Origin of the sequence: Arthrobacter sp. N199823 (genome assembly GCF_002929705.1) — a bacterium.
Lineage (GTDB): Bacteria > Actinomycetota > Actinomycetes > Actinomycetales > Micrococcaceae > Specibacter.
On sequence record NZ_PJIN01000004.1, the window covers coordinates 225,079 to 339,124 of the forward strand.

The following is a 114,046-nucleotide window of genomic DNA, read 5'->3' on the forward strand; positions in this document are numbered from 1 at the left end:
GATCTCCTATTTCGAGCGGGGCAAATTGTGCCCTGTCAAAGAACTCCAAGGAACCGTCGGCGGCCTTGTGCGCGCGGGCTGGAGCTGTGCTGATGCTCTCCACTCCCCCGGCCAAATAGAGCTGACCGGCGCCGGCCTGCACAAGGCGCGCGGCCAGAATGATCGCTTCGAGCCCCGATCCGCACTGCCGATCAACACTCAGTCCCGGTACCTCATGGGGCAATCCCGCCGTGAGTGCCGCTAACCGCGCAACATTGCCACCGCCACCGGTGGCATTGCCCACAATGACGTCATCAATGTCTGCCGGGTTGATGCCCGAGGCCGCAACGAGGTGCTCAATGACGGCGGCAGCCAGCTCATGTGCCCTGTGATGCTTGTAGGCGCCGCCTGCCTTTGCCGTGGGCAGCCGCTTGGCTATGAACACCACAGCGGTGGTGTCAGGGTTGTGGGCCCCAGGTTCACGGCCTATTGCTTCATTACCCAATTGTTCACCGGCGACGTTGGACACGGGGGTCTCCTTCCACAATCCACCGGATCAGTACTGCCCTGCTGATTTTGCCGCTCCCCGTCAGTGGAAGTTCGGCCAGCTCGTAGTAGTGCGATGGGCGGTGGCTGGCAGGCAGCACCGCAGAACTTGTGCGCAAGCGGGCCACTGCATCAGCAGTAATGTCATCGGGGTGCCAACCCAAATCTGGTGCAGCCGGGCGAAAAGCCGCAATGACTAGGTGGCCTCGCACGGGATCGGGAAGCCCTGCAACAATGATGTCCGGCTCTGTCTTGCTCTTGCAGCTCCTGCGGAGTGCCTGTTCGACGGCGTGCGGGTAGACGTTGGCGCCGGAGCACAGGATCATGTCACTGGCACGGCCAGCCAGATGAAGGACTCCGTGCTGATCGAGGCTGCCCTGATCATGCACGGTGTACCAGCCGCCGGTTCCTAGCTCAGAAAAGGCCAGACCGTCTTCACCCCAGGCGTAACCGCTGCACACATAGGGGCTCTTGACGCAGATGCTTCCCAATTCCCCATTGGGCACCTGCCTGCCCTGCCCATCACGAATGCTCAGTTGCACACCCGGAAAGGCTCGCCCCACGCCGTCGGAATCATGTGGACTAGTAGCTGGCTCCAGCGTTGTGGCAGCAACAAATCCCAGCTCCGCTGCGCCATAATACTGGTGAATCACGGCGTTCGGTGCCCATTGCTGTGCCAAGGCTGCCGTTGCACCTGTCAGTGCGGAGCCGGCGCAGACAATACTCGTGATGCCCGGGGCTAGCTGCCCGGTGGCCACCCCGCGACGCGCCAGCAGCTCCAGGACTGTGGGCACCAGGACCAACCGATTGACGTGGTGGGCTGAAACTGCAGCCAGCGCCGTATCAGGACCGAATTCCGGGAGCGCAATAAAGGTGCCGCCAGCGAAGATGGACTCACCCAGCGCGTAGAGATTCATGCTCGCGGCCATGGGACCCGGTGCCAGCGTGACCGTCACGGGAGTCAGGCAGAAATGCTCAGTGCTGCGAATAAACGATTCGTGCCACGATGCCGCACTCCGGGTGAAAGCCTTGGGCAGCCCGCTGGTGCCAGAGGAAAGCCCCAAGAGGAACGGTGGATCGATTGGATCCTGTGTCATGTTCCAGCTCTGGGCGGTGGCTGTCAGTTGCCTGCGCAGCTCCAGTGGCCAGCTGGCATCCAGCACCATGGCTGTTTTGTGTTGGCGGACGGCGGCACAAAACTGGGCGGCTAAGTTCACGCCTGCGGGTTCGTCGATGATGGCGATCTGGCCAGTGCCGGATGCAGGCGCACTAGCGGCCAAGGTTGCGGTAGTTTCAACCGTCGCCAGCAGGCTGGTGTAGTCCAGGTGCTGGGCACCAACAATTACGGCAGGGCGGGACCCAGAGGTCTTGGCCCAGTGCAGGAGTTTATCTATGAACGGCATTGCCTTCATCGTAGAGGAGATAGCGAACCAGAGAAATCCGCCGGCTGCCAGTGCACTGGACCACAGTGCTGTCCCGCAGTGGGCCGCTGTGGCGGTACCCTAAAGCCATGACTTTTAATGAAGGTGCGCGGCTTGACCCCTCGCAAGCGGAAGACCGTAGAGGCCGTGGCAGTATGGGCCGCGGAGGCAAGATGGGATTGGGGCTCGGTGGCGGCATTGTGGTGCTCATCGGAGCTCTGTTGGGTATCAATCCCGATCTACTGAACTCGATACTGGGCGATACCGGCGAACAACCGGCCATCGAGCAGTCCGGCGGCTCAGCACTAGAGAACTGCCAAACGGGAGCGGACGCCAATGCCAACTTGGACTGCCGCATCCTCGGCACGGCCAACGCGCTCAATAGCTTCTGGCCTGGCTACCTCAACGAATATGGTGTGAAGTACTCCGTACCGAAGACCGTGATCTTTACCGGGAGCGTGGACACCGCCTGTGGTGCCGCCACTTCAGCGGTTGGCCCGTTCTACTGCCCCGGCGATAACAACGCGTACTTTGACCCGGACTTCTTCGCCCAGCTGGAAACCCAGTTCGGTTCCTCCGGCGGACCATTAGCCCAGGAATATGTGGTGGCTCACGAGTTCGGCCACCATGTACAAGATTTAACCGGGACCATCGGCAAGGCCCAGCAGGACCCCAAGGGAGCCCAGTCGGCAGCTGTACGCACTGAGCTTCAAGCCGACTGCTATGCCGGAATCTGGATGCGGTACGCCTCCACGAAGCCAGCTCCAGGAGGTAGCCAACCGTTCCTGAAGCCGCTGGTACAGAGCGATCTCAACGATGCCCTGTCTGCTGCTTCCTCCGTTGGGGACGACAGGATCCAGAAAGCCGCCACTGGCAGGACCAATCCGGAATCATGGACACACGGTTCAAGTGAGCAGCGCCAAAAGTGGCTGTACAAGGGCTACCAAAGTGCCGACTTGGAAGCCTGCGATACCTTCTCCGTCCCGAACGTCTAGTTCCAAAACGAAAAGAACCGCCGCCGTCCCCGAACAATTTCGGGAACGACGGCGGTTCTTTTAATTGGTGGATGGGCCCACGCCGCCGAGGGACCCGCCGCGAGCTTGCGAGCGGTGGGAGGCGGTGGGGACTAGATGTTGAAGCCGAGGGCACGCATCTGGTCGCGACCGTCGTCGGTGATCCGCTCAGGACCCCACGGCGGCATCCACACCCAGTTAATGCGCCATTCGTCAACGATCGGGCCCAGTGAGTTTTCCACCTGTTCCTCGATGACGTCCTGTAGCGGGCAGGCCGCCGTGGTCAGCGTCATATCCAAGAGCAAGGCGCCGTCGTCGCCGTAACGCATGCCGTATAGCAGACCCAAATCGACGATGTTGACGCCGAGCTCCGGGTCAATGACGTCCTTGAGCGCTTCCTCAACGTCTTCGAGGTCAGTTTGTCCAGCAGCAATGGCTGCACTTGATTCGCTGATGTCAGTCATGATTCCTTCTTAGCGATGGTTAGGCTGTTGCCGATTCTGCAACCAGGTAGCGGTCGTAGCCTTCTGCTTCCAAACGGTCAGCAAGCTCTGCGCCGCCCTGTTCGGCGATGGCGCCGTCAACAAATACGTGCACAAACTGCGGCTTGATGTAGCGCAGGATGCGGGTGTAGTGGGTGATGAGCAGCGTGCCCAAGCCACCTGCCTCGATGGAGCGGTTCACGCCTTCGGAGACAACCTTCAGTGCGTCAACGTCAAGACCTGAATCGGTCTCGTCGAGGATGGCGAACTTGGGGCGCAAGAGCTCCAGCTGGAGGATTTCGTGACGCTTCTTCTCGCCACCGGAGAAACCTTCGTTGACATTACGCTCAGCGAACTCGGGCTCGATGCGCAGCTGGGCCATGGCAGCCTTGACGTCCTTGGTCCAGGTACGCAGCTTGGGGGCTTCGCCGTCAATGGCGGTCTTGGCGGTGCGCAGGAAGTTGGTCATTGTGACACCGGGGATTTCTACCGGGTACTGCATGGCCAAGAACAAGCCTGCGCGGGCGCGCTGGTCAACTGTCATCGCCAGGACGTCTTCGCCGTCGAGGGTGATGGAGCCGCTGTCAACCGTGTAGCGGGGGTGGCCGGCAATGGTGGAGGCCAGGGTGGACTTGCCGGAGCCGTTAGGGCCCATGATGGCGTGCGTCTCACCGGTGTTGATGGTCAGGCTGACACCCTTGAGGATCGGCTTGATGCCCTGTTCCGTCTCGATGCTGACGTGCAGGTCCTTGATTTCCAGAGTAGACATACTCTATTTTCTCCTAAAAAGTTTGTGTGCGGGCCGCGGCGCTACTGCGCGCTGACACCATTAAGAATGTTGGTGACGTCCACATAGACGTCGCTGCCGTGAATGCTCAGGGCAAAGACGGGCACGGGTTCAAATGCGGGCAATGTCAGCGGTTGACCTGTGGTCAGGTCAAAGGAGCTGCCATGTGCCCAGCATTCGATGGTGCCGTCCTCCACGTCGCCTTCGCTGAGGGAGATTTCCGCGTGTGAGCAGGTATCCCCAATAGCGTGAAGTTCCCCGTAGGAGTCCCTCACAATGGCGATGGGGTAATCATCAACCTCAACGAGCAAGGATGATTTCACCTGGATGTCGTCGGCTTGGCAGACAACGACGCCGGCGGGCGTGGAGGAATCAGTCACTGTGGTGTCGCCGCCAATTCGCGTTCCACGGACTCGCGCAGACGCTCTTCGAGGGCAGGTACCTGGATGTGCTGGATGACCTCGTTCAAGAAGCCACGGACCACCAGGCGGCGGGCAACGCTTTCTTCAATGCCGCGAGCCTGCAAGTAGAACAACTGCTCATCATCGAAACGACCAGTGGCGCTTGCGTGCCCTGCCCCTTCAATCATGCCGGTCTCAATTTCCAGGTTGGGCACCGAATCAGCGCGCGCACCCTGGGTCAGGATGAGGTTGCGGTTCATCTCGTACGTGTCAGTGCCTTCAGCCTGCTTCCGGATCAGCACATCGCCAATCCAGACAGCGTGGGCGTTATCGCCCTGCAGGGCACCCTTGTAGGTGACGCGTGACTTGCAGTTCTTCGTGGAGTGATCCACAAACAAGCGCTGCTCGAGGTGCTGTCCGGCGTCGGCGAAGTACAGACCGTACATCTCAACGTCGGCACCCGTACCGCTGTAACGCGCTGCCGGGGTGGTGCGAAGCAGGTCGCCACCGAGGTTGATGACAACGTGCTTGATCTTGGCGTCGCGGCCAACCAAAAGGTGCTGCGCACTGGCGTGTACGGCGTCGTCATTCCAGTCCTGGATGCTGACAACCGTCAGGTTGGCACCGTCCTCAACGAGGATTTCGATGTTCTCGCTCAGCACGGCGGTGCCGCGGTGATCCAAGACGACAACGCCAGTGGCGAACTTCTTGGCAATGACGACGACGTGCGAGGCTGCGGGAGCATCGCCCTGACCGGTGAGAGTCAAGGTGGTGACGTTGTCTGCGTTGCCAGCGAACTCTGCCGGCAAGGTGACAATGGTGGCTTCACTGAAGTTTTCCCAGGCGGCCGCAGCCACACGGTCTTCCGGGATGCCTGCGGTACCGATGCGTGCGTCCTCGCGCCCCACGGTCTCAACCGTGACGCCGTCGGGCGCCGAAACCTCAACCAACGGTGCAGGACCGTTGAGCTTTACGCCCTTGATGCCTACACGGTCTAGGCCGCGCAGACGCTTCAGCGGGGTGAAGCGCCATTCTTCTTCACGGCCGGTAATGGCCGGGAAGTCGGCAAGGTTGTAGGAGGTCAGGCGGCCAGCGCGTGAGCTGTCCGGGACGCCAACGCCGCCACCGTGGCTGTCTCCGCCGTGGCTGTGAGCCTTGGCGGCGCTGCCGCCGAGGGGACCTGACTCGGGGTTGATCTCGGAGAGGCTTTCGCCTTCCTCGGTCATGCCCTTAATGAAGTCCTGCGACCAAACTTTTGAATCTGTTGCGTGTTCTTGCGTGAGCTCGGTCATTTAGCCGACGGCCCCTTCCATCTGCAGTTCGATCAGGCGGTTCAATTCGAGCGCGTATTCCATGGGCAATTCCTTGGCGATCGGCTCGATGAAACCACGCACAATCATGGCCATGGCCTCGTCCTCGGGCATGCCGCGGGACTGCAGGTAGAACAGCTGCTCTTCGCTGACCTTGGACACGGTAGCCTCGTGGCCCATGGAGACATCGTCTTCACGAACGTCCACGTAGGGGTAAGTATCCGAGCGGGAGATGTTGTCCACCAGCAGGGCGTCACAGCGAACCGTGTTCGCCGAGTGCGTAGCACCTTCACGGATCTGGACCAGACCGCGGTAAGCGGCACGTCCGCCACCTCGAGCTACAGACTTCGAGATGATCGAGGACTGCGTGTTCGGAGCAATGTGGACCATCTTGGATCCGGTGTCCTGGTGCTGACCTTCACCAGCAAAAGCAACCGACAGCGTCTCACCCTTGGCGTGCTCGCCAACAAGGTAAACGGCCGGGTACTTCATGGTGACCTTGGAACCGATGTTGCCATCGACCCACTCCATGGTGGCGCCTTCGTGTGCAATGGCGCGCTTGGTCACCAGGTTGTACACGTTGTTGGACCAGTTCTGGATGGTGGTGTAGCGAACGCGGGCGTTCTTCTTGACCACAATTTCCACAACAGCTGAGTGCAGTGAATCCGAGGTGTAAATCGGAGCCGTGCAACCCTCGATGTAGTGCACGTAGCTGCCTTCATCGGCAATGATGAGCGTGCGCTCAAATTGGCCCATGTTCTCAGTGTTGATACGGAAGTAAGCCTGCAGCGGGATTTCCACGTGGACGCCCTTGGGGACGTAGACGAAGGAGCCACCGGACCAGACGGCCGTGTTCAAGGAAGCGAACTTATTATCGCCCACAGGAATCATGGTGCCGAAGTATTCCTGGAAGATCTCCGGGTATTCGCGCAGCGCGGTGTCTGTGTCGGTGAAGATGACGCCCTGTGCTTCCAGGTCCTCGCGGATCTGGTGGTACACAACCTCGGACTCGTACTGGGCTGTCACCCCACCTACCAAGCGGTTACGCTCAGCTTCGGGGATACCCAGCTTCTCGTAAGTGTTGCGGATGTCTTCGGGGAGTTCTTCCCAGGATCCGGCCTGCTTCTCCGTGGAACGCACAAAGTACTTGATGTTATCGAAGTCAATGCCGGAGAGGTCTGCACCCCAGGTGGGCATGGGCTTGCGGTCGAAGTACTTCAAGCCCTTCAGGCGCATGTCCAGCATCCACTGCGGCTCGTTCTTCTTGGCGGAGATGTCGCGAACGACCTCTTCACTCAGGCCACGGCGGGCATTGTCGCTGGCCGTGTTTTTATCTGACCAGCCGAAGGCATAATTGCCTAGGCCCTCCAGTTCGGGGTTCCTTTCGAGGATGTCGTGGTTGGTGGCATCTGCCACATCACCATTGGCGCGAACATCCTGCGCTAATTGATCCGTCATCACGGCCTTTCTTGCTGATGGTTGGAAACTGAGCTCACGGGGTTTTGGGGACCGGCTGGCACTGCTGCCAGTTTGCGGACCACCGCCCGCCCCGTAGGTACATGTGTGGTGCAGACGTGTCCGCCACTTGCCATGGTGGAGAGTCTGCGGACATCGACGCCAATCAACCGGGAGAAAACTTCGGTCTCGGCATCGCAGAATTGAGGAAAGGAACTGGCAAGCTCCTGTATGGGACAGTGCCCTTGGCATAACTGTTCGGCGGCCATAGATGTTCCGCTGTTGAGCGAATTAGATGTGGCGACGAACCTGTCGGCGTTCAGCGCTGTGGCCAAAACCTTGGATCGGGCGGCAACATCTTCGCCGGCTGCATCTACAAGAGGCTGGTATTTGGCCTCCATGAGGGCAAAGCGGCGTTGAGCAAACTCCACTACTCCGGCGTCACCACGAATACCTGAAATTTCATTCAGGGCCTGCGTGGCAATCTGGAGGTAGTCGTCGCCAATTTCGGTTTGGCCTCGCTTGGAGACAACATAACGACGCGCGGGACGCCCGGCACCGCTTTTGGCATTACTGACCAGCTTGACTTCAATGAGCCCTTCCTTGGTCAGCGAATCTAGGTGACGGCGCACGGCGGCAGGAGTAAGCCCCAACAGTTCACCCAGCTGGGCAGCACTAATGGGCCCATGTTCCAGCACGGCCGTCAAGACACGGTCTCGGGTACGCTCATCAGGCTCCACACCCGTGGCGTGCACGGACGTTGTTTGCTGACTCATTAACACCTCCACACAGTCAAAAACTACGCACAACAATAGACAACACAATTATGTCGTAATTGAGCACCTTATGCCACTAAGGTGAGCCTACCCACAGGCCCGTATGAGCCCAAGAGACTTGTGGCACCGGCGGGACGTTGCGGAACCCGGTAAAATTCCCAAGTGGCTCGCGTACAATGGCCGCGTGACAAAGACACTTTCCCCTGCCCTGGAAATTTCCGGGCTCATCAAGGACGTGGGGCCCTTGCCGGCATTGGATGGCCGGATGAAACGCGTCGTTTCCAACATTAGCCTGACGGCCCACTTTGGTCAGGTGACGGCTCTCTTGGGTGCCAATGGCGCCGGCAAAACCACCACCATCGAATGCGCCCAGGGCCTACAAAACCGCACCGGCGGCAGCATTTCACTCCTGGGTCAGGATCCGGAACATGCCGACGCCGCACTGCGTTCCCGGGTGGGTGTCATGCTGCAGGACGGCGGACTGCCCCCGGCGGCCCGCCCCATTGCGCTGCTCCGCCACGTGGCGGGCTTGTACCAAAACCCGCTGTCTGTGGACGCCCTGGTAGAGCGGCTCGGCATCAACGAGTTCTCCGACACAAACATTCGCCGCCTCTCCGGTGGCCAGAAGCAGCGCGTGGCTCTGGCCGCTAGTCTGCTGGGTAACCCGGAGGTGCTGTTTCTCGATGAACCCAGCGCGGGCCTGGATCCGCAGTCGCGCATCATGGTTTTTGAGCTGATTCGGGAACTGCGCGACGCTGGCAAGGCCATCATCCTCACCACGCACCTACTCGACGACGCCCAGCGCCTTGCCGACTACGTTTATATTGTGGACAAGGGTGAATCGGTGGCTGCCGGCACGGTACAGGAACTCCTTGAGTCGTCCACGGCAGCCATGGAACAGCGTGCCATGACGTTCGAGGCCACACCATCTTTGGACGTGTCTGCCCTGCTGCGCCCCGGACTTGAGTGCTCAGAGACTCGTCCCGGAAGCTACGTTTTGACCGGCCCCTTGGAACCGGCCGATCTTGCCCGCTTTGGCGCCTGGTGTGAACGAGCCCATGTCATGCCGACTTCCGTACACCTAGCATCCAAGTCCCTCGAGGACGTGTTCCTTGCCATTTCCGACGGCGCCGCAACAGTTGCCCCTGTTTCCGCCCATCGCAACTCTCACAGCACGGTGATTTCATGAGCACCCTATTCCATAACGCCCCGCCGGCACACGCGGCGAGTCTGACCCGGCGAATTTTGAACCAGGGCAAGTACGAGGCTTCCACCATGCTGCGCAACGGCGAACAGCTGGTGCTCATGGTGGTCATGCCACTCCTGGGCCTCATTGCACTGGTAGCCACTCCCCTGCTCGATGACATGGGACACTCCCGTGTTGCTATTGCAGCCCCGGGCATTCTTGCCCTGTGTGCGCTCTCGACGGCATTCACCGGACAGGGTATTGCCACCGGATTTGACAGGCGTTATGGGGTCCTACGCTTCATGTCCACCACACCGCTGGGCAAGGGCGGATTGATCGCCGGGAAGGTCATCGCCGTACTGGCCGCTTTGGCGTTGCAAGTGGTGCTGATTTCCACCGTGGCCGCATTTATGGGCTGGCGCCCGCCACTAGCTGGCGTGTTGCTGGGCATCCCGCTGCTGATTTTGGGCGCTGCCGCCTTCACGGCAATTGGTCTGCTGATTGCCGGCACCGTCCGTCCTGAAGCGACCCTGGCTATCACCAACCTGGGCTGGATACTGTTCGCCGCTGTGGGAGGGATTGTGCTGCCAGCAGGCAAGTTCTCCAGCGCCCTCGAGGCATACGTCCAGTGGCTGCCCTCCGGCGCTCTCGGCAACCTGATGCGCGCTGCACTGATTGAAAGCCGCCTCGATGTGTGGGGGCTCATTATTTTGCTGGCGTGGGGTGTGGCTGCCGCCATCGCCGCCGTCAAATGGTTCAAATGGAATTGAGAGGCGACACCGAAGTGAGTCAAAGCAGTACCGCAGTAGCCCTGCGCACCTTTGCACAGAAATTACCTACGACCATAACCCCCGCCATCAAGCGCCTCAGCGTGGCCTCCTTGATCGGTCAAGGCATCTTGATCATCTCCGGTGGTGTGGTGCGAGTTACCGGCTCGGGGCTCGGTTGCCCCACCTGGCCCAAGTGCACGGCGGAGTCCTTGACGAATACGCCTGCGATGGGCATCCACGGAGTCATCGAATTCGTCAACCGCACGCTCACTTTCGGTCTTGCCGCCATCGCCCTGGTCCTGCTGGTTCTGCTGTGGAACCTGCGCCACGAACGTAAGGATCTATTCTGGTTGGCGTTTGGTCTTCTGGCCGTCATCCCCGCCCAAGCCATTATTGGCGGCATCACAGTGCTCTCGGGCCTGAATCCTTATGTCGTGAGCCTGCACTTCCTGGTCTCCGCAGCGCTAGTGGTGGTCTCCATGTTGATGGTCAACAGGACCTACGGCCGCACGGGTATTTCGGGACCCCATGACGTTCCTCGCGCCAAGCCCCTCATTCGCCAGCTAAGTGTCATCGCCGCCGTGGCCAGTTATCTGGCAGTAGTGTTGGGCACTTTGGTTACAGGTTCCGGTCCACACTCAGGCGATGCCACCTCGCCGCGTATGGAATTGGACGGCTACCTTGTGACTCGCATGCACGCCGTCCCCGTCTACGTGCTCGTGGCGACGGCGTTGCTGCTGGTCATTTTGCTATGGCGCAACGGCAAGGGTGATATCCTCCGAAACGCAGCCTTGATCCTGTTCGTGTCGGTGCTCTTCCAGGGCGTCATTGGATACTGGCAGTACTTCACCGGCATTCCGATCCTTCTCGTGGTGGTCCACATGTTCGGAGCCTCGCTCATGCTCTCCGTTGCCACCAACATGATTGATGTGGCGCTTCGCCGCGGCAAGGACCAAGTTCAGCTCAAGTAGCCTCCCGCTCCAGTACAGCGGGCCCAGAGGCTCATGGTCGGAGTGACAGGGCTGCACGGACTGCTGCTTGTCAGGCCCGGTGTCCATACCCGAAAAGGTATCGGCACCGGGCTTTTTCATGCCCGTTTGTCCACCGTGTTCTACTCCGTTTTGCCCTCCATGTTGCACCCCGTTTGGCACTCCGTTTAGTACTCCGTGCCCCTGGTACTCCGTTTTGTACTCCGTGTAGTACCCCGTGCGCCGATTCTTGCTGCCCCGACGCGTTCTGGTGCCCGACTCCCCGGTCAGTGTCCAGATAATGCCACTTAGGAACCCCGAAAACTGCTCATAACGACATTATCTGGACACTCGACGGCGGAGCGGAATGGACAGGGTCAGATGGAGCTCGCCGGGAAGAACTCACCGACCAACCTAGGTCTGGCGAATCAACAGGGCAAAATGGCGGCGATCAGCTGGCACGGTCCCGGCTCCGCCCTCCCCGCACCCCGGGCACGCTAATACCGCCCTCAGCGAGCCCGTACTTGCAGCTAGAGGCGGCACCTAACGAGCCAGCGCTTGCTGACGACGCGTTCTAACGAGCCAGCGCCTGCCGCCACAGAAGCGTTAGGTCACCTGACTCCCCGGTCAGTGTCCATATAATGCCACTTAGAAGCCCCAAAATCCGCTCATAACGACATTAACTGGACACTCGACGGCGGAGCGGAATGGACAGGGTCAGATGGAGCCCGCCGGGAAGAACTCACCGACCAACCTAGGTCTGGCGAATCAACAGGGCAAAATGGCGGCGATCAGCTGGCACGGTCCCGGCTCCGCCCTCCCCACTGCCCGCACTCCGGACTCCGGGCACGCTAATACCGCCCTCAGCGAGCCCGTACTTGCAGCTAGAGGCGGCACCTAACGAGCCAGCGCCTGCCGCCACAGAGGCGTTAGGTTACCTGGCTCCCCGGTCAGTGTCCAGATAATGCCACTTAGAAGCCCCAAAATCCGCTCATAACGACATTATCTGGACACTCGACGGCGGAATGGAGCGGAATAGACGGAACGCGACAGGACATAGTGTCCCAGGCCGAGGACTTAACCAGCAACGGCCGGCTCCTTCCGTGGGGAAGGTGCCGGCCGCCGTCGTGCGGTGCAAGGTGCGCGGTGCACGGTGCACGGTGCGCAACATTATGCGCGTGATAGAAGTCGGAGCGATCAGCCCATCAAAGCAGAACCAACAAACGGGTCCACAGCCAGCGAGAGGAATACCAGCGTCAGGTAGCTGATGGAAACATGGAACACCTTCATGGCGTTCTTCTTCGTGACGAGGTCTTTCTTCGAGTTGTTGTAGAGGACATGTGCCTCGTACAAGAACCAGGCACCCGCAGCGAGGGCCACGACGGTGTAAACAATGCCAGCGCCGCCGAGCGGGATCATGAGCAGTGAGCACGCCACCATGGCCCAGGTGTAAAGGACAACCTGGACGGCAACGGTGCGGGAACCGGCCACGGCGCCGAGCATGGGGACGTTGACGGCGTTGTAGTCGTCGCTGTAGCGCATGGACAGCGGCCAGTAGTGTGGCGGTGTCCAGAGGAAAATCACCATGAACAAGATGATGGCGGGCCACTGGACGGAGTTGGTCACAGCCGACCACGCGATCAGGACCGGGAAACAACCGGCGGCTCCGCCCCAGACAATGTTCTGTGATGTGCGGCGTTTGAGAATGATGGAATACACCACCACGTAGACAAAGATTGCGCCAATGCCCAGCATTCCTGTGAGGGGATTCACACTCCACAATAAGACAACGGCAATGACTGTGAGCACCCAGGAGAAGATCAGAGCTTCACGGGGAGTGATGACGCCCGTCACCAAAGGCCGCTTCGATGTGCGGTTCATGACCTTGTCAATATCGCGGTCGATGTAGCAGTTGAATGCTCCTGCAGCGCCAGCGGCCAGTGCGCCACCAACCATCGTGGCCAGCATCAGCCAGAGGCTGGGAACGCCGCTCTTGCCGGAAAACCCCTGCGCATAAAACATGGTGGGCAAGGTGGTGACTAGCAGAAGCTCAACGACCCGGGGCTTGGTCAACGCCAGATATCCTTTGGCCTTTTCCGAGAAACTTGGCGAAACTTTGGCCGAAGCCCCAGTTGCCGGGCTATGTGTCGCACTCACGTGTAATGTCACCATGTTTTCATTGTTGTCTTTAGTGCCGGTCACATCCTGGGCGCAATTATTGCGCCGGATGTCGCTGTTATGCCAGCCTCGCCAAGATTGCCCGCGAACAGGGACGCTACTGGCGCGTTACAGACGCGTTAAACCTCTCTTCATCATAGCGGATTTCCCTACGGAAGAGCGAAAATCGCCATTGTCAAGACCGGCTCCAACTCTGCGCAACATGTGAAAACTAATCACGTTCCGGGTACTAAATCGTGTAACTTTAGAATTGCCTCATGGCATGAGATTTTAGCGGTCACACCACCGTGGGACTAAGCTTGCAATTGCTGAAGCATCACCGCAGTGCGGAGCCAGCAGCGTGCGCCGGGTACCTCAGGGCAACCGGTTGCATTCAAGTCGCCCGCACCTGCATTATTTATGCACATAACGAGAGGGACCTGTCAGTGTCACATCAGGATTTGCCAACGTTCACCTGGACCGCCAACGATCAGCGCGCAGTAGACACCGCACGCATTTTGGCCGCTGACGCCGTTGAGAAGGTGGGCAACGGCCACCCCGGAACAGCCATGTCACTGGCGCCGGCTGCGTACTTGTTGTTCCAGAAGGTCATGCGGATTGATCCGAAGAACCCCGACTGGATTGGCCGCGACCGCTTTATCCTCTCCCCCGGCCACACCTCGCTGACACTGTATGTGCAGCTCTTCCTCTCCGGCTACGGCCTGGAGCTCTCCGACTTGGAAGCCCTGCGCACCTGGGGATCATTGACCCCCGGTCACCCCGAGTACAAGCACACCGCCGGCGTCGAGATCACCACCGGCCCGTTGGGCCAGGGCCTGGCCTCTGCTGTTGGCTTCGCCTACTCACAGCGCCGTATGCGAGGCATGCTCGATCCCGAAGCTGCCCCCGGCACCAGCCCGTTCGACCACACTGTCTGGGTCATTGCTTCCGACGGCGACCTTCAGGAAGGCGTGACCAGCGAGGCTTCCAGCCTTGCCGGCCACCAGGAACTGGGCAACATGGTTGTTGTCTACGACTCCAACCACATCTCCATTGAAGACGACACCAACATCGCCTACTCCGAAGATGTCCTCAAGCGCTACGAAGCCTACGGCTGGCACGTACAGCGCGTTGACTGGACCAAGACGGGCGAATACGTCGAGGACGTTGCGGAACTGCACGCCGCTTTGGCTGCAGCGAAGGCGGAGACCACCAAGCCTTCCTTGATCTCCCTGCGGACGATCATTGGTTACCCGGCTCCCAAGAAGCAGAACACCGGCGCTATCCACGGCTCTGCTTTGGGCGCCGCTGAAGTTGCTGCCGTCAAGGAAGTTTTGGGCTTCGACCCAGAAAAGAGCTTCGACGTAGAACCGGCAGTTCTGGAGCACGCACGCGCAGTTGTAGATCGCGGCGCCGCAACCCATGAAGAGTGGAACACCAGCTTCAACGCCTGGGCCGCTGCCAACCCGGAAAACGCTGCCTTGCTGGAGCGCATCCAGAAGAAGGAACTGCCGGCAGGCTGGGAAGAAAACCTCCCCGTCTTCGAAGGCGGCAAGGCTGTCTCCACCCGCGCAGCATCAGGTAAGGTGCTGAACTCCATCGGCGCCGTACTGCCTGAACTTTGGGGCGGCTCCTGCGACCTGGCTGGTTCCAACAACACCACCATTGAAGGTGCCGGATCGTTCGTGCCTGCTTCCAAGCAGACCGAGACCTGGTCAGGTGGCCCCTACGGCCGCGTCCTCCACTTCGGTATCCGTGAGCACGCTGCCGCCTCCATTGTGAACGGCATCCACCTCAGCGGCCCCACCCGCGCATTCTCCGGCACGTTCTTGATCTTCAGCGATTACCAGCGTCCGGCCATCCGCCTCTCGGCACTGATGGGCGTACCGTCCATCTACGTATGGACGCACGATTCCATCGGTTTGGGCGAAGATGGACCCACACACCAGCCTGTCGAGCAGCTCTCGAGCCTGCGCGCCATTCCGGGCCTGGACGTTGTCCGCCCCGGTGATTCCAATGAAGTTGCGGCTTCCTGGAAGAAGATTCTGGAAACCACTGACAACCCGGCCGGCATTGTGCTGACACGTCAGAACATCCCCACGTACTCCCGTGGCGCTGGTGCAGCTACCGCCACCGAGTTTGGTTCCGCAGACTTGGTTGCCAACGGCGGCTACGTTTTGGCAGAGGCCGTGTCCGACGGCGCAGTGGTCACCCCCGCTGTCATCCTCATCGCCACCGGTTCCGAGGTTCAGCTGGCTGTTGAGGCCCGCGAGGCTCTCGCTGCTGACGGCATCGCCGCCCGCGTTGTCTCCATGCCGTGTGTTGAGTGGTTCAACGCTCAGAGCCCGGAATACCGCGAATCAGTATTGCCCGCAGGTGTTAAGGCCCGTGTCTCGGTCGAGGCTGGCTTGGCACTGGGTTGGCGCGAGTTCGTTGGCGATGCAGGCCGTTCCATCTCCTTGGAGCACTTCGGCGCCTCCGCTGACTACAAGATCCTTTTCGAGAAGTTCGGCATCACCACCGAGGCAGTCACTGCTGCCGCCAAGGACTCCATCGCAACGGCTAACGCTTAATCGATCGCACGTCACACCTGTAGTTCCCGAAGGCCGGCACACCGCATCACCGTACGCCGGCCTTCGGGAATACAACCTCTCACCTGCAACGCTATTAATTGCAGGGCCTTAATCCACCAGGAACACAAGGAAGTAGCACAATGACTAACTCAACACCCACCGCAGCCGTCTCCGCCGCCGGCGTGTCCATCTGGCTCGACGATCTCTCACGCAGCCGGATCAGCACCGGTAATCTTTCTGCCCTGATCGCAGAAAAGAACGTTGTTGGCGTCACCACCAACCCCAGCATTTTTGAAGCAGCCATCACCAAGAGCGATGACTACAAGTCGGAGCTGGCCAAGTTCTCCGCCGCCGGCATCAACGCCGAAGATGCAGTCTTTGAACTCACCACAGCAGATGTTGCTGACGGTTGCGATATTTTCGCCCCTATCTATGATTCCACCGCCGGCGTTGACGGCCGTGTCTCCATCGAAGTTGACCCGCGCAAGGCCTGGGACACCGAGGGCACCATTGCCGAGGCCAAGCGCCTCTACGCCAAGGTCAACAAGAAGAACGTGCTGATCAAGATCCCGGCAACCCTTGAAGGCCTCGAAGCCATCACGGCAACCTTGGGCGAAGGCATCAGCGTCAACGTCACCCTCATCTTCTCGCTGGACCGCTACCGCGCCGTCATGAACGCGTTCCTCAGCGGCCTGGAGCTAGCAAAGACCAACGGCCACAACCTGGCCGAGATCCACTCTGTGGCTTCCTTCTTCGTTTCCCGCGTTGACCTGGAAATCGACAACCGTCTCGAAGCCATTGGCACCGAAGAGGCAGCAGCCCTGAAGGGCAAGGCCGGACTGGCCAACGCTCGCTTGGCATACCAGGCGTTCGAGGAAGTCTTCTCCTCGGAGCGTTGGGCCGTGTTGGCTGACGCCGGTGCACTCCCCCAGCGTCCACTGTGGGCCTCCACCGGCGTGAAGAACCCGGCATACCCGGACACCATGTACGTCACCGAGCTGGTCGCCGCGCACGTGGTCAACACCATGCCGGAAAAGACTCTCGATGCAACCTTCGATCACGGCGTGGTCACCGGTGACACCATCACGGGCACCTACGAGGAATCAAACGCTCTCCTGAACAAGCTCGAGGGCCTTGGCATCTCCTACAATGATGTTGTGGGCGTTCTGGAAACCGAAGGCTTGGACAAGTTCGTTGCCAGCTGGAAGGACCTCTTGAACCACGTTCAGGTTGCTCTTGACGCTGCCGGCGCGGAAGGCTGACGGCCATGACAGCACTGGCATTTACCGCCACCGGATCCGCTAAGGCTGCCGGCGAGGCGCAGCTGCTGACGCTCGTGGCAGACCAGGTAGCTTCACGCGTATTCGCCAAGGACGCCACTCTGTGGGGTCCTGACGCCGAGTCCGAGTCAGCCATCCGTCTTGGCTGGGTTGAGGCTCCTGAGGTCTCCGCCGCTCTGATCGAAGACATCACCGTCCTGCGCGATGAACTGCGCGCCGAAGGCGTCAACCACATTGTGCTGTGCGGCATGGGCGGCTCCTCGCTGGCTCCTGAGGTCATCACGGCAACTGCCGGTGTTGAACTCACCGTCCTGGACAGCACCGATCCGGGCCAGGTTCGTGCAGCTATCAGTGACCGCTTGGCCACCACGGCGATTGTGGTCTCCTCCAAGTCCGGATCCACACTGGAAACTGACTCCCAGCGGCGCATCTTCGAGCAGGAATTCACAGCTGCCGGCATCGACGCCAAGTCACGCATCATCATTGTCACCGACCCGGGTTCGCCCTTGGACGGTTCGGCACGTGAAGCAGGGTACCGCAAGGTATTCAACGCCGACCCCAACGTAGGCGGCCGCTACTCGGGCCTGACAGCATTCGGTTTGGTGCCCTCGGGCTTGGCTGGCGTGGACATTGTGTCCTTGCTGGACTCCGCTGAGGAAGCCGGCGAGATGCTGCGCGATGACGACGTGGATAACGTCGGTCTGCGCCTCGCCGCAGCTTTGGGTGGTACCTCGCCGTTGCGCAACAAGATTGTCATTGTTGATGAGGGCTCAGGCATTGTGGGCTTCGCTGACTGGGCCGAACAGCTCATTGCCGAATCCACTGGCAAGCTGGGCACGGGCGTGCTTCCTGTTGTGGCTGATCCCAACTCTCCCGAGGTCACCAGCGGCGCCGCCGACGTTTTGGTGGTGCGCCTGGTAGCCGGGGACGCGGACGTGGAACTTCGTGAGAACGAGGTCAGCATCGCCGGTGACTTGGGCGCACAGATGATGGTCTGGGAATTTGCCACAGCCGTCGCCGGTCGCCTGCTGGGCATCAACCCCTTTGACCAGCCTGATGTTGAGGCTGCCAAGGTTGCTGCTCGCGGCCTGCTGGACGCCACGCCGGCCCCGACTGCTGCGCTGTTCACCGACGGTGCCGTTGAGGTTCGCACTGCCAACAACGACGCCGAATGGCTGGGCGGGGTGCAAACCCTTTCCGAGGCTGTGGCTGCTCTGGTGGGCACCTTGGGTGCCGACGGTTACCTGAGTGTTCAGGTGTACCTGGACCGCTTGGCTAATGCACCGTTGGAGTCTGTGCGCAACGAGCTTGCCGCATACTCCGGCCGCCCCGTCACGTTCGGCTGGGGCCCGCGCTTCCTGCACTCCACCGGCCAGTTCCACAAGGGTGGCCCCGCCATCGGTGTGTTCTTGCAGGTGACTGGTGCTGCCGCTGCGGACTTGGCCATTCCGGAACGACCGTTTAGCTTCGGCGAGCTCATTGCAGCTCAGGCCGCAGGCGATGCAGCCGTCCTCGCTGACCACGGATGTCCGGTACTCCGACTGCATCTGACAGATGTAGCCGCCGGCGTTGCTCAACTTCAAACTGTGGTGGCCGAGCTTGCCGGCCGTCACTTAGACGCATAAGGCTACCTCTCTCAAGATGCCAACCTCTGCCACATCACACAATGAAAACCCGCTCCGGGACAGTCGCGATCGGCGATTGTCCCGGGTGGCGGGTCCCTCGTCTCTCGTACTCTTTGGAGTCACTGGAGACCTTTCCCGTAAAAAGCTCATGCCAGCCGTCTACGACCTGGCAAACCGTGGCTTGTTGCCGCCGAGCTTTGCCCTTGTTGGCTTTGGCCGCCGGGCCTGGTCCGACGCGGAATTTGCGGCAGAGGTTCGGGCCTCGGTTGAGGCTCACTGCCGCACGCCGTTTGATGAGACTGTCTGGAACCAGCTCAGCGAAGGCATTCGCTTTGTTCAGGGTGAGTTTGATGAAGACGCCGCCTTTGAACGGCTTAAGGCCACCCTTGCCGAGCTGGATGAAACCCGCGGTACACGCGGCAACCACGCCTTCTATCTCTCCATTCCACCCAAGGCTTTTGAGCTTGTCTGCCGTCAGCTCTCGCAGCACGGCCTCGCACAGGGTCCTACGGAGACCTGGCGCCGAGTAGTCATCGAGAAGCCGTTTGGCCATAATCTCAAATCTGCTAGGGCCCTGAATGACATTGTGGAATCAGTCTTCCCGGCCGATGCCGTGTTCCGGATTGACCACTACCTGGGCAAGGAAACCGTTCAAAACATCCTTGCCCTGCGTTTCGCAAACCAGCTCTTTGAGCCGCTGTGGAACGCAAACTATGTTGACCATGTGCAGATCACTATGGCCGAGGACATCGGCACAGGTGGCCGTGCCGGTTACTACGACGGCGTGGGCGCAGCCCGCGATGTGATCCAAAACCACTTGCTGCAGTTGCTGGCGTTGACGGCCATGGAGGAACCCATTTCCTTCAATGCCGATCATTTGCGGGCCGAGAAGGAAAAGGTCCTCGCTGCTGTAAAACTGCCCGAGGATCTCTCCGCTCACTCTGCACGCGGCCAGTTCGCTGGCGGCTGGCAGGGTGGAGAGCATGTTCTGGGTTACCTGGAAGAAGAAGGCATTCCTGCCGATTCCACGACGGAGACCTTTGCAGCCATCCGATTGGACATCAACACTCGCCGTTGGGCGGGGGCACCGTTCTACCTGCGTGCAGGAAAACGTCTGGGCCGCCGTGTGACCGAAATTGCTGTGGTGTTCAAGCGCGCACCAAACCTGCTGTTCACCGACCACACCGAAGATGACTTCGGTCAGAATGCCGTCGTTATCCGGGTTCAGCCTGATGAGGGTGTAACCATTCGTTTTGGCTCCAAGGTCCCGGGTACACAGATGGAAGTCCGTGATGTCACGATGGACTTTGGTTACGGCCATGCGTTCACTGAATCCAGCCCGGAAGCTTACGAGCGCCTCATTCTTGATGTGTTGCTGGGTGAACCACCGTTGTTCCCCCGCCATGAAGAGGTTGAGCTTTCCTGGAAGATCCTTGACCCGTTCGAGGAATACTGGGCAGCAGAGGGCGTTCAGCCGGAAGCTTATGAACCAGGTAGCTGGGGTCCGTCCTCCGCTGATGAACTGTTGAAGCGTGATGGAAGGACGTGGCGTCGACCATGATCGTTGAACTCCCCGATACAACCACGTCAAAGATCACCAAACGGATCGTGAAGATGCGCGAACAAGGCGGCGTTGTCGCCTTGGGACGCGTGCTCACCCTCGTGGTGATCACTAAGCGTGGCCGCGAAGAAGAAGCCATTGAGGCTGCGAATTTGGCGAGCCGTGAACACCCATGCCGGATCATTGTCTTGGCTGCGGGCTCGCCCGAGGACAAGACGTGCCTGGATGCCGAGATTCGCGTTGGCGGTGACGCCGGCGCTTCCGAGGTGATCGTTCTCCGTGGATCCGGTGAACTTGCTGTTGAGAGCGAATCTGTGCTCTCGGCACTACTCTTGCCTGACGCCCCGATCGTTGCATGGTGGCACACGGAAGCTCCCGCGTCGCCGAGCAAATCGGCAGTGGGCCGGATTGCGCACCGTCGCATCACCGACTCAGCGAATTCCGTTGATCCGCGTGATGCGCTGGAGCACATTGCTCAGACTTACGCTGATGGCGACACGGATTTGGCGTGGACTCGCTTGACCAACTGGCGCGTTCAGTTGGCGGCTGCTTTGGATCAGTACGATGGATCGGATCCCATCACCGGCCTTCAGGTGGAGGGCGCCAGCGATTCCCCCAGCACGTTGCTGCTGGCGGCGTGGCTGCACCGCGCCTTGAACGTGCCGATCACTGTAACCGAAGATCCCAGTGGAACCGGCATTCGGAGGGTCGTCATGGAGCGGCTCAACGGCAATGTTGAGTTGATCCGCCCGGGCGCCTTGGAAGCAACACTGATTCAGCCGGGTCAACCGGAACAGAAGATCTCCTTGCCTCGGCGTTCTTTGCAGGACTGCTTGGCTGAGGAATTGCGTCGGCTGGATCCCGACTTGGTCTTTGGTGAAGTCATCACTCTGGGCCTGCCCAAGTTGTTGGCCGAAGAGAAGGTAGTCAAAGCATGAGCAAGAACGTCCGCATCACCACGCATCCTTCCTTCGATGTGCTGGCCGCCACCACGGCGGCACGGCTGATCACGCGGTTGTTGGATGTCCAGAGCGAACGTGGCGAGGCAACTGTTGTCTTGACCGGCGGTAGCGTGGGTATTGCCACATTGCGTGAAATTGCCAAGTCGCCGGCTCATTTGGCTGTCGACTGGAGCAAGGTCAACTTCTGGTTTGGTGACGACAGGTTTGTTGAGACCGACTCTGAAGACCGCAACTATGGCCAGGCTGCTGATGCACTGTTGGATCATATTCCGGTTGACCCGGCACGCGTTCATGCCATGGCTGCCTCGGACACTGTTGCCGATCTCGAGGAAGCAGTGGCCACCTATGCCCAGGAGCTGGCCCTAGCGGCCAAGACTGAATGGCAGAACGACGACGAGGCATCCGGAGAAGCTCCGGTGGTCCCCCGATTTGATGTTCTGCTGCTAGGTCTGGGGCCTGACGCACACATCGCGTCGTTGTTCCCTGAGCTGGCCGGCATCCGTACCAAGGGCGTGCCAGTGGTGGGGGTTCGTAACTCCCCCAAGCCACCGCCTCTGCGTGTTTCTTTGACGTTGGAAACCATCAACTCCGCCCAGGAAATCTGGATTGTTGCAGCTGGTGCCGATAAGGCTGCTGCCGTGGGTCTGGGCTTGGCTGGTGCCAGCGAAGTTCAGGTACCTGCCTCAGGCGCACGCGGCTTGAACAAGACCTTGTGGCTGTTGGATGAGGCGTCTGCAGCCAAAGTTCCCTCGGCACTGAAACGCCGCGAGTCCTGAAACTGAGCATGAGCTAGTCCAAGCCAACTAAAAGATCCCCTTACGGCAAGTTGCCGTAAGGGGATCTTTTAGATGGTGCTGCGGGCTAACTAAGCCCCGATGTTTCCGTAGGACATGATCAGGCCGAGGCTAATGATGACCAAGCCCCAGACAATGCCGAGAACCACTGTGAAGCGGTTCAAGTTGCGTTCTGCCACGCCGGAGGAGCCCAAGTTGGAGCTCATACCGCCGCCAAACATGTCAGACAGTCCGCCACCACGGCCCTTGTGGAGCAAGATCAGCAGGGTCAGCAGCAAGCTGGTGACGCCCAAGATGATCTGCAGGGCAATTTGTAATGCTTCCACGTGTGGCCTTTCGAACATGATGAGGGTGAATCAAGTATGTAGTGGAACAGGGTTGTCGTGCATCCATGCACTGCGATGCCTGTGTCCGCAACCAAGTCTAACCGTGTCCGCCCACACAATGCGAATGGACACGGAATTTGACCGGGTGTTGGGCCCACGCGACCGAGGGACCCACATTCGACTCGCTTGCGAGTCGAATGTGGGAGGTCGTGGGGACTACTTGGTTACGAGGTGGTTCTCAAAGCGGGCAATGCTGGCAAACTCGCCGGCATCGAGGCTGGCGCCGCCTACAAGAACACCGTCAACATCGCGCTCGGCCATGATGGCGCCCACGTTGTTGGCCTTGACTGATCCGCCGTACAGCAGACGGGTCTTGGCAGCTGTTTCGGCATCGAAGAGTTCTACGAGCTCGGCGCGGATGGCTGCGCACATTTCCTGCGCATCGTCCGGTCCGGCAACTTCGCCGGTACCAATGGCCCAGACGGGCTCGTAGGCAATGACCAGCTGGCCAGCCTGCTCAGCGGTGAGGCCGGCTACTCCGCCGCGAACCTGTGCGAGCGTGTGCTCTACGTGAGTTCCGGCCTTGCGGATTTCGAGGCCTTCGCCGGCGCACAGCACGGGGGTGACCTCGTTGCGGAATGCGGCCTGAACCTTGGCGTTGAGAAGCTGGTCGCTTTCACCGTGGATTTCGCGGCGTTCGCTGTGGCCAACCAGTACATAGGCGCAGCCGAGCTTATTCAGGAATGCTCCGGAGATATCGCCGGTGTAAGCGCCTGAATCCTTATCGGAGAGGTCTTGTCCACCGTACACAAGCTTGAGCTTGTCGCCCTGAACCAAGGTCTGGACACCGCGCAGGTCGGTGAAGGGAGGGAAGACTGCAACTTCCACTCGGTCAAAATCGTGGCGGGCATCGGACAGGGTCCAGGCCAACTTCTGCAGGAGGGTGATGCCCTGGACGTGGTCCATGTTCATCTTCCAGTTGCCTGCGATCAGCGGCGTCCGGTCAAAATTGCCGTTCGTTGAAGTAGTCATCGCTTCTCTCGTTTCTTGCGTTACTTAGAGTAAAACTTTTTTCACAACAGTACCGATAAGGAAATCGGCAAAAAGTGGCGGCGGGGAGACCCCGCCGCCACTGTGGTGCATTTAGCGGTCGAGTGCGATCAGACCCGGAAGTTCCTTACCTTCAAGGAATTCCAGGCTGGCGCCACCACCGGTAGAGATATGACCAAACGCGTCATCAGCAAACCCCAATGACCGAACGGCCGATGCGGAGTCGCCACCGCCAACAACGTTGAAGCCACCATTGGAGGTGTTAGCAGCAAGGGCGCCGGCGACTGCCCGAGTTCCACCAGCGAACGCCGGGAACTCAAAGACACCCATCGGGCCATTCCAGAACACGGTCTTCGCACCGGAGATCGCGGCAGCAAACGCTGCTCCGGAATCCGGTCCAATGTCCAAGCCAAGGCCAGCTGCGCCGAAGCTGCTGCTTTCAATGGATTGTGCAGCAACTACTTCATGTGCTGCATCTGCGGCAAAACCTGCAGCTACAACCACGTCGGTGGGCAACACGAACGTGGTGCCAGCCGCTTCGGCGCGGGCCAGGTAATCCTGAACAACGGGGATCTGATCAACTTCCAGCAAGGAAGCGCCAACCTTGTGACCCTGGGCCGCGAGGAAGGTGAACAACATGCCGCCGCCAACCAAGATGGAATCGGCTTTGCCAATCAGGTTGTCAATGACAGCCAACTTGTCCGAAACCTTGGACCCACCCAGAACAACCACATAGGGTCGCTCGGACTCGGTGGTCAGCTTGCGCAAAACCTCCAATTCCGTGCGCACCAGATCGCCCTGGTAGGACGGCAGCACTTTGGCAATGTCGTAGACACTGGCGTGCTTGCGGTGGACGGCGCCAAAAGCATCGTCCACATAAGCGCCGTTGGTACCGGTCAGGGAGGCGAGCTCGGCAGCGAAAGCCGCCCGTTCGCCGTCGTCCTTGGATGTTTCGCGAGCATCGAAGCGCACGTTTTCCAAGACCAGAACCGAGCCGTCAGCCAAGTCGGCAGCAGCAGCCACAGCGGCCGGGCCGGTGGTGTCAGCAGCCAAGGTGGCGTTGAGTTCCGGTGCCAGTTCGGCCAAGCGTGCCACCGCAGGAGCCAAGGAGTACTTGGCTTCGGGGGCACCCTTGGGCCGGCCCAAGTGGGCACTGACCAGGACACGGGCACCGGCGTTGGCCAGTGCCGTGATGACAGGAATTGACGCCTTGATGCGTCCATCGTCACTGACGTTAGAGCCGTCGAGCGGCACGTTCAGGTCACTTCTGACCAGTACGTACCGCCCGCGGACACCTTCATCGATGAGTTCGTTGAGGGTGTGAAGAGTCATTCGCGTTTTTACCTTAGAGCTTGGAAGCTACGAGTTCGGTCAAGTCGACCAGGCGGTTGGAGTAGCCCCACTCGTTGTCGTACCAGGAAACAACCTTGACCTGGTTGCCGATGACCTTGGTCAGGCCCGAGTCAAAGATGGACGACGCCGGGTCGCCAACGATGTCCGAGGACACGATCGGGTCTTCGGTGTACGTGAGGTAACCGGCGAGCTTACCTTCAGCAGCGGCAGCCTTGTAGGCAGCGTTGACTTCTTCAACGGTGACCTCACGGCTCACAGTTGCGGTCAGGTCAGTTGCTGAGCCGGTGGGGACGGGTACGCGAATGGCGTAACCATCGAGCTTACCCTTGAGCTCCGGCAGAACCAGGCCGATAGCCTTAGCGGCACCCGTGGAGGTCGGGATCATGTTGACGGCTGCTGCGCGTGCACGGCGGAGGTCGCTGTGCGGGCCGTCCTGCAGGTTCTGATCGGCAGTGTAAGCGTGGATGGTGGTCATCAGGCCACGCTCCAGGCCGAAGTTGTCGTTCAGGACCTTGGCCAGCGGGCCCAGGCAGTTGGTGGTGCAGGATGCGTTGGAGATGATGTGGTGCGCAGCCGGATCGTACAGCTCGTCGTTGACGCCCAGAACAATGGTGATGTCTTCATCGGATGCCGGAGCGGAGATGAGGACCTTCTTGGCGCCTGCATCAATGTGCTTCTGTGCAGCAGCAGCCTTGGTGAAGAAACCGGTGGACTCGATGACGATGTCTACGCCCAGCTCGCCCCAGGGGAGGTTGGCGGGATCGCGCTCAGCCAAAACGGTGATGGTCTTGCCATCTACAACGAGGTGACCGTCAACGACCTCAACGGAAACGGACAGGCGGCCGTTGACGGAGTCGTACTTGAGCAGGTGGGCCAGCGCTTCGGGGCTGGTGAGGTCGTTGACTGCAACGATCTCAATGTCTGCACCCTGAGCCAAAGCGGCGCGGAAGTAGTTGCGGCCAATGCGGCCGAACCCGTTAATACCAATACGAGTAGTCACTTGTTCTCTCTCCTTGGTGCTCACAATGGAACACACGTAGACAGGTTGAAGGTCACCTTCAACCACTATTTCCCGCACGACATTGGGCAGAGATTTTTTACTGGTACACAGCACTAAAGCGTGCACCGTGATCTATATTACGTTCCATGGTGCCCGCCCCGTAAATTTTACGGGGCGGGCGTCCATATATTGGTCATTCTTTCCGGCTCAGAGGGCCGTTGAGAAGTGACTCAGGTTCTTGCTGGTAACTCTAGTTTCCGCAGCTTACGGCAGGATCAGGCCAGTCGCGTTCTTGCGGGCAGCCTCAAAGCGCTTGGACACATCGGCCCAGTTAACAATGTTCCAGAATGCCTTGACGTAGTCAGCCTTGACGTTGACGTAGTCCAGGTAGAAGGCGTGCTCCCACATGTCCAGCATCAGCAGCGGGGTGGTGGCTACGGGGACGTTGCCCTGCTGATCGAACAGCTGCTCGATGATCATGTTGCCGCCGAGGCCTTCGTAAGAAAGCAGTGCCCAACCGGAACCCTGGATGCCCATGGCTGCTGCGGTGAAGTGTGCGCGGAACGCATCGAAGGAGCCAAAGGCGTCATCGATTGCAGCGGCCAGCTCGCCCTCAGGCTTGTCGCCACCCTCGGGTGAGAGGTTGTTCCAGAAGATTGAGTGGTTGGTGTGACCACCGAGGTGGAACGCCAAGTCCTTGGAGAACTTGTTGACGTTGGCGAAGTTGTTGCTTTCGCGTGCTTCGGCAAGCTGCTCCAGAGCCAAGTTTGCGCCGGCGACGTAAGCCGCGTGGTGCTTGCTGTGGTGCAGTTCCATGATGCGGGCGGAAATATTTGGTTCCAAAGCAGCGTAGTCATAGCTGAGTTCTGGAAGTGAGTACTGAGTCACGGTTCCTCCATTGCGATTCTTCTGATGTCTCCGGCAAAAAGTACCGGCCGGGCAAAAGGGGCCCAAACGGGCCGCGCTTCAACCTCTACTCTTCCATACTAGAACGTTTAGCCATCGAGCATGTCAAAGGTGACGTTGGACTCAGTCCCGGGAATACCCAGATCCTTGGCCTTTTTATCTGCCATAGCCAGCAAGCGGCGGATACGTCCCGCAATTGCATCCTTCGTCAGTGGCGGATCAGCCAAACGCCCCAATTCATCCAGACTTGCCTGCTTGTGCGCCACGCGCAGTTCGCCGGCATATTTCAAATGATCGGGAACATCCTCGCCTAGGATCTCCAGCGCGCGCTCCACCCGAGCTCCTGCGGCTACAGCTGCCTGAGCAGAACGGCGCAGATTGGCATCATCGAAATTGGCCAAACGGTTAGCCGTGGCGCGCACTTCCTTGCGCATCCGGCGTTCTTCCCACACCAAGAATGTGTCATGTGCGCCCATGCGCACGAGAAGCGCACCGATGGTATCGCCGTCGCGAATGACCACGCGGTCAATTCCACGCACATCGCGGGCCTTTGCGGCGATGTCTAGACGGCGGGCGGCACCCACCAGAGCCAACGCCGCTTCCGGACCTGGGCAGGTGATCTCCAAGGCCGAGGACCTTCCCGGTTCCGTCAGTGAACCATGGGCCAAGAAAGCACCGCGCCAAACAGCCTCGGCATCAGCCGTAGAACCATTGACGACGGCGGACGGCAGCCCGCGCACGGGGCGTCCCCGTCCGTCGAGGAGACCACTTTGGCGCGCCAGAGCTTCGCCGTCGCGCACCACACGCACTACATAGCGGCTGCCGCGGCGCAGTCCACCACCGGAGACCACCACAATTTCACTTTGATGACCATACATTTCTGCAATAGCCATGCGTAGGCGCCTAGCCGTAGCTGCGGTGTCTACCTCAGCTTCGATGACGATCTTGCCAGCGATGATGTGCAGCCCACCCGCAAACCTCAGTAGCGCTGATACTTCAGCCTTGCGAACCGATGACTTTTTTACGTCAAGCCGGGACAATTCCTCTTTTACTGCCGCGGTTAGCGCCATGGTTCATCCTCCACTGATCACGATAATTTTTGACCACCAAAAATATCTCGGTAGGCCGCTGCCAAACGCAACGGGTCATGGACCGCATCGCCGCCCGAACTACCCACCTTACCGAACACAACCTCGGCACCAATCATCGCTGCTGCTCGTTCGAACTCTGCGGCGTCGCCAATAGTGCTCGGATCTGCCAACACTACGTCCACTGTAAATTCCGGAGCATAGCGGGAGATGACGTGCAAATGGTCGGCCGCATTCATTCCCGCGGCTTCCAGGTCATTGACGTCCAGGTTCATGGTGATTAGCCGCTTGGCTTTGGTGGTGCACAGCGCCTGACGCATCTCGGGAAGGAGCAGGTGCGGCAACACTGAGGTGTACCAAGAGCCGGGTCCCAAAACTACCCAATCGGCCTCATGAATGGCCGTGACAGCTTCTCGGCAGGCCGGGGCATCCTTAGGTAGCAGGCGCACGTTTTCTACCTCGCCAGCCTTGGCAAGTTTTGACTGTCCACGGATGAGGGTGCCTGGTGCGCCGTCAACTCGCACAAGACCTTCAATGGTGAGCGGCACGCTGGCCATGGGCAGCACTTCGCCCCGAGCTCCCAGCAAGGCACCGGCCCAACGCAGGCCTGCTACAGGGTCCCCCAGCAATTCCCACAGGGTGACGATGAGCAGGTTTCCCAGCGCATGATTGTCGAGAGAGCCGGCAACCCCTTCCTTGGAGGTGAAGCGATGTTGCATGACGTCGCGCCAGGTCCTCCCCCAGTCGGTATCGTCACAGAGGGCAGACAGGGCCATCCGTAAGTCTCCTGGCGGGAGAACGCCCAACTCTTCGCGTAAGCGTCCGGAGGATCCGCCGTCGTCAGCTACTGTCACCACAGCGGTGACATGACCGGTGACCAGGCGCAGCGCGGAGAGTGAGGCCGCTAAACCGTGGCCGCCTCCCAAGGCAGCAACTTTGACGCCGGAATCCGCTGCTGGGAGCTTGTTCGCCGACGGAATGATCGGCAAAATGCCCGTGTACACTGCTACTCCCGGCCCAGATCACGGTGGCGGATGCTCGTGGTGACGCGCGGCAGCTGGCTCAGGCGCTTGGCCAGTTCGATCGCGACGGCAACCGAACGGTGCTTGCCGCCGGTGCACCCCACGGCGATCGTGGCGTAGTGCTTGTTTTCGCGGCGGTAACCGTCAAAAACGGGCTCGAGCATGTGCACATACCGGTCCACGAAATCGTTGGCACCATTGTCGTTGAGCACAAAGTTGCTCACGACCTCGTCTTCGCCGGTGAATGGGCGCAGCTGCGGGATCCAGTGCGGGTTGGGGATGAAACGGACATCGGCAACATAGTTGGCGTCCACGGGAAGTCCGTATTTGAAGCCGAAGCTCATGATGGTCAAGCTCAAAACCACGGGTCCTGATTCGGAGAACAACTCTGTCACGGCAGTGCCCAGCTGGTGCACGTTCATGACTGAGGTGTCCAGAATCATCTCGGCCTGGTCCTTCATCTCGGCCAGCAAGAGGCGTTCGGCCGCAATACCGTCGGTGATGCGGCCGTCCCCCTGCAGCGGATGCGGGCGCCGGCCCTGCTCAAAGCGGCGTACCAGGGTGTCATCGCTGGCGTCCAGGAAGAGCACCCGGTAGGAGACACCTGCCGCGGAGAGCGCGTTCAAGGACTCCCGAATGTCGGCAAAGAGCGCCTTGCCGCGCACGTCAACCACCACGGCCAGTTTGGGAAGCGCGGCAGGCATGCGGGCCACGAGTTCGGCCAGTGCGGCAAGCATCTGGGGAGGCAGGTTTTCAATGACGAACCAGCCATGGTCTTCCAAGGCGTTGGCTGCGGTGCTACGACCGGCTCCGGACATGCCGGTGACCACCAGAAGCTCCGCTTCGACGGGCTTGACCGGAGTCAGCTCGCCTTCGACGGCGGCAGTGGGTTCTTGCTGTTGAGTCATTGCTCTTCCCTGTCGGTTGTTGGCGTGCACAAGCAGCACGCACCAGCTACTGATCTAAGCGTACTGGGCGAGGGACCCTAATTTCTGCGAAGCGAAATTAGGGAGACCAGGAAGCGGTACTGGGCGAGGGACCCTAAGGGGCCCACAGCCGCAGGGCCCCGCCGCGAGCTTGCGAGCGGTGGGAGCGGCTGGGGAGCTGCGAAGCGAAATTAGGGAGACCAGGAAGCGGTACTGGGCGAGTGATATCAGTTCGTGAGGATGACTGGGCCGTCGTCGGTGATGGCGATAGTGTGCTCGCTATGCGCGGCGCGGGCTCCTGTTGCGCTGCGCAACGTCCAGCCATCTGCATCGGTGACCAGCTCAGCGGTATCCGCCATGACCCATGGTTCGATGGCCAGCAGTAAACCAGGGCGGAGCTTGTAGCCGCGTCCGGGCTGGCCGTCGTTGGAGATGTGCGGTTCTTGATGCATGGTTGTGCCGATGCCATGGCCACCGAAGTCGGTGTTGATGGGGTAGCCGCCAGCGGAGAGCACGGAGCCAATGGCATGAGAGATATCACCAATCCTCGCTCCAGGGTTGGCTGCCGCGATCCCGGCTGCAAGGGCTCGTTGAGTAGTCTCGATCATCAGCGAATCGGCCGGCGAGGACGGTGCGCCAACAATGAAGCTGATGGCGGCATCTGCCGCGATTCCCCCGAGAATCGCTGCGAGGTCAAGGGTGAGCAGATCCCCGTCTTTGAGGGCATAATCGTGAGGTTTTCCGTGCAGCACGGCATCGTTGACAGAGGTGCAGATGTAGTGCCCAAAGGGGCCGTCACCAAACGACGGGTCATAGTCGACGTAGCAAGAACTGGCACCTGCGTCAGCGATCATGTCTGCTGCCCATTGATCAATTTCCAGAAGGTTGGTGCCTACTATTGCGCGTTCCTGCAAGCTCTTCAGGACCGAGCCGATGAATTTTCCGCTCTCTTTTGCTCGCGGCAGGTCAGCAGGGCCGAATATTTCAATCATGCGCTTATCTCCTCAGTAATCCAATAACAATACCGGTAAGACTATACCGGCACTATCATTGGATTTATGGTCAGACTCCCGCTCACTCCCGCCGAGATCGAACGAGGGCAAAACTTGGGGGCACTGCTGCGCCGAGCCAGAACGGATCGCTCGATGTTTGATGTGGCCGTTGCCGCTGGCATCTCACCCGAGACGCTCCGGAAGATCGAAACTGGCAGGGTTGCCACTCCCGCTTTCTCAACCATTGCGGCAATTGCCGCCGTACTGGGACTTTCGCTCGATGATGTTTGGTCCGCCATTAACCAGCCAGCCGCAACGCCTGTTTACCGGGCCGCGCCGGACCGGCTGCCGGAGCGCTTAGCGTCCTAAAACTGCAGCAGGAATCAGCGATGAGACTCGGAACGTCACTGGCGATCATGACAGCGCTTTGGGGCATCGTGGCCATCGCCTGCTGGCAAACTATCGCCCGGATCCACTCCTGAGCGCGGCTGGAGGAAAAACGCCCCAGCCGCGCCCTAGTCCAGAACTTCGCCCGTGGTCATATTGACTGCTGGTGCCTGCGGCTGGTTTTGCTCCTGCGTATTCAAGGTGTCGTAGATAGCTTGGGCCAGGACCGGGCCAACGCCCTTGGCTTCCCCAAGCTCCTCCAGCGAGGCGGCCCGGACCTTCTTCAGCGAACCAAAATGCGCCAGTAGTGATTTCTGCTTGGCGGCACCCATCCCCGGAACCGTATCCAATACCGAAGCGACCATGGCCTTACCGCGCTTGGCCCGGTGGAACGTGATGGCGAAGCGGTGAGCCTCGTCGCGAATACGCTGCAGCAGGTACAGCCCTTCCGATGAACGTGGGAGGATCACCGGGAAATCACTGTCCGGGATCCAGACTTCTTCTAGCCGTTTTGCCAGTCCGACGACGGCCACATCAGTAATACCCAGATCCGCCAGTGCGCGCGAGGCAGCGTTGACCTGAGGGATGCCACCGTCCACCACGACCAGGTTAGGCGGGTAGGCGAACTTGGACTTGGGTGTCTCGGCTCCATCACCGTTTACGCCGTCACTGTCCGGTCCCCCACTTAAACCGGCGGGGACACCCGAGGAGGTGCCGCCGTCGTGCGTTCCGAGCAATGCGGGTCGGGCCAGCAGCTCACCGCTGATGCCAACATTTTGGGCACGCTGTTCCTGCTCGGCCAGGTAGTTGCGGAAGCGGCGGGTGATCACGTCATACATGGAAGCGGTGTCATCGATCGCGGCATCGCCCGTGATGGCAAATTTGCGGTACTCACTCTTCTTGGTCAGCCCGTCTTCAACCACCACCATGGAGGCCACCACATTGGTGCCTTGGACGTGGGAGATGTCGTAGCACTCGATGCGCAGTAGCGGCATCGGAAGCTCCAACGCTTCCTGCAGCTCCTGCAGGGCGAGCGAACGGGTGGTCAGATCTCCCGCACGGCGTGACTTGTGCAAGATCATGGCCTGACGCGCATTAGCCTGGACAGTGTCCATCAGGGCGGCCTTTTCACCGCGCTGCGGCACCTTGATGGAGACCGGCCCCTTGCGCAACGTGCCCAGCCAAACTGATAGTTCTTCATGGTTACTGGGCAGCTCAGGCACCAGAATGTTGCGCGGAATGGAGTCCTGCTCGGAATCTTCACTGCCGTATACCTGCTGCATGAGGTGTTCCCAGAGCTCGGCATCTGTGGCGTCTTCCACCTTCTCCACAATCCAGCCACGCTGTCCTCGGATGCGCCCGCCACGGACGTAGAAGACCTGCACTGCAGCTTCGAGGTCATCTTGTTCGACGGCGAAGATGTCCGCGTTGGTGTCTTCGGTGAGCACCACTGCATTACGCTCAAAGACCTTTTTTAGGGCAATGATGTCATCACGCAGCCGGGCAGCCTGCTCGTAATCGAGCTCAGCCACGGCAGCGGCCATTTTCTTTTCCAGCGTGCCGATAAAGCGCTTGGCCTCCCCACCCATGAAGTCGCAGAAATCCTGTGCGAGGGCCTGGTGGTCTTCAACGCTGATGCGGCCCACACACGGGGCGGCACACTTGTCGATGTAGCCGAGGAGGCAGGGGCGCCCACTGCGTTCAGCACGGCGCAGTACACCCACGCTGCAACTGCGCACGGGGAACACGCGAAGCAGCGTGTCCATGGTTTCGCGAATAGCCCCGGCGGTGTACGGCCCAAAATAGCGGGTGCCCTTGCGCCGCTCACCGCGCATGACCTGTACCCGCGGAAACTTCTCACTCATGGAGACAGCCAAATACGGGTACGTTTTATCGTCCCGGAACGCCAAGTTGTAGCGTGGCGTAAATTCCTTAATCCACGTGTATTCCAGCTGCAGGGCTTCGAGTTCACTGCCCACGATGGTCCACTGCACGCTAGCGGCATGGTGGACCATGGCGTGGGTTTTGGGCAGCAGTGTGGCCGGATTGGCGAAGTAGGAATTCAGGCGTGAGCGGAGATTCTTAGCCTTACCCACATAAATGATGCGCCCATGCTCGTCGCGGAACCGGTACACGCCCGGATCTGTAGGAATTTCGCCCGGCTTGGGCCGGTAGTCAACTGGATTTGCCACACGTCCATCCTAGTCTGGGCGCGCGCACCCTACGGCCCGCCGCGAGGCACGAGGCTCGGGAGCGGAGGGTGGGCCCACGCCGCCGAGGGACCCGAACCGACGTTGCGAGCGGTGGGTGGGCCCACACCGCCGAGGGACCCGAACCGAGGAACGAGGTTCGGGGCGATGGATGGGCCCACACTTGCCAGGTTCCCAGAAAATCGCGCCAGCGATTTTTTGGGCCGGCAAGTGGGGACTATTCGACGGTGGGGCTCTGGTTGTATTTGGTGCTTCGTTCCTGACCGGTGAGCTCGGCTATCGCGTCCATAATGGTGTCAGTGACCAGCCGACGAGCCGGCAGCGAATGGTCTGGCCCGGTCTTATCGAAGTACAACGGCTTGCCAAAGCGCAGCGTGAACCGGGCAGGTCGGAAACCTTTACTCCCGGCGGGCTGCAGCTTTTCGGTGCCAATGATCCCCACGGGCACCACGGGCGCGCCGGTGGTCAGCGCTAGCCACCCCACGCCGGTGCGGCCACGGTACAAAATGCCGTCACGGGAGCGGGTGCCTTCGGGGTAGATTCCCACGCCTTCATTCCGACCCAGAATATCCAGCAGTGTCTTGAGCGCCTGCACACTAGCCGCTTGTTCGCCACGTTCCACGGGAATGGAATTCACGGACTCGAAGAAGGACTTCATGAGCTTGCCCTTAACACCCTTCCCCGTGAAATATTCGGCCTTTGCAAAGAAGGACACGGGCCGCGGCGTGAGCGCCTGAACAATCACCGAATCGAAGAAGGAGAGGTGATTGGGCGCCACAATGAACGGCCCGTCGGTGGGCACGTTCTCCAGACCCTCCACGGTAGGCCGGCAGAGCGTCGCAATGGTGCCGCGCGTCAGCAGCCGTGTTGCGTCATACAGCGCCATGGCGGGCCTCCCCTGCTACAACTGTGCGTGTTCCAGTTCTAGCCAACTCCGTAGCCAACTCTTGTGTTGACTGGACGACGGCGGCAGCTCCTGCCGCCGTCAACTCACCCTCTTCGGCGAATCCCCAGGCAACCCCGATGCACGCAAGTCCGTTGTTCTGGGCCCCCTTCACATCCTGGTGCCGGTCCCCCACCATGACGGCGGTGAGCTCCGTGCCGGGTGTGGCAACGAGTGCGGCCATAGCGGAGGTGTCGGCCAGTGCGGCAGCAACAATCTCAGTCTTGCCCGGGCGGTACTGCGGATCGCCGGGCTTCAGTGTTTCATCGGCGTGAGAACCGCGAATGGTGTGGAACAAGGTATCAATGTCGTGGTGCGCCAGCAGCTTTTTGGCTAGCGGCTCCGGCTTTTGCGTGGCAACGGCGAGGTAAACGCCGCTGTCCTTCAACTGCGTCAGCAGTTCACGGACGCCCGGGTAAACCTGCGACATGGCCATGCCATGGTCTGTGTACCAGCTTCGGTAGGCGGCGATGACGCCATCGACCTGAGCCTCGGGGACTCCAGCGATGTTGACCAGTGCGTCGGCCAACTTGGGGCCGATCATCATATTGAGCACCTTGGTCTCCGGCACAGGCAGGCCCATGGAACGAAGTGCGTATGCCACACCGCCGGTGATGCCGCCGGCCGGGTCAACGAGCGTCCCGTCAAGGTCGAAAAGAACCACCCAAGGCAGGTTGTCACGTTTTTTGCCCGCAGTCATGGCAGGAATCACTGTACTCACGTCCACCAGTTTCTCACGACCGGGCCACCACCGTGCCCATCCATGCAGTAAGTGGCATACATGGCCTGAAAAGGCACAGCGTTTGCCCACGTGCCCGAGGGCCCCAGTGAGCGGCTCGCCCACGAGCCACTGATTGGGAGGCCGTGGGTGGCCATACGCTCCCGAGGGACCCAATGAAAGGCTCGCTTGCGAGCCATTCATTGGGAGGGCGTGGGGCCTAGAGAACCTCGCGCAGGAACGTGGCTGTGTGGCTCTCCTTGTTCTTGGCGAGCTTTTCCGGGGTGCCGGTAGCGACCACGCGGCCACCGCCGGTACCGCCGTCGGGTCCCAGATCCACGATCCAGTCAGCGCTCTTGATGACATCGAGGTTGTGCTCGATGACAATGACGGTGTTGCCCTTGTCAACGAGCCCCTGCAGGACCAGCAACAGCTTGCGAATGTCTTCGAAATGCAGGCCCGTGGTGGGTTCGTCCAGTACGTAGATGCTGCGGCCGTTAGAGCGCTTCTGTAATTCTGCAGCCAGCTTGACGCGCTGCGCCTCGCCGCCGGAGAGCGTGGTGGAGGCTTGCCCCAGGCGAACGTAGCCAAGTCCGACGTCGACCAGCGTGCGCAGGTGCCGGGCAATGGGGGTGAAGGCGGCGAAGAAATCGGCGCCTTCTTCGATTGGCATGTTCAGGACGTCGGCAATGGACTTGCCCTTGTAGTGCACCTCGAGGGTTTCGCGGTTGTAGCGGGCACCGTGGCAGACCTCGCAGGGCACGTAGACGTCCGGCAGGAAGTTCATTTCGATCTTCAGCGTGCCGTCACCGGTGCAGGCTTCGCAGCGTCCGCCCTTGACGTTGAAGGAGAAGCGTCCCGGCTGGTAGCCGCGCATCTTGGATTCGTTGGTCTCGGCGAAGAGCTTGCGAATGTTGTCAAAAACGCCTGTGTACGTGGCTGGGTTGGAGCGTGGGGTGCGACCAATGGGGCTCTGGTCAACGTGCACCACCTTGTCCAGGTGTTCCAGACCGTCGATGCGCAGGTGTCGCCCTGCAACCTGCTTGGCGCCGTTGAGCTTGTTGGCCAGCACCTTGTAGAGGATCTCGTTGACGAGCGTTGACTTGCCGGAACCACTGACACCGGTAACAGCCGTCAGGACGCCCAAGGGGAACTTCACGTCAATGTTGAGCAGGTTGTTTTCACGTGCACCAATCACGGCGAGTTCCCGTGCTTTGTCATACTTGCGGCGCTTGGCGGGCAGCGCGATGGACTTGCGACCGGACAGGTAGTCGCCAGTCAGGGACCGGGTGTTGGCCAACAGATCCGGCAAGGAACCGGAATGCACCACTTCGCCGCCGTGTTCACCGGCGCCGGGGCCAATGTCAACGATCCAGTCGGCTTCCTTGATGGTGTCCTCGTCATGCTCCACGACAATGAGCGTGTTACCCAGGTCCCGCAGGCGAGTCAGGGTGCCAATGAGGCGGCGGTTATCGCGCTGGTGCAGGCCAATGGAAGGTTCATCGAGCACGTACAGCACACCCACCAAACCGGAACCGATCTGGGTGGCCAGGCGGATGCGCTGGGCTTCACCGCCGGAGAGCGTGGCCGAGGCGCGTTCCAGGTTCAGGTATTCCAAGCCAACATCAAGCAGGAACTTCAGGCGGGCCTGGATTTCCTTCAGTACCTGGCTGGCAATCTGTGCTTCGCGACCCGTCAACACCAGGTTGGAGAGGAAGTCAAAGCAGTCGCGCATGGACAGGGCGCAGACCTCGGCAATGTTCTTGTCGTTGATCAGCACCGAGAGTGATGCCGGATTTAGGCGCGCACCGCCACAGGCGGGGCAAGGAATCTGGCGCATGTACTCTTCGTAGCGGTCACGGGCGGAATCGGATTCCGTCTCGCCGTGCTTGCGGTGAATGTACTGGATGGCACCTTCAAAGCCGGTGCTGTATTTGCGTTCGCGGCCAAATCGGTTCTTGTACTGCACCACTACCTTGTGGTCCTTGCCGTACAGGATGGCGGTCCGGGAATCGGTGTCCAGCTTGTTCCACGGGGTCTCCATCTTGAAGTCCAACTCCGTGGCCAGACCCTCAAGGAGCCTGTTCCAGTACTCGGTGGTGGCTGTTCCCAAGGACCAAGGAGCAATGGCGCCTTCGCGCAAGGATAGGAACGGATTGGGAACTACCAGTTCTTCATCCACTTCCAGTTTGGTACCAATACCGCTACAGGCGCTGCAGGCCCCGAAGGGGTTGTTGAATGAGAAGGAGCGTGGCTCAATCTCATCAATAGCGAGCGGGTGCTCGTTGGGGCAGGCCAGGTTCTCCGAGAAGGAGCGGATCCGTCCGTCGTCGCCAGCTTCAAGGTCCACGAGTTCAGCCAAAACACGGCCATCGGCCAGGCCCAGAGCGGTTTCTACGGAGTCGGTGAGGCGCTGTTGAATGCCATCCTTGACCACCAAACGGTCAACCACTACCTCGATGGTGTGCTTGAACGTCTTCTTCAGCTTGGGCGGATCGCTGAGCTGAACTTGCTCACCATCTACCTTGGCACGCGAGTAACCCTTGGCTGTGAGTTCCTTGAACAGCTCAACGAACTCACCCTTGCGGTCACGCACCACGGGGGCCAGTATCTGGAAGCGGGTGCCTTCGGGCATTTCCAGCAGCTGATCCACAATCTGCTGCGGCGTCTGCTTGGCGATGGGCTCACCACAAACAGGGCAGTGCGGGGTACCGACACGGGCCCAGAGCAGGCGCATGTAATCGTAAATCTCGGTGATGGTGCCCACCGTGGAACGCGGGTTCTTCGACGTCGACTTTTGATCGATGGACACCGCCGGGGACAGACCTTCAATGAAGTCAACATCCGGCTTGTCCACCTGGCCCAGGAACTGCCGCGCATAAGCGGAGAGGGACTCCACATAGCGGCGCTGACCCTCGGCAAAGATGGTGTCGAAGGCGAGAGAGGACTTGCCTGAGCCGGACAACCCTGTGAAGACGATCATGGAGTCGCGGGGCAGGTCAAGGTCCACGTTGCGCAGATTATTCTCCCGGGCACCCTTGACAATCAGGCGGGACAAATCCGGGCGGGCGGCATTCACGGGTGTTGCTGACTGGGCCATTATTTCCTTCGCGTAGCAGTCCACGGCTGAGCCGCTGCACATGGCGAACGTCCGCCACATGGTGTGTTCCTAGATCAGTATAATCGAATGTTCGTTCGAATGCCGGTTTCTCAACCGGCTTCCACGGCTCTGAAACTAAGCGTTGTTGCGTTCCAGAGCGGCAGAGACAATGCGCAGAGCCTGAGCCCGTGGCATCCCCAAATCACGCACGACGGCGGCATAAGAGTCCGCGGCGTCGGCCACTTGGGCGGCAATCTTGTCACCGCCGGAGGCAATGGCCGTGCCGCTGCGCCCCGCTGTGATCACAATGCCTGCCTGCTCCAATTCCCGGTAAGCCCGGGCAACAGTGTTGGCCGCGACCCCTAGATCTCCGGCCAGCGCACGCACTGAGGGCAGTTTGGTGCCCACCGCCAGCTCACCTGAAGAGGCTAGATCCAGAATCCGCAGCCTGACCTGTTCAAACGGTGGCACCGTCGATTCCAAGTCCAATCGCCACCTGCGCATCAATACATCCATGGAGTTCATGCCCGGCTCACCTCTTCCACCATTGGATCGCCAAATTGGCTCATATACAGATCGTAATAGAAACCCCTGTGAGCGAGCAGCACGTCATGGCTGCCCTGCTCAATAATGCGACCACTCTCCATCACCAGTATGAGGTCGGCATCGCGAATAGTGGAGAGTCTGTGAGCAATAACAAAGCTGGTCCGATTGGCGCGTAGCCTGTTCATGGCCTGGCGGATCATGACTTCGGTGCGGGTATCGACGCTGCTGGTGGCCTCATCCAGGATCAGAATGCCCGGCTTGGCGATCCAGGCCCTAGCAATCGTCATGAGCTGACGCTGTCCCTGACTCAGCCCGCCGCCGTCGTCCGCCAGGACCGTGTCATAACCATCAGGAAGGGAACGCACAAAGTGGTCCACGTGGGTTGCCACGGCCGCTTCCACAATTTCTTCCTCTGTGGCGCCCAGTTTGCCGTACGCCAGGTTCTCCCTGATGGTGCCACCAAAGAGCCACGCGTCCTGAAGGACCATGCCGAACTGGCTGCGCAGGTCATCTCGGCTGAGGTGGGCCGTGTTGACGCCGTCCACCGTAATGGTGCCAGAATCAATCTCGTAGAAGCGCATGAGCAGGTTCACCAAGGTGGTTTTACCAGCACCTGTTGGCCCCACAATGGCCACGGTCTGCCCCGGCTCGGCCACGAGGGAGAGGTCCTTGATGAGCGGATCCCCCGGCGTGTAGCCAAAGCTGACGTGATCAAACACCACGCGACCCTCGGGTTTGGCAAGCGTCGCGGCCGGGACGTGATCAGGTGTCTGTTCCGTGGCATCGATCAGGTCAAACACGCGCTCGGCCGAGGCAACACCAGATTGGAGCAAGTTGATCATGCTAGCGATTTGAGCCATGGGCTGGCTGAATTGGCGCGAGTACTGGATGAACGCCTGAACGCTACCAATGGTGAGAACACCTTGGGCGACCTGGATCCCGCCGAGAACTGCCACCACCACGTAGTTGAGGTTGGAGATGAAGTTGGTGCTGGGCATGATGATGCCTGAGATGAACTGGGCCTTGGCACTGGATTCGTACAAGGAATCGTTGGAGACCCGGAATTTCTCAATGGCCTGCTTTTGCTGCCCGAAGGCCTTGACGATCTCGTGGCCCGTGAACATTTCCTCCACATGACCGTTGAGCTCACCGGTGCTCTTCCATTGAGCCGCGAACTGCACCTGCGAGCGCTTTGCGATCATGATGGTGATGATGGCGATGATGGGCACCGTTACGAGAGAGATGCCAGCCAGGAGGGGCGAGATGGAGAACATCATGCCTAGGACGCCGCATACCGTCAGGACGGCGATGAGGATCTGCGTCAGTGTCTGGTTCAGGGTTTGTGAGAAGTTGTCGATGTCGTTGGTGACACGTGAGAGGACATCACCGCGAGATTCCTGTTGGAAGTGTGACATCGGCAGGCGGTCCAGCTTCGCCTCGATGTCGCGACGCAGCCTGTACATGGCTCGCTGGACAATACCCGTGGTGACAAACCCTTGACCCCAGTTGAAGAAGAAGGCCGCTACATACAGGCTCAGGACAATCATAAGGACCTGACCGAGGGCGGCCAGGTCCATGCCTTGGCCCGGCACCACGTTCATGGCGTTGAGCATATCCGCCAGTTGCCCTTGTCCCCTAGCGTGCAACTCGGCCACGGCCTGGTCCTTGGTGGTGCCAGCGGGGAACTGGCCGAGCATCTTGCCCACCACTCCGTCAAAGATGATGTCGGTGGCGTTACCGAGGATCTTCGGGGCAACCACTGACAGCCCGACAGAGATTGCTGCCATGATCACCACCAGGGTGATGCGTAGCTTGTCCGGGGCCATGAGCCCCAGGATTCGTTTCAGGCTCGGGCCAAAAGCTATGGCCTTTTGTGGTGGGCCACCACCGCGGCCTCCGCGCATCATACTCATGAGTGACCCCCTTTACTGCCAAAGTCTGCTTTACCCGAGATTGCCCTATCGGCGTCTGCCTGATCAGGCTCCAACATCGGGGAACCGGAATCCTCGTCAGCTCCTAACTGGGAGTTGACGATCTCTTGGTACGTGGGGCAGCTCAGCAATAACTGCTCATGGCTTCCTTGACCTACTAGGAGCCCCTCATCCAGAACCAGAATGTTGTCTGCATCCTTGATGGTGGCGACCCGTTGTGCCACCACCAGGACTGCCGCTTCTCGGGTTACCGGTTTCAGCGCCGCCCGCAGCTTCGCGTCAGTGGCGTAGTCCAGGGCGGAGAAGCTGTCATCAAAAAGGTACACGGACGGTGCGGCCGCAATGGCGCGGGCAATACACAGCCGTTGGCGCTGTCCACCGGAGACATTGGAACCTCCCTGCTCTATAGGGGCATCCAAGCCTTCAGGCATATCCCGGACAAAGTCCGCGGCCTGCGCCGTCTCCAGCGCCTGCCAGAGCTGATCGTCCGTAGCCTCTGGGTTCCCCATGCGAACGTTGCTCGCCACCGTACCCGTGAACAAGTAAGCCTTTTGCGGTACCAGCCCAATAGAGCCACGCAGTGCGCTCAGCGTGACGTCCTTGATGTTGTGCCCACCCAACTCGATGCCACCCTCGGTGGCGTCCAGGAGCCTTGGTATGAGGTTCACCAGCGTGGACTTACCACTACCGGTGGAGCCAATGATCGCCGTCGTGCTTCCCGGAGATGCCGTGAAGCTGACTCCGGAGAGGACGGGTGCCTGCGCGCCAGGGTAGGTGAAGGTGGCGTTTGTGACGCTGAGGCGGCCATCGAGCCGAGTCACGTCTACGGCGTTAGGGCCATCCACCACGCTGGCTTCAGTGTTCAAGACCTCCATGATGCGTTCGGCGCTGACGGCCGCGCGCGGGATCATCATGAACATGAACATGGCCATCATGACTGACATCAGGATTTGCATGATGTAGCTCAGGAATGCGGTGAGGGCGCCGATCTGCATGTCGCCGGCGTCAATGCGCTGCCCGCCAAACCACAACACACCCACGCTAGTCACATTGACCACGAAGAAGATGGTGGGGAACATGAGCGACATGAGCCGGCCTGCCCGTAACTGGGAGGAGGTGAGGGCGCCGTTGGCGGTGGCGAAGCGATCGGCCTCGTAGTCGCGGCGACCGAAGGCACGGATGACGCTGATGCCGGTAATTTGTTCACGTAGGACACCGTTGATGTCATCGAGTTGGTGCTGGACTTTGCGGAACGTGGGGACCAAGACGCGCACAATCAGGCCGATGACAATGATCAGCACGGGCAAAATGACCAGCAACAACCCTGAGAGCGGTACATCCTGGGCCATGGCCAGTACGATCCCACCAATACACATGATGGGCGCCATGACCATCATGGTGAAAGACATCAGTGTCAGCATTTGAACCTGCTGGACGTCGTTAGTGGTGCGGGTGATCAACGACGGCGCGCCAATGATGCCCACTTCTTGAGAGGAAAACGTCTCCACTTTGTTGAACAAGTCACGGCGAATCGCCCGTCCCACACCCATGGCCAAGCGGGCACTCAGATACGTGGCGGCGACTGCGCAGACCACCTGGCCGGCCGTGATCACCAGCATCCACAGGCCCAGATTCATGATGACGTCGATCTGCCCCTTGACCACGCCATCGTCAATGATGTCTGCGTTGAGCGTGGGCAGGTACAAGGTGGCGAGGGTAGAGAGGAGTTGCAGCAGCACAATCGCAATCAATGACACCTTATGCGGCGCCAGATTACGGGCGATCAGTTGAAACAGCACCTATCCTCCTGGTGGCATCACGAGCATGTTCTAAGTCCAGCTATCAAGCTACTCCTCGCGGCATGAAAATGTCAGTTATCTGGTGCCTGTGAGTTTGCCGTGGCCTGTCGCGGCCTGGGGGACGCGCTCGCGGTCGGGGACACGGGCGCTCACGTGAATTGGCCGGTTCTAAGCCCCGGAACCGGCAATTTGGCCGCGCAACCACCTCGAGTGTCCACATAACGTACGCTACGAGCCGAATTCGGGCTTCAAACGTACGTTAAGTGGACACTCGATCAGCGGAGCGGAGCTGCCCCAACGGAAAGGGACGGCGCTCGCGGGTTCGGACAGCCGTCTAAGACCATCCGAACCGGCAAGCGCCGTCACTTTTCCGTCAATCGTCCGGCAACCGGATAATCGGGAGCGGTTTCCTAGGCGACAACCTGCCGCTTGGAGGAGATGACGCCGGTATCGAAGCCAGCCAGGTGCAGTCCACCATGGAAGCGGGCGTGTTCAATCTTCACGCAGCGGTCCATGACCACTTCCATACCGGCGGCTTCAGCCTTCGCCGCAACGTCCTCGTGCCACGAGCCCAGCTGCAGCCACAGGGTCTTGGCCCCGACGGCAATGGCTTCATCCAGGACGGTGGGCAGATCATCATGGCGGCGGAACACATCCACCAGATCAGGATCCTCCGGCAAATCGGCCAGTGTCCTGTACACCGGCTGGCCCAGGATCTCCGTAGCCACAGGGTTCACAAAGTAGACCCGGTAGCGGCTAGAGGAGAGCAGGTAGGTAGCTACGAAGTAGCTGGCCCGTGACGGTTTATCCGAGGCGCCCACAATGGCGATGGACTGCGTCTTGCGCAAGATGGCGAGGCGTTCCGGAGCCGAAGGGCCAATCCGCGTGCGTGCCGGCGTGCTAGCGGTGCTCATGCGTTTGCTCCGATCGTGCAGGACGGTGCTGCTTCGTCATCAGAATCGTCAGTAGCCTGCGCATCAACAGCGCTGCTTGCGATGAACTCCTGGGCAATGGTCAGTGCCTGATCAAGGTCCCACAGGATATCGTCCAGATCTTCCAGACCAATGGAGATGCGGATCAAGTCCTCGGGAACTCCGGCGGCAACAAGCTGCTGCGGTGAGAGCTGCTGGTGGGTGGTGGACGCCGGGTGCAGCACCAGGGTGCGGGAATCGCCAATGTTGGCCAAGTGGCTTGCCAACTGGAGCGAGTCGATGAACTTCTTGCCGGCAGCACGTCCCCCGCGCACACCGAAAGCAAACACGGAACCCACACCCTTGGGCAGGTAGTGCTGTCCACGCTCAAAGTGCGGGTGACTAGGCAGCCCTGCGAACTGAACCCAGGACACGCGCTCGTCGGCTTCAAGCCAGGCAGCTACAGCGGCGGCGTTGCGGAGGTGCTCATCCATGCGCTGCGGCAGTGTCTCCACTCCCTGCAGCAATTGGAAGGCAGACTGTGCCGAGAGCGCGGGACCAATGTCGCGCAACTGCTCCGAGCGCAGCTTGGTCAGGAAACCGTACTCGCCAAAGTTGCCCCACCAGGACACGTTGCCGTAGGAAGCTACGGGTTCGGTCATGGACGGGAACTTGCCGTTGCCCCAGTTGAAACGACCGGATTCCACCACCACGCCACCCAAGGTGGTGCCGTGCCCGCCCAGGAACTTCGTGGCCGAGTGGATCACAATGTCGGCACCGAATTCAATGGGCCGGATCAGGTACGGGGTGCTCAGGGTGGCATCAACCACCAAAGGCACGCCGGCTGCATGCGCCACGTTGGCCAGTCCCTCAAGATCGGCAATGTCACCGGAGGGGTTCGCCACGATCTCCGTGTACACCGCCTTCGTGTTCTCCTTGATCGCCGCAGCAAAATCGGCCGGATCATTGGAATCGATGAAGGTGGTCTCCACACCGAAGCGGCGCAGTGTCACATCGAGCTGAGTAATGGTTCCGCCATAGAGCTTGGACGAGGCCACAATATGGTCCCCGGCCCCAGCCAATGCAGCAAAGGTGACGAATTCCGCGGCCATGCCCGACGCCGTCGCAACAGCACCGATGCCACCCTCCAGAGAGGCTATGCGCTCCTCAAAGGCGGCCACTGTGGGATTGCCAATGCGTGAGTAAATGTTGCCGTACTTCTGCAGCGCAAAGAGGTTGGCGGCGTCGTCGGTGTCCTTGAACACGAAGGACGTGGTCTGGTAGATGGGCACCGCGCGGGCGCCATGCTCCGAATCAGGCGTGCCGCCAGCGTGCAAAGCTCGCGTGCGGAAACCGAAAGAATGTTCAGTCATTAGACACTCACCTTGTCAAAGTTGGTGATCGGCAGCAGGGAGGTATCCAGCTCGGTGCCGTGCTTGCGAGCCAAATCGGCCTCGAGTTCGCGCACAATAGGCATGACGTCCCGCCCAAAAGCGGCCGTTTCTTCCTGGAAGTGCAGGTAGCCAGTCAGCAGCAGGTTTACGCCGCGCTTCTTGTACTCCACGATGCGGGTGGCGATCTGCTCCGGGGTGCCGATCAGTTCGGTCTTGAAGCCGTCGTTGTACTGGATCAGGTCCTCGAAGGAGGAATCTGCCCACATGCCCTTGCCATCCTTGGTGGAGGCTCCGGCTTCCTTGACTGCGGCGGCGAAGCCTTCCACGGCGGGACGGTGTGCCTTGGCTACGATCTCGCGCAGGGTCTCGCGTGCTTCCTTTTCCGTGTCACGAGCAATGACGAAGCCGTTGAGGCCAAAGCGCGGCTTGCGGCCGGACTCGGCAGCTGCGGCCAACACGCCGTTGACGTTTTCGGTGTAACCCTCCAAGGTGCGGCCATTGGAGAAGTACCAGTCAGCCACGCGGCCTGCAGTTGCCTGGGCAGCGGTGGAATTACCGCCGAAGAAGATCTCCGGGTGGGGGCGTCCGGGCACGTCAACGGGTGCCGGATTGAGCGTGAAGTTATTGATGTTGTAGTACTTGCCGGCCTGTGAGAAGTCCTTCTCCGTCCAGAGCCCCCGCAGCACCCGGATGAATTCCTCGGTGCGGACGTAGCGTTCGTCGTGCTCCAGCCAGTCGAGACCAAAGTTGACGAACTCGTCTTTGAGCCAGCCGGACACAATGTTCACGGCGGCGCGGCCGTTGGAGAGGTGATCGGCAGTGATGATGAATTTGGCCAATACGCCGGGGTGCCACATGCCCGGGTGGACTGCGGCGATAACCTTCAAGCGCTCCGTCGCACCGAGCAGGGCGAGGGAGAAGCTCGTTGCCTCATGCTGCTGATCGGCGCCGTAGGAGGCGGCGTAGCGAGTCTGGGTCAGGGCGCACTCGAAGCCGCTATTTTCAGCGATCTGAGCCAGCTTCTTGTTGTACTCAAAGCTCCAGTCGGTGCGCTGCTCGATGGTGCTCACCACGAGCCCGCCGGAAACGTTGGGCACCCAATAGGCAAATTTGAGCGGGGTGGCGAGGTCTGCAATGTTTACGGGAGCGATACTCATGAGTGATCCTTCTTTTTGTACTGGGTAACGGCGGCAATAATTCCGGCCATTGATTCTTCGTTTTGCAGCGAGGTGGCATCGCCCAAGGGCGTCTCCTCAAACATTTGGGTCAGCAGCCGTCGCATGATTTTCCCGGAACGAGTCTTGGGAACATCGGGAACTACGACGACGGCTGCTGGCTTGGCAATAGGCCCAATCTTGTGTGCCACGTGGGCACGCAACTGCTCCTGGACTTCCGCTGTGGAGTGCGATTCGGTGTCCGCCAGGACCACGAAGGCCACCACGGCGTGGCCGGTCAGCGCATCAGTCACCGGAGTGACACCAGCTTCAATGACATTGGGATGAGTGATCAGTGCCGATTCGATTTCGATGGTGGAAAGCCGGTGACCGGAGATGTTGATGACATCATCGATGCGGCCCAGAATCCAGATATGACCGTCGGCGTCATACCGGGCGCCATCGCCAGCAAGGAAGTAGCCTTGCGCCGCGAACTTACGCCAGTAGGAGTCCAGGTAGCGCTGCGGGTTTCCCCACACCGTCCGGGCCATGGCCGGGCCTATCCCGTCAACCACAATCAAACCCTGGACATCGTGCGCAACGTCCGTTCCGGCGTCGTCCACGATCCGGACACTCACGCCCGGCATGGCACGGGAGGCACAGCCTGGTTTGAACTCGCTGTCACCGGGACGCGGGGAGAGGATGGTGGCTCCCGTTTCTGACTGCCACCAGGTGTCCACCATGGGCAGAGTGCCGCCACCGAGTTGATCGCGGAGCCAGTTCCACGCCTGCGGGTTGACGGCCTCACCGACGGTTCCGAGCAGGCGCAGGGAGGACAGATCGTGGTGGGCCGGGACGCCGTCGGGGAACCAGCCCATGAGGGAGCGGACTAGCGTTGGCGCCGTGTAGTAGCTGGTGACACCGTAGCGTTCAATGATCTCAAAGTGGCGGCCAGGGTGCGGGGTGTTGGGGGTGCCTTCGAAGATGACTTGGGTGACGCCATTGCTCAGCGGCCCGTAAATTTCGTAGGTGTGCGCCGTGACCCAGGCAAGATCGGCCGTGCACCAGTGAACATCTTGATCGCGCAAATCAGGATCAGGGTTGCTGAACAGCAGTTCGTGAGTGTAGGACGCTTGGGTGAGGTAGCCGCCGGTGGTATGAACCAGGCCCTTGGGCTGGCCGGTGGTGCCGGAGGTGTACATGATGAAGAGCGGTGTTTCCGCGTCAAAGTACTCTGCAGTGTGCTCCGTGCTGGCCAGGTCAACCGTCTCATGCCACCAAATGTCCCTACCCTCGGTCCACTCAATGTCGGAGCCTGTGCGGCGCACCACGAGGACGTGCTCAATAGAATTTTCGCCCGAGACCGCGGCGTCTGCGTTAGCTTTCACGGGAACGGCTTTGCCGCGGCGGAACTGCCCGTCGGTGGTGACCAGAAGCTTGGCTCCGGTGTCTTCAACACGGAACTTCAGCGCTTCGGCCGAGAACCCGCCAAAGACGAGCGAGTGGACGGCGCCAATCCGGGCCACAGCCAAGGTGATGATGATGGTTTCGGCAATGACGGGAAGGTAAATGACCACGCGGTCACCCTTGCCAATGCCCAGAGCTGTCAGCGCGTTTGCTGCCTGGCACACCTCATCTTGGAGTTCCTTGTATGTGATGGCCCGGCGGTCACCGGGCTCGCCCTCGCAGTACAAGGCAACTTTTTCACCACGGCCGGCGCTGACATGCCGGTCTACGCAGTTGACGGCGGCGTTGAGCTTGCCTCCGGCAAACCACTCAATACTGGGGACGCGAAGTTCGTCTGTTACCGGGTCAAAGGCCGAGACAAAGGTATGGTCCGTATGCCAGGGCTGTGCCCAATCGAGCCGCTGGGCTTGTTCGACCCAGAAATTCACTCTGGATGCGTCCTCTTCAGAACGCACCGTACTAGCGGTGGGGGCAATGCTGGTGGTACTCATAAAAACTCCATCAATCCTGGCTTTTGCAGCCTCCCGGAACAGGCATCTATCAATGCCCCCGCGTGCAGGCGTCAGGGTGCGCCATCATGGGTCCAGGTTTATTGCTCGCAAGAAATATTTCTTCATAACTAGACCTCACAAGTGCGTTACACGCCAAATTATCGGGTCATAAATGGTCACTATGTGGAACAAATGCAGTAGAGGGCCACATTTAGTCACCTAAAATCGTCCACTAGTTCACTGGGGTGATAGTTTTTCACTCATGACAGCAGCCGCAGTCCAGGCCCATTCTGGCCGTAATGAAGGAGTTCCCATGTCGCAGTCAACCGTTTTCGCAGAGCCAGAGCAGGCCAATCATCATGGTTTCTCAGACATGCTCAGCGCCGATGACTTCAAATCTGCGTTCCGGAACCATCCTGCCGGCGTAGCTGTCATCACCGCTGACATCGGAAACGGCCCTGTTGGGCTGACGGCAACCTCAGTTATTTCCGTCTCAGCAAATCCGCCTTTAGTGGTATTTTCCTTGTCCTCAGCGTCGTCCTCGACTCCGACGATCAAGCAGGCCGAGACTGTGGTCATCCACCTTTTGGGCGCCGATCAAATCAGCCTGGCCAAGAATTTTGCCACCAGCGGCATCGACCGATTCGCCGACACGTCCATCTGGTCGCGTCTGGTCACCGGGGAACCGGTGCTGCCATCCGCCAACGCATGGATGCGTGGCCGGATTGTCAATCAGATGGATGCCGGCGATTCCACAGTGGTTGCCGTGCAGATTTTGCAGGTGGATCTGCCGGGTGAATCCAGCCGCACAGCAGAACAAGCCCGCCCGCTGGTCTACCACGACCGCACCTGGCACTCTCTGAGCGAAACCTCAGTAGTTCAGTAGCTCCAACCGCGGCAAAGCTCTCACCGGCATTAAAGTAGACATCGTGAGTATTCAAACAGATGTGATTGTCATTGGCGCAGGTGCCATGGGTTCGGCCGCAGCTTTGAGCGTTGCCCGTCAAGGTAAATCCGTGGTGGTGCTGGAACAATTTGCCGCGGGTCACACGATGGGTGCATCGCACGGTGAAACCCGCAATTTCAACACGGCCTATCAAGATGCTGTGTACCTGAAATTGGTCCGTGAAGCCCGCGAACTCTGGGATGACCTGGCGCAAGAGACCGGTCTGAAACTCTTGGACCTGATAGGTCTGGTCAACCACGGCGATATCAAATCTCTGAAGCGCACCCATGACGCTCAGCAGAACTTTGGCCTGGATAGTTTTTTTCTCTCCCCACAAGAGGCAACGGAACGCTGGGCAGGCATGCGTTTTCGCGGCGATGTGCTATACGTTCCGGAAGCCGGCAGGGTCCGAGCTGCCACGGCACTGCAAGCGTTGCGGCAGGCCGCCGAATCCCGCGGTGCAAGCTTCCACTACACATCACCTGTCCGGGACATCACCGTCTTGGGCCAAGACCTTGTCGCAGTTGTCACTGACGCCGAGGAATACCGTGCCCCACGTGTCATTGTCACGGCCGGTGCCTGGACTCGTAAGGTGCTTACTGGGTTGGTGGAACTCCCCCGCTTGGTGGTCACCCAGGAACAGCCAGCCCACTTCCGCCTTCTCAGCAATGATCATCAGTGGCCAAGTTTTAACCACAACCCTGATCCGGGAGTAACAGCCGATGACTATTGGTACAGCCCTACCTACGGCATGCTGACCCCGGGGGAAGGGATTAAAGTCGGTTGGCACGGTGTTGGTCCGGTGGTGGATCCGGATGCGCGGAATTTCACCGCGGAGGACACGCAACTTGAGGCGCTGCGACGCTACGTGCGCGAGTGGTTCCCCGGTTTGGATGCCGAGCAGTGCGAACCCATCAGTTGCACCTACACGTCAACCGATTCCGGAGACTTTATCCTGGATCGATTTGGACCAGTGGTGGTTGGCGCTGGCTTCTCGGGCCATGGCTTCAAATTCACACCGGCCATTGGCCGTGTGCTGGCTGATCTTGCTGATGGCGTCTCTGCCCCGGAGCTCTTCCAGGTGCCTCGCCAACAATGAAACTCCCTGTCTCCCGGCAAACTCAGCCGTAGACTTCGAACGCCACGGCGCCGCCGGCAGTCACCATGTCTATTTGCTTCCGCGCCTGTTCCTCCACCGGTGCGTCGCTGAGGGCGCGGAGGTACTCGCGGTGTTCAGCCAAGGACGCGACGGCTTTGTCAATGCTCATGGCCGACACGACTTGGGTGTGCGTAGGCTGCGGTGAACTGATCGCAACCCAGCGGACCTTGTGGCGGGCTAGGCCTTCGTCGAGCAATTCCGGGAAGATCCATTCGTTGTCTGCGTCGCCAACAGCGTCCAGCACCGCGCGGCCCACAGCCCTGTGATCGGCGGAGTTCCATTGGCCCGGACCCCATTCATCCCGGTGGTTCAGGGTCAGCACCACGTCTGGCCGCGCGCGGCGGATCTCCCGTGCAAAGTCTCGGCGCAACGCCATACCACCCTCAATCCGCCCGTCCGGGTGATCGAGAAATACTAGATCCGTGACGCCCACCCGGGCGCAGGCGTTCTGCTGTTCCAGGGACCTCAGCGGACCGGACTGCCCCGGCGGCATGCCAGCAATCCCTGCCTCACCACGGCTGGCCAGCACATAGCTGACCGCTTTGCCCGCCGCCGTCCACTGTGCCACCGCGGCGCCCATTCCATATTCGGGGTCATCTGGGTGCGCCACCAGAACCAGGGCGCGTTGCCAGTCCTGCGGAAACTGTTGAAGACCCGTCATTGTTTCTCTCCCACCATGAAAATGCGCCGGAACTCAAAGTTGCTGCCATGCTCTCCAGCAGGATAGGCCTTGGCCACCACTGCGGCGTACTCGTGCTCGAACGCCGTAGAGTCGCTTGGCGACAGAGCACCTAGGACGGGCCTCAGCGCTGTGCCGCGAACCCACTCCAGGACCGGGTTTTCACCCTGCAGTAGCTGACTGTACGTTGTCTCCCACACATCCACCCTGGCCCCACCCTTCAGGAACAACTCCTGATAGAGCGCAGGTTCGGCCACTGCATCCTCGTGCCGCAGAACCCCGCCCAGTTGCTTGCGCCACCGGGCGCTTTGAGCGAGCTCTCGCATCAAGACGTGCGACGGCGCTCCAAAGTTTCCCGGTACCTGCACTCCCAGCCACGCGCCAGGGTGCATGGCCGCCAACCAGCCCGACATGAGTTCGCGGTGTTGCGGGACCCATTGCAGGGCGGCATTGGAGACAATAACATCCGTCTCGGGTGTGGGCGCCCACGAGGCAATGTCGCCTTGCACAAAAGCGAGCCCAGGCGCAAGGTGTGGGCTGGCAGCCAAGGGGGTGCCGCCGTCGTCCGCGGAATGAGCAGGCGCAGCGGAAGCGCCGGGGATCAGCGCCTGCGCCTGCGCCACCATGGCGGCCGAACTGTCCAGGCCCAGCACGGATGCCTGCGGCCACCGCTGCGCCAAGGTGGCCGTGAGATTGCCCGGGCCGCAGCCAAGATCAACCACCTGTGCAGGGGCCGCAGCCCCAATGCGGGCGGTCAGATCGAAGAACGGCCGGTCGCGGAAATCGCCGAACTTACGGTACTGAGTTGGTTCCCATAGAAATGGTTGATCTGTCATGGCGTTATCTTGCCACAGCTGCTATTTCCGTGCAGGGAGTTCTGCGCCCACCCCATGGAAGCGGCTGGCATAGCCCACCCAGGACTGATGCACATGGGAACACATGAGCTCGCCGGCCAAGTCAGCATTGCCGGCATCTATGGCGGCCATGATGGCCCAGTGCTCAGCCCAGGAGTGTTTGCCGCGTGAACTCACATCCGTTGCGTACAGCCACTCGATTTTCCGGGCAATTTGCCGCAATAGCGCCCCCAAGGACGTGCTGGCACTCAATTCTGCAATGGCCAGGTGGAACCTGATATTTAAATCAGGCAAAAGTTCCTGCTCATCAGCGGCGACGGCCGCATCGCCGCTTTGTAAGATCCCGGCAATTTCCTTCCGTGTCTTCCACCAGCCGTCATCAGGCTGACCGGCGGTGAATTGGGCTGCAGCCCGCCGGGCAGACCTGCGAGCGATGACTGATTCCAGGGACTCTCGAACTGCAAAAAGATCGTCGGCCTCGTCAACCGGAATGGCCGCCACAGTGGAACCGGCATACGGTCTGGAGACAACAAAGCCCTCCATCTCCAGTCCGCGCAGGGCCTCACGGACAGGCACCCTGGACATGCCATATTTTTTAGCCAGGGCACTCTCGGTGACACGGCTACCCGACGGCAGCACACCAAGGATGATGTCCTGTCGAATTTCGTCTTGGACACTCTGGTTCAGTGCCGGTTCCGGGTTATCGTGCGAATGCTGCACCGGGTATTGCTCCAAGTAGTTCCCTCGTATATTCGTCCTCGGGTGTCATGAAAACTTTTTCCACACTCCCGTCTTCGATGACCCTACCCGATTTCATCACAACAACTTGGTGTGCAATCTGGCGAACCACCGCCAAGTCGTGGGTGATGAACAGGTAACTCAGGCCTAGGCCGTCTTGCAGCTCCTTCAGCAGCGCCAAGATCTGTTCCTGTACGAGCACGTCCAACGCAGAAACGGCTTCGTCACAGATCAGCATCTCCGGTTCCGAAGCCAAGGCCCGTGCTATGGCCACACGTTGCCGCTGACCTCCAGAGAGCTCATTGGGCCTACGCTGCGCCACCCCGCGCGGCAGAGCCACCTGATCGAGGAGTTGGGCCACCCTGGCCTGCCGCGAGCTTCGATCCCCCACCTTGAAGACGCGCAGCGGCTCATCAATGAGCCGCTCAATGCTGTAGGTGGGATCCAGCGAACCATAGGGGTCCTGGAATACGGGCTGAACCTTGCGCCTGAGCGCACGGCGATCCTGTGCCTGGCTTCCGGAGATACTCATTCCGTCGATGAGGGCCTCGCCACTACTTGCGTTTTCCAGGCCGAGAATAATGCGGGCAACCGTGGTCTTTCCCGAGCCGGATTCACCAACAATCGCTGTGGTGGTGCCACGGGCGACTGAGAATTTGACATTGTCCACCGCGAGAAAGGTTGCCCCCCGCTGGTTACGCAGGCGAAACTCCTTGACCAAGCCCTTCACCTCAAGGATTGGGTTCCCCAGCGTGTCTGGGACCTCCGACAGCTCGGGCATGACCTCCACAACTCCTGACACAGTGGCAAGCAGTGAAGGTGCGGCGGCCACCAGCCGACGGGTGTACTCCTCCTGAGGCTGGAACAGAATCTCTTGGGGCGTGCCAACCTCTACTATTTTGCCCTCCGACATGACGATGATGCGGTCTGTCCTGTCCGCCGCCAACCCAAGATCATGGGTAATGAACAGCAAGGACGTACCTCTGGCATCAACCAGCGTTTGCAAGTGGTCCAGTATTTGGCGCTGCACCGTCACATCCAGTGCAGAGGTCGGCTCGTCGGCAATGAGCAGCTCCGGCTCACCAGCCAGTGAGATGGCAATCAGCATCCGCTGCCGCATGCCTCCGGAAAATTCATGGGGAAATTGACTGTAGCGTCTGGCCGCATCCGGGATACCGGCTTCGGTCATCAAGGCCACCGCCCGCTGACGAATGTTGGCTCGGCCACGGTGTCCTGCCGCGGCAAGGGCATCCGCGATCTGGGCACCGACCTTCATCACGGGGTTCAGGTTGGACATTGGGTCTTGCGGCACCAGCCCAATCTTGCGCCCTCGAATCTGGCGCATCTGCTGCTCGCCGGCCCCGCTGATGATCTGTCCATCCAGGGTGATGGTGCCACCGCTGATATGGCCGTTGCCCGGCAGTAGGCCAAGAATGGCTCCTATCGAAGTGGACTTTCCGGATCCGGACTGTCCCACGATGGCAACGCGTTCGCCGCGGTTGACGGTGAAACTCACTGACTTCAGCACCGGCGCCTCGCCGAAGCTAACTTCTAGGTTCTGCACTTCTAGCAGTGGCGCCCCGGAGGCTGTCCCGATCTGCCCGGCATCATGGAAAGCTGACTCGTTAACGTCCTGCTGCATAACCCTGCGCTCCTCGTGGATTGGCTGATGCGGTCAGCAGCCCGGTGTGGTTGTCTCGGCCGACGGATGAGAGCCGGCCAAGCGCCCAGTCGCCTGCCCGGGTCACGACGTGCCCTCGCCGTTCAAGTTCGGTAATCACGTCTTCACCGAGTCGGTCTTCAACGACAGCACCGCCCGGAGTCCAGGTGCGCGGCCAGAAGGACCCGGCAATCGAGGTGCTGTGCAGGGCGGGGGCATCGACGGCCTGCTGCGGTGTATACCCGCCAACCAGAGTGCGCAGCAGATAGAGCAGCTGCCATTGGTCCTGCTGGTCACCGCCCGGGGAACCGAGGGCCGTCACTGCCACACCATCTTTGAAGACGAGGGTGGGGGTGAGCGTGGTCCGGGGGCGTTTGCCCGGCTCCAATGAGGAGGGTGCACCTTCTTCCAACCAGGTCATTTGGAGTCGGGTCCCCAGGCAGAAGCCTAGTTTCGGGATGGTCGGTGATGACTGCAGCCACCCTCCCGAGGGCGTTGCCGAGATCATGTTCCCCCACTGGTCAACAACATCGATGTGACAGGTGTCTCCGCGCATCTCTCCTGCCGGGCTCACGGTGGGTTCGCCTACACCCGCGAACCCGCGCTCGCCGGCGCCCAACAGTGCCGGCGGGAGGTACTCGGTCCGTAAGGGCGGGATAAATGGAGTTGTTCCGGGGATCGTGCCAGGCCGGAACTCCGCATTGGCCACATCACTGATCAAGGCTCGGCGTTCAGCTGCGTATTCGGCGCTGAGGAGGTAGTCCAGGTCAACGGCCGTATCGCCGTAGTAAGCATCCCTATCCGCGAACGCCAGCTTTTCAGCTTCCAAAATGGTGTGTGCCCCGATCGCGGTTGAGGGGTCCAGGTATTCGTCGTCGAAGCCGGCAAGAATGGCAAGAGTCTGCAGGAGCACCGGTCCTTGCCCCCAAGCCCCCGTCTTGGCCACCGTGTGACCCCGAAACTCTAGGGTCGCGGCCGTGTCATAACTGGCCTCAAAGCCGGCAAAGTCCGCCATGTCCATGACGCCAGCGTGGTCTGTGCCGGATGAATGGCGGTGGGGCTGGGCCTGAAATTCAACGGCAGCCTTGGCCACGAATCCTGTGGACCATTCACGCCGAGCGGCATCGATGCGGTCAGCTCGGTTTCCGGAAGCGAGGCTGCCGGACGCGACAAGCCGCTCGAGGACCTGCGCGTACGCCTCGTTGCGGAACAGTTCCCCCTCTTGGGGGATCCTGCCCTCTGGCAGCCATAGCTCAGCGGAACTTGGCCAGTGTTCGCTCAAGAGTTCAGCCACTGTTCCGATGGTGGCACATACCCGGGCAAGCAGCGGGTGGCCATTGCGGGCATAGCCCACGGCGAAGGCCAACACGTCCGCCAGCTCCCATGTGCCCTGGTCCCGGAGCAGGAGCAACCACGCATCGACAGCACCTGGGATGGCCGCCGCCAGTGCGCCGGCACCTGGAACCAGTTCAAGCCCTTCTGCCAGGTAATGCTCTCTTGTTGCCGCAGCCGGCGCCGGACCTTGACCAACAAGAATGACTGGCTCTGCGGGGTTTTCGACGGTGGCGAACACGGCCGTCATGTCGCCTCCGGGACCGTTGAGGTGCGGCTCAACAACGTGCAGTACAAAGCCGGCGGCGGCGGCGGCATCGAAGGCGTTTCCGCCCCGCTCCAGGACGGCCTGGGCGGTGGCTGTCGCCAGCCAGTGTGTGGAGGCGGACATTCCGAAGGTGCCTTGGAGTGTGGGGCGGGTCAGGAAGTCGCAGGGTTCTGTGTAAGTCATGGGCTACTTTCGGCTTGTTGCTGTGGGGTCGAAGGCGTCGCGCAAGGCGTCCCCGAAGAGGTTGAACGCCAGGCAGATCATGGCGATACCCACACCAGGAACGATGGCTGCCGTGGGTGAACGGAACATGTACTGCTGAGCATCGGAAAGCATGATGCCTAGGCTTGGAGTGGGCGGTTGGATGCCCAGGCCAAGGAATGAGAGCAGTGCCTCGCCAATGACTGCGACCGGCATGATGACAGTTGCCTGGACAATGATGGAACTGGCTGCGTTGGGCAACACATGTGTGAACACGATTCTGAGCCCTGACGCGTCCATGGTCTTGGCCCCTAGGACAAAGTCGCTTTCCTTGATGCGCAGCGTTTCGCCGCGAACCACCCGGATCATGGTGGGGATGTGTGCGATGCCGAGGGCTATCGCGGCATTTTGGAGGCTGGGCCCGCTGATGGCCGCCAGGCCGACGGCAATGATCAAGAACGGAAAGGCCAACGTCACATCGGTCAGGCGTGAGATGAAGGCATCGAGCCACTTCCAGTAGCCGGCCAGCAGGCCCAGCGGGGCGCCCACCACAATGGACAGCAAAACACACAGGGCGCCTACTTCCAGGGAAGCCCGCATACCAAACAGCAGGCGGGACAAGATGTCCCGGCCCAAATCATCTGTTCCCAGCAGGAACCCAACGGTGCCAGGCTTCTGAAAGGGAGTGTCGAAATGCACCTCGGCCGGACCATAGGGGGCAATAACAGGAGCGAGTATCGCCAGCAGGACAACGAGCGCCATCAGGACACCGCCAACCATGCCGAGGCGGTTGCCGCGCAAGGAGCGCCACAGGCGCCCCCTGCCCGAGCCAATTCCCATGGCTTCCGACGTTAGGCTTTTGTCACGGGGCGGGGATTTTGTCATGGTCATCAGTTGCTTCCTCCGATTCGTATGCGTGGGTTGATCACCGAGTAAAGGACATCCACGGCTAGGTTGATCACAATGTAGCTGAGGGTAATGATCAGCACGACAGCTTCAATGACCGGATAGTCCCGGGTAAACACCGCATCGAGTGTGAGTTTTCCGAAGCCGGGCAAGGCGAAGATGCGCTCGGTGACAACAGCCCCGGAAATCAGTCCGCCCAATTGCAGGCCAACTATTGTCACGACCACGATGAGTGAATTGCGCAGGCCATACCGCAGCAGCACCCGGCCACCACTGAGGCCCTTGGCTTTGGCCGTCCGGACATAATCGGTACTCATGGTTTCGATCATCGATGCACGCGTCTGGCGCATAATGACGGCGGCCAGCGACGTTCCCAGAATAATGGCTGGCAGTGTTAGGTAATAGAGTCCCTTGAGCGGATCGGACAAGATATCAACGTATCCAGAAGCTGGGAACCAGCCCAGCGACACTGCAAGGTACAAAATGGCAAGTATGCCGAGCCAGAAGTTCGGCACAGACAAGCCAATCAAGGCGAACCCGTTGGTGAACCACTCGGGCCACCGCCCACGGAAACGCTCTGCAATGACTCCGAAAAGCACTCCCACAATGACAGCGATAGCAATTGCATAGGCCGATAACCACAACGTCACCGGCAGTGTCGCGGCAATCATCTCCACCACCGGGGTGCCCGTACGGGTGGAATTCCCAAGGTCACCGCTCAACAGATTGCCCAAATATGTCAGGAATTGATGGGGCAGCGAGGCATTGAGCCCCAACTGCTCTCTCATGGCCGCCAGCTGTTCCGGGCTGGCATCTTCACCCGCCATGGCCCGCGCGGGATCCCCCGGCAGCATCCGCACTCCAATAAAGACGACGATGGACGCCAGCAACAACGTGAGCGCGGATTGCCAGAGTTTGGTGAATGCGTAGCGAATCATTTCTCCGCTCCTTGCGTGGCTTCAACGAAGGCGGCATTGCTGAGGTGGACCACACCGTCAGAATAAGTTGCGATTCCCGCAACCGTAGTGCTGTAGGCGGTCAGGCTGCGATTTCGATACAGGTAGATGATCGAATTGTCCTTCTGGACCTGTGCGATGGCTTGGCCGTACAACTTGGCCCGCTGCGCCGTGTCAATGGTTTGTGATGCCTGCGTCAGCAATTCGTCCATTTCGGGCCGGCTGTAGCCAGCCACGTTATTGCCTCCGCCGGTGGACAGGAAGTTGTACATATTGCCGTGCGGGTCGGGACGTCCGGACCAGCCCAGTTGCAACAGCTGGAAATCACCGCGGTCCTGAACATCCAGCAACGTTGAATATTCAACAGGCTGGATTGTCAGACTGAACCCACCCGCAACGACGGCGGCCTGCAGGGCCTGGGTTAGGCGCAGGCTGTCCGGGGTATTACTGACGAGTAGCTTGGCCTCATACGGAATACTGACGCCAGCTTCCTTGAGCAATTCTCGGGCCTTTTCCGGGTTGTACTCGGGGCAGGCCTCGCTCTCCGGCGAGGTGAACGGGCTCGTTGCCGGGATGGGAGAACATGCCGGTTCGTACCAATTGTTAAAGACCGTATTGACCAGAGCTTTCCTGTCTATCGCCATCGAGAGCGCTTGGCGGACGAGCGCCTCGCGTGCAAGGGGCGTATCAACGGCCCCGTAAGGTTTGCCAACTCCTGCTGTGTTGCCAATATTGACGGTCAAACCCTGGTAGCCCAAGGAACCCACTTGCAGCACACCAACATTGCGTTGTTGGGCGAGTGCGTCAATATCCTGAGGCGAGATGGAGTCCGCAACCTGGACATCCCCCGAACGGAGGTTGGCTGCACGGATATTTGAATCCGTCATGATGCGGTAGGTGATGGTGTCCAGGTGCACGTTCTTGGCATCGTAGTACAACGGATCCCGCGCAACAGTGATCGATGTCTGGGGAACTCTCTTGACGAACTTGAAGGGCCCAACACAAATGGGGTGGTCGCCAAAGGTGGCATCGTCGTTCGCAAGCGCTGCGGGTGAGAGGATCATTCCGGCCCGGTCGGCAAGGGCCGCGGTAAGCGGGGCAAAGGGGCGCTGGTAAGTAATTTGGACCCGTGACGCGTCGAGGGCCTCCACGGAATCGATAGGCCCAAGTTCACTCTTCCGTCCGGAGCCCTTCATGGTCAGGCCGCGTTCTAGGGTCACCTTGACAGCGTTCGCATCAAATGGCGTCCCGTCAGCAAACGTGGCGTCCTGCCTGACCGGGATCGTTACGGTCAACCCATCCTCGGAGACGCTCGGCAGGGCGGTTGCCAGTTGCGGAACCAGTTCGCCTTCACCGTCAATGTCGTAGAGCTTCTGGCACATTGTCTGCATGACATACCGGGTATAAAGCGAGGAAGACGTTGTGGGGTCCAGCCTGTCGGGCTCGGCGGACAGCGCCATGACCAAGTCTCCACCTTCAATGATTGTTTGGTCACCGATCGGAACGCTCAGAACGTCTGTGTGTGGTGGTCCGCTGTCAACGGGCTGGATCGGCAGGCAAGCAGTCATGCCGACCGTCAAGGCGGCGGCCGAGACGAGGCCTGTGGCCAGGCTGGCCGCCCGTCTCCTCGGATTATGCATGGCAGGTGTACTTTTTAGCCAACCCTGAGGGTGCAGCAAGTGCGGCATAGAAGTCCAATGATCGGTCTCAATATTATCAATTGACACGAAATTGTATACAATATTGCTTGAACACTATACTTCGAATACTTTCATTACAAGACTCAACCGAGGATAATTTTCTATGCGTCGAACCAAAGCCCTCAAAACCGACCGGCTTCACTTGATTCTGATGCTGGCGCTGACCTTTTCCACTGGCATCGTGGACGCTGTCGGATACCTTGGCCTTGACCGGGTATTTACCGGAAACATGACCGGAAACGTCGTCATCCTGGGCATGGCTTTGGCCGGCGGCTCGCATTTGCCCGTCCTCGGCCCCGCGCTGGCACTCCTCTTTTTCATGGTCGGCGCGGCCATGGCAGGCCGGGTTTTGCGCAACGCCGCACCGGGATGGTCAGGAAAGACTAGTGGGATGTTCCTGCTGGTGGCGCTGGGACTGGCCACGCTAGCAGTCATCGACGTTTTCATCTCCTCCCCGGTCTCAGAATTGACCGGTAGCATCGTCACCTCGGGGATGGCCTTGGTCATGGGCGTCCAGGCCGCTTCCGCACGCCGGCTGAAGGTCACAGACGTGACCACGGTTGTCGTAACCTCCACGATCACTGCCTTGGCCGCCGAGTCAAGGCTGGCAGGAGGCTCGGGCGCCTATTGGCAGCGTCGGGCGTTGGCTGTTGCACTCATCCTGCTCGGCGCCTTACTAGGAGCGCTGACCCTAAATGTTGGCCTGTGGCTGGGCTTGGGCTCCAGTGCAGCGATCACTCTGACCGTCGTCATCATTGGTCACCGCCGCTGCCAAAGGGACAGCCAGGCCAGCGTCATGGTAGATGCAGTGGCCACCTCCTCGTGAGCGCCGTCCCTGCCCGGGAGCAGCGCGGCGGCTTTAGTTTCAAAGGCTAAACTGGGAGGACCATGAATCTTCTTGAACAGCTTGCCACCCTGAATCCGCAGACCTCTTCCGACGACGACGTTCTGGACGCGTTTTTGGAGTGGACCTTAGACCGGGGGTTGGAGCTGTACCCCGCTCAGGAAGAAGCCGCACTGGAACTGGTCAGCGGCAACAACGTAATTTTGTCGACTCCTACGGGCTCGGGCAAGTCGATGGTGGCCATCGCAGCCCACTTCAACGCCATGGCCCGCGGCGCCGCCAGCTACTACACAGCCCCCATTAAGGCACTCGTTTCCGAGAAGTTCTTTGCCCTGTGCGAGATCTTCGGTGCCGAAAACGTGGGCATGATCACCGGTGACTCCTCCGTGAATCAGGACGCCCCGATTATTTGCTGCACGGCGGAGATTCTGGCGAACATTGCGTTGCGCGAGGGTGAGGATGCCGACGCGGGCGTTGTCATCATGGACGAGTTCCACTACTACTCGGACCCGCAGCGTGGCTGGGCCTGGCAGCTGCCCTTGCTGGAGCTGCCGCAATCGCAGTTCTTGCTCATGAGCGCCACCCTGGGTGATGTCAGCCGTTTCGAGAAGGAACTCACCGAGCTGACCAACCGGGACACCACCACTGTGTCCTCGGGTGAGCGCCCCATCCCGCTGCACTACTACTACGTGCAGACCGGCGTGCATGAGTCCCTGGAGGAGCTCCTCGCCACCAAGCAAGTCCCTGTTTATGTGGTGCACTTCAGCCAGGCCGAGGCCATTGATCGCGCCCAGACCCTCATGAGCATCAACGTGTGCACGCGTGAGGAGAAGGATAAGATCGCCGAGCTCATTGCCGGGTTCCGTTTCTCCGCAGGCTTCGGCAAGACCCTGAACCGCCTGGTCCGCCACGGCATTGGCGTGCACCACGCCGGCATGCTGCCCAAGTACCGCCGCCTCGTGGAGCAGTTGGCCCAGGCTGGCCTGATGAAGGTCATCTGCGGCACCGACACCTTGGGCGTGGGCATCAATGTGCCCATCCGCACCGTGTTGCTGACTGCTTTGAGCAAGTACGACGGCGTCCGCACTCGCGTTTTGCAGGTGCGTGAGTTCCAGCAAATTGCGGGCCGTGCCGGCCGCGCCGGTTATGACACGGCCGGCACAGTCATTGTGCAGGCCCCTGAGCACGTCATTGAAAACACCAAGGCTATGGCGAAGGCCGTGGCCAAGTTTGGTGACGATCAGAAGAAGCTGCGCCAGGTGGTCAAGAAGAAGCCGCAGCAGGGCTTTGTCAGCTGGGGTGAGCCCACGTTCACGCGCTTGGCCGAGTCCGTGCCGGAACCGCTGACCTCCAGCTTCACCATCACTCACGCCATGCTACTGAACTTGCTGGAACGCCCGGGCGATCCCTTCCAGGCTGCCAAGGCCCTGCTGACGGACAACCACGAGTCACCGTCCAAGCAGCGGGTGCTGATGCGCAAAGCCATCGGCATGTACCGGGAACTCCTCGGTGCCGGCGTTGTCGAGCGCATCCCCGAGGACGAGCTGGAGAATGACGGCCGCACGGTGCGGCTCACGGTGCACTTGCAGATGAACTTCGCCCTGAACCAGCCACTCTCCCCCTTTGCTCTGGCTGCCTTGGACCTGCTGGATGCGGAATCGCCCAGCTACGCCCTGGACGTCATCTCCGTCATTGAGGCCACACTCGAAAAGCCGCGCCAGATCCTCTCCGCCCAGCTCAAGCGGGAACGCACCGAGAAGATCACGGACATGAAGGCCCAGGGCATCGAGTACGACGAGCGCATGGCGATCCTCGACGAGGTCACCTACCCCATGCCCCTTCTGGAGCTGCTCACGGATGCCTTTGAGGTCTACCGCAAGGCTGCCCCGTGGATGGGCGATTTTGAGCTCAGCCCCAAATCCATCATCCGCGACATGTATGAGCGCGCCATGAACTTCGGCGAATACGTCCAGTACTACCAGCTGGCTCGCTCTGAGGGCATTGTGCTGCGCTACCTGACCGACGCTTACAAGGCCCTGCGCCAGACCGTCCCCCAGGATGCTCTGCGCGAGGACCTCGAGGACATCATCTCCTGGCTGGGCGAGCTGGTCCGTCAGGTTGACTCCAGCCTGCTGGATGAGTGGGAGAAGATGACCAACGGCGAATCCAGCGACACTCCGCTGGAGGACACCGCGCTGCCGCCTGCCCCGCCGCGTCTGACCGACAATGCCCGGGCCTTTAGAGTCATGGTCCGCAATGAGCTGTTCCGCCGTGTGGAGCTCGCAGCCGATGATGACTATGAGGCATTGGGGAAGCTCGACGGCGATCACGGCTGGGATGGCGACCGCTGGGCCGATGCTCTGGATGAATACTGGGACGAACACGAATACATTGAGTCCGGCCCCGCCGCCCGCGGCCCGTCCCTGTTGCACATCGCCCCGTCCATCACCACGTGGGAGGTGCGCCAAACTATCGTTGATCCGGCAGGCAACCACGATTGGTTTATGTCCGCCACTGTGGATCTTGACGCATCGAATGAGGCGGGTGCCGCCGTCGTACTCTTCAAGGAATTCAGCCGGATGTAACGGCGCACGATAAGCTCAGTGCATGAATTTGCTTCGCACTGCTGCGCCCGCCGATGTCCCCGCAATCCTTGGCATGATCCACGATCTGGCTGTTTATGAAAAAGAGCCGGACGCCGTGAAAAACACGCCTGACATGCTCCATGCCAGCCTGTTCGGTGAGAATCCGCAGGTGTTTGCACACGTGGTGGACTCCCCCGTTGCCGGCGAACCCATTGTGGGGTTTGCGCTGTGGTTCCTGAACTACTCCACATGGGAGGGCACGCACGGAATCCATCTCGAGGACCTTTATGTGCGGCCCGAGGCGCGTGGCGGCGGATTCGGCAAGCTGCTGCTGCAAAACCTGGCTGCAATTGCCGTAGAACGCGGCTATGCGCGGGTGGAGTGGAGCGTTCTGGACTGGAACGAACCGTCCATTAAGTTCTACAAGTCGTTCGGCGCGGCGCCCATGGATGGTTGGTCGGTATTCCGCTTAGATGGCGTGGCCCTGGAGAGCTTTGGTGCTTCGGCTGATGCCAGCGCTGCTGTATCCGTTGCTGGCGCCGAGACCGCAGGAGCCCAGTCATGAGCGATTCCTACACAGTCCTTTCAGAGATGGCGAGCTCAGAGGCGTACACCGCCCGAGGCGTGCGCATGCGCGATCATTTCTTCACCGTCCCGCTGGATCATGCACATCCAGACGGTCCCACCATCGAGGTATTTGCGCGCGAGCTCAGCGATGCACGCGTCGATGCCGACGAGCTTCCCTGGCTGCTGTTCCTCCAGGGTGGCCCGGGCGGACGCGGCAACCGCCCCGCCGGGCTGAGTGGCTGGCTTGCCGAGGCCACCAAACACTTCCGCGTGCTGATGCTTGATCAGCGCGGCACTGGACTTTCGACGCCGGCCACTCGCCAAACCCTGCCCCTCGCCGGGGACGTCTCTGCTCAGGCAGATTACCTCTCGCATTTCCGCGCTACTGACATTGTGGCCGATGCCGAGCTCATCCGGGCCACGCTGGGCTCGGAACCGTGGAGCATCTTCGGCCAAAGTTATGGCGGTTTCTGTGCGTTGACGTACCTGTCCTTCGCACCAGAGGGCGTACGCGAGGCACTCATCACCGGCGGTCTGGGTCCGCTGACCGGCTCTGCGGACCAAGTCTATGAGGCAACGTTTGGCCGGTTGCGCACCCGCAATGCCGAGTACTTTGCCAAATATCCCGAGGACCGGGAACTGTTTACCCGGATTATGGCGCACACCGCGCAGGTCACGGAATTGCTGCCCACAGGCGAGCGGCTCACCCCCGAACGCGTTCAGATGTTGGGCAGCTACCTGGGTGGCAATACCCGTTTTGATGCCCTGCACTTTGTCCTCGAGGATGCGTTCACGCCCACTCTCGACGGCGTGCGGCTGTCAGATTCATTTCTTGGCACCGTCTCGGCCTATGTGAGCCGTGCAGCTAACCCGCTGTACGCGCTGATGCACGAATCCATCTACGTCCAGGACTCCCCCAGCAACTGGGCCGCCGCTCGCGTGCTGGCCGACAACCCGGATTTCCTGCCCGACGCAGCCGAACCGTTGCTTACCGGCGAAGCCGTCTTCCCTTGGTACTTCGAGCAGGATCCCGCCTTGGTTCCGTTGCAGGAGCTCGCTGAGGTGCTGGCCGTTCGCACCGAGGGCTGGGGACCGCTGTATGACGTAGCCCAGTTGGCCAAGAACACCGTGCCGGTGGCCGCCGCAGTCTACAGCGACGACATCTTCGTGGACCGCGAGATTTCTGTCGCCACAGCCGCCGCCGTCAACGGACTCCACGTATGGGAAACCGCCGACTTCCATCACGACGGCATTGCCGACGACGGCGAGGCCATCTTCGCTAGGCTACTAGGCATGTTGCGGGCGTAGCGTAGGATCTCGAGCTGGCCGTTACCAGCAGATTGCTCTAACCTGCGACGATGTTCTGGCCAAGATCACCGAGATTCTCAATTTTGTGGCACTTTCCTACAGACGCTCTGCCATGGATAAAAACGATGGCGCTTCATTCCGTATGCGACGCCCAAACCATCTGGGCCTGTCAGAAATTAGCGAGCATCGACCCGGAGATTGTCGCAGTCAGAAGAGTGGCATCATATTGACGGAAATCCTGTCCCGTATAGGGGTCGCCGCCCGATCACCGGGCTTAATTGCGGGCAGGGTATACGGAAATCTGAGGCCTGCTGTGGCATGTGGATTGTTGGGCCGGGGAATTTTCGTGGTGGTTGGACCGGTCATGGACCGGCTTGCGGGACACTGAAGCGTCGATGGCTCACGGATCAACATCACCGACCCGAATCGTGACGGTCAACGACGATGGCCTCCTCGTTCAGGCTGTTCACGTCGCGGTGTTGCAAGTGTGTGAGCCGCAACAGGGTCTCTGGGCGGGGACGTTCGCTCAATTGAGGCCTTGGCCGGTTCTCTGTGAAGGGCGCGAGAATGCCGAACGACGCGAGCAGGCTCAGTGGTCGTCGCGCAAGCGACGAAGCAGGGGTAAGCCGAACCACATCGCTACGATCAGCAGGGCGATCGCGGCCGCGAGCAGGGCCGCGGTGAGGGTTCCAAAGAGCAGATCGGTCACCAGGAAAACCACCGAACTGAGCGAGATGCCCAACAGGATCAGAGCGGTGACCATCTGCCGAATGGCGGTTTTCAGCAGCCGGCCCTTGCTGTACGGCTTGCCGCGGATCTGGTGGTAGGCGCCCTCGCCCATGAGAAACACGACAGCCAGCGCGGTCGAGAGGAACGCGGCGAAGTACACGTCGGACTGAAGTGTTGTGAGCTTGGAGAATACCGATGTGAAGGGCAGGCCGAGGAGGAACGCGAGAAGAACTGTCACCCCTGGTATCACCATTCGCAATTCAGACGAGAGCTCGTCGAGCTCGCGGTCAAGCGTGTCCTGGTCGCGGTTCTGCGGATCGGGTTCGTGGTTGCCGGGAGCCGGTTGATGCATGGCGTCATGTCTATCACACCCGTGGCTGCTGTGGCGCTCACCGTTCCCATTTCGGGACTCTCTATTCAAGAATTTGTCTGTTGTTTCAGGGTGGGCGCCTCCTGCCTGCAACAATGAGAGTATGGTGTTCGAGAATTACCCGGTCCGAGGGATAGCAGAACACTCCCTGAATGCTCTCGATCGTGGCCATTGGCCTGCAACGCTGCCAGCCGTAGCCCAGGTGCTGGACCAGGGCCTAACTCTGACGCCCGCTACCGTCTTCGTTGGTGAGAATGGGTCTGGTAAATCCACATTGGTGGAGGCGATTGCCCTGGCCTATGGCTTGTCCCCTGAAGGTGGTTCGACAGGCGCACGCCACACCACAAGGTCCACCGAATCTGTGCTTGCCGACCACCTGCAATTAATCAAGAACGCCGGCACAACGAGGCGTGGCTACTTCCTGAGGGCAGAAACCATGCATGGTTTCTATACCTACCTTGAGGAGAACCCTGGCAGAAACGGCGACATCCAGTTCCATGAAATGTCACATGGCGAGTCATTTTTGCAGTTGGCTGTCGATCGCTTCCGAGGACCTGGACTGTGGGTACTCGATGAGCCGGAATCCGCCTTGTCCTTTTCGGGGTGTCTTGCTCTTTTGGGCGTCCTCAAGGAACTTCTGGCCGGCGGTAGGTCCCAGGTGATCTTGTCCACGCACTCGCCTGTTCTCGCAGCCCTGCCTGGGGCCCAAATTCTGGAGGTTGGCCCATGGGGCCTGCGTCATCGGGATTGGGAAGACCTAGATCTAGTTGGGAACTGGAAGTCATTCCTAGATTCGCCCGAGCGATTCCTCCGCCATATCTAAGGGCACCTACTCGTTGCACTTTCCGCGCTTTTGAACCAGGCCAAGCCACCGACGTCCAAGACCGCCCGCTCAGGCTTCCACCTACGGGAGGATGAAAAGAACATCGTTGCCGTGTTTGGATGAATCATGAGAGCTCCTGGAAACGAAGTAAGAGTTCGTGTTTCGCTAAGCCACGGGGACCAGATGCGTATCGCGTCGGTTACACGTATTGCTGCACTCGGGGTAAATGTCCTGCTCGTGGCTGGCGGTATTGCTCTGATTATTTGGCAGTCCTTGGAAAAGGCTCATGCCATCGCCTTGTTTGAGGCGACCGGTGGCTATGCCGATAATGATGTAACTAGAGGCTATTACATCGGCATCATTGGCGGGCTAGGCATCACTCTGCTTGCAGGAATCGCACTCGTTGGAGTTCTGAAGGGCAAGCGATGGGGATGCTGGATCGATGTGCTCATCTGGTTCGTGATGTGGCTTCCAGCCGGCATCGGCCTCAACATGTACCGAGAAGATGGGTACGCCGTCGCAAGCCTAGTTTGCTCATTGGGAATCACATTCGCCATCGCGACCTATCTGCTTTTGTCAGTGAGCAGCAAACGCATGGCAGCCTCCGACAAGACGATACGTCCTGCCAGAGGTGCACTTCTAAGCCGGTGATGGAAAGTTGGACGGCTTTCGAAACCGTCTTGGTAGCATGTGGCAAGACTGGGGGGCCTGCAGTGGCAACCTAGTCATGATTGGAGGCAATGATGCGTCGTGGAACCTTAGTCAGCCTGTATGTCGTGTTCTTAGGCTTGCTGGTCTTCTCCGTGGTCGTACAGGTGTGGTTCTTACCCTCTGAAGTTCGGACCGTAGTTGCGGTCTTCCCGGAGGTCCAACCACTCGCGGTTCCATCCGTGGTCTGGGGAGTCCTCGCAATTGCCTGCTGGCAAATTGCGGGGATCATTGCGTTGGACCTCATGTGGCATGCGGACCGGCACCACTTCGATGCATCTACTCACGGGCGGCTCCGCACAATGATCGGCTGTCTGTTCCTCTTCATCGCGCTGGTCGTAGCGGCGCTCATCGCCCTGAACATAAGGGGCTATTCGACACCCGGCGTGATGTTCGGGCTAATCGGCACAGGACTTCTGGCTGTAATCGGAGCCACATCGCTGGCAATATTCCTGGGATCCAGGCCATTAGCGGGGCGATACTCACACGTCTAATCCGCCCCTGACCTCAATCGTCGGATCCAAATTTCTGGCATGAACCAAGGCGCGAGCGGCGGTTAGTCAATAGATGCGTCCCGTAGAGCGTTCCCCATTGGGGGGGGGTGATGGGCATTTCTGTGAGCGAGAGACCCACCTGCATTGGAGCAATTACCCGCCACTGTTTCCACGCATCCTCGCTGGAATATGACCTGGGAAGTCTTCTTCACCTGCGCCTCCGGCCGCATAGAACGAATCCAGGAAAAAGCGAGCCTCCTCAACCAGAGCCTCCCTAGACATCCGTGAAGCACCGTCTGGATCGTTTGGCACAGCCTCACCACCACGACGCCCGATCGTGAACCCGTAGGTTCCGTCCACCGGCCCATTAAGCCAGGAAAAGTCGTAGCTGAGCCTCCCGTCAGGCTGGTACCTCTCGCTGATACGGAAAAGCTCGTGATCAACGGAGATTTCGAAATCGTCCACACGACGAGCCTAAACCGATTCTCAGGACACGCCTACGCTCACTCCCGTTGGCGACACTCGGAGCCAGAAGGTGTGGGAGTGCCATTGTTGCGGCAAGTCACCCCTCGTCCCCTAGAGCGTTCCCCTAGCGACGGACTAGCCCTGCTTCCTGATTCAACAACACGTCAGCCGGACGTGGGCGGGCGATCGCTGCCCGTTGCCCCGCCCCGGCCAGTCTACCGCCCCTGCGCAAGCGCCGCCATTACCCGTGCATGCGCACTGTCCCGGTCCACACCCGCATCCTCCAGTGCCCGATCCAGGCGGTCGCCATGGACACTCAGCACCCCGAACAACAGGTGCTTGATCCCGACGTGATCCGAATGAAACTCCCGCGAGGCGCGCTGCGCGGCCTTGAGGGCGTCCAAAGCCTCGGGGGTGAACGGGAATAATGCTGAGGTGTCCAGCGGACCAGGGGAGGCGAAACGCATTATCGCCTCACGCACGTCATCGGGCCAGACGGCCAGTGCCGTCTGCACCGCGTCCGGTTCAGCGTGCAAAAGCCCCAACAGCAAATGCTCGGGACCGATATACGCGTCATGCATCATCCCCCTTGCCTCTTCCTGTGCCAGGACCACCACCCGCACAGCCCTGTCGGTGTAGTTGCCAAACTCCGTCGAACGTCCCATGCCCATAGGGTAGTCTTCGCGGCGGGCCAGCACCACGGGTGCGCCTCCCGATGCGCGGAATAGCGCACGTCCCGCAGGAGGTTCGGCTTGCGGACGATGCGCCAGACACCTCACGAAAATGCCGTTGCAACGTACCGCCGGCGTAGGCTAGCCGCATGATCCTTCCTGCGGTTCGTGACCCTCGGCTCATTTGTGTCCGCCGTGGTGGGACGCTGTCAGATACTGACCACCGCCTTCTGGCCGTGTGGGCGGCCACCTGCGCCGAACACGTGCTGCCCCTGTTTGAGGAATCGAATAGTGAAGACACTCGACCTCGTGACGCGATCGAAGCGGCCCGGATGTGGGCTCGCGGGCAAGCGAAAATGATGGATACCCGTGCGATCGGCGGGCACGCCATGGGCGCCGCTCGCCCTCTGCGTGGCGCCGCCCGCTTTGCCGCGTACGCAGCCGGTCAGGCAGCCTGCGTTGCTCATGTTCCTGAGCACGATCTTGGTGCCGCTGCTTACGCGATCAAGGCGGTTCAGGCCGCAGCACCCCGGGGAAAAGAAAAAGTGGCAGGCCAAGCTGAGCGTGACTGGCAGCGCCAGCATATTCCCGGCAGTCTTTACGATCTCGTCCTCGAGGACCAAGCCCGCCGCAACGACATCTGCTGGTCTGTATTCAACGACTGAAACTTCCGCCCAATCACGTTGCCCGGTAACCCTTCCACTTCCGGGCGCTCCTCTAGAGGGCCGACTTGCGGGACGTTCATAATCTGATCGGGGCTAAGCACTTATGGGATTGGGCGGGCAGAAGAGTAACAACATCGGAATGCGCACTGCTGCTTCAAAAAGGTTCCACTCCTGTGTCGAGTGCCAGAGGCCTTCCCTGCACTACGAATGCCAAGTTTACTTGACACCAGAGGGTTCCGTTACTACGTTGAAGTGCATGGTAAACACAGCAAAGTCTTCTAGTCGTCCTGTTGGTGCTGCCAGCGTCATTGGTTTCGTCCTTGCTGCAGTTTCCGGAATCATTGTCTTCAATCTGGAGTCGACTCCAAGTTGGATCCCAGGGGCGATCGCGGGCGTTGTCTTGATTTCAGTAGCGGGAATTATCGCATCGGTTGTCGCATCGGTGCCCCGGAAGGACCGTGGAGGTGTGGAATGGCAAGCCTTGCTCCATGGAGCTGCCGTTGCATCGGTGGTTGCCGTTTTCGGTGGTTTCGCATACGCATTCTTGGAAGCAATCCTCGATCTACCCCGTTTATCAGCAGGGGTATTTGGGATTGCCATCGGCATGGTTTGGCTCGTCGCAGCCTTGGTGATCCACGCAGAACGGCGTGGCTAGTGAAAACCAAGCTACGTGAAATGAGGTCGCGCTATCACTTGAGTCAGGATCAGCTGGGGCGACGAGTCGGTGTATCGCGCCAAACTATCGCCTCACTTGAAAGTGGTCAATTTCGGCCTGGGCTGCCACTTGCCTTCCGGCTCGCCCACCTGTTCAAGGTAAAGATTGAAGACCTGTTCACCCCCGATCCGGAGGATCTTGAGGCCGTTCAAGGTCTAGAGCAAGAAGGCGACCCTCGGGTATGACCAACACGACTGGCACGACATTAAACATGATGAAACGTTGCCGATCATGTGACTGGACTTCTATATATTCGTCCCGCATAGGGTTCCCCTGCGGACAACCCCCAACGACCTCGTTGCCGTCGATGCTTTGAGCAATCCGACCGGCCGTTGCCGGACCGGTTTACGGGCGGCTTCTGAGGCTCCCGAGAAGGGATCGGCTTCCTCAACCGGGATACCGTGAAGGCGACGTCCTCCCGTGGTTCGCATTACCCCTACCCCGTGAAAGAAGCCTGATGAAAACGGACACTCAAGTACTGGCAGCCGACATGATGCGATTTGCGTCCCTGCTAACACACATGGATCTCTCTGTCGTGGGGCTCAAATACGAATCCCTTGCTAGGGCGCTTCAGACCGAACCATCGGAAGAGTCTGTGGAGGAAGTTCGACTATGGCTCCGCTCGTCATTGAAGGGCGGCAACGGAAGCCTCAGTGACCGGTACGTGCAGAAGGACGGAGCAGTGGATGAAGTCCTCAACGCCGAGTACGAAAAACTTCTCCAGAAGTTCACGGATTTCGTCAATGCTGAGCCGGAATCGAACAAGAGCGCGGCTGCTGCCATATTCGCCAATGGAGGCACCTACTTCCGTCTGATCGAAACTCTCGCCCACAATAGATGGTTCTCCCTCAAAGGAACCTCCACTTACGAAGTAGCGACTGGGCCGGGAGTCACACGGCTGGTGACGTTGGATCAACTCGGTCAAGCTGTCGGCTATGGGCTGCAGGACTCCCGGAAGGACTGGCAGGAGTGCCGGATGGTTGCAGACCGCCTTTTCAGGGAGGGACGCAGGGACCATTGGGTTCACTACTCCAGCTCCTATGTCATTCGGGACGATGCACTCCGAAAGGATTGGTAGGGATATGTTCCCCAAAGGGGGAGCATCAACCTGATGCAAATGACAATGGAGGTTTCCCGTAGAGCGTTCCCCCACGGACTCCTCCATGGATCTCGGTGCTGTCGTTGCTTTGAGCGATCCGACAGCCATTGCCGGAGCGGATTATGCGAAACGTGGCTTGGATCCACAAACGTTGGGACAAGGTGGGGCAGGATGATGTGGTGACCACCAATGGCGAGCAACGCTTTCTGGCCCATGTCCAGAGGAACCCGATCAACGGGAAAATACTTGAACAAGCGCCGCTCCTTGGCGTCTCAGACTGGTGGCTAACAGCAGGGGCATTATTCCAAACCGTGTGGAACGTCTTGGAGCGTAAAGACCCGCAAACTGGTATCCGAGACTATGACCTGTTCTACTTCGGCAAAGACACGTCGTACGAAGCAGAAAACGAGGTCATTGTCCGGGCACGTGAGCTGTTCAAGGACCTGGGCGTCGAGGTCGAAGTTCGCAACGAAGCCCGTGTGCACCTATGGTCCGAGGACCACTTTGGCGTCCCGGCCATCCCCTTCACCAGCTCCACAGATGCCGTCGATCATTTCGCTGCGAAGACTTGTTGCTTCGCCGTCACCTCCGACAAAGCAGGAACACTCTCTACTTACGCACCTCACGGCTACGAGGACCTGTTCGCCCGAAAGATAGTGCCAAACCCGGTCCTTGCTCCCCAAGATGTGTACGAGACCAAAACCAAAAGATGGAGTGCACAATGGCCCTCACTAATAGTCATGCCCTGGCCCACGGACATATCTGCAGATGAAGCACCGTCCATGTCGAGGGGCGGAATGAAATCATGACAGCCCCTCTTCAGATGCGGTGGCTGACCACCCCTGCCATGGTCAATCCGGCTATGCGGAAGCAACTGCTGGCGTGTTGGCGGGACGTGTCCAACGCAGGTGGTGCCGTGGGGTTCCCGTTCCCACCGGTTTCTGCAGAGCAAGTCTTGGCGTCTCTTGACGCCATGGTCGAATCTCTTGATGATTCAGCCAATCGGCTCCTGCTGGCCACTATCAATGGGGAGTTGGCAGGGTGGCTTTTCCTGGCAGGCAATTCCAACGAGCTCACAGCACACTGGGCACGAGTGCTGCGCGTCCAAACCACCCTCGGCTTTCGGAAACAAGGTGTCGGGCGCGCGCTTATGACTGAGGTGGCACGAGCCGCCACCGAAGACCTCACTCTTGAACAGCTACATCTTGAACTGCGTTCCGGCATGGGCCTTGAATACTTCTACCAATCGTGCGGGTGGCAGGAGGTCGGGCGTTGGCCAACGGCACTGAGACTGCCGGAAGGAGACCGAGACGAAGTCCTCATGACGCTACCCCTGAGTCAAGATCCCGAAACGGCTGCCAGCGCCCGTTAAGCCCTCCCCTGCGGAAACCCGCACTGGTCGAGCATCACCCCGAAATCAACATCGTTGGAAACAGTGAAAGCGGCCCAGTGACGGTCCCTCTTCGGGTCTATCAGAGCAAGAGTTCCATAGAAAGGACGCCTGGTTCCGTTGACGTTGGATAGGTCCTGAATCCGATTCGCTCATAGGTGCGGATGGCGGGCGAATTCCCGGCGATGACATTTAGCGTGATCCGGCAGGCTCCCAGTACTTGACCTTTGGCCACGGCCAGCTCGACTAGAGTGGCGGCGAGCCCCTGACCTCGTTGTGCTGGATCGATGATGACCCGACCGATCCGGAAAGTCTCACCATACTGGGTGAGATCGAAATGGCCTACGGGTCTGCCGTTGCTGCTGCTCGCGCCAATCCATGCGCTGAGGTTCTGCTCGCTCTCCATCTCTGAGAGATGCTCTGTAGATAGTGGCCACGTCAAGCGTGGCCCAGTGAAAAGATAGAGAGCAGCAGCATCGGGTACCCATCCAACTATCGTGTCGAGATCTACGTCTTTTCGGGGCCGTATGGAGATCATAGATAAAGTCTCACACAGAGATTCAAGCGCCCGCAGATGGTTCCCCTTTGAGGAATGACTCTAGAACTCGTTATCTTGTCTCGGCACTCGTCGTCAGGGGCTTCATGGCTGATTCCACGCGTTCTGGAATCATCGTGACGCGAGGCGTGAGAACTTCCGGGGAAACGTGTCGTCGATGCAAGCGTGCCAGAATCGCATGTGCTTTTCATCAAGCCAGTGCTCCGATCGCTCAACACCGGAACTACCTTCGCCCTGGACGCTTTACCAATACAAGTAGTCATTTCCATCGATCGTCTCCGAAAAGATCGTCTCAACGTACATCTGCTCGGGCTCAAGTGTTTCTCGAACTGCGGAAGCATTCGAGTTCAGGAATTGCATCCACTCACCGACGCTACTTTGTGAGTTCTCGCGGACTCGGAACCGAGTCAATTCAATCTTCATTCGTCCATAGTGCCGGATTCGTGCCGAGGAACTCAAAGGATTCCCGGTCAGGGCTCCCGTGACGGGGCTGGGAAACTGGCTATGGGATTTGACAATCAGTTCGTGGCTTTGTGTGGAACGACCACAACCTGCACCTCATCTTCGTAGATGACCTGGCCGGGGTCATCACTGACGAGTCTCTCAACCGGCACGTCATGTCATGTCTCATGAGCATTTCCAAGCAAGGTTCTATGCGTTCAAGTAAATGCTTTGCAGTGTCCTTGAACCAAGCCGCCGCCTGCGGGTTCACCTGAGGATCATAAACACCGGGATTCAACTTGGACGGATCAGGGTAGGGCAGATTGAACCAATCATTTCCAGCCCTCCACGCAGCCCGTTCTGTGTCGCTGAGTTTTCCTTCAAGAGCGAGCCCATTGGCAAGCCCAAACACTCCGATGTGAATCCCCCGGTGGTTGGGAACGCGCGCTTGGTACCGAACAAACACCTGTTACCTCTGTTTTTCATACTCGACTACGTTGGGCACTCTCAGTCAATCAGTTTCATGATTCGAAGCGCTTCAGTGGAGCACAACTGCTGACCCAGTTTCAGTTAAGACCAACAACCTAGCCTCGCCGTCCCAGTGAGCGTTCCCCTGCGAGATATGGAATAGCCGACATTCCTCGTCAACGTCCCACAGCCTAGCGTCCCGAAATCTGACCGGCTTCCTGGACACATCGCCGGCCATTTCCTCACGGTTCCTTCGTGGTGCCCTCTTGTCTTGCTGGACTGTTTCCTTGCCGGCTTCTGAGTTCCATCCAAGCTCGAAGCGCCTGATAGAAGCAGAAGCCGCAAAGGGCAAGCGCGGCGACTGCTACCCACATTTTGATAGAAGTATCCCATTCAAAGAGCACAAGGAAGGAGATCAGGGTGCTTGCCCCCAAAAGGAGACGATTATTCCTGAACGACCGCAACTGAACAGTTGATGACTGTTGCAACTTATCTACATTCATAGTTAAAGGTAACAAGCTGACGACGGGATATATAGGTCCTTGCAACGTCCCGTAGCGGATTCCACTTATGAGGATGGGTCGATCTTGTCTGGATTGTGGGTCTGGTGGACTGCCTCGGCTTCTGCTGCCGCTGCAAGTTCCTCGTCGGAAATGCTTAGCATTAATGTGCTGTCGCGCATGGTGAAGAGGTGTGTGACAACCTCGCAGCGGTTGACTCTCCAAATGCTCGGCGGCACTTCTTCGTCCTCCCACGGCCGAGTCGGAGGTCCGTATAGATCCGTCAGCTTGCCAGACACAGCGTCGTTGCCGAGGCGAGTCGCAGGAGCCTGCGCGTCGGGGAATGAGTATAGGTGGAAGTGAACGCCAATAAACCTGCCGCGAAAAGAGTCCCAAGAGGCAAAGGCAACACCTGGAAGCTCAGTGAGGAGAGTAAATGACGCGGTAGCCGACCCCTCCGAGTCGTGATCCAAGCGGTCTCCGGTTTTGAAGTTAAGTCGTCTGAAGAAAGACTCACGTTCCTCATCGGAGCTTGGCCAAGTTCCCTCCACCAGTTGCGCCACCAGAGCAGCAACTGAGGCCGGATCTGGAATTAGTTCGCTCTGCCGCTCAACGGTCGTGTTCATATGGCGACCCTACCGGCTGAAGGCGTCGAAGTATGCCCTTCATCCCCTGAAGATTGATTCGCAAAGGTGATGTCTTTCTGGCTGAATGTCTAGGTCAAATAATTGCACGCACTTCTCACCCTCACGCGGCCACCACCAAAGTTCCAGCCCGCAGGACGTCCCCGCTACGGAACGCACAAACAACCGCTTGCCGGTGAGCCCAAGCCACCCAACCAACCACACCCCCGCCAAAGGTTGGTGACACGAATTTGAAAATACTGACAGAGCCAGAGTGAGAACCTAGACTCAGCGCCCCCATCAGGTTGTGGCGCCTACTGCACCTTGGGCCGCCAAATGCCAAAGCGGTTGTCATGCGGGTCGATGAGGTGGGCAAATTCGATGGCGCCGTTGTCCACCAGCGGCACAGCGACACTGGCCCCCAGGGCCACTGCCTTGTCGATAGCGGACGCAACGTCGTCCACCTGGACATAGAAGATGGCCCAACTCCCGCCACCCATGGCGGAGGTGTCCCACAGTCCGCCGTGTTCACCATTCACCATGCTGTAGCTGGCATCCGATGGTGGGCCCACGGGCCAGCCGAACATTCCCGTATAAAAGGCCTTGCTGGTCTCGGGATCGGGCGTGCCAATTTCAAAATAGTTGACCGGGTTGGACATAGCAGGCCTTCTTGTATCAGGTGGAATGGGTATATTCCACCAGTGTGGACCTGTAGCAGGCAGCGCACAATGCATCGCGTTGACTCAGCCAAAGTACTCGCGAAACGGGGTGCGTGTCTCATCTATTTTTTGCTCGCGAAAGTTCTGGCCACCGTGGCAGGCAACGCGGCGTGCTGGGGTGATGAAACAGGGGCTGTCGAAGGAAACCCGGCAACACATCGTTGGCGGTTTTGCCGCCGAGGACCTGACGGGAACCAAGGACCAGATGGGCGTGATGCTCAAGTACCTGTGCGCGTCGGCAGATTGGTCCCGGGCCAACGCCCGCCGACGTTTGGCCGCCAAACTCGAGCGGCTGGAACGTTTCGGGGAGCTTGGCACCTAGGTATGGTGCGGGCTTATCTAGACGGGCGGGAGTGCGGCTATCAGCTGACTGGCTTGCAGTGCAGGAGCCGGCATTTTTTGTAGGTGACGTAAATGAGACACCAAAGGCCGCCCGCGGCCGACGCGTCTGGGTCCACGGGTGCGAGGGACCCGCTGCGAGCTTGCAAGCAGTGGATCCCTCGGGGAATAGTCAACGGAAAAATGCTGGCCCTGCACCGCAGACTGCTTAGGCGTGGCCGGCTTCTCGCATTTGGCGTAGTTCCTTCTTCAGGTCGCCCACTTCGTCTCGGAGCCTAGCGGCAAGTTCGAAGTGGAGGTCAGCGGCGGCGCCGTGCATCTGGGCTGTGAGCTCTTCGATAAGCGTGATGAGTTCAGCAGCTGGACGGGAGGTGGCGCCGTCGGTTGCCTTCTTCTTGCCAGTCTTCCCGCCGCCTTCGCGCTTCAAGCGGGCTTCTTCCAGGAGGGCGGCGGTGTCTGCGTCTTCACGAGCCAATTGGTCGGTGATGTCGGCAATCTTCTTGCGGAGCGGCTGCGGGTCAATGCCGTGCTTCTTGTTGTAGCTGACCTGGATTTCCCGGCGTCGATTGGTCTCATCGATCGCGAATGCCATGGATGCCGTGATGCGGTCCGCATACATGTGAACCTCACCCGAGACGTTTCGAGCGGCACGGCCGATGGTCTGAATCAGCGATGTGGAGGAGCGCAGGAAGCCTTCCTTATCGGCGTCGAGGATGCTGACCAGGGAAACTTCCGGAAGGTCCAGGCCTTCACGGAGCAAGTTAATGCCCACGAGGACATCGAAGACGCCCATTCGCAGTTCGCGCAGCAATTCCACGCGGCGCAGAGTGTCCACGTCGGAGTGCAGGTACTGGACCTTAATACCGTTGCCCAGAAGATAGTCGGTCAGGTCCTCGGACATGCGCTTGGTCAGCGTGGTCACGAGAACGCGCTCATTCTTGGCCGTGCGTTTGCGAATCTCACCAAGCAGGTCATTGATCTGGTCTTGTGAAGGCTTAACGATGATCTCGGGATCGATCAGACCTGTGGGGCGGATGATCTGCTGGACGTAGCCATCTGAGACGCCAAGCTCGTACTTGCCGGGGGTTGCCGAAAGGTAAACAGTTTGGCCGATGCGCTCTAGGAACTCATCCCATTTAAGAGGCCGGTTATCCATAGCCGAGGGCAGGCGGAAGCCGTGGTCAACAAGGGTGCGCTTACGAGACATATCGCCCTCATACATGGCGCCAATCTGCGGAACTGTCACATGGGATTCGTCAATGACCAGCAGGAAATCGTCAGGGAAATAGTCAATGAGACAGTGCGGGGCGCTGCCCTTGTCGCGGCCGTCAATGTGCCTAGAGTAATTTTCAATGCCGTTGCAGAAGCCCATCTGCTCCATCATTTCCAGGTCATAGGTGGTGCGCATGCGGAGGCGCTGGGCCTCAAGGAGCTTGTTTTGGCTTTCAAGTTCCGCAGTCCGGGCCGCGAGCTCGTCCTCAATTTGTTTTACCGCACGGGACATCCGCTCTGGCCCGGCAACATAGTGCGACGCCGGGAAAACGTACATTTCGTTTTCTTCACGGATGATCTCCCCCGTTAAAGGATGGAGCGTGTAGATATTTTCAATCTCGTCACCGAAGAACTCAACCCGGATGGCTTGCTCTTCATACATGGGAATGATCTCCACAGTGTCACCGCGCACGCGGAAGGTGCCGCGGTGGAAGTCAATGTCATTGCGGGTGTACTGCATGCTGACAAACTTGCGCAGCAGGTCATCGCGATTCATCTGGTCGCCGCGCGTCAAGGTCACCATGCCCGCCACGTACTCTTCGGGCGTGCCCAAACCGTAGATGCAGGAGACAGTGGCCACCACGATGACGTCGCGCCGAGTCAGCAAGGCGTTGGTTGCTGAGTGACGCAGCCGTTCCACTTCCTCATTAACGGAGGAGTCCTTCTCAATGAAGGTGTCCGACTGGGGCACGTAGGCCTCGGGCTGGTAGTAATCGTAGTAGGAGACGAAATACTCGACGGCGTTGTTGGGCAGCAGCTCCCGAAACTCGTTAGCAAGCTGTGCGGCAAGTGTCTTGTTTTGCACCAGCACCAATGTGGGCCGCTGTACCTGTTCAATCAGCCACGCAGTGGTGGCTGACTTACCTGTTCCCGTGGCACCCAAGAGCACCACGTCCTTCTCTCCATTATTAATGCGCTCGGTCAGTTCCTTGATAGCGGCCGGCTGGTCGCCAGCTGGCTTGAACTCACTGATCACTTCGAAGGGTGCCACAACACGGTTGATTTCCTGCGCAAGACTCATGGCGTTAACGCTACCCCTCCTTTCGGCTAGCAGCACACTATCTGACGCAGTCGATGGGGACAACACCCCATGACACATACGATGGATTAAGGGGCAGGCATGCAAAAATGGGATAGAAAATCATCACTTTCACGCCCCAAAGTTCCTTTGAGAGGAAAACATGTCTTCCAACACTCCCGAAAACAAGTACGGCCAGCCCGGCCAGAATCCCGCACCGTACCCTCAGGCACCTGCTCCCTCTGGCCAGCAGCCCGGTCAGTATGGCGCCCCCGCCGTTGACCCCGGCAAGACCATGGCCATCATTGCCATCATCTTGCCGTTCGTCGGTTTCGGCCTAGTCGGCCTGATCCTCGGTATTGTCGCTAAGGTCAAGTCCAAGAAGGCCGGCTACAAGAACACCTTGGCCCTGGTAGCCATCATCATCAGCGCCGTGGCCATTGTGGCCTCGATCATCGTTACCATCGTCCTCATCAACTTCAGCTTGGACCTCGCCCAGCAGCTTGTGGAACTTTGCCAGGACGGTTCAGAAACGGTTACTGTCAACGGCCAGCCCGTTTCCTGCAGTAGCGTCAGCGGCTCCTAAGACAACCTCCTAAGAGAACCCAGTGTGGCCCGCACCCTTTGGTGCGGGCCACACTGCTTTGTGGAGCTTTCGCCGAGCGACCGCATCCGAGCCACCGTGAGAAAAGCGGGCTAGGTAACGGCGTTGCGCCGCTTGAAGTCAGGGGCATCCCACGACCGGGTATCGAGAATATCGCGCAGGATCTCCACCGCGTCCCAAATATCTACATAACTCAGGTAGAGCGGGGTGATGCCGAAGCGCAAAACCCCCGGCTCCCGGTAATCTCCGATAACGCCTCGTGCGATGAGTGCGCTCATCACGGCGTAGCCCTCTGGGTGACTGAAACTCACGTGACTTCCCCTGCGCGCGTGCTCGCTTGGCGTCATGAGTTCCAGCGAGTGATCGCCGCAACGCTGTTGGACGAGCGTGATGAACAAATCGGTCATGGCCAGGGATTTGGCGCGGAGTGCTTCCACACCGACGTCGAGCATGATGTCGAGTCCCGTTTCCACCATGGCCATCGCCGTGACCGGCTGAGTGCCACAGAGAAATCGATTGATGGAAGGAGCCGGCGTATAGGAATCCGCCATCGCGAAGGGATTGGCATGCGACCACCAGCCAGCCAACGGCTGCCAAAAACGCTCCTGGTGCCGGACGTTGACCCAAATGAATGCTGGTGAACCCGGCCCACCATTGAGGTACTTATACGTACATCCCACAGCGTAGTCAGCATCCGCACCGACAAGGTCAAGAGGGACGGCCCCGGCGGCATGTGCCAGATCCCAGACCGCCAAAGCACCGACGGCGTGGGCTTGGGCACTCACCTCTGCCATGTCCCACATGGCCCCCGTTCTGTAGTTGACGTGGGATAGCGCGATGACCGCCGTCGATTCATCGAGAGCCTGGCTCAGCGGCAACTCATCATCAAGCAGCCGCACCTCGTAGCGAACACCTGTTTCCTGGCTCATAGTGTTCAGGAAGTCAGTGATCCCTTCTGCAATGTAGACGTCCGAGGGAAAATTGTCGCGTTCAGTCACAATGACGCGTTTCTCAGGGTGGTCCACCTGCTGAATACGAATGGCCGAGGCGAGGGCCTTGAAGAGGTTCAGGCTGGTTGTGTCGGTAACTACTGTCTGACCTTTGCCAGCGCCGATGAGCTTCGCCAACTTGTCCCCCAAACGTCCTGGGAGATCAAACCAACCGGCTGTGTTCCAACTGCGAATGAGGCCAACGCCCCATTCCTCGGTGACAACTTCTTGGATACGCTCCAAAGCGCCGACCGGGCGTGGACCCAGAGAATTTCCGTCAAGATAGATAACTCCCGGTGGCAGGATAAACCGCCCCTTGAATCGGGCCAGAGAATCGGTCTCATCAGCGGCGAGGCAGTCTTTACGTTCACTACGGGCGGCGAGGCCATTCAACGTCATCTTTACTCCTGTGGATTCTGCCAACGCAACACAGCCGCGCGAGCTATCCACACCGTAGAATAAACATCAATCCGGAACAAGATGTATTGAATAATCAGCAAGAATTGGTGGCAAATCTGATGTTCAATTCAGAATTGATACGCGATCACCGGAGTCACCTGCATCCCGTTCGGCTGGATGAATCAGACCTGATCATCCTGCGTGAGCTCTACAGTGACGCCCGCATGCCCAACAACATCTTGGCAGCACGCGCAAACTTAGCGCCCTCGACCTGTCTCAACAGAGTTGAGAATATTACGTGAAGACGGAATCATCCGTGGATTCCACACAGATATCGATTTGCGCGGCCTAGGCCTGAACGGTGGGGGCCATGATCACCTCCTGCACGTGGTCTGCGCCAGCACAAGGCACCTGCGGGACTTCGTCGCTCTCAACCTTGGCAGCAATCAAGCATTCGTTAGTACTGCAACGACCTTGATCTTTGAGCAGTTCTAGGATGCCAGAGTAATCCTTGCATTCTGCCCCGGATCTGCCGAAGCCAACACGGTGGCGCCACTGCTGGTATTCGACACCGGAAAGAAGCCTGCACCGGCAAGCGCACCGAGGATCAGCTCTGGCACATTGCCGTCCAGCGGCACCACGCCAAACGAAGGCCCAGCACCGTCCGGTTGCAAGGCACTAATGCTGGCCTGCTCCCCCACCGCATGCTGGAGGCGTGCCAGCATCCTGGCATTCGACGCTGGCTCTGCGTCAAGCCTTGGCGTGCCAAGCAGTCCATCAGCCGAAGAATTGTGAGCACGTCCCACAGTTAGGTTCTCGGCGAATGGCATCAGCCGTCCATACCAAAGAGAGTCCAAGGCCGCGACTGCTTCTTCGCGTGTGCCATCATTGACCAGCACAACATCGGCCACGGCCGCGCGGTCTTCGTCGGTTGCCTGGGCTGTCATACGTGCCAGTGCATCCTCCCGGGACATGCCCCGGTCACGGATCATACGCTCAAGCCGCAGCTCCCGAGGGGCTTGCGCCACCACTACCAGGTGATAGTTGGGGCCTTGCCCGGACTCGACCAGCAGCGGGATGTCTTGGACAACAATGGCGCCGGGACCGGCGTCGGCCTTCAAGGCATTTGCGGCGGCCCGCACCAACGGGTGAGTGATGGCATTCAACGCAGCGAGTTCCGTTTTATCGGAAAAGACCCGGGCACCCAGAGCGGCGCGATTCAGCGAGCCATCCGGGAGCAGGATTTCGGATCCGAAATGATCAACGACGGCGGCCAGCCCGGCAGTGCCGGGGGCCACCACTTCGCGGGCCAGCTGGTCGGCGTCAATGAGCACAGCGCCCAGCTCACGGAAACGGGCGGCCAGCAGCGATTTGCCGGCGGCGATGCCGCCGGTCAGTCCAAGTGAAAGCATGAGTCCATAATAGCCAGCACCTGCAGCGGCGCAGGCAATGATTCGTGGCTCAGCTTTTTGGGGCGCCTGCCGGGGCGACGATGTGGTTTATCTGAAACACGTTGCCGGGATCGCAGTACACCTTCATCCGTACCAGCCGCGCGGAGTCATCACCGATGACCTGCACACCCGAACTGGGGTTCAGCTCCTCCCGGTAGTTCTTAGTCCTTGAGTAGACCCGTGGCAATGAACGCTCTACGGTAAATCTCTTTGATGACGATTTCCTTGCGTGCGTTGTACTGCATGGAGTGTTCGCCAGCGGCCCGTGACAACGCAGCCGCCCCAAGCTTGGTTTCTGCGTAGAGCAGACGATCGTCAGGATTGCCACGGAGCCAGTCGCGGAAGATTCGATGCTTGATAACCTCGGGACTGTCATAGCCAAAGACGTGCAGATGGCACGCTGGCTCCGCGTGACGCAGGAGGCGATGGCCAAACCACCAAGGTTCCCGAACCCGTAGTTCGAATCCGGCACGTTCAAGGGCCGGAACGTATGACGCCTCATCGTTGGGGTCGGCAACGATCAGGTCAATGTCGATAATTGCTTTGGCAGGGAGGCCTGGAACGGAAGTAGACCCAACATGTTCAATGGCCAGTGCGTGCCATCCCAGAGCTTCCTTGATCTGCTTATCGAGCACCTGGAATTGCCCGGGCCATACATTACTCCAGTCGACGATGTCGACATTCAGTGACGGTCCGGCGCCAGAAACATAGGGGCATTGTCCTTCGGGAACAGTCGGTTCGTGAAACGTCACGATGTCGTTGGCGTGTGGCATGACTCTATTCTTACTGATCCATGCCATTTCTGAGCTCGGCACCACACTTTGGGCAGCAAACCTCCCCTAACGCCGGGGCCTGGTCCGTCCGGCAAAACCCGCTATGGAGCTACCGCCGGAGTGGTCTCGAAAGATAATGGTGGAGGCCTGTGGCGCTCACGCTTTGACGAGTGTGAGCGAAACGTCTACCGCTCAGATCACGCCAGTGTTTGTTCTAGGTATTGCTCCGTTTCGTTGAACACTAGATGGCCTTGGGCACCGTTGACAATCGGAAGTTGTGGCGGAACATGACCGCATTCCACATTTCCGATGATGGGTACTCCGAGCATTCCCAGGGCATCAAGGACTGCCTCGGTCTGGGTGAGCGATGCCGAATCAGGAGCGCCGGTGCGTCCGACGAGAATGGCTGTGGCTCCATCGAAGAATCCGGCCAAGCGCATGCCGTGAAGATGTCGGCAAATCGTCGTGGCCTCAACGCTCGAGGCTTCTATATAGATGATCAAGGAATCAGCTGGGTCCTTCCGCAAGGCCTCAGTGCTGAGGTATGGGGTGCCGGCAAGGTTGACCATTGTCTCAATGCAGCCACCGATCAGACGGCCTTTGACACTCACCTCGCTCTTGCCCTTGTCGAGACGTTCCCAGGCCCCGGCGCCGTTCCATGCATTTTCGGTTATTTCGGGATTGTTCTCCCAATCGTCCCAGTCATTGACACGGTAAACGCCCGGCGATGCTTGCTTGAAACGTGCGCCTGTGGGCAGCGAGGCAATATCGAGCCACGACTTCAACGATTCCGGGACATTATATGGACTGTCCATGAGATTGCTCCCGTGGAGTGTTGCCAGGCCAGTCCGGAGCGTGATCGGAGTGAGCAACGTTGAGATATCGGAATAGCCTACGAACCATGTCGGTTCCGCGGTAGCGATTGCCTCGAAATCTAGGTGAGGCATCAGATCGATAGCGGTTGCTCCTCCCCACGGAGGAATAATGGCCCGGATTTTCGGATCCAGAAGCATCCTCATGAGTTCCTTGGCACGCTGTTCTAGGGGCGCGCTGACGTGTGTGGAGCCGTCCATGCAGTCGCCCACGTCCACGGCGAACCCGCGGTCACGTAGTTGCTGTACGGCAAAGTCAAAACGTCCCAGAAGCGATTCGGGTACACCGCTCGACGGGGACGTAACACCAATGTGGTCGCCAGCTACTAGTGGCCGGGGGTATCGAATCTCCATGAATTCATACTTGCATGCCTAGGGGAGCATCCAAAAAGGCTTCGCGAGTGAGACGGTACTGGAGCGCCAGAGTCCAGATCCTTCACGACTATTGCGGCCATAAGCCCGAGTGATTGGTCATGCCATAGGGCGCCGGCGCACGCCCGCGGATAGGATGGCATCGTGACAATTTCCCCAGCGACACCCGGGCCGAACAGCTACACAACACTGGCATCCGGGCCCGACTTTCGGCACGAAATTTCCATCAAACGCTCGCGGTTCATCACAGTGCTGCGCCGGGTTGAGCAGGAATCCTCCGCACGGGAACTGGTCACCGAATTGCGTAAGGAATTCTACGACGCCAGGCACCACTGCTCAGCCTTTGTCATTGGCGCCGATCGCAGCATCCAGCGCTCTAATGACGACGGCGAACCCTCCGGTACCGCAGGGACCCCCATGTTGGATGCGCTCATCAAAAGGGAGATCCGCACGCCGTCTACAAAAGGCACCACCGCACACGGTGCCGCCGATCTCAGCGACGTGTGCGCCGTCGTCGTGCGCTACTTTGGTGGCATCCTGCTCGGTGCCGGAGGGCTGGTGCGGGCCTACTCTGAATCAGTCAGTACGGCTCTGGAGCTGGTCCCGCTGGCACGTAGGGAACGGCTTAAACTGTTCACTGTGGCCGTGCCCCACGCAGATGCTGGACGGCTGGAGAATGATCTGCGCGGCGCTGGCTATGTCATGACGGGCAACACTTACGACGGCGCCAGTACTCACCTTGGCCTGGCCATGTCCGACGACGAGCAGGTCATTATCGATGCTATGGAACGGCTCGCTTCACTCACCGCTGGCCGGTGCACACTGATTCCCACCGGCACCGACTGGGTGGACACAGCCCTGCTATCAAGATGAGCTTCCCTGAAACCGTCTGCTAACGTCCCTACCGCAGCGGGTAACTGCCCTGCGGACGGTTAGGCGGAAACTTCTCATAGCGGACGCCCCTCGGGTTGCTTGGCAGAGCGGCCAAAATATAGACAACTAAGGCGCCTGCATAAGGAATCAAGGCTAGAGCAAGAAGCCCACCACTCATGTTGGCGTCATGAAACCGCCGAACGAACAGAGCCAGTGTTGGCACCACGGTGCCCAACACGAAGAGTACGTAGACGAACATCATCAGTCCGCCCAGGAATCCAGCAACGCCGCCGCCATTTCCTGTTCCGAAGATGCTGACCACAAGGAGCAATCCCCACAAGATCAACTGCATCCACCAGAATTCACTGCGTGTGGAACGGCCACTAAAGGTGGCATATTGCTTGAAATAGCTCTTAACGGCGCCAACCAGCCCTGTGTACTGCCCATGTTGCTGCGCGGGAGCATAGGGGGCTTGAGCCGTCGGCTGCATCTGCGGATGTGCCGCATACGCCGGAGGCTGCGGCGTCGCTGCTTGTTGAGGGACCTGAGGCGCAGGCTGCTGGCCCGGGGCCACGTACGGGCGCGGAACATCTTGTGACGGCGGAGGTGTTGCCGGGCTGAAATAGCCGGGGGTTACATGCCCAGCAGACGGCGGGGTGTAAGGACCGGGATTATTTTGGTCCCCTCCCGGATAGTTTGTTGGCATGTGCTGCTCCCCCGATGTTTGTGCGTGTGGTGTCATGATCATATCTTTGCTCACTGACAAAGTTCTCAGCGAGCGGCTCCTATGACGGGCTTTCGCCTTGGAAACCCTTGGACCACCGTGGAAACAGAACTAATAGCTCTACGCGTTAAGCAAGTGTGGGCCCCAGCCAATGGCTAGGACCCACACTCAAGTCAGCAGCACTGCGTTTTCACACAGCCATGCTTACCTGTGCCGAAATTAGTTTCCGGTCAGCTTTTCGCGCAGAGCAGCAAGTGCCTCGTCGGAAGCCAGCGTGCCGGCACCTGACTCGGTTGCAGCAGGCTCGGAGGAGTAGGAAGTCCCTGCGGACTCGCCACCTTCACCGGCGTTGTCGGCAGCTGCATCTTCTGCGGCGTGCTCGGCAACCTGCTTCTTGTGGGACTCCCAGCGAGCCTGAGCGTCAGCGTACTGCTGCTCCCAGACGGAGCGCTGAGTCTCGTAGCCTTCAAGCCACTCGTTGGACTCGGAATCGAAGCCCTCCGGGTACTTGTAGTTGCCTTCTTCGTCGTACTCAGCAACCATGCCGTAGAGTGCGGGATCGAACTCGGTGGAGTCGACGTCAACACCCTCGTTGGCCTGCTTGAGGGACAGCGAGATCCGGCGGCGTTCCAGGTCGATGTCGATGACCTTGACGAACAGTTCGTCACCAACGGAGACAACCTGCTCGGCCAGCTCAACGTGGCGCACGGCCAGCTCGGAGATGTGAACGAGGCCTTCGATGCCGTCTTCAACGCGAACGAACGCACCGAACGGAACCAGCTTGGTGACCTTACCCGGTACAACCTGCCCGAGGGCGTGGGTGCGGGCGAAGGTCTGCCACGGGTCTTCCTGCGTAGCCTTGAGCGAGAGCGATACACGCTCGCGGTCCAGGTCAACTTCGAGAACCTCAACGGTGACTTCCTGGCCAACTTCGACAACCTCAGACGGGTGGTCGATGTGCTTCCAGGACAGCTCGGAAACGTGCACGAGGCCGTCTACGCCGCCCAGGTCAACGAATGCACCGAAGTTGACGATGGAGGAAACAACGCCGGGACGAACCTGACCCTTTTCCAGCTTGTTGAGGAACGTGGAGCGAACCTCGGACTGGGTCTGCTCGAGCCAAGCACGGCGGGACAGAACAACGTTGTTGCGGTTCTTGTCCAGCTCGATGATCTTGGCTTCGATCTGCTGACCGATGTAGGGAGCCAGGTCGCGCACGCGGCGCATCTCGACCAGCGATGCGGGCAAGAAGCCGCGCAGGCCGATGTCGAGGATAAGTCCACCCTTGACCACTTCGATGACGGTACCGGTAACGACACCATCTTCTTCCTTGACCTTCTCGATGTCGCCCCAGGCACGCTCGTACTGAGCGCGCTTCTTGGAGAGGATCAGGCGGCCTTCTTTATCTTCCTTCGTGAGGACCAAGGCTTCGACCTGATCGCCAACGGCGACAACGTCACCGGGATCAACGTCGTGCTTGATGGACAGCTCACGGGAGGGGATGACACCTTCGGTCTTGTAACCGATGTCGAGCAGAACCTCGTCGCGGTCAACCTTGACAACTACACCTTCGACGAGATCTCCGTCGTTGAAGTACTTGATGGTTGCGTCCACTGCGGCGAGAAATTCTTCAGCAGTACCAATGTCGTTGATTGCAACAACAGGAGTACTTGTCTTCTCGGGGGTCGTGATGGTCATGTAGTAGGGGCTCCGATGTGGATAGTTGGTTTCGCCAATTCCCAAGCCGGCCGCGAAAGGTCGCTGCCAGCCCGGTGGGAACCGGAATTATTAGGGTTGCAGGGGTTCCTGCGAAATACTTGGTGCACGTACTGCGCGTCACAAGACCGCCGAAACGGCCCTTTTCACGCATGACATGCCTATTTAGTCTAGTTGTTTGGGACAAGGAGCGCAAAAGTTCACCAGTGACTTGCCATAATGGCAATCGTGGATAACTCGACGCTTCTCATTCTGGGCCCGAACGCGTGGATATTACTTGCCGTCATGCTGATTTTGGCCGCTGCGCTGTGGCGTCTGGCGCTTGGCCGATCACCCTGGGACATGCTGTTTGCGGGACTGCGCGCGCTTCTTCAACTCGCAGCTGTGGTGCTTGTCATAGCGTGGCTGTCCGACCGTGGCCCTTGGGCCTTCTGCTTCGTGGCGCTGATGTTCACGGTGGCGGTGTGGACGTCGGGGCGACGGGTTGCCTCGGATGGCCGCTGGTGGATCGCTGCGATTCCCATCGCCGCCGGAGTTCTCCCCGTTGCTGCAATGATGTTCGCCCTGGGCGTTGTCCCTTTCAGCGCGCTCGCCATCATTGCCGTGGTTGGGCAGCAGATTGGCGGCGCCATGTCCGCTGTGACGTTATCGGGTCGACGAGTCCGCGATGAACTCACGCTGCGACACAATGAGGTGGAAGCCGCCGTGGCTGTGGGCTTCCAGTGGCCAGCAGCCCGCCTCATGGTTGCCCGCCCTGTCGCCGGCGAGGCCATACTTCCCACTCTGGATCAGACCCGCACGGCCGGCTTGGTCACCTTGCCCGGCGCCTTTGTGGGCATGATTTTAGGGGGTGCCGCCCCGATTGACGCCGGACTCATTCAGCTTTTGGTGCTCATCTCACTTCTTCTGGTCAACGCCTGCGCCGCCGCGGTGACCCTGTGGCTTGGTTCGCGGGGCGCATGGCGTTATCCACGCGCGTCCTAAAAAACGTCCTAGAACACGTTTTAGAAGTGGGTCAAACAGTGAGGCATGCTCGTAGGGCTGAAGAGGGCATCGAAGCGGTCTGCAGCCCCGGATTTGTGTTCTTGAAGGCGGCCGGCAGCGCTCAGCGTGCGCGCCGATACCCCGCCAAGATACAAGCTGGAGAGTTCGGCAACACCCAAACTCAGTTCAGGTGACTCATCCACGTGACCGTCCGCAGGGGCATCCGGGTGAGCAGAGACATCAGGGTGATCCCTGAGGCTCTGATCCTCGGCTCCCCCGGCCAACTCGGACAGCCGCGTCACCGTGGCCCTGCCGCCGTCGACCTCTATGCGGAACAACCCTGAGGCATGCCCCAATTGGTCGCCCACATGAACGGTGATGCTTCCGTCGTGCTGATAGTGCCGCGCCGCAAGTACCGCTGGCACATCGAGAATGCGCAGCCACAATAGATCTTCGGTCTTGGAACGCCTGTAGTCCCGTTTGGCGGCAATGGCCCATTCCAGCGGATCAACCAGCGGGGCCCGGTCCCAGGTGATGACATCGATCAAGTCCAAGGAACCCAAGTAGTTCCACAGGGCCAGATAGGCATCTTCGGTGACTGCCAGCAGATCCACGATTTCCACCGAGGAGCGATCCTTGCCCTCGTTGGGCGTGTACGTCACATAGCCATCCACCTCACCAGCGGCGTTGTAGTGCAGCGCGGCCCGAATCTTCTTGACGGGTTCCATCGATTCATAACTGCCCTGACCGGCCGCCATGAAACGGTACACATCTTGGCGGCCAATGGAGCCATACGTTGCTCCATGGACCTTGGCGAAGACCTCGTTGTGGAGCTCGAGGATGACCTGGGCATCGGCTACTTCCACGCTGCCTTGGCGTGCCGCGGCCGGATTATGGAACACCAGGCCACCCTTGACGTCAACTTCCACCGAGCATTCGTGAGTGGCCACGCCGAAGCCAAACCGCCCGTAAATGGTGGCTTCCGACGCCGTCAGTGCCGCCAAGGGAAGGCCCGCCGCCTTGGCCTGAGCCAGGTCCGAGCTCATCATTGCCCGCAGTAATCCACGACGGCGGTGGCTGGGGCGCACCGTGACGGCAGTGATCTGGTGGACGGGAAGCAACGTCCCCGCACCCACGTTGAGTGTCTTGCGGTGGTAGGCGTACGTTGCCACTGGATAGTGAACGCCCCAGGCACCAGCCGGTGCCACGGAGTCGCTCAAATAAGCGCCAATGACCATGCGTCCGTCCACCTGCTCAGCCGTTACCAGGTGCTGATACAACTCCGGAGCAGGGGCGGCACCATAGAAGCCCAGGGCCACCGCCTCGATCCAATGGCCCACTTCTGCGGGAACTTCGCCGTTCTCAAAACGAACAGGGAAGGAACGCAGCTCATAGGGAAAGGGCCGTTGATGGCGGGTGGATTTCTCGCTGGCAGTGCTCATGGTGGCTCCTGGTGGGTTGAGTCAGCTGATGATGGAGGGTGTCAGTGTCCGGCGTCGTTCCAGCTGGCGCCCAGACCAACCTGCACTTCCAGGGGCACCTGCAACTGTGCAGCAGCACCCATCTGTTCGATGACCAGGGCCTTGACGGCGTCAAGCTCCCCCGGCCAGATTTCCAGGATCAATTCATCATGGACCTGCAACAGCATCCGTGACTTCAGCCCCTGATCCTTGAGCGCTCCATCAACACCGAGCATGGCCTGCTTGATGATGTCGGCAGCTGATCCCTGAATAGGTGAATTCAGTGCCACACGTTCGGCCAGTTCACGCAGCTGACGGTCGGTGCTGGCCAGATCCGGCAAGTAACGCCGGCGGCCCTCAATGGTGGAGGTGTAGCCGTCAATGCGGGCTTGCTCCACCACGCCGCGCAGGTAGTCGCGCACCCCGCCGAACCTGTCAAAGTAGTCCTTGACCAAGGTGCGGGCTTCATCCACAGAGATTTCCAACTGCTTGGACAGACCAAAGCTGGTCAGACCGTAAGCCAGACCGTAGGACATGGCCTTGACCTTGGAACGCATGGCAGAGGTGACTTCTTCCGGGGGCACACCAAATACATGGGAGCCCACGTAGCGGTGCAAATCCTCGCCCTGGGCGTAGGCCTCGATCAGGCCCTCGTCACCGGAGAGGTGGGCCATGATGCGCATTTCAATTTGCGAGTAATCCGCGGCCAGCAGGCATTCATACCCTTCGCTGACCACGAAGATATCCCGGACCCGGCGTCCTTCTTCGGAACGGATCGGGATGTTTTGCAGATTGGGGTTGTTGGAGGACAAACGGCCCGTCGCGGCAACATTCTGGGCGTAGGTGGTGTGGATGCGGCCATCCTCAGCCACCGACTTCTTCAATGTTTCCACCATTTGCTTCAGCTTTGAGGCCTCGCGATGAGCCATGAGCTGCGCCAGGAATTCATGGCCGGTCTTCTCCAGCAGCATCTTCAAGGACGCCGCATCTGTGGTGTAACCGGTCTTGATCTTCTTGGTCTTGGGCAGCCCCAATTCCTCAAAGAGCACTTCCTGCAGCTGCTTGGGTGAGCCAAGGTTGACCTCGTGGCCAATAGCGGCAAAGGCAGCTTCCTGCGCCGCATTCATGGCCGCGGTGAAGTCTGTGAGCAGCGTGGCCAGACGCTCCTGCGAGACGTCTATGCCCGTCAGTTCCATGGTGGCCAGAATCGCGGCAAGCGGCAGCTCCAGCTCGTGCAGCAAGTTAGCGGCACCGCGCTCCACCAGCATGGGTGCGAAGTGTTCGCTCAGCAACAAGGCCACGTAGCCGCGCTGGACGGCGTCACTGAATGTTGCATCGCCCTCCAGGCCCAAGTCCAGCTGCCCGGATTCACCGCCGCCGGATTCAAAGGACACCTTCAGATGTACCTGACTCAGCGCAGCAAGCTCGTAGCTGCGGCGGTCCGGCTGAATCAGATAACCGGACAGCGAGGTGTCATCAACAACGCCCGCCAGTGTCAGCCCGCGGACAGAGAGCGCCTTGAGCGCCTCTTTGTACTCGTGAACTACCTTGGGTGCATCAGAGCCAAGCCATGCGGCCAGAGCTGATTCCAGCGCCTGATCGGCGGTTCCCAGTTCAACCACGACGGCGGAATCCGCACGTACCAGCGCCACCGCAACGGCTTCGAAGGCCAATCCAGCCTTTTCGCTGATCACGTCAACCGCCACAGGGGTGCCAGCTGCTCCGGCGGTAAGCCACTGCGTCAGGGCACCGGCCTCGGTGAGAACCTGGTGAGCGGGCACTTGATGAGCTTCTCCGGCGTCGTCCGGCTCTTCCTCGGCAAACAGGTCAAACAGGCGCTTGCGCAGCGTGTTGAACTGGAGGGCGTCAAAGAGCTCCTCCACGGCATCACGGTCCGGGGACTGCAGCACGGTGTCGGCAATGGCGACCGGCAGCTCCATATCGCGCAGCAGGTGGTTCAGGCGGCGGTTCCGCTTCACGTCCTCGACATGGTTGCGCAGCGACTCCCCCACTTTGCCGCCAATGGCGTCCAGATTCTCTAGGACCCCGTCCAGGCTGCCATAAAGCTTGAGCCACTTGGCGGCAGTCTTGGGCCCCACGCCGGGCACGCCGGGCAGGTTGTCAGCGGATTCACCCACCAGGGCGGCGAGATCCGAATAGCGGTTGGGCGGGACCAAGTACTTGTCTTCGACGGCCGCGGCATCCATGGGCGGAATATCGGAGATGCCCTTTTTGGGGTACAGCACCAGCACCTTGTCGGTAATGAGCTGGAAAGCGTCGCGGTCGCCGGAAACCACCAGGACGTCCCAGCCGGCAGCCTCGCCCTGGACGGACAGCGTGGCGATAATGTCATCGGCCTCGAAGCCGTCCACCGAGATGGTGGGGATGCGCATGGCTGCCATGACCTTGATGATCAAGTCAATCTGGCCGTAGAACTCCTCCGGCGTTTTGTTGCGCCCGCCCTTGTATTCCGTGTACTCCAAGGAGCGGAATGTGGGGGTGTCCAAGTCAAACGCCACCACCACGTGTGTGGGCTTCTGCTGGCGAATCATGGTCAGCAGCATGGAGGTGAAGCCATGAACGGCATTGGTGTGCTGGCCGGTGTCGGTGGCGAAGTTCTCCGGCGGCAGCGCGTAGAAGGCACGGAACGCCATGGAGTGACCGTCAATGACCAGCATCCGGGGCGTTTCGCCTCCTGGACGTTCGGCAGAGGTCCCGGTTACGGGGGTTGTTGCAACAGTGGACTGGGGGGCCGTCTTGGCAGAATCACTCACAGGTGCAAGCCTAGTCATCATGAGCGATAAATTCACACCCCATCCCCGTTCCGCCGAACTCCTCGCTGCAGGAGTCCCCGCCGAGTACCATTCCATGCTGAGCCGCCACGGCGTAGGGACACTGGTGGAGAAGATGGGCATTGTGTTCACGCACATGAGCGCCGAGTCCATGGTTGCCACCATGCCGGTTGAGGGAAACACGCAAGTCACCGGTCTCTTGCATGGCGGTGCGCATGTGGTTTTGGCCGAAACATTGGGCTCCTTCGCCGCCGCTTTCCATGCCGGGCCCACGTCCCGCGTGGTGGGCATTGAGATCAATGCCACACATCATCGCGGAGCCGCTGGCGGCCTGGTCACCGGCACGGCCACCCCCGTTCACTTGGGCCGCACACTCACCACCCACGAGGTAGTCATGAGCAATGAGGCCGGCCAGCGTCTGTCCACCTGCCGCATCACCAACATGATCCTCTCCAACTGACCCGTTTTTAAACTAACGACGCCGGGCACTCACCTTGCCGCTACAGCGGAAGGTAAGTGCCCGGCGTCGTGCGTTGACGAACGAATCCTCTAAAAGATGTTGCCGATGATCGCTTCGGCCGCCTTGTTCAGAGGAGGCACGATCAAGATGATGGCGGTAACGACGGCTAGCACGCAAAAGCCGAAGCAAATGTAGGAGCCCCACCTGGCCGCGTGATTGCTGCGGCCGTCGTCATCACCACTCACTGCTGTAAAGCGCACGCCCAAGGAATACATGGTGACCACAAAAACGGCACCAATGAGGGTTGTCAGGCCCACTGTGACAAAAGCGAACCAGTCAATCATTTGTTTTCCTCCTGCGCGTCCAGCTCGGTTGCGGCGTCCGGTAAGGGCTCAGTGGCGTGCTCGGCTACTGCCGTCTTGGTCTTGACCTTGGGCATTTGCGCAGCTAGCGCCGCCTTCGTCATGGCCTTCAACACAGCCGTGTCCGCACGGTCCAAGGCGCTCTGGGCGTCGGCCCGGGCGGCATCTGTTTCCGCGGCACGTTTTGCTGCTTTGGCGGCAACCTTTTGGGCAGCGACAGCCTTCGCTGCGAGACGGTCACGTTCCTTTTTGCTGGGAATGTGCACGGCGTCGCCCACGGCGTCAACGTCACTCAGAGCGTTGCTGTGATCCACAGTTTCACGCTGAGACAAGAAGAACATGAACAAGATCGAGCCAAGCCCCAACACGGCGACAATGACGACGCCCACGATCCCGACCCGCATCAGCAAGGCAGCGAGGCCGCCAACTATTGCGGCGGCTGGCAGCGTGAGTAACCAGGCAATACCAATCTTGCCGATAGCACCCCAACGAACTGTGGAGCCCTTGCGGCCCAGTCCGGAACCAATCACGGAGCCGGAGGCCACGTGGGTGGTGGAGAGCGCAAAGCCGAGGTGACTGGAGGCCAAAATGGCTGCGGCGGTGCTGGTTTCGGCGGCGAAGCCCTGCGCTGGCTTGACGTCAGTCAGACCAGAGCCCAGGGTACGGATGATGCGCCAGCCACCCACATAGGTTCCGCCGGCAATGGCCACCGCACAGGCCGCAATGACCCAGAAGTGCGGGCCGGTTCCGGCTTCCTGCAGATTCGATGCCACCAGCACCAAGGTGATAACACCCATGGTTTTTTGGGCATCGTTGGTGCCGTGCGCCAGTGCTACCAAGGAGGAGCTAAAGACCTGGCCGCGACGGAAACCGCCGCGCTTCTGTGTCAGCTTGTCGCCGGAGTCCGGATCGGAACGGCGGGTGATCCCATACGCCAACTTGGTACACAGATACGCCACCAAACCGGCGATGGCCGGGGCCAAGACCGCTGGCAGCAACACCTTGGAGACAACCACGGCAAAGTTCACCGCCCCGAAGGACCAGGTGCCCACAATGGCAGCACCTATCAAGCCGCCGAAGAGTGCGTGCGAGGAACTGGAAGGCAATCCCAGAAGCCACGTGAACAGGTTCCACAACACCGCACCCATCAAACCGGCAAAGATCATCCCCGGGGTGATGGCGACACCGTTGGGCCCACCCTCGTTGATGATGCCACCGGAGATGGTCTTGGCCACCTCCGTGGAAAGGAAGGCGCCCACCAAGTTCAAGATAGCGGCCAGCGCCACTGCAGTCTTGGGTTTGATGGCACCTGTGGCAATGGGTGTAGCCATGGCGTTGGCTGTGTCGTGAAAGCCATTCGTAAAGTCAAAAAAGAGGGCCAGTGCTATAACTAGCACGACCATGAAGGTGAGATCCACCCGCGATCCAATCTTGAGAGGGCGTAAGCGAGACTGTGAACAGATAGCCGGAAATCCTATGCCAACGCCGATGACTTGCGGCAGTGCTGACGAACCGAACCGCTTACGATCCTACGATGATTTTGCCCTGCTTGGTGTCCAGTGACCCCACTTAAGGTTAACGGAAGGTGAACAAGGGGTAAACCGTGGTGTTTAAGGGCCGTGCCAGCACGGTTCGTAAAGAAGAATCTGCGGAGGAGGCTCACCAGATTGTGAGAAAAATTGCTGCTCAGCTCAACAGTGCGAGCAGTCCGCCGGAGGCAATTTGACCCGGATTTCCGGGCGCTAGGACCGCTGGCGAGATGCTCCTGGCTGGCCCGCTGTCGCCGAGGAAGCAGCCCACTGCCATGACGCCGCACCGGACGCTGGTGCGGCTCAACCGTCCCGAGATCGGATCACGGTGTTTTGTTCATCACTATGGTCCCGATGTCGAGAAAAAGGATCCAAAGCCCCCCATTGCGGCTACCCACCATACAGTTGTGGCCCCCGCATCGACGCGGGGGCCATAACTTTTCAGCTCATTCGCCACAGTCCTGACAGCGAAAAGACTGCCAGCGGCTGATCCTTGCTGGCCCTAGGCCTTGCTGCTGCTAACCCTTGTGAAGGTTCTCCCGCACAAGCGGGGCAACTTCAGTGGCGTACAGCTCAATGCTCTTCATCATGGCCTCATGAGGGAGCGTGCCGTGGCTGTACTTCAGATCAAAGCGTGAGAGGCCCAGCGCTGTGGCCACCGTGGTGATCTTCCTGGCCACGGTCTCAGGGGAACCCACCATGAGTGCACCAGTAGGTCCGGCCGTGGCATCAAAATCGGTCCGCGTCATGGGCGGCCAGCCACGGTCGCGTCCAATGCGGCCGTGAGCTGCGGCGTAGTGCGGCCACAGCTCGTCCATGGCCTGCTGATCCGTGGCGGCAATGTGACCGGGCGAGTGAACACCAATGGGCTGTTCCGGCTGCCCGAATTCTTTCAGAGCCCGGTGGTAAAGCTCAGCAAAGGGTGTGAACTGTGCCGGCTCACCACCAATGATGGCCAGCATTAGCGGCAGTCCGTAGTGGGCAGCACGCACCACCGACTGCGGGCTGCCACCCACAGCGACCCAGGTTTTCAGTGATCCGGATTCGGTGTGCGGGTACACCATTTGGCTGTGCATGTCCGGGCGGGTGTTACCGCTCCAGCTCACAGGGCCTTCCTTGCGCAGCTCGCTGAACAGCTCCAACTTCTCCTCAAAGAGCTCCTCATAGTTGGCGAGGTCAAAACCAAACAGGGGGAAGGATTCTGTGAAGGATCCCCTACCCAGGGTCACTTCGGCGCGGCCGGAAGAAACGGCGTCGAGCGTGGAAAAACGCTGGAACACCCGGATGGGATCATCGGAGCTGAGCACGGTAACTGCCGATCCCAAACGGATACGCTGGGTCTGTCCTGCAATGGCGGAGAGCACCATGTCGGGGGATGAAATGGCGTAGTCGTCCCGGTGGTGTTCGCCAACGCCGAAGTAGTCCAGGCCCAGCTTGTCGGCCAAGACGGCCTGTTCGACGACGTCACGAATCACGTGTGCGGCAGGCTTGGGTGCACCGGTGGCATCGAGAGTGATGTCTCCAAAAGTGTCCAATCCCAGCTCAAACTGCTGGGGCGAGGAAGTACTGCTGGCCATGGTTTCCATCCAATCCAAATAAATATGCGTTTGTATCTACTTGGGGAACCAGCGGGTTGGTAAAACTATTCCCGCGCACCCGGCCAGCTAGTGACGCGCCAGAGCCGCCTTGCTGCGGTACACAGCCAGGAACGTGCTGATGCGCCGGATGGCCTCATCAATGTCGGTCACAGAGGGCAAGATCACGAACCTGAAGTGGTCCGGGGTGGGCCAGTGGAATGCCGTGCCGTGGCTGACCAGGATTTTCTGGTCTTGGAGCAGGTCAATCACAAACTTCTCATCGGATTCAATGGGATACAGGGCGGGATCGAGTTTTACGAACAAGTACATGGCACCGGCAGCCGGGACGCACGACACGCCGGGCAGCGCATTGAGCAGCTGCGAGGCCCTGTCACGCTGTTCGCGCAGCCGTCCGCCGGGCTTGGTGAGGTCATTGATGCTCTGATAGCCGCCCAACGAGGTCTGAATGGCGTGCTGGGCCGGGACGTTAGCGCAGAGGCGCAGGGATGCCAGCAACTCCAGCCCTTCCTTGAAGCCAGCCATCGCGGCCCGGGGGCCGGAGAGAGCCACCCAGCCAGCGCGGTAGCCGGGCATTCTGTAAGCCTTGGACAAGCCGCTAAATGTCAGCACGCAAATATCATCGGCGAGAGAGGCCATGTGGATATGACTGTGGCCGTCATAGAGGATCTTCTCGTAGATCTCATCCGAGAAGATCGCCAGATCGTGTTTACGAGCCAGCTCCACAAACTGTTCCAGAATGTGCGCCGGGTAAACGGCACCCGTGGGGTTGTTCGGGTTGATGATGACAATAGCCCGGGTCGCCGGGGTGATCTTGGCCTCGACGTCGGCCATGTCCGGCCACCACTCATTGTCCTCATCACACAGATAGTGCACGGGGACACCGCCGGTTAGGGTGACAGTTGCTGTCCAGAGCGGGTAGTCGGGGGCCGGGATGAGGACCTCGTCGCCGTTTTCCAAAAATGCCTGCAGCGTCATGGAGATGAGCTCGCTGACCCCGTTGCCGACAAAAATGTCATCGACGCCAATCTTCATCAAACCCTTGGTTTGGTAGTACTGCGAGATGGCGGTGCGTGCGGAGAAGATGCCCTTGGAATCGCTGTACCCCTGGGCTCCGCGGAGGTGATGAATCATGTCCACCACAATGGATTCGGGCGCCTCCAGGCCGAACGGGGCGGTGTCACCAAGATTCATGCGCAGGATCCGATGGCCCTCCGCCTCCATCTTTTGGGCCGCATGCAAGATGGGACCACGGAGTTCGTACCGGACGTTGGCTAGCTTGGAAGAATGTTGCATGGGGCGCATGCATTCCATTTTTACACACGCGCCCCGGCAAGCTGCCAACCCGTCCACACTGCGGTTAGCCCATGGCACTGCCCCACGGCCGCCCACCCACAGCCAGGAGTTACTTCTTGGCCAACAGCCGCTCCACGCGTGGCTTGACCTCGGCGGCAAGCAGCGTGATCGATTCGAGCAGGTGTTCGTGCGGCAAACCGCCAATGTCGCTTTGCAGGAAGTGGCGCATATGACCCATGTAGCCGTGTAGGTGCACGATCCGCTGCGCCACCTCGTCAGGATCGCCCACATAGTAGGCACCTGGCGCGTCAGCCTGGGCAAGGTAGGCATTCTTATCCGGTGCCGGCCAGCCGCGCAACTGTCCCATCTCCACATTGAGGTTGTGCCAGCCCGGGTAGAAGCGCTCCAGCGCCTCTTTTTTGGTGGGGGCCACCAGACCCAGGGCGGCCACGGAAATCTTGATATCAGCACCAGTGTGCCCGGCTTGCTCGGCCGATTTCCGGTACAGCTCGGCCAGCGGAGCAAATCTGTGCGGCGCACCGCCAATGATCCCGTAGGAGACGGGCAGTCCCAGTTGTCCGGCCCTAGCGGACGACGCCGGGCTGCCGCCGGTTGCGATCCACAGCGGCAGCTTCCCCTTTACTGGGCGCGGGACGACGGCCAGGTTGTCAATGGCCGGACGTACGCTGCCGCTCCAGGTAACGCTTTCGGTCTCGGCATTATTGATGGCCATGAGCAGCTCAAGCTTTTCGGAGTAGAGCTGGTCATAGTCACGCAGATCGAAGCCAAAGAGCGGGAACGTCTCCACGGAGGAGCCGCGTCCGGCAGTGATTTCAATGCGCCCATCACCCGAAATGGCATCGGCCGTGGCCATCTGCTGGTAGACCCGAACAGGATCGTCGGTGCTGATGATGCTGGCGGCACTGCCGAGTTTGATGTTTTTGGTGGCCCCTGCTGCGGCAGCCAGCATGGCTCCGGGCGATGAGGCGGGCATGGAGACGGTGTGATGCTCCCCCACTCCGAAGTAGTCCAAGCCCTGCATATCGGCATGAACAATTGCCTCAAACAGGTTCCTGATGCCCTCAGCCGTGGACCCAGGCGTGCCGTCCGCATTGAGGGGTGTATCGCCAAAGCTGTACGCGCCGATTTCCATGGTGCCTTCCAGAATTCATGATGTGCCAGCACACTGTGCCGAGCCACGAATATACGTGGTACTACAGATCATATTGAGTACAGATCATTTGGGCAAGCTGGGCCCGGGCCAGAGTGTGGGCACAATCAGACGCGCAGGCAGACTCGCAATCAGCCACGGCATGGCGTCTGAGGCGCAATCACAGCAGCGGCAGAGACTGCTCCTTGACCTGCTTGCGGAGGATCTTGCCCAGCATGGAGCGTGGCATGTCATCGATGGCCACAATGCGAACGGGCACCTTGTACCTGGCCATGAGTCCCTTGCAGTAGGCGCGGAGGGCGGCCTCATCCAACGCCACACCGGGTTCCAGCTGCACGGCAGCCACCACCATTTCGCCACCGCGCTGGGCAACTTGGCCGAACACTGCCGCATCCACCACATGCTCATGCTGACGCAACACGGCTTCCACCTCGGAGGGGGAAACATTGAATCCACCGGTAATGACCAGTTCCTTGGCTCGATCCACAATGGTGGTGAAGCCTTGTTCATTGACTGTGACCATGTCACCTGTGCGCAGCCAGCCGTCCCTGGTCAAACTCTTGGCGGTTTCCTCGGGGTTGTTCCAATAGCCCTGGAATATCTGCGGACCCTTGAGCAGCAGCTCGCCGGCCTCACCCTGGCCAACCTCGCGAGAGGGCTCGTCCAGGTCCACCACCTTCATCAAGGTGGAGGGGAACGGCACGCCAATGGTGCCCGTCTGCCGGGTTTCTGCGAAGGGGTTGCCGAGAGCCACAGGGGACGATTCAGTCATGCCATAACCTTCAACCAGCAACCCTCCGGAAACCGATTCCCACAGCTCAACCACGTGGTTGGGCAAGTTCATGGCCCCGGAGATGCAGAATTTGCAGGAGCGCAGCGACACGCCCTTCTCCTTGGCAGCAAGGGCCGTGCGCTCATAAATGGGCGGAACGGCGCAGTACACCGTGGCGGGCGATTTCTTCATCGCAGACAGCACCAGATCGGCGTCGAACTTAGGAAAGAGGACCAGCAGGCCTTGCTTGCGAATACCGAACGTGAGGTACAGCGTCATGCCAAAGGCGTGGAACATGGGCAGCACGGCGTACAGAATTTCCTTCTGCTGCTGCGCGCCGTGCATCCAGGCTTCGCCCTGGAGCGCGTTGGCATACAAGTTGAGGTGGGTCAGCTTGGCACCCTTGGGCCGGCCCGTGGTGCCTGAGGTGTAGCCAATCACGGCCAGATCGGTGACCACGGGGCGCGGGTGGAGCGGATCAAGGGGGCCACCTGCGAGGAACTGCTTCCAAGGCAGCGTACCGGGCGCCGGGGCAGTCAAGGACGCGCGGGTCTCGCGAAGCTTTTTCAACGGCAATTTCAAGGCCAAGCGTTTGACGGCCGGGAATTCCGCCAGCAGATCCACGGAAACGATGCGGTCAAGAGCTACATCGGCGGGGAACTCCTGCACAGCCGGAACCACCTTGTTCCAGGCAATCACGACGCGGGCCTGATGATCCTCAAATTGGTGGCGAAGTTCCCGTGAAGTGTAAAGCGGGTTGTGTTCAACCACCACTGCCCCGAGCCGCAGCACCGCGTAAAAGGCCACCACGTGTTGTGGACAGTTCGGCAAAATCAAGGCCACACGGTCCCCGTGGCCGACCCCTAGCTTGCGCAGACCCTCGGCAGCCCGGGCCACCTGCTCCCCCAGCTCACGGTAGCTGGTGCGCCGGCCAAAGAATTCCATGGCCGGATGCTCACCGGCTTCCTGCACGGAACGCTCAAACATCTCCACCAGCGATTCAGTGGGCAGCTCGATATCGGCCGGCACACCCGGCTGGTAGTTGGCCACCCAAGGCTGCTGGACGGGGCCGGGTGAGGGGGCTGGGCTGGTGGTTTCGTTGTGCGGCATGATTCCATCTTGCCGTCTGTGCGCCATTTTCAAAACTTTTACCCAACGGTGCTGGACTCTGGGCGGAAGGGTGGCTAGCGTGGGGATTCCGGACCTTGTAGAAAATAACTTGCAGGAACAATACTTGGACCGGATGCCATGCGAACAGCAGCACATTCACTACTAGTTCACTATTAGGAGACTGTTATGGGTTTCATCGGATGGATTATTTTGGGCCTCATCGTCGGGGCCATCGTCAAGGCCATCATGCCCGGCAAGGTGGGCGGCGGCTGGGTCACGAGCCTGATCCTCGGTGTGGTTGGTGCCATTGTTGGCGGCTGGATCGGGGACCTGCTCTTCAACAAGGGTGAAATGGGCTTCTTCAACATCGGCTCTTGGCTGTTGGCAATTGTCGGCGGCTTGGTGGTCGCCGGCATTTACGGTGCCATCACCGGACGCAACAAGACCTCCGCCTAGGAGCGGCGAATCGTGACAGTAACTCAACGAGGCCCGGCCACAGCGCCGGGCCTCGTCATGTCAGGAACAGCCGTGGACAAAGCCGACGCTCCAGCCCCTGATGACGACCGCAAGCCAGATAGCCCCACCCAGCTACCTGCCAAGTCCTGGAAGTACGCGGGGCGTCGCGCCGTGGCCAAGTTCAGCGCCGATGGCTGCACAGACCTAGCAGCATCGCTAACCTACTACGGTGTGCTCTCCTTGTTTCCAGCCCTGCTAGCCCTGATCTCGATCATGGGTCTTGTGGGCCAAGCAGAGCAGACTTCGGCGCTCCTGCTGGATCTGGTGAGCCGGGCTGCCGGCCCGGAGACCGTTGAGGCCATCCGGCAACCCGTGGAGCAACTGACAAGCTCTAGGGCTGCCGGATTGACCCTGGTCATCGGTATTGTCACAGCCCTGTGGTCCGCATCGGGATATGTTGGCGCCTTCAGCCGGTCCATGAACAGGATCTATGGCATTGACGAAGGCCGGCCAGCCTGGAAATTGCGCCCGGCCCTGCTGCTGGTGACACTTGTTGTTGTCCTGCTGGTAGCCATCATGGCGTTACTTCTGTTGCTCTCCGGGCCTGTTGCACAGGCGGTAGGTGAGATGCTCGGAGTCGGATCCGCCACCCTCACAGTGTGGTCCATCGCCAAATGGCCAGTGCTGGGTCTTTTGGCCGTGGTGCTGATCGCCATCCTGTACTACTTCACTCCCAATGTGCGCCAGCCACGATTCCGCTGGATCAGCATTGGCGCCGCCGTGGCCTTGGTGGCTGTGGTTGTGGCGTCGGGTGGTTTTGGCCTGTATGTGGCCAACTTCTCCAACTACAACAAGACCTACGGAACCATTGCCGGCATGATCGTGCTGCTGTTGTGGATGTGGATCATGAACCTGATGCTGCTCTTCGGTGCCGAGGTCGACGCCGAGCTTGAGCGGGTTCGTCAACTTCAGGCGGGTATTGAAGCTGAAGCGCAACTGCAGTTGCCACCGCGCGATATTGCCGCCAGCGCCAAAAAGGAAATCAAAGAGCAGCAGCTCCTGAGTGATGGCCGTGCGCTCCGTGCCGAACTGCGCACAGAGGCGGAGCCACTGGCAAGGAAATCGGCCGAGGCCCGCACGCTGTTGTGGATCGCCGGAATCGGCGCCGGCGCCCTCGCCGTGACTGCCCTTCGCACCCGCCGCCGTCGGCCCTGAGACTGAGAGCGCATGACGCGCAGAGCCCCGCAGAAATCGCGCTGATGGCAGGCGTGAGAGCTCCCTGAGGGCTGTTGCATTTCTCACACTTGGGCATTTTTGCGCCCCCTTAGCACAGACCCCCGATGCCCGGTTGCCGGGAAATAATTGGTAGGCTGGGAAGTCGGCCCTGCTCCCTTAAGGGAAGCTGCCGCAACCACTCCCATTCCCTCTAAGGAGAACTAAGCCTCAATGACATCCGTGGCCACTGAATCACTGCGTGAACAGCTCTGGAATCGCCGTTACGACGAGAACATTGCTCCCATCACCGAACTCTGCGACACCCTGGCGGAAGCCCGGCCCGAGCAGCAGGTGGCTTACGTGGACCCCGTTCATGATGTTGACGAGTGCAAGATCATCAGCTTGTTTTCCAATGTTGGCGAAATTGACGATTCCGGCTACGTCACCGCTGGCGACGAGCAGGCAGCCACGCGCCTTCTGGGTATCCATTGGCAGCTTGGTCTGCGCCCCAGCTACGTCATGCCGTGGAACGTGCACCCCTGGTTCACCCCGGGCGAGCCCAACGGCCGTCTCACGGCACCACAGATCGAGCAGGGTCTGCGCCCGCTGGTGAAGTTCCTGACGCTGGTCCCCCGCGCATCCGCTCTAGTGGCCCACGGCACCGAGGCGCACCGCCTGGCCGATCAGCTGCTGAAGGCGCAAGGGCCCATGTTGTACAAGCGCGGCTTTGGCATCTACAAGGTTCGCTCATTGTCCGGCCGCAGCTTTGCCGGTTCCCCGGAACGTCAGGAGCAGTGGCTGCAGGAATCAGCCAAGGCCTACGCCGAGTCGATGACCCGCAACGGCATCACCATCAAGGGCCGCTAGCACCGGATTCCTTGCCGGCTCACTCCTGCCTGGCCCGTAACACCTTGCCCCGCTATGTCGCGTGGCACGGCGGTTACGGGCCAGTGGCCTTTAAGCCGTCACCGAGGCCGACGGCGGGAGCGAGCCTTTACGGCGTCGCTCGCCACCAAGGAAAGCACCAGCCACAGCGTGAACCCCAGCACTCCGGCCACGATGGCCGCTGTGGGTCTCAAAATCCCGGCAATCAGGGAATCGCTGGTTAGCATGATGGTCCCGGCGAGAAATAAGAGTGCAGCCAAGGACGGCGGCACTACTTTCACCAGCCACAGCATGACAGAACGTGCGCGGTCCATGGGCCCTCCTTCAAGGTTGCTTGCAAAGTTTACGGCTAAACTCCTTTCGTGATGCACACAGAAACTCGCCCCAAGCCCGCACTCGTTATCTACGCCGTAGCCGCCGACCTTGTGTTGGTGCTGGTTTTTGCGCTTTCTGGGCGCCGCAGCCATGCCGAGACGCTGAGCGTGGCGGGGGTACTGGAAACGGCATGGCCCTTTCTGGTGGCGCTGGCCGGGGGCTGGTTGATCTGCCGCACGTGGGCGCATCCGGTGCAGCTTCTCCCCCGTGGCATCTACCTGTGGCTCATCACCTTAATCCTCGGCATGGCGCTGCGCTTAGCCTCGGGGGCCACGGCAGCCATCCCCTTCGTGGTGGTCGCCACTCTGGTGCTGGCCTTGTTCTTGCTGGGCCACAGAATTCTGGCAACACTGGTGCTCCGCCGCAGTGCGAAAGCCTAGTTCCAAGCCCCGTTTGGGATAGGATCTAAGCGTGTTGACACGGATATTTGCTTCCCCGCGGAACCGCTGACGTAGCACCGCTGACGCAGTGGCGAATGCACATTCAACAACTCCAGATAATTCACCCACACGACAAGGACCCCCGACTGTGATTACCGCATTTGTCCTGATCAAGACCGACGCAACACGGATTCCCGAGGCCGCTCAGGAAATCTCGGAGCTGGCGGGCATCAGCGAGGTCTACTCCGTGACGGGCGAGTGGGATCTGATCGCTATTGCCCGGGTGAAGAAGCATGAGGACCTGGCCGAGGTCATCGCCGACAAGCTTTCCAAGGTCAAGTCAGTGGTCTCCACCACAACACAGATCTCCTTCCGCGCCTACTCACAGCATGATCTTGATGCGGCATTTGCCCTCGGCTTCGATCACTGAGTTTCACGGATGCACCTTGAAATTGCTGTCCAGGATGTTCCCGGAGCCCAACTGGCAGCCTTTCATGGTGCTGACCGCATTGAGTTGTGCGCAGCTCTCCAACTAGGTGGCCTTACGCCGTCGCAGGGATTACTCACCAGCATTCGCGGCACCGAACCGGGGTTGCCGATCCACACGTTGATTCGGCCGCGCCCCGGCGACTACGTCTATGACGCGGCAAGTGTTGCTCTGATGGTGGCTGAGATCAAGGAAATGCGTGACGGTGGCGCCACCGGTGTGGTGATTGGCGCACTGACCTCTGATGACACCATTGACTACGCCGTAGTAGAGACCTTGGTGGCGGCCGCCGACGGATTGCACATCACCTTCCACCGCGCCGTGGACCACCTCTTCAGGAACGACGCCGTTGCTGCCGTGCCGCACTTGGCCAGCCTAGGGGTGGCGCGTATCTTGAGTTCCGGCGGATCTACCAGAGCTGGTGCAGGACTGGCCCAGCTACAAGCCATGCATGAAGCAGCTGCGGGGTCGTTGAGCGTGATGGCCGGCGGCGGCGTTGACATCGCCGACTTCGCCGCGTTTCATGAAGCCGGTCTGCGCGATGTTCATCTCTCCGCAAAGCGGATAGTTCATCACCCCACTCCGGCTCCACTCACGGAAGCTGCGAAGGCTGAGGACAATAGCTATTTTGCCACCGACGCAAGTCTGGTGGAACAAGCCGGGATCGCAGCTAGGGCACTGGCCTGAGCTAGTTCTGCTGGGCTAATTCTGTGGGCTAGTTCTGCTGGGCCTGGCTACTCAACGCTACCCAGCGGGTGAGAACCTTGGCGGCCGCTCCACTATCAATGGAGGTCTTGGCCCGCACCACCGCGGCGGCCATCCGCTCGAGCAGAGTTCCGTCACTGTTGGGGTCATAGGCCACCAGGCCTGCCGCGGCATTGAGGACCACTGCGTCACGCACTGGCGAGCGTTCGCCATCCAGGATGCGGCGAACGACCCCAGCATTGAATTCTGCATTCTGCCCCCGCAAGTCTTCAATAGTGGCGCGAGGGATACCCAGATCCAACGGATCAAAGTGGCTTTCGGTGATGGAATTGCCCCTGACCTCCCAGATAGTGGAGGTGCCCGTCGTCGTCAATTCATCCAGTCCATCACTGCCACGGAAGACGAGTGCACGAATGTTTCTGGCCGCAAGCACGCCCGCCATGAGGGGAGCCATCCGGACATCGGCCACCCCAATAGCCGATGCCACCACACGGGCAGGATTAGTCAGCGGCCCCAGAAAGTTGAAGGCGGTGGGGACGGCAAGTTCCCTTCGGGCAACTGCCGCGTAACGCATGGAGGGGTGGAAGAAGTTTGCAAAACAGAAGGTAATGCCCACTTCTGTCGCCGCACGTTCCACCATCTCCAGCGGCAGGTCCAGCCGGACTCCCAGGCTCTCCAGAACGTCGGCCGAGCCGGCAGCCGAGGAAGATGCCCGGTTTCCGTGCTTTACAACGGTGGCGCCAGCACCGGCACAGACCAAAGCGGCCATGGTGGAAATGTTGACAGTGTTGAGGCGGTCTCCGCCCGTGCCAACAATGTCAAGAGCTTCACTAGATACCTGCAAGGGTCGGGCGTTGGAAAGCATTGCCTCCACAAGTCCTGTCACTTCCGCGACAGTTTCTCCCTTAGCCCGAAGCGCCACAAGAAACCCGGATATCTGTGCGTCGCTGGCGTCGCCAGCCATGATCGTATTCATTGCCCACGCTGTCGCGTCCTGCTCCAGATCGTTTCCCGCAATCAATGCGGCAATGAGATTTGGCCAGGTGTGGTTGCTTGCCGAAGCGTCTTGAAGAGGATTCACCCTATAAATATTAGACGCAACGGAGCAGTTCCCAGCCTATGTGACCATTGACACGTGCTCCGTGTTGTGCATACAGAACTGGGTTTAGGCTGTGAATGCACCGGAATTTCGCAAGTTTGTAGAAAAAGATCTCTCAATCAGAGTTTTGCATTGGGTTCTCTGGCGTTTTATAGACATAATGTCTATGTGACAACTGCAACCCACGCCCCCAGTACCCCGGCGCATCCGACGCTGAACCGTCCGAACATGGTTTCTGTAGGAACCGTAGTTTGGCTGTCCAGTGAGCTGATGTTCTTTGCCGGCCTTTTTGCCATGTACTTCACGCTACGTTCCACCACTGGTGGATTGTGGGCGGAAGAATCGGCCAAGCTGAACTTCCCGTTCGCCCTGGTTAACACCCTCATTCTGGTTTCCAGCTCCTTCAGCTGCCAGATGGGTGTGTTCACCGCGGAGAACCTTCGGCCGCGCCGCACCGGAAGCTTCTTCCAGTTCTCCAAGTGGGGAATGACGGAGTGGTTCCTGTTGACCTTCGTTCTTGGATCGATCTTCGTAGCCGGTCAGGCGACCGAATACGCCCTGTTGACCTCCGAGCACGTGACCTTGAATTCAAACGCCTATGGCTCCGCCTTCTACATGACGACTGGCTTCCACGGCCTGCACGTCCTTGGTGGCCTCATAGCCTTCCTCCTCATTGTTGGCCGCGCCTTTGCAGCCAAGAAGTTTGGACACTTTGAAGCTACGAGCGCGATCGTAACTTCCTACTACTGGCACTTCGTGGATGTCGTGTGGATTGGCCTCTTCCTGGTCATCTACGTACTGAAATAGGCTCACAGCAGCTTTTTCTACACAACAAGAACTAGCATTTGCGGCTCTCACTAGGGGCTGCTGGATACAGATCAAAGGAACCACCAAGTGAAGGCACTCTCGCAGAAGCGACGTCATCCGTTGGCCGCACTAGCGTTGCTAGTCATGGGGCTCATGCTGACAGGTGGGCTATATGCCGTTGTCACAACCGTGAATGAGGCCAAGGCCGACACCACCACCTACAGTGCGCATGAAGTTGAAGAGGGCGAGAAGCTCTTTATCGCCAACTGCGCAACCTGTCACGGCCTCGGCGCAAGCGGCACTGACGCAGGACCGTCATTGGCTGGCGTAGGCGCTGCAGCTGTTGACTTCCAGGTCGGCACGGGCCGCATGCCCATGCAGATGCAGGGGCCTCAGGCCCGCGAGAAGCCGAAGCAGTTCACCACGGAGCAGACCCGCGAGATGGCTGCATACGTAGCCACCCTGGGCGACGGCCCCGCACTGCCCGCTGAGGAATACATCGATGGAGAAGGTGACGCAGCCGCCGGTGGCGAGTTGTTCCGCGTCAACTGCGCCATGTGCCACAACGCCGCCGCTGCCGGTGGCGCCCTGACCCGTGGCAAGTTTGCTCCCTCGCTTGCAGGGGTTTCAAACAGCCACGTTTACAGCGCAATGGTGACCGGGCCGCAGAACATGCCGGTCTTCAACGATGCCAACATCACCCCCGAGGGTAAGCGCGACATCATCACGTTCCTGAACACCATTGAGAACCAGGGCAACCCTGGTGGCGCCAAGCTTGGTTCACTGGGGCCGGTATCCGAGGGCTTGTTCCTCTGGACTGCTGTTCTGGGTGTCATCATCGGCTTCACCATTTGGCTGACCTCACGGACCTCCTAGGTCCACCCAGAAGTCAATAGATTTTGGCTGCAGCTGCAGCCGCAGAAACATACATTACGACCCCGGGACTGTTCCGGGATAAGAGAAGGATGAGGGGAATATGGGCAACCATAGTGACGGCACGCCGACAAGCTCGGACGCCGTAGCTAAGGCTGGTCACGACGAGGTGGATAAGTTCCAAGACCCGGGACTTGCACCACATCGTTTGCGACTAGCTGACACGGACCCCAAGGCTGCAAAGCGGGCCGAACGCCAGGTGGCATGGCTATTTATCATTTCCATTGCCGGAACCTTACTGTTCTTCGTCGCTTACTTCGGTATTCGGCTGGATGATACGTTCGGCACGCTGCGTCTGCAGAACACCTTTCTAGGCCTGGGCGTCGCCTTCGCCATGCTGGGTATTGGAACTGGAATTGTGCACTGGGCCCGCGCCCTCATGCCGGACCACGAAGTGGCTGAAGAACGCCACGAACTGCGTACCGAAGAGGACCGCCTTGCTGCTCTCAAGATTGTCGATGACATCATTGATGAAACTGGCATCAAGCGCCGCCCGCTGATCCGCAACACCCTCATCGGTGCTGTGGCTCTGGCACCCTTGCCGGCCATTGCCATCTTCCGTGACCTTGGCCCACTGCCGGGTGATTCTCTCCGCCATACCTTGTGGAAGGAAGGCGAGCGTCTTGCACGCGACCCCGACGGAACTCCCATCAAGGCTTCCGATGTCACCATCGGTTCCGCTTTCCATGTGATTCCGGAATCACTGAACAGCCTTGAGCACGGCAAGCTGAATGCAAAAGCCAAGGCTGTGGTGCTGTTGATGCGTTTGGATCCCCAAGACCTCAATCCTTCCGAGGGTCGCGAGGACTGGAGCTACAACGGCATTGTTGCCTACTCCAAGATTTGCACCCACGTTGGTTGCCCGGTTGCTCTCTACGAGCAGCAGACGCACCACCTTCTGTGCCCCTGCCACCAGTCGACCTTCGACCTGACGCAGGAATGCAAGGTTATCTTCGGCCCGGCCGTTCGGCCTTTGCCGCAGCTGCCCATCACGGTTGACGCTGATGGCTACCTGGTCGCTCAGAGCGACTTCCACGAACCTGTTGGACCGAGCTTCTGGGAGCGTGGCTAAACATGTCTGCAGTTACTGAAACTCCGTTCGAACCGACCACCACCACTGGACGCATCACCAACTTTGTTGATGAGCGTGTTGGCGGATCGGGTATGTTGCGTGAATTCGGCCGGAAGGTCTTCCCCGACCACTGGTCATTCATGTTCGGTGAAGTGGCAATGTACTCCTTCATCATCCTTCTTCTCTCCGGTACCTTCCTGACGTTCTTCTTTGATCCGTCCATGGCAGAGACCCACTACAACGGACCCTATGTGCCCCTCAAGGGTGTCGAAATGTCCGTTGCATACAGTTCCTCGCTGAACATCTCCTTCGAGGTTCGCGGTGGCTTGTTCATGCGACAGGTTCACCACTGGTCAGCTCTGCTCTTCGTGGCAGCTGTTGCTGTGCACATGCTCCGCGTGTTCTTCACCGGCGCATTCCGCAAGCCCCGTGAAATGAACTGGGTGGTGGGCGGCGTTCTTCTGATCCTGTCCTTGGCTGCCGGCTTCACCGGCTACTCCCTCCCCGATGATCTGCTCTCCGGAAACGGTCTGCGAATCATTGATGGCGTGGTCAAGGCCATCCCCGTCGTTGGTACCTACATTTCCTTCTTCCTGTTCGGTGGAGAATTCCCCGGCACCATGATCATCGGCCGCCTCTACATGATGCACATCATGTTGGTACCTGCCATGATCCTGCTCATGCTGGTCATCCACCTGTTCATGGTTGTTATCCACAAGCACACGCAGTACCCAGGTGCAGGGCGCAACGACCGCAACGTGGTCGGCTACCCCCTCGGCCCGGTATACGCTGCCAAGGCCGGTGGATTCTTCTTCATCATGTTCGGCATCATTGCCTTCGTCGCCGGTTTCTTCCAGATCAACCCGATCTGGAACTACGGACCGTACGATCCCTCCCCCGTCTCCGCAGGCACCCAGCCTGACTGGTACATCGGTTGGGTAGATGGCGCCTTGCGTTTGATGCCGGGCTGGCTCTTCAACATTCCGATGGAATGGCACATCCCACTGCCGTGGGGAACCAACACGCTGTCCTTCAACGTGCTTGGCCCTGCTTTGATCCCGGCCGGTCTTGTGTTCACCGCACTGTTCTTGTACCCGTGGATTGAGCGTTGGGTAACCCGCGACAACCGCGAACACCACGTGCTCGACCGCCCGCGCAACGTTCCCACCCGTACGGCCATTGGCGTTGCAGGCTTCATCTTCTACTGCGTCATGTGGGCAGCTGCAAGCTCCGACTTGATCGCAACACATTTCCAGGTATCGCTGAATGACGTGACGTACTGGTTGCGTGCACTGTTCTTCATCGGCCCGATCGTTGGCTTCATTGTCGCTAAGCGCGTAGCCCTTGCGCTCCAGCGAAAGGACCGTGAGATTGCTCTGCACGGCCGCGAGACCGGACGCATTGTGCGCCTGCCGCACGGTGAGTTCCAGGAAATCCATGCGCAGCTCGATGACTACAAGCGCTACAAGCTGGTTGGTTACGAGTCCCCCGTCCCTGAAGAGGGCATCCCGAATGAAAACGGCATCGTCACGAAGAAGGAAAACCTGCGCTCCAAGCTCAGCAGCTTCTTCTTCGAGGATCGTGTAGCTCCGGCCACACCGTCCGAGCTCGAGGCCGGTCATCATCACGAGGCTGTTGAAGCCGGAGATGACGACAAGGCAATCACGCACTAATCATGTGAGTGTTTACTAGTTCAGAAGTAAGAAGGCGGTTCCTTTCGGAACCGCCTTCTTCGTTTAAGTTCTAAGGACCCGGTGGCTGATCAAGCGTCAGCGGGCATCCACAGGCTCTCTCAGCTGGCCCCGAACAGGGACTCCGAGCCGTCTCAACCTCCGAAGCGGAATTGCTCTAGTACATGCGACGTGCGCGCACGCCAGAGCGCTGCAGGGGCACACGGAGCTTGTAGCGGTCTGCGCGGTAGAACGACACGGAGTAGTCCACAGTGGATCGTGACACGAAGGCATGGCGTTCTGTGCGCAGTACAGGGGCCCCAATGTCGATATTCAACAGTCGAGCGATGGACGGCGTCGCTGCATTGGCTTCAATGATGTCCTCACCCCACTCGATGATCAGTCCATACCGCTCCCCCAGCACGTTGTACAGCGAGGTTGGCGGACCAGCTTCGAGGATCCCAGGAACGCGCCACGCCGGAATGAAGTTTTCATCAACACTCATGGGTAAGTCATCGGCTAGCAGCAGGCGGCGCAGGCGAATGACGGCCGCGCCTTCTTCAATCTGCAGTTCGCGCGCCAAACGAGCCGTGGCCGGAATTTGTTCAAACGCCAGAGTCCGGGCCGCCGGCCGCAGTCCACGTCTGGCCATTTCCTCAGAGTAAGAAGTCAGCTTGAGGGTCACATCCAACTTGGCACGTGCCACGAACGTGCCAACGCCCACCTCTCGCTCAAGCAGTCCTTCCTCCACCAGGGCTTCAATAGCATGGCGCAGCGTCATCCGTGCAACACCGAAACGTTCGGCCATGTCACGCTCGGACGGCAGTTGCCGCCCCGGCTTACTCTGCCCAACTACGTACTGGCGCAACAACTCCCGAAGCTGGAGGTGAACCGAGACTTTGGCGTCCCTGTCCAACTCCCCCGGGATCTCGTTCGCCGACGGCACCAAATAGCCCATGAAACTCCTCTGTTCACAAGTACCAGCCTAAAACACGACTACTCTCTATACAGAACCATTTACCCTAGGAGTAACCATGTACACCCGGAAAGCCACCATTGCAGCCAGCGTTGGCTTGCATGCCCGTCCGGCTGCCGTCTTCGTCAGGGCCGTCAATCGGACCGGACTGCCCATCACGCTCGCCAAAAAGGGTCAATCCCCCGTTGACGCCAGGTCGCTGCTAGCTGTGATGAGTGCGGACTTTGAATGCGGTACGGAAGTATTGATTGGCGTCGAGCACACCGAGGCCAGTGAAGAGGCCGTTACAACCGCCGTGGACGCCCTGGCAGAGCTGCTCCTCACTGACCTCGTAGATCAGCCGCTAAAGCCCGCGTAGCCGCATTCAGGGGCCCACGCTCCCGCCGCTCACTCTCGGCGCTCCTCCACCACCAACGCTCCATCACATTCCGGGCAGTTTCGGGAAACCCTTCATCACGTTCCGGGTGTTTTTGGGGAACGCTCCATCACGTTCCGGGTGTTTTTGGGGAACGCTCCATCACATTCCGGGTGTTTTTGGGGAACGCTCCATCACATACTGGTAAAAAATCGAAAGCGCCCCCGCGGGGGCGCTTTTCTTTGGGCCAAGAATTCCGGTGCTCTCCATACCAAAGTACGACGGCGGAACTCGCCCTTCCGTGGCGAAGGAGCCTGCCGACGTCGTTCTTTATTTTTATGTGAGGAAGCGATCGGCAAAAACAACCCTAAAGGTGAGGAAGCGATCCTTAAAACAGTCCAAAAGGTGAGGGAGCGTCGCCGGTGGGGCGGGATGGACTGAGGATATCCGGACACAACAAAAGGGATTGCCCCACACCAGCGGTGTAGGGCAATCCCTTTTGTTGTTGCAGCTCCCAAGTTCAGGGACAGAAATCCAGCTCTAGTGAGCGTGGTCTCCGCGGCTGTATTCGTAAACCCAACCAACCAGTGCGATGACGGCCAAGCCAGCTCCGAAGAGGAAGACCCACCAGCCAACGGCCATACCAGCGAACCCGAGGGCGCAGGCAATGCCCAGAACCAGCGGCCACCAGCTCCAAGGGCTAAAGTGTCCCTGTTCGCCGGAACCTTCGTGGATCTCGGCGTCAAGACGGTCCTCGGGACGAGGGCCAACGCGATCGCCGGTGAACTTAACGTAAATACCGATCATGAAGCACAAACCGGAGAGCAAGTACATGGCCAAGAAGCCAACGTGCTCGTTCCAGTTCACCATGAAACCGTAAACAGTGGCCACGGGGATGAAGAAGAGGCCTAGCAATATGAATAACCATGCTTCGATTTTCACTACTTTGCTCCCTTCGAGGATGCGCCTACCGGCACTGGAACATAATGCGGCGCCAGTTCCGGGTGGTGGAGATCAAGTGCCGGACGCTCCGAACGGATACGCGGCAACGACGTGAAGTTGTGGCGCGGCGGCGGGCAAGATGTTGCCCATTCCAAGGAAGCACCGAAGCCCCAAGGATCATCGACCTCAACCTTCTTGCCACTTCGCCAGGTGATGTAAACGTTCCAGAACCACGGGATCATCGATGCGCCCAAGACGAACGAGGAAATCGTGGAGAACTGGTTCATCCAGGTGAAGTTATCTTCAACCATGTAGTCAGCGTAACGACGCGGCATACCCATGACACCCAGCCAGTGCTGGATGAGGAAGGTGCCGTGGAAGCCTAGGAACAGGAGCCAGAAGTGAATCTTGCCGAGACGTTCGTTGAGCATCTTTCCGGTGAATTTGGGCCACCAGAAGTAGAAGCCCGCGAACATCGCGAACACCACGGTGCCAAAGACCACGTAGTGGAAGTGGGCTACCACGAAGTACGTATCAGATACGTGGAAGTCGAGTGGCGGTGACGCCAGGATGATTCCCGTCAGGCCACCGAACAAGAAGGTGATGAGGAAGCCCAGGCTCCAGAGCATGGGTGTCTCGAAGGTCAATGACCCTCGCCACATGGTGCCAATCCAGTTGAAGAACTTCACACCCGTTGGCACGGCGATCAGCATCGTCATGAAGGAGAAGAACGGCAGCATAACCTGTCCGGTGACGTACATGTGGTGTGCCCACACAGTCACTGACAAGGCAGCGATAGCAATGGTGGCAAACACCAAGCCCTTGTAACCGAAGATCGGTTTGCGGCTAAAGACCGG

The 114,046-nt window shown here is 59.6% G+C and carries 106 protein-coding genes and 1 pseudogene (2 of these 107 running past the window's edge); 43 read left to right on the forward strand and 64 right to left on the reverse strand.

The window, feature by feature from the left end; genetic code table 11:
* Together CXQ93_RS11290 and CXQ93_RS11295 are read right to left on the reverse strand one after the other, a co-directional pair.
* A protein-coding gene (locus CXQ93_RS11290; RefSeq protein WP_258068875.1) for a thiolase family protein crosses the window boundary here: on the reverse strand, positions 1–508 show its 5' end (the start). Its footprint begins 764 nt before the window's first position; the window shows 508 of its 1,272 coding nt (coding positions 1–508); it begins with the start codon at positions 506–508; its stop codon lies off the left edge, out of view.
* The gene (locus CXQ93_RS11295; RefSeq protein WP_181036132.1) at positions 489–1,928 is read right to left on the reverse strand and encodes an AMP-binding protein; all 1,440 of its coding nucleotides are present in this window, start codon (positions 1,926–1,928) and stop codon (positions 489–491) included. The genes CXQ93_RS11290 and CXQ93_RS11295 overlap by 20 nt, the downstream gene beginning before the upstream one ends.
* Positions 1,929–2,035: 107 nt before the next feature.
* On the opposite strand from CXQ93_RS11295, the gene CXQ93_RS11300 reads away from it, so the two are divergent.
* Positions 2,036–2,941, forward strand: coding sequence for a neutral zinc metallopeptidase (locus CXQ93_RS11300; RefSeq protein ID WP_104110670.1), 906 nt, complete (start codon positions 2,036–2,038; stop codon positions 2,939–2,941).
* Positions 2,942–3,072: 131 nt separating this feature from the next.
* Here CXQ93_RS11300 and CXQ93_RS11305 read toward each other — a convergent pair whose 3' ends face one another.
* The 6 genes from CXQ93_RS11305 to CXQ93_RS11330 are packed head-to-tail and all read right to left on the reverse strand — an operon-like array spanning position 3,073 to position 8,170.
* Entirely contained in the window at positions 3,073–3,423 is a 351-nt protein-coding gene (locus tag CXQ93_RS11305; protein WP_104110518.1) for a metal-sulfur cluster assembly factor, read from the reverse strand.
* A 19-nt stretch (positions 3,424–3,442) separates the two neighbouring features.
* Positions 3,443–4,210 (reverse strand): Fe-S cluster assembly ATPase SufC, encoded by a 768-nt coding sequence (sufC, locus tag CXQ93_RS11310; RefSeq protein ID WP_104110519.1) that lies wholly within the window; start codon positions 4,208–4,210, stop codon positions 3,443–3,445.
* 41 nt (positions 4,211–4,251) lie between these two features.
* Positions 4,252–4,608, reverse strand: a complete 357-nt coding sequence (locus tag CXQ93_RS11315; RefSeq protein ID WP_104110520.1) for a non-heme iron oxygenase ferredoxin subunit — start codon at positions 4,606–4,608, stop codon at positions 4,252–4,254.
* A complete protein-coding gene (sufD, locus tag CXQ93_RS11320; protein ID WP_104110521.1) occupies positions 4,605–5,921 on the reverse strand; it encodes a Fe-S cluster assembly protein SufD in 1,317 nt (438 codons plus the stop codon). The genes CXQ93_RS11315 and sufD overlap by 4 nt, the downstream gene beginning before the upstream one ends.
* Complete coding sequence (gene sufB / locus CXQ93_RS11325) at positions 5,922–7,397, reverse strand: Fe-S cluster assembly protein SufB (RefSeq protein ID WP_104110522.1); 1,476 nt, start codon at positions 7,395–7,397, stop codon at positions 5,922–5,924.
* Positions 7,397–8,170 carry a metalloregulator ArsR/SmtB family transcription factor gene (locus CXQ93_RS11330; RefSeq protein WP_104110523.1) on the reverse strand — a complete coding sequence of 258 codons (774 nt, stop codon included), beginning with the start codon at positions 8,168–8,170 and terminating at the stop codon, positions 7,397–7,399. Before CXQ93_RS11330 ends, sufB begins: the two co-directional genes overlap by 1 nt.
* Positions 8,171–8,354: 184 nt before the next feature.
* On the opposite strand from CXQ93_RS11330, the gene CXQ93_RS11335 reads away from it, so the two are divergent.
* From CXQ93_RS11335 to CXQ93_RS11345, 3 genes are read left to right on the forward strand one after another with little or no spacing between them, the layout of a single operon-like run.
* The gene (locus CXQ93_RS11335; RefSeq protein ID WP_258068878.1) at positions 8,355–9,359 is read left to right on the forward strand and encodes an ABC transporter ATP-binding protein; all 1,005 of its coding nucleotides are present in this window, start codon (positions 8,355–8,357) and stop codon (positions 9,357–9,359) included.
* Positions 9,356–10,126, forward strand: coding sequence for an ABC transporter permease (locus CXQ93_RS11340; protein ID WP_104110525.1), 771 nt, complete (start codon positions 9,356–9,358; stop codon positions 10,124–10,126). The genes CXQ93_RS11335 and CXQ93_RS11340 overlap by 4 nt, the downstream gene beginning before the upstream one ends.
* Positions 10,117–11,097, forward strand: coding sequence for a heme A synthase (locus tag CXQ93_RS11345; RefSeq protein ID WP_104110526.1), 981 nt, complete (start codon positions 10,117–10,119; stop codon positions 11,095–11,097). Before CXQ93_RS11340 ends, CXQ93_RS11345 begins: the two co-directional genes overlap by 10 nt.
* Before the next feature lie 1,194 nt (positions 11,098–12,291).
* Here the strand turns inward: CXQ93_RS11345 and CXQ93_RS11350 are convergent.
* Entirely contained in the window at positions 12,292–13,263 is a 972-nt protein-coding gene (locus CXQ93_RS11350) for a heme o synthase (protein ID WP_373418200.1), read from the reverse strand.
* A gap of 434 nt (positions 13,264–13,697) precedes the next feature.
* Here CXQ93_RS11350 and tkt point away from each other — a divergent pair, with 434 nt between their 5' ends.
* From tkt to pgl, 6 genes are all read left to right on the forward strand, one after another.
* On the forward strand, positions 13,698–15,824 hold the full coding sequence (tkt, locus tag CXQ93_RS11355; protein ID WP_104110528.1) for a transketolase: 2,127 nt from the start codon (positions 13,698–13,700) through the stop codon (positions 15,822–15,824).
* Positions 15,825–15,964: 140 nt separating this feature from the next.
* A complete protein-coding gene (tal, locus tag CXQ93_RS11360; RefSeq protein ID WP_104110529.1) occupies positions 15,965–17,086 on the forward strand; it encodes a transaldolase in 1,122 nt (373 codons plus the stop codon).
* A gap of 5 nt (positions 17,087–17,091) precedes the next feature.
* Positions 17,092–18,729 carry a glucose-6-phosphate isomerase gene (locus CXQ93_RS11365; protein ID WP_104110530.1) on the forward strand — a complete coding sequence of 546 codons (1,638 nt, stop codon included), beginning with the start codon at positions 17,092–17,094 and terminating at the stop codon, positions 18,727–18,729.
* A 16-nt stretch (positions 18,730–18,745) separates the two neighbouring features.
* The gene (gene zwf, locus CXQ93_RS11370) at positions 18,746–20,290 is read left to right on the forward strand and encodes a glucose-6-phosphate dehydrogenase (RefSeq protein WP_104110531.1); all 1,545 of its coding nucleotides are present in this window, start codon (positions 18,746–18,748) and stop codon (positions 20,288–20,290) included.
* Positions 20,287–21,228 carry a glucose-6-phosphate dehydrogenase assembly protein OpcA gene (locus CXQ93_RS11375; protein WP_104110532.1) on the forward strand — a complete coding sequence of 314 codons (942 nt, stop codon included), beginning with the start codon at positions 20,287–20,289 and terminating at the stop codon, positions 21,226–21,228. Before zwf ends, CXQ93_RS11375 begins: the two co-directional genes overlap by 4 nt.
* Positions 21,225–22,028: a 6-phosphogluconolactonase gene (pgl, locus tag CXQ93_RS11380; RefSeq protein ID WP_104110533.1), complete on the forward strand. Its 804-nt coding sequence runs from the start codon at positions 21,225–21,227 to the stop codon at positions 22,026–22,028. Before CXQ93_RS11375 ends, pgl begins: the two co-directional genes overlap by 4 nt.
* Before the next feature lie 89 nt (positions 22,029–22,117).
* Here pgl and secG read toward each other — a convergent pair whose 3' ends face one another.
* The 9 genes from secG to map form a co-directional block, all read right to left on the reverse strand.
* Positions 22,118–22,390 (reverse strand): preprotein translocase subunit SecG, encoded by a 273-nt coding sequence (gene secG, locus CXQ93_RS11385; protein ID WP_373418187.1) that lies wholly within the window; start codon positions 22,388–22,390, stop codon positions 22,118–22,120.
* Between the two features lie 198 nt (positions 22,391–22,588).
* On the reverse strand, positions 22,589–23,404 hold the full coding sequence (tpiA, locus tag CXQ93_RS11390) for a triose-phosphate isomerase (RefSeq protein ID WP_104110534.1): 816 nt from the start codon (positions 23,402–23,404) through the stop codon (positions 22,589–22,591).
* A gap of 111 nt (positions 23,405–23,515) precedes the next feature.
* Positions 23,516–24,754, reverse strand: coding sequence for a phosphoglycerate kinase (locus tag CXQ93_RS11395; RefSeq protein ID WP_104110535.1), 1,239 nt, complete (start codon positions 24,752–24,754; stop codon positions 23,516–23,518).
* Between the two features lie 13 nt (positions 24,755–24,767).
* A complete protein-coding gene (gene gap / locus CXQ93_RS11400) occupies positions 24,768–25,775 on the reverse strand; it encodes a type I glyceraldehyde-3-phosphate dehydrogenase (RefSeq protein WP_104110536.1) in 1,008 nt (335 codons plus the stop codon).
* Positions 25,776–26,039: 264 nt separating this feature from the next.
* The gene (locus CXQ93_RS11405) at positions 26,040–26,663 is read right to left on the reverse strand and encodes a superoxide dismutase (protein ID WP_104110537.1); all 624 of its coding nucleotides are present in this window, start codon (positions 26,661–26,663) and stop codon (positions 26,040–26,042) included.
* 107 nt (positions 26,664–26,770) lie between these two features.
* Entirely contained in the window at positions 26,771–27,751 is a 981-nt protein-coding gene (gene whiA / locus CXQ93_RS11410) for a DNA-binding protein WhiA (protein ID WP_062288678.1), read from the reverse strand.
* 17 nt (positions 27,752–27,768) lie between these two features.
* Positions 27,769–28,773, reverse strand: a complete 1,005-nt coding sequence (yvcK, locus tag CXQ93_RS11415) for a uridine diphosphate-N-acetylglucosamine-binding protein YvcK (RefSeq protein ID WP_104110538.1) — start codon at positions 28,771–28,773, stop codon at positions 27,769–27,771.
* 2 nt (positions 28,774–28,775) lie between these two features.
* Positions 28,776–29,699, reverse strand: coding sequence for an RNase adapter RapZ (rapZ, locus tag CXQ93_RS11420; protein ID WP_104110539.1), 924 nt, complete (start codon positions 29,697–29,699; stop codon positions 28,776–28,778).
* Positions 29,700–29,944: 245 nt separating this feature from the next.
* On the reverse strand, positions 29,945–30,709 hold the full coding sequence (gene map / locus CXQ93_RS11425; protein WP_104110540.1) for a type I methionyl aminopeptidase: 765 nt from the start codon (positions 30,707–30,709) through the stop codon (positions 29,945–29,947).
* Between the two features lie 66 nt (positions 30,710–30,775).
* On the opposite strand from map, the gene CXQ93_RS11430 reads away from it, so the two are divergent.
* Positions 30,776–31,078, forward strand: coding sequence for a helix-turn-helix domain-containing protein (locus tag CXQ93_RS11430; protein ID WP_104110541.1), 303 nt, complete (start codon positions 30,776–30,778; stop codon positions 31,076–31,078).
* A gap of 146 nt (positions 31,079–31,224) precedes the next feature.
* Here the strand turns inward: CXQ93_RS11430 and uvrC are convergent, their stop codons facing one another.
* The 11 genes from uvrC to acs all read right to left on the reverse strand — a co-directional run bounded on the left by uvrC (position 31,225) and on the right by acs (position 47,760).
* The gene (gene uvrC, locus CXQ93_RS11435; protein ID WP_104110542.1) at positions 31,225–33,288 is read right to left on the reverse strand and encodes an excinuclease ABC subunit UvrC; all 2,064 of its coding nucleotides are present in this window, start codon (positions 33,286–33,288) and stop codon (positions 31,225–31,227) included.
* Positions 33,289–33,523: 235 nt separating this feature from the next.
* Positions 33,524–34,192: a 1-acyl-sn-glycerol-3-phosphate acyltransferase gene (locus CXQ93_RS11440; RefSeq protein ID WP_104110543.1), complete on the reverse strand. Its 669-nt coding sequence runs from the start codon at positions 34,190–34,192 to the stop codon at positions 33,524–33,526.
* Complete coding sequence (locus CXQ93_RS11445) at positions 34,179–34,970, reverse strand: HAD hydrolase-like protein (RefSeq protein WP_258068890.1); 792 nt, start codon at positions 34,968–34,970, stop codon at positions 34,179–34,181. Before CXQ93_RS11445 ends, CXQ93_RS11440 begins: the two co-directional genes overlap by 14 nt.
* Positions 34,971–35,187: 217 nt before the next feature.
* Positions 35,188–38,067 (reverse strand): excinuclease ABC subunit UvrA, encoded by a 2,880-nt coding sequence (gene uvrA / locus CXQ93_RS11450; protein ID WP_256939394.1) that lies wholly within the window; start codon positions 38,065–38,067, stop codon positions 35,188–35,190.
* 135 nt (positions 38,068–38,202) lie between these two features.
* Entirely contained in the window at positions 38,203–38,592 is a 390-nt protein-coding gene (locus CXQ93_RS11455; RefSeq protein WP_258068900.1) for a GntR family transcriptional regulator, read from the reverse strand.
* Positions 38,589–40,526 (reverse strand): ABC transporter ATP-binding protein, encoded by a 1,938-nt coding sequence (locus tag CXQ93_RS11460; RefSeq protein ID WP_104110544.1) that lies wholly within the window; start codon positions 40,524–40,526, stop codon positions 38,589–38,591. The genes CXQ93_RS11455 and CXQ93_RS11460 overlap by 4 nt, the downstream gene beginning before the upstream one ends.
* Positions 40,523–42,343 (reverse strand): ABC transporter ATP-binding protein, encoded by a 1,821-nt coding sequence (locus CXQ93_RS11465; protein WP_181036133.1) that lies wholly within the window; start codon positions 42,341–42,343, stop codon positions 40,523–40,525. The genes CXQ93_RS11460 and CXQ93_RS11465 overlap by 4 nt, the downstream gene beginning before the upstream one ends.
* Positions 42,344–42,753: 410 nt before the next feature.
* Positions 42,754–43,257, reverse strand: a complete 504-nt coding sequence (locus CXQ93_RS11470) for a CoA-binding protein (protein WP_104110545.1) — start codon at positions 43,255–43,257, stop codon at positions 42,754–42,756.
* Positions 43,254–44,627 carry an O-acetylhomoserine aminocarboxypropyltransferase/cysteine synthase family protein gene (locus tag CXQ93_RS11475; protein ID WP_104110546.1) on the reverse strand — a complete coding sequence of 458 codons (1,374 nt, stop codon included), beginning with the start codon at positions 44,625–44,627 and terminating at the stop codon, positions 43,254–43,256. The genes CXQ93_RS11470 and CXQ93_RS11475 overlap by 4 nt, the downstream gene beginning before the upstream one ends.
* A complete protein-coding gene (sfnG, locus tag CXQ93_RS11480) occupies positions 44,627–45,805 on the reverse strand; it encodes a dimethylsulfone monooxygenase SfnG (protein ID WP_104110547.1) in 1,179 nt (392 codons plus the stop codon). Before sfnG ends, CXQ93_RS11475 begins: the two co-directional genes overlap by 1 nt.
* The gene (acs, locus tag CXQ93_RS11485) at positions 45,802–47,760 is read right to left on the reverse strand and encodes an acetate--CoA ligase (protein WP_104110548.1); all 1,959 of its coding nucleotides are present in this window, start codon (positions 47,758–47,760) and stop codon (positions 45,802–45,804) included. Before acs ends, sfnG begins: the two co-directional genes overlap by 4 nt.
* A gap of 313 nt (positions 47,761–48,073) precedes the next feature.
* On the opposite strand from acs, the gene CXQ93_RS11490 reads away from it, so the two are divergent.
* Positions 48,074–48,646, forward strand: coding sequence for a flavin reductase family protein (locus CXQ93_RS11490; protein ID WP_104110549.1), 573 nt, complete (start codon positions 48,074–48,076; stop codon positions 48,644–48,646).
* 49 nt (positions 48,647–48,695) lie between these two features.
* Positions 48,696–49,805: an FAD-dependent oxidoreductase gene (locus CXQ93_RS11495; RefSeq protein ID WP_104110676.1), complete on the forward strand. Its 1,110-nt coding sequence runs from the start codon at positions 48,696–48,698 to the stop codon at positions 49,803–49,805.
* 22 nt (positions 49,806–49,827) lie between these two features.
* Here CXQ93_RS11495 and CXQ93_RS11500 read toward each other — a convergent pair whose 3' ends face one another.
* Genes CXQ93_RS11500 through CXQ93_RS11535 form a run of 8 tightly spaced genes read right to left on the reverse strand, consistent with a single transcriptional unit; the run spans position 49,828 to position 59,186 of the window.
* On the reverse strand, positions 49,828–50,526 hold the full coding sequence (locus CXQ93_RS11500) for a PIG-L deacetylase family protein (RefSeq protein ID WP_104110550.1): 699 nt from the start codon (positions 50,524–50,526) through the stop codon (positions 49,828–49,830).
* Positions 50,523–51,380 carry a trans-aconitate 2-methyltransferase gene (locus CXQ93_RS11505; RefSeq protein ID WP_104110551.1) on the reverse strand — a complete coding sequence of 286 codons (858 nt, stop codon included), beginning with the start codon at positions 51,378–51,380 and terminating at the stop codon, positions 50,523–50,525. Before CXQ93_RS11505 ends, CXQ93_RS11500 begins: the two co-directional genes overlap by 4 nt.
* A gap of 21 nt (positions 51,381–51,401) precedes the next feature.
* Positions 51,402–52,118, reverse strand: coding sequence for a GntR family transcriptional regulator (locus CXQ93_RS11510; protein WP_258068905.1), 717 nt, complete (start codon positions 52,116–52,118; stop codon positions 51,402–51,404).
* Positions 52,099–53,778: an ABC transporter ATP-binding protein gene (locus CXQ93_RS11515; RefSeq protein WP_104110552.1), complete on the reverse strand. Its 1,680-nt coding sequence runs from the start codon at positions 53,776–53,778 to the stop codon at positions 52,099–52,101. Before CXQ93_RS11515 ends, CXQ93_RS11510 begins: the two co-directional genes overlap by 20 nt.
* Complete coding sequence (locus tag CXQ93_RS11520) at positions 53,762–55,579, reverse strand: gamma-glutamyltransferase family protein (protein WP_104110553.1); 1,818 nt, start codon at positions 55,577–55,579, stop codon at positions 53,762–53,764. The genes CXQ93_RS11515 and CXQ93_RS11520 overlap by 17 nt, the downstream gene beginning before the upstream one ends.
* Positions 55,580–55,582: 3 nt before the next feature.
* Positions 55,583–56,488 (reverse strand): ABC transporter permease, encoded by a 906-nt coding sequence (locus tag CXQ93_RS11525; RefSeq protein WP_258068906.1) that lies wholly within the window; start codon positions 56,486–56,488, stop codon positions 55,583–55,585.
* The gene (locus tag CXQ93_RS11530; RefSeq protein WP_104110554.1) at positions 56,488–57,441 is read right to left on the reverse strand and encodes an ABC transporter permease; all 954 of its coding nucleotides are present in this window, start codon (positions 57,439–57,441) and stop codon (positions 56,488–56,490) included. The genes CXQ93_RS11525 and CXQ93_RS11530 overlap by 1 nt, the downstream gene beginning before the upstream one ends.
* Entirely contained in the window at positions 57,438–59,186 is a 1,749-nt protein-coding gene (locus tag CXQ93_RS11535; RefSeq protein WP_258068909.1) for an ABC transporter substrate-binding protein, read from the reverse strand. Before CXQ93_RS11535 ends, CXQ93_RS11530 begins: the two co-directional genes overlap by 4 nt.
* A gap of 76 nt (positions 59,187–59,262) precedes the next feature.
* On the opposite strand from CXQ93_RS11535, the gene CXQ93_RS11540 reads away from it, so the two are divergent.
* The 4 genes from CXQ93_RS11540 to CXQ93_RS11555 all read left to right on the forward strand — a co-directional run bounded on the left by CXQ93_RS11540 (position 59,263) and on the right by CXQ93_RS11555 (position 64,463).
* Positions 59,263–59,985, forward strand: coding sequence for a YoaK family protein (locus tag CXQ93_RS11540; protein ID WP_104110555.1), 723 nt, complete (start codon positions 59,263–59,265; stop codon positions 59,983–59,985).
* Between the two features lie 62 nt (positions 59,986–60,047).
* The gene (locus CXQ93_RS11545; protein WP_104110556.1) at positions 60,048–62,588 is read left to right on the forward strand and encodes an RNA helicase; all 2,541 of its coding nucleotides are present in this window, start codon (positions 60,048–60,050) and stop codon (positions 62,586–62,588) included.
* Positions 62,589–62,610: 22 nt separating this feature from the next.
* The gene (locus CXQ93_RS11550) at positions 62,611–63,153 is read left to right on the forward strand and encodes a GNAT family N-acetyltransferase (protein WP_104110557.1); all 543 of its coding nucleotides are present in this window, start codon (positions 62,611–62,613) and stop codon (positions 63,151–63,153) included.
* Complete coding sequence (locus CXQ93_RS11555) at positions 63,150–64,463, forward strand: alpha/beta fold hydrolase (RefSeq protein ID WP_104110558.1); 1,314 nt, start codon at positions 63,150–63,152, stop codon at positions 64,461–64,463. Before CXQ93_RS11550 ends, CXQ93_RS11555 begins: the two co-directional genes overlap by 4 nt.
* A gap of 589 nt (positions 64,464–65,052) precedes the next feature.
* Here CXQ93_RS11555 and CXQ93_RS11560 read toward each other — a convergent pair.
* Positions 65,053–65,544, reverse strand: a complete 492-nt coding sequence (locus CXQ93_RS11560; protein ID WP_104110559.1) for a DUF6328 family protein — start codon at positions 65,542–65,544, stop codon at positions 65,053–65,055.
* A gap of 121 nt (positions 65,545–65,665) precedes the next feature.
* Between CXQ93_RS11560 and CXQ93_RS11565 the strand changes: the two genes are divergently transcribed.
* The 3 genes from CXQ93_RS11565 to CXQ93_RS11575 all read left to right on the forward strand — a co-directional run bounded on the left by CXQ93_RS11565 (position 65,666) and on the right by CXQ93_RS11575 (position 67,587).
* Positions 65,666–66,385 (forward strand): AAA family ATPase, encoded by a 720-nt coding sequence (locus tag CXQ93_RS11565; protein ID WP_104110560.1) that lies wholly within the window; start codon positions 65,666–65,668, stop codon positions 66,383–66,385.
* Positions 66,386–66,568: 183 nt separating this feature from the next.
* Positions 66,569–67,036, forward strand: coding sequence for a hypothetical protein (locus tag CXQ93_RS11570; protein ID WP_104110561.1), 468 nt, complete (start codon positions 66,569–66,571; stop codon positions 67,034–67,036).
* Positions 67,037–67,161: 125 nt separating this feature from the next.
* Positions 67,162–67,587: a DUF2975 domain-containing protein gene (locus CXQ93_RS11575; RefSeq protein ID WP_258068911.1), complete on the forward strand. Its 426-nt coding sequence runs from the start codon at positions 67,162–67,164 to the stop codon at positions 67,585–67,587.
* Between the two features lie 153 nt (positions 67,588–67,740).
* Here the strand turns inward: CXQ93_RS11575 and CXQ93_RS11580 are convergent, their stop codons facing one another.
* Positions 67,741–68,052 carry a hypothetical protein gene (locus tag CXQ93_RS11580; RefSeq protein ID WP_104110562.1) on the reverse strand — a complete coding sequence of 104 codons (312 nt, stop codon included), beginning with the start codon at positions 68,050–68,052 and terminating at the stop codon, positions 67,741–67,743.
* Positions 68,053–68,267: 215 nt separating this feature from the next.
* Positions 68,268–68,717: a Clp protease N-terminal domain-containing protein gene (locus tag CXQ93_RS11585; RefSeq protein WP_146073218.1), complete on the reverse strand. Its 450-nt coding sequence runs from the start codon at positions 68,715–68,717 to the stop codon at positions 68,268–68,270.
* Positions 68,718–68,872: 155 nt separating this feature from the next.
* Here CXQ93_RS11585 and CXQ93_RS11590 point away from each other — a divergent pair, with 155 nt between their 5' ends.
* From CXQ93_RS11590 to CXQ93_RS11615, 6 genes are all read left to right on the forward strand, one after another.
* Positions 68,873–69,388, forward strand: a complete 516-nt coding sequence (locus tag CXQ93_RS11590) for a putative immunity protein (protein WP_104110564.1) — start codon at positions 68,873–68,875, stop codon at positions 69,386–69,388.
* 256 nt (positions 69,389–69,644) lie between these two features.
* On the forward strand, positions 69,645–70,043 hold the full coding sequence (locus tag CXQ93_RS11595) for a hypothetical protein (RefSeq protein ID WP_104110565.1): 399 nt from the start codon (positions 69,645–69,647) through the stop codon (positions 70,041–70,043).
* Positions 70,044–70,063: 20 nt separating this feature from the next.
* Entirely contained in the window at positions 70,064–70,288 is a 225-nt protein-coding gene (locus CXQ93_RS11600) for a helix-turn-helix transcriptional regulator (RefSeq protein WP_104110681.1), read from the forward strand.
* A 272-nt stretch (positions 70,289–70,560) separates the two neighbouring features.
* Entirely contained in the window at positions 70,561–71,181 is a 621-nt protein-coding gene (locus CXQ93_RS11605; RefSeq protein ID WP_104110566.1) for a hypothetical protein, read from the forward strand.
* A 143-nt stretch (positions 71,182–71,324) separates the two neighbouring features.
* Complete coding sequence (locus tag CXQ93_RS11610; RefSeq protein ID WP_104110567.1) at positions 71,325–72,011, forward strand: nucleotidyltransferase family protein; 687 nt, start codon at positions 71,325–71,327, stop codon at positions 72,009–72,011.
* On the forward strand, positions 72,008–72,574 hold the full coding sequence (locus CXQ93_RS11615; protein WP_104110568.1) for a GNAT family N-acetyltransferase: 567 nt from the start codon (positions 72,008–72,010) through the stop codon (positions 72,572–72,574). Before CXQ93_RS11610 ends, CXQ93_RS11615 begins: the two co-directional genes overlap by 4 nt.
* Before the next feature lie 100 nt (positions 72,575–72,674).
* Here CXQ93_RS11615 and CXQ93_RS11620 read toward each other — a convergent pair whose 3' ends face one another.
* The 4 genes and pseudogenes from CXQ93_RS11620 to CXQ93_RS11640 all read right to left on the reverse strand — a co-directional run bounded on the left by CXQ93_RS11620 (position 72,675) and on the right by CXQ93_RS11640 (position 75,839).
* The gene (locus tag CXQ93_RS11620) at positions 72,675–73,130 is read right to left on the reverse strand and encodes a GNAT family N-acetyltransferase (RefSeq protein WP_104110569.1); all 456 of its coding nucleotides are present in this window, start codon (positions 73,128–73,130) and stop codon (positions 72,675–72,677) included.
* Positions 73,131–73,259: 129 nt separating this feature from the next.
* Positions 73,260–73,571, reverse strand: a pseudogene (locus CXQ93_RS11625) (DUF6176 family protein).
* 1,054 nt (positions 73,572–74,625) lie between these two features.
* Positions 74,626–75,183, reverse strand: a complete 558-nt coding sequence (locus tag CXQ93_RS11635; protein WP_104110570.1) for a hypothetical protein — start codon at positions 75,181–75,183, stop codon at positions 74,626–74,628.
* 311 nt (positions 75,184–75,494) lie between these two features.
* Positions 75,495–75,839 carry a VOC family protein gene (locus CXQ93_RS11640; protein WP_104110571.1) on the reverse strand — a complete coding sequence of 115 codons (345 nt, stop codon included), beginning with the start codon at positions 75,837–75,839 and terminating at the stop codon, positions 75,495–75,497.
* A gap of 181 nt (positions 75,840–76,020) precedes the next feature.
* Between CXQ93_RS11640 and CXQ93_RS11645 the strand changes: the two genes are divergently transcribed.
* The gene (locus CXQ93_RS11645) at positions 76,021–76,221 is read left to right on the forward strand and encodes a hypothetical protein (RefSeq protein WP_104110572.1); all 201 of its coding nucleotides are present in this window, start codon (positions 76,021–76,023) and stop codon (positions 76,219–76,221) included.
* A 225-nt stretch (positions 76,222–76,446) separates the two neighbouring features.
* On the opposite strand, the gene uvrB is transcribed toward CXQ93_RS11645, so the two are convergent.
* Complete coding sequence (gene uvrB, locus CXQ93_RS11650; protein WP_104110573.1) at positions 76,447–78,531, reverse strand: excinuclease ABC subunit UvrB; 2,085 nt, start codon at positions 78,529–78,531, stop codon at positions 76,447–76,449.
* Between the two features lie 160 nt (positions 78,532–78,691).
* On the opposite strand from uvrB, the gene CXQ93_RS11655 reads away from it, so the two are divergent.
* Positions 78,692–79,114 (forward strand): DUF4190 domain-containing protein, encoded by a 423-nt coding sequence (locus CXQ93_RS11655; RefSeq protein ID WP_104110574.1) that lies wholly within the window; start codon positions 78,692–78,694, stop codon positions 79,112–79,114.
* 110 nt (positions 79,115–79,224) lie between these two features.
* On the opposite strand, the gene kynU is transcribed toward CXQ93_RS11655, so the two are convergent.
* Positions 79,225–80,520 carry a kynureninase gene (gene kynU / locus CXQ93_RS11660; protein ID WP_104110575.1) on the reverse strand — a complete coding sequence of 432 codons (1,296 nt, stop codon included), beginning with the start codon at positions 80,518–80,520 and terminating at the stop codon, positions 79,225–79,227.
* A gap of 224 nt (positions 80,521–80,744) precedes the next feature.
* Between kynU and CXQ93_RS21105 the strand changes: the two genes are divergently transcribed.
* Positions 80,745–80,822 carry a hypothetical protein gene (locus tag CXQ93_RS21105; RefSeq protein WP_258068950.1) on the forward strand — a complete coding sequence of 26 codons (78 nt, stop codon included), beginning with the start codon at positions 80,745–80,747 and terminating at the stop codon, positions 80,820–80,822.
* Positions 80,823–81,011: 189 nt separating this feature from the next.
* On the opposite strand, the gene coaE is transcribed toward CXQ93_RS21105, so the two are convergent.
* The 3 genes from coaE to CXQ93_RS11680 all read right to left on the reverse strand — a co-directional run bounded on the left by coaE (position 81,012) and on the right by CXQ93_RS11680 (position 83,970).
* Positions 81,012–81,932, reverse strand: coding sequence for a dephospho-CoA kinase (gene coaE, locus CXQ93_RS11670; protein ID WP_104110576.1), 921 nt, complete (start codon positions 81,930–81,932; stop codon positions 81,012–81,014).
* Positions 81,933–82,132: 200 nt separating this feature from the next.
* Entirely contained in the window at positions 82,133–82,744 is a 612-nt protein-coding gene (locus CXQ93_RS11675; RefSeq protein ID WP_104110577.1) for a GrpB family protein, read from the reverse strand.
* 197 nt (positions 82,745–82,941) lie between these two features.
* Positions 82,942–83,970, reverse strand: a complete 1,029-nt coding sequence (locus CXQ93_RS11680) for a S66 peptidase family protein (protein WP_104110578.1) — start codon at positions 83,968–83,970, stop codon at positions 82,942–82,944.
* A 168-nt stretch (positions 83,971–84,138) separates the two neighbouring features.
* On the opposite strand from CXQ93_RS11680, the gene CXQ93_RS11685 reads away from it, so the two are divergent.
* A complete protein-coding gene (locus tag CXQ93_RS11685; RefSeq protein ID WP_374953403.1) occupies positions 84,139–84,861 on the forward strand; it encodes an IMPACT family protein in 723 nt (240 codons plus the stop codon).
* A 28-nt stretch (positions 84,862–84,889) separates the two neighbouring features.
* On the opposite strand, the gene CXQ93_RS11690 is transcribed toward CXQ93_RS11685, so the two are convergent.
* Positions 84,890–85,603, reverse strand: coding sequence for a DUF805 domain-containing protein (locus tag CXQ93_RS11690; RefSeq protein WP_258068921.1), 714 nt, complete (start codon positions 85,601–85,603; stop codon positions 84,890–84,892).
* A gap of 201 nt (positions 85,604–85,804) precedes the next feature.
* Positions 85,805–87,283 (reverse strand): 30S ribosomal protein S1, encoded by a 1,479-nt coding sequence (gene rpsA / locus CXQ93_RS11695; protein ID WP_104110579.1) that lies wholly within the window; start codon positions 87,281–87,283, stop codon positions 85,805–85,807.
* Between the two features lie 246 nt (positions 87,284–87,529).
* Between rpsA and CXQ93_RS11700 the strand changes: the two genes are divergently transcribed.
* Positions 87,530–88,285: an ABC transporter permease gene (locus tag CXQ93_RS11700; protein ID WP_219817349.1), complete on the forward strand. Its 756-nt coding sequence runs from the start codon at positions 87,530–87,532 to the stop codon at positions 88,283–88,285.
* A 20-nt stretch (positions 88,286–88,305) separates the two neighbouring features.
* On the opposite strand, the gene CXQ93_RS11705 is transcribed toward CXQ93_RS11700, so the two are convergent.
* The gene (locus CXQ93_RS11705; RefSeq protein ID WP_104110581.1) at positions 88,306–89,727 is read right to left on the reverse strand and encodes a GNAT family N-acetyltransferase; all 1,422 of its coding nucleotides are present in this window, start codon (positions 89,725–89,727) and stop codon (positions 88,306–88,308) included.
* Between the two features lie 41 nt (positions 89,728–89,768).
* Positions 89,769–92,540, reverse strand: coding sequence for a DNA polymerase I (polA, locus tag CXQ93_RS11710; RefSeq protein ID WP_104110582.1), 2,772 nt, complete (start codon positions 92,538–92,540; stop codon positions 89,769–89,771).
* On the opposite strand from polA, the gene CXQ93_RS11715 reads away from it, so the two are divergent.
* Complete coding sequence (locus tag CXQ93_RS11715; protein ID WP_104110583.1) at positions 92,539–92,997, forward strand: hotdog fold thioesterase; 459 nt, start codon at positions 92,539–92,541, stop codon at positions 92,995–92,997. The two genes, polA and CXQ93_RS11715, sit on opposite strands and share 2 nt — an antisense overlap.
* An 89-nt stretch (positions 92,998–93,086) precedes the next feature.
* Here the strand turns inward: CXQ93_RS11715 and CXQ93_RS11720 are convergent, their stop codons facing one another.
* From CXQ93_RS11720 to CXQ93_RS11745, 6 genes are all read right to left on the reverse strand, one after another.
* Complete coding sequence (locus CXQ93_RS11720; RefSeq protein WP_104110584.1) at positions 93,087–93,341, reverse strand: hypothetical protein; 255 nt, start codon at positions 93,339–93,341, stop codon at positions 93,087–93,089.
* Positions 93,338–94,777, reverse strand: a complete 1,440-nt coding sequence (locus tag CXQ93_RS11725; RefSeq protein ID WP_104110585.1) for an inorganic phosphate transporter — start codon at positions 94,775–94,777, stop codon at positions 93,338–93,340. Before CXQ93_RS11725 ends, CXQ93_RS11720 begins: the two co-directional genes overlap by 4 nt.
* Before the next feature lie 629 nt (positions 94,778–95,406).
* A complete protein-coding gene (locus tag CXQ93_RS11730; protein WP_181036135.1) occupies positions 95,407–96,465 on the reverse strand; it encodes an LLM class flavin-dependent oxidoreductase in 1,059 nt (352 codons plus the stop codon).
* An 87-nt stretch (positions 96,466–96,552) separates the two neighbouring features.
* A complete protein-coding gene (locus CXQ93_RS11735; protein WP_104110587.1) occupies positions 96,553–97,788 on the reverse strand; it encodes a pyridoxal phosphate-dependent aminotransferase in 1,236 nt (411 codons plus the stop codon).
* 100 nt (positions 97,789–97,888) lie between these two features.
* On the reverse strand, positions 97,889–98,932 hold the full coding sequence (locus tag CXQ93_RS11740) for an LLM class flavin-dependent oxidoreductase (protein ID WP_104110588.1): 1,044 nt from the start codon (positions 98,930–98,932) through the stop codon (positions 97,889–97,891).
* 178 nt (positions 98,933–99,110) lie between these two features.
* The gene (locus CXQ93_RS11745) at positions 99,111–100,832 is read right to left on the reverse strand and encodes a long-chain-fatty-acid--CoA ligase (RefSeq protein WP_104110589.1); all 1,722 of its coding nucleotides are present in this window, start codon (positions 100,830–100,832) and stop codon (positions 99,111–99,113) included.
* Between the two features lie 186 nt (positions 100,833–101,018).
* Here CXQ93_RS11745 and CXQ93_RS11750 point away from each other — a divergent pair, with 186 nt between their 5' ends.
* The 3 genes from CXQ93_RS11750 to CXQ93_RS11760 all read left to right on the forward strand — a co-directional run bounded on the left by CXQ93_RS11750 (position 101,019) and on the right by CXQ93_RS11760 (position 103,370).
* Positions 101,019–101,288, forward strand: coding sequence for a GlsB/YeaQ/YmgE family stress response membrane protein (locus CXQ93_RS11750; RefSeq protein ID WP_104110590.1), 270 nt, complete (start codon positions 101,019–101,021; stop codon positions 101,286–101,288).
* A gap of 12 nt (positions 101,289–101,300) precedes the next feature.
* Positions 101,301–102,503 carry a YihY/virulence factor BrkB family protein gene (locus tag CXQ93_RS11755; RefSeq protein WP_258068925.1) on the forward strand — a complete coding sequence of 401 codons (1,203 nt, stop codon included), beginning with the start codon at positions 101,301–101,303 and terminating at the stop codon, positions 102,501–102,503.
* A 231-nt stretch (positions 102,504–102,734) separates the two neighbouring features.
* A complete protein-coding gene (locus tag CXQ93_RS11760; RefSeq protein ID WP_062288594.1) occupies positions 102,735–103,370 on the forward strand; it encodes a hypothetical protein in 636 nt (211 codons plus the stop codon).
* Between the two features lie 98 nt (positions 103,371–103,468).
* On the opposite strand, the gene CXQ93_RS11765 is transcribed toward CXQ93_RS11760, so the two are convergent.
* Positions 103,469–103,702, reverse strand: a complete 234-nt coding sequence (locus tag CXQ93_RS11765; RefSeq protein WP_104110591.1) for a hypothetical protein — start codon at positions 103,700–103,702, stop codon at positions 103,469–103,471.
* A 51-nt stretch (positions 103,703–103,753) separates the two neighbouring features.
* Between CXQ93_RS11765 and CXQ93_RS11770 the strand changes: the two genes are divergently transcribed.
* The 3 genes from CXQ93_RS11770 to CXQ93_RS11780 all read left to right on the forward strand — a co-directional run bounded on the left by CXQ93_RS11770 (position 103,754) and on the right by CXQ93_RS11780 (position 105,317).
* Complete coding sequence (locus tag CXQ93_RS11770) at positions 103,754–104,143, forward strand: DUF3054 domain-containing protein (protein WP_104110592.1); 390 nt, start codon at positions 103,754–103,756, stop codon at positions 104,141–104,143.
* A gap of 148 nt (positions 104,144–104,291) precedes the next feature.
* Complete coding sequence (locus tag CXQ93_RS11775) at positions 104,292–104,573, forward strand: Lrp/AsnC family transcriptional regulator (RefSeq protein ID WP_104110593.1); 282 nt, start codon at positions 104,292–104,294, stop codon at positions 104,571–104,573.
* Between the two features lie 9 nt (positions 104,574–104,582).
* On the forward strand, positions 104,583–105,317 hold the full coding sequence (locus CXQ93_RS11780; RefSeq protein WP_104110594.1) for a copper homeostasis protein CutC: 735 nt from the start codon (positions 104,583–104,585) through the stop codon (positions 105,315–105,317).
* Between the two features lie 28 nt (positions 105,318–105,345).
* On the opposite strand, the gene trpD is transcribed toward CXQ93_RS11780, so the two are convergent.
* Positions 105,346–106,416, reverse strand: coding sequence for an anthranilate phosphoribosyltransferase (trpD, locus tag CXQ93_RS11785; protein WP_258068927.1), 1,071 nt, complete (start codon positions 106,414–106,416; stop codon positions 105,346–105,348).
* A gap of 186 nt (positions 106,417–106,602) precedes the next feature.
* Between trpD and CXQ93_RS11790 the strand changes: the two genes are divergently transcribed.
* The 4 genes from CXQ93_RS11790 (at position 106,603) to CXQ93_RS11805 (ending at position 110,919) form a co-directional block, all read left to right on the forward strand.
* Positions 106,603–107,241 (forward strand): heme-copper oxidase subunit III, encoded by a 639-nt coding sequence (locus tag CXQ93_RS11790; RefSeq protein ID WP_181036136.1) that lies wholly within the window; start codon positions 106,603–106,605, stop codon positions 107,239–107,241.
* Positions 107,242–107,328: 87 nt separating this feature from the next.
* Entirely contained in the window at positions 107,329–108,117 is a 789-nt protein-coding gene (locus CXQ93_RS11795; RefSeq protein ID WP_104110596.1) for a c-type cytochrome, read from the forward strand.
* A 100-nt stretch (positions 108,118–108,217) separates the two neighbouring features.
* Positions 108,218–109,246, forward strand: a complete 1,029-nt coding sequence (locus CXQ93_RS11800; protein ID WP_104110597.1) for a ubiquinol-cytochrome c reductase iron-sulfur subunit — start codon at positions 108,218–108,220, stop codon at positions 109,244–109,246.
* Between the two features lie 2 nt (positions 109,247–109,248).
* Entirely contained in the window at positions 109,249–110,919 is a 1,671-nt protein-coding gene (locus CXQ93_RS11805) for a cytochrome bc complex cytochrome b subunit (RefSeq protein WP_104110598.1), read from the forward strand.
* A gap of 175 nt (positions 110,920–111,094) precedes the next feature.
* On the opposite strand, the gene CXQ93_RS11810 is transcribed toward CXQ93_RS11805, so the two are convergent.
* Positions 111,095–111,874, reverse strand: coding sequence for a GntR family transcriptional regulator (locus tag CXQ93_RS11810; RefSeq protein ID WP_104110599.1), 780 nt, complete (start codon positions 111,872–111,874; stop codon positions 111,095–111,097).
* 76 nt (positions 111,875–111,950) lie between these two features.
* On the opposite strand from CXQ93_RS11810, the gene CXQ93_RS11815 reads away from it, so the two are divergent.
* On the forward strand, positions 111,951–112,250 hold the full coding sequence (locus CXQ93_RS11815; protein WP_104110600.1) for an HPr family phosphocarrier protein: 300 nt from the start codon (positions 111,951–111,953) through the stop codon (positions 112,248–112,250).
* 537 nt (positions 112,251–112,787) lie between these two features.
* Here CXQ93_RS11815 and CXQ93_RS11820 read toward each other — a convergent pair.
* Positions 112,788–113,189, reverse strand: coding sequence for a cytochrome c oxidase subunit 4 (locus CXQ93_RS11820; RefSeq protein ID WP_104110601.1), 402 nt, complete (start codon positions 113,187–113,189; stop codon positions 112,788–112,790).
* Positions 113,189–114,046 carry the 3' portion of a cytochrome c oxidase subunit I gene (gene ctaD / locus CXQ93_RS11825; RefSeq protein WP_104110602.1) on the reverse strand. Its footprint extends 846 nt past the window's final position, so only the last 858 of its 1,704 coding nucleotides appear in the window; its start codon lies beyond the right edge, outside the window; its stop codon occupies positions 113,189–113,191. Before ctaD ends, CXQ93_RS11820 begins: the two co-directional genes overlap by 1 nt.

Excerpts from the sequence above, each read along its gene's own strand:
- CXQ93_RS11295 (WP_181036132.1), bottom strand. The coding sequence starts at position 1,928 with ATGCCGTTCATAGATAAACTCCTGCACTGGGCCAAGACCTCTGGGTCC.
- CXQ93_RS11300 (WP_104110670.1), top strand. The coding sequence starts at position 2,036 with ATGACTTTTAATGAAGGTGCGCGGCTTGACCCCTCGCAAGCGGAAGAC.
- CXQ93_RS11305 (WP_104110518.1), bottom strand. The coding sequence starts at position 3,423 with ATGACTGACATCAGCGAATCAAGTGCAGCCATTGCTGCTGGACAAACT.
- sufC (WP_104110519.1), bottom strand. The coding sequence starts at position 4,210 with ATGTCTACTCTGGAAATCAAGGACCTGCACGTCAGCATCGAGACGGAA.
- sufD (WP_104110521.1), bottom strand. The coding sequence starts at position 5,921 with ATGACCGAGCTCACGCAAGAACACGCAACAGATTCAAAAGTTTGGTCG.
- sufB (WP_104110522.1), bottom strand. The coding sequence starts at position 7,397 with ATGACGGATCAATTAGCGCAGGATGTTCGCGCCAATGGTGATGTGGCA.
- CXQ93_RS11330 (WP_104110523.1), bottom strand. The coding sequence starts at position 8,170 with ATGAGTCAGCAAACAACGTCCGTGCACGCCACGGGTGTGGAGCCTGAT.
- CXQ93_RS11340 (WP_104110525.1), top strand. The coding sequence starts at position 9,356 with ATGAGCACCCTATTCCATAACGCCCCGCCGGCACACGCGGCGAGTCTG.
- CXQ93_RS11345 (WP_104110526.1), top strand. The coding sequence starts at position 10,117 with ATGGAATTGAGAGGCGACACCGAAGTGAGTCAAAGCAGTACCGCAGTA.
- tal (WP_104110529.1), top strand. The coding sequence starts at position 15,965 with ATGACTAACTCAACACCCACCGCAGCCGTCTCCGCCGCCGGCGTGTCC.
- CXQ93_RS11365 (WP_104110530.1), top strand. The coding sequence starts at position 17,092 with ATGACAGCACTGGCATTTACCGCCACCGGATCCGCTAAGGCTGCCGGC.
- zwf (WP_104110531.1), top strand. The coding sequence starts at position 18,746 with ATGCCAACCTCTGCCACATCACACAATGAAAACCCGCTCCGGGACAGT.
- CXQ93_RS11375 (WP_104110532.1), top strand. The coding sequence starts at position 20,287 with ATGATCGTTGAACTCCCCGATACAACCACGTCAAAGATCACCAAACGG.
- pgl (WP_104110533.1), top strand. The coding sequence starts at position 21,225 with ATGAGCAAGAACGTCCGCATCACCACGCATCCTTCCTTCGATGTGCTG.
- secG (WP_373418187.1), bottom strand. The coding sequence starts at position 22,390 with ATGTTCGAAAGGCCACACGTGGAAGCATTACAAATTGCCCTGCAGATC.
- tpiA (WP_104110534.1), bottom strand. The coding sequence starts at position 23,404 with ATGACTACTTCAACGAACGGCAATTTTGACCGGACGCCGCTGATCGCA.
- CXQ93_RS11395 (WP_104110535.1), bottom strand. The coding sequence starts at position 24,754 with ATGACTCTTCACACCCTCAACGAACTCATCGATGAAGGTGTCCGCGGG.
- whiA (WP_062288678.1), bottom strand. The coding sequence starts at position 27,751 with ATGGCGCTAACCGCGGCAGTAAAAGAGGAATTGTCCCGGCTTGACGTA.
- rapZ (WP_104110539.1), bottom strand. The coding sequence starts at position 29,699 with ATGACTCAACAGCAAGAACCCACTGCCGCCGTCGAAGGCGAGCTGACT.
- map (WP_104110540.1), bottom strand. The coding sequence starts at position 30,709 with ATGATTGAAATATTCGGCCCTGCTGACCTGCCGCGAGCAAAAGAGAGC.
- CXQ93_RS11430 (WP_104110541.1), top strand. The coding sequence starts at position 30,776 with ATGGTCAGACTCCCGCTCACTCCCGCCGAGATCGAACGAGGGCAAAAC.
- CXQ93_RS11440 (WP_104110543.1), bottom strand. The coding sequence starts at position 34,192 with ATGGCGCTGTATGACGCAACACGGCTGCTGACGCGCGGCACCATTGCG.
- uvrA (WP_256939394.1), bottom strand. The coding sequence starts at position 38,067 with ATGGCCCAGTCAGCAACACCCGTGAATGCCGCCCGCCCGGATTTGTCC.
- CXQ93_RS11455 (WP_258068900.1), bottom strand. The coding sequence starts at position 38,592 with ATGAACTCCATGGATGTATTGATGCGCAGGTGGCGATTGGACTTGGAA.
- CXQ93_RS11460 (WP_104110544.1), bottom strand. The coding sequence starts at position 40,526 with ATGAGTATGATGCGCGGAGGCCGCGGTGGTGGCCCACCACAAAAGGCC.
- CXQ93_RS11470 (WP_104110545.1), bottom strand. The coding sequence starts at position 43,257 with ATGAGCACCGCTAGCACGCCGGCACGCACGCGGATTGGCCCTTCGGCT.
- CXQ93_RS11475 (WP_104110546.1), bottom strand. The coding sequence starts at position 44,627 with ATGACTGAACATTCTTTCGGTTTCCGCACGCGAGCTTTGCACGCTGGC.
- sfnG (WP_104110547.1), bottom strand. The coding sequence starts at position 45,805 with ATGAGTATCGCTCCCGTAAACATTGCAGACCTCGCCACCCCGCTCAAA.
- acs (WP_104110548.1), bottom strand. The coding sequence starts at position 47,760 with ATGAGTACCACCAGCATTGCCCCCACCGCTAGTACGGTGCGTTCTGAA.
- CXQ93_RS11490 (WP_104110549.1), top strand. The coding sequence starts at position 48,074 with ATGTCGCAGTCAACCGTTTTCGCAGAGCCAGAGCAGGCCAATCATCAT.
- CXQ93_RS11500 (WP_104110550.1), bottom strand. The coding sequence starts at position 50,526 with ATGACGGGTCTTCAACAGTTTCCGCAGGACTGGCAACGCGCCCTGGTT.
- CXQ93_RS11505 (WP_104110551.1), bottom strand. The coding sequence starts at position 51,380 with ATGACAGATCAACCATTTCTATGGGAACCAACTCAGTACCGTAAGTTC.
- CXQ93_RS11515 (WP_104110552.1), bottom strand. The coding sequence starts at position 53,778 with ATGCAGCAGGACGTTAACGAGTCAGCTTTCCATGATGCCGGGCAGATC.
- CXQ93_RS11520 (WP_104110553.1), bottom strand. The coding sequence starts at position 55,579 with ATGACTTACACAGAACCCTGCGACTTCCTGACCCGCCCCACACTCCAA.
- CXQ93_RS11525 (WP_258068906.1), bottom strand. The coding sequence starts at position 56,488 with ATGACCATGACAAAATCCCCGCCCCGTGACAAAAGCCTAACGTCGGAA.
- CXQ93_RS11530 (WP_104110554.1), bottom strand. The coding sequence starts at position 57,441 with ATGATTCGCTACGCATTCACCAAACTCTGGCAATCCGCGCTCACGTTG.
- CXQ93_RS11540 (WP_104110555.1), top strand. The coding sequence starts at position 59,263 with ATGCGTCGAACCAAAGCCCTCAAAACCGACCGGCTTCACTTGATTCTG.
- CXQ93_RS11545 (WP_104110556.1), top strand. The coding sequence starts at position 60,048 with ATGAATCTTCTTGAACAGCTTGCCACCCTGAATCCGCAGACCTCTTCC.
- CXQ93_RS11550 (WP_104110557.1), top strand. The coding sequence starts at position 62,611 with ATGAATTTGCTTCGCACTGCTGCGCCCGCCGATGTCCCCGCAATCCTT.
- CXQ93_RS11555 (WP_104110558.1), top strand. The coding sequence starts at position 63,150 with ATGAGCGATTCCTACACAGTCCTTTCAGAGATGGCGAGCTCAGAGGCG.
- CXQ93_RS11560 (WP_104110559.1), bottom strand. The coding sequence starts at position 65,544 with ATGCATCAACCGGCTCCCGGCAACCACGAACCCGATCCGCAGAACCGC.
- CXQ93_RS11565 (WP_104110560.1), top strand. The coding sequence starts at position 65,666 with ATGGTGTTCGAGAATTACCCGGTCCGAGGGATAGCAGAACACTCCCTG.
- CXQ93_RS11570 (WP_104110561.1), top strand. The coding sequence starts at position 66,569 with ATGCGTATCGCGTCGGTTACACGTATTGCTGCACTCGGGGTAAATGTC.
- CXQ93_RS11585 (WP_146073218.1), bottom strand. The coding sequence starts at position 68,717 with ATGGGACGTTCGACGGAGTTTGGCAACTACACCGACAGGGCTGTGCGG.
- CXQ93_RS11590 (WP_104110564.1), top strand. The coding sequence starts at position 68,873 with ATGATCCTTCCTGCGGTTCGTGACCCTCGGCTCATTTGTGTCCGCCGT.
- CXQ93_RS11595 (WP_104110565.1), top strand. The coding sequence starts at position 69,645 with ATGGTAAACACAGCAAAGTCTTCTAGTCGTCCTGTTGGTGCTGCCAGC.
- CXQ93_RS11600 (WP_104110681.1), top strand. The coding sequence starts at position 70,064 with ATGAGGTCGCGCTATCACTTGAGTCAGGATCAGCTGGGGCGACGAGTC.
- CXQ93_RS11605 (WP_104110566.1), top strand. The coding sequence starts at position 70,561 with ATGAAAACGGACACTCAAGTACTGGCAGCCGACATGATGCGATTTGCG.
- CXQ93_RS11610 (WP_104110567.1), top strand. The coding sequence starts at position 71,325 with ATGCGAAACGTGGCTTGGATCCACAAACGTTGGGACAAGGTGGGGCAG.
- CXQ93_RS11615 (WP_104110568.1), top strand. The coding sequence starts at position 72,008 with ATGACAGCCCCTCTTCAGATGCGGTGGCTGACCACCCCTGCCATGGTC.
- CXQ93_RS11620 (WP_104110569.1), bottom strand. The coding sequence starts at position 73,130 with ATGATCTCCATACGGCCCCGAAAAGACGTAGATCTCGACACGATAGTT.
- CXQ93_RS11635 (WP_104110570.1), bottom strand. The coding sequence starts at position 75,183 with ATGAACACGACCGTTGAGCGGCAGAGCGAACTAATTCCAGATCCGGCC.
- CXQ93_RS11640 (WP_104110571.1), bottom strand. The coding sequence starts at position 75,839 with ATGTCCAACCCGGTCAACTATTTTGAAATTGGCACGCCCGATCCCGAG.
- CXQ93_RS11645 (WP_104110572.1), top strand. The coding sequence starts at position 76,021 with ATGAAACAGGGGCTGTCGAAGGAAACCCGGCAACACATCGTTGGCGGT.
- uvrB (WP_104110573.1), bottom strand. The coding sequence starts at position 78,531 with ATGAGTCTTGCGCAGGAAATCAACCGTGTTGTGGCACCCTTCGAAGTG.
- CXQ93_RS11655 (WP_104110574.1), top strand. The coding sequence starts at position 78,692 with ATGTCTTCCAACACTCCCGAAAACAAGTACGGCCAGCCCGGCCAGAAT.
- kynU (WP_104110575.1), bottom strand. The coding sequence starts at position 80,520 with ATGACGTTGAATGGCCTCGCCGCCCGTAGTGAACGTAAAGACTGCCTC.
- CXQ93_RS21105 (WP_258068950.1), top strand. The coding sequence starts at position 80,745 with ATGCCCAACAACATCTTGGCAGCACGCGCAAACTTAGCGCCCTCGACC.
- coaE (WP_104110576.1), bottom strand. The coding sequence starts at position 81,932 with ATGCTTTCACTTGGACTGACCGGCGGCATCGCCGCCGGCAAATCGCTG.
- CXQ93_RS11675 (WP_104110577.1), bottom strand. The coding sequence starts at position 82,744 with ATGCCACACGCCAACGACATCGTGACGTTTCACGAACCGACTGTTCCC.
- CXQ93_RS11680 (WP_104110578.1), bottom strand. The coding sequence starts at position 83,970 with ATGGAGATTCGATACCCCCGGCCACTAGTAGCTGGCGACCACATTGGT.
- CXQ93_RS11690 (WP_258068921.1), bottom strand. The coding sequence starts at position 85,603 with ATGACACCACACGCACAAACATCGGGGGAGCAGCACATGCCAACAAAC.
- rpsA (WP_104110579.1), bottom strand. The coding sequence starts at position 87,283 with ATGACCATCACGACCCCCGAGAAGACAAGTACTCCTGTTGTTGCAATC.
- CXQ93_RS11705 (WP_104110581.1), bottom strand. The coding sequence starts at position 89,727 with ATGAGCACTGCCAGCGAGAAATCCACCCGCCATCAACGGCCCTTTCCC.
- CXQ93_RS11715 (WP_104110583.1), top strand. The coding sequence starts at position 92,539 with ATGAGCGATAAATTCACACCCCATCCCCGTTCCGCCGAACTCCTCGCT.
- polA (WP_104110582.1), bottom strand. The coding sequence starts at position 92,540 with ATGATGACTAGGCTTGCACCTGTGAGTGATTCTGCCAAGACGGCCCCC.
- CXQ93_RS11720 (WP_104110584.1), bottom strand. The coding sequence starts at position 93,341 with ATGATTGACTGGTTCGCTTTTGTCACAGTGGGCCTGACAACCCTCATT.
- CXQ93_RS11730 (WP_181036135.1), bottom strand. The coding sequence starts at position 96,465 with ATGGCCAGCAGTACTTCCTCGCCCCAGCAGTTTGAGCTGGGATTGGAC.
- CXQ93_RS11735 (WP_104110587.1), bottom strand. The coding sequence starts at position 97,788 with ATGCGCCCCATGCAACATTCTTCCAAGCTAGCCAACGTCCGGTACGAA.
- CXQ93_RS11740 (WP_104110588.1), bottom strand. The coding sequence starts at position 98,932 with ATGGAAATCGGCGCGTACAGCTTTGGCGATACACCCCTCAATGCGGAC.
- CXQ93_RS11745 (WP_104110589.1), bottom strand. The coding sequence starts at position 100,832 with ATGCCGCACAACGAAACCACCAGCCCAGCCCCCTCACCCGGCCCCGTC.
- CXQ93_RS11750 (WP_104110590.1), top strand. The coding sequence starts at position 101,019 with ATGGGTTTCATCGGATGGATTATTTTGGGCCTCATCGTCGGGGCCATC.
- CXQ93_RS11760 (WP_062288594.1), top strand. The coding sequence starts at position 102,735 with ATGACATCCGTGGCCACTGAATCACTGCGTGAACAGCTCTGGAATCGC.
- CXQ93_RS11765 (WP_104110591.1), bottom strand. The coding sequence starts at position 103,702 with ATGGACCGCGCACGTTCTGTCATGCTGTGGCTGGTGAAAGTAGTGCCG.
- CXQ93_RS11770 (WP_104110592.1), top strand. The coding sequence starts at position 103,754 with ATGCACACAGAAACTCGCCCCAAGCCCGCACTCGTTATCTACGCCGTA.
- CXQ93_RS11780 (WP_104110594.1), top strand. The coding sequence starts at position 104,583 with ATGCACCTTGAAATTGCTGTCCAGGATGTTCCCGGAGCCCAACTGGCA.
- CXQ93_RS11800 (WP_104110597.1), top strand. The coding sequence starts at position 108,218 with ATGGGCAACCATAGTGACGGCACGCCGACAAGCTCGGACGCCGTAGCT.
- CXQ93_RS11805 (WP_104110598.1), top strand. The coding sequence starts at position 109,249 with ATGTCTGCAGTTACTGAAACTCCGTTCGAACCGACCACCACCACTGGA.
- CXQ93_RS11810 (WP_104110599.1), bottom strand. The coding sequence starts at position 111,874 with ATGGGCTATTTGGTGCCGTCGGCGAACGAGATCCCGGGGGAGTTGGAC.
- CXQ93_RS11815 (WP_104110600.1), top strand. The coding sequence starts at position 111,951 with ATGTACACCCGGAAAGCCACCATTGCAGCCAGCGTTGGCTTGCATGCC.